This is a genomic window from Psychroserpens sp. Hel_I_66, from assembly GCF_000799465.1.
GTDB lineage: Bacteria > Bacteroidota > Bacteroidia > Flavobacteriales > Flavobacteriaceae > Psychroserpens.
In genome coordinates this window covers 2,483,187-2,598,529 of sequence record NZ_JUGU01000001.1, presented here as the reverse complement: position 1 = coordinate 2,598,529, position 115,343 = coordinate 2,483,187, and the positions used below count along the sequence as shown (strand labels likewise).

The 115,343-nt window shown below is 35.0% G+C and carries 94 protein-coding genes and 2 tRNA genes (2 of these 96 cut by a window edge); 52 read left to right on the top strand and 44 right to left on the bottom strand.

The window, feature by feature from the left end; translation table 11 throughout:
- The 10 genes from rsmA to GQ40_RS11555 form a co-directional block, all read left to right on the top strand.
- Positions 1-705, top strand: the 3' portion of a protein-coding gene (gene rsmA / locus GQ40_RS11600; RefSeq protein ID WP_047548429.1) for a 16S rRNA (adenine(1518)-N(6)/adenine(1519)-N(6))-dimethyltransferase RsmA. Its footprint begins 78 nt before the window's first position; only the last 705 of its 783 coding nucleotides appear in the window; its start codon lies off the left edge, out of view; its stop codon occupies positions 703-705.
- Between the two features lie 39 nt (positions 706-744).
- Positions 745-2,115 carry a magnesium transporter gene (gene mgtE, locus GQ40_RS11595; protein WP_047548426.1) on the top strand — a complete coding sequence of 457 codons (1,371 nt, stop codon included), beginning with the start codon at positions 745-747 and terminating at the stop codon, positions 2,113-2,115.
- A gap of 121 nt (positions 2,116-2,236) precedes the next feature.
- Positions 2,237-2,602 (top strand): cupin domain-containing protein, encoded by a 366-nt coding sequence (locus tag GQ40_RS11590; RefSeq protein ID WP_047548423.1) that lies wholly within the window; start codon positions 2,237-2,239, stop codon positions 2,600-2,602.
- 60 nt (positions 2,603-2,662) lie between these two features.
- Positions 2,663-3,598 (top strand): 2-hydroxyacid dehydrogenase, encoded by a 936-nt coding sequence (locus tag GQ40_RS11585; protein ID WP_047548420.1) that lies wholly within the window; start codon positions 2,663-2,665, stop codon positions 3,596-3,598.
- A gap of 26 nt (positions 3,599-3,624) precedes the next feature.
- A complete protein-coding gene (locus GQ40_RS11580; protein ID WP_047548417.1) occupies positions 3,625-4,080 on the top strand; it encodes a DUF1801 domain-containing protein in 456 nt (151 codons plus the stop codon).
- A gap of 51 nt (positions 4,081-4,131) precedes the next feature.
- Positions 4,132-4,521 carry a VOC family protein gene (locus GQ40_RS11575; protein WP_047548414.1) on the top strand — a complete coding sequence of 130 codons (390 nt, stop codon included), beginning with the start codon at positions 4,132-4,134 and terminating at the stop codon, positions 4,519-4,521.
- Between the two features lie 98 nt (positions 4,522-4,619).
- Complete coding sequence (locus GQ40_RS11570; RefSeq protein WP_047548411.1) at positions 4,620-5,096, top strand: YtxH domain-containing protein; 477 nt, start codon at positions 4,620-4,622, stop codon at positions 5,094-5,096.
- Positions 5,097-5,197: 101 nt separating this feature from the next.
- The gene (locus tag GQ40_RS11565) at positions 5,198-5,521 is read left to right on the top strand and encodes an ArsR/SmtB family transcription factor (protein ID WP_047551883.1); all 324 of its coding nucleotides are present in this window, start codon (positions 5,198-5,200) and stop codon (positions 5,519-5,521) included.
- A 52-nt stretch (positions 5,522-5,573) separates the two neighbouring features.
- The gene (locus GQ40_RS11560; protein ID WP_047551881.1) at positions 5,574-6,083 is read left to right on the top strand and encodes a DUF6428 family protein; all 510 of its coding nucleotides are present in this window, start codon (positions 5,574-5,576) and stop codon (positions 6,081-6,083) included.
- A gap of 9 nt (positions 6,084-6,092) precedes the next feature.
- A complete protein-coding gene (locus GQ40_RS11555) occupies positions 6,093-6,509 on the top strand; it encodes an arsenate reductase ArsC (protein WP_047548408.1) in 417 nt (138 codons plus the stop codon).
- On the opposite strand, the gene GQ40_RS11550 is transcribed toward GQ40_RS11555, so the two are convergent.
- The 4 genes from GQ40_RS11550 to GQ40_RS11535 are packed head-to-tail and all read right to left on the bottom strand — an operon-like array spanning position 6,506 to position 11,232.
- Positions 6,506-7,648, bottom strand: coding sequence for a carboxypeptidase-like regulatory domain-containing protein (locus GQ40_RS11550; RefSeq protein ID WP_047548405.1), 1,143 nt, complete (start codon positions 7,646-7,648; stop codon positions 6,506-6,508). The genes GQ40_RS11555 and GQ40_RS11550 overlap by 4 nt on opposite strands.
- Positions 7,629-9,464: a GNAT family N-acyltransferase gene (locus GQ40_RS11545; RefSeq protein ID WP_047548402.1), complete on the bottom strand. Its 1,836-nt coding sequence runs from the start codon at positions 9,462-9,464 to the stop codon at positions 7,629-7,631. The genes GQ40_RS11550 and GQ40_RS11545 overlap by 20 nt, the downstream gene beginning before the upstream one ends.
- A gap of 36 nt (positions 9,465-9,500) precedes the next feature.
- Positions 9,501-10,751, bottom strand: coding sequence for an aspartate kinase (locus GQ40_RS11540; RefSeq protein WP_047548399.1), 1,251 nt, complete (start codon positions 10,749-10,751; stop codon positions 9,501-9,503).
- Between the two features lies 1 nt (position 10,752).
- The gene (locus GQ40_RS11535) at positions 10,753-11,232 is read right to left on the bottom strand and encodes a GNAT family N-acetyltransferase (protein WP_047548395.1); all 480 of its coding nucleotides are present in this window, start codon (positions 11,230-11,232) and stop codon (positions 10,753-10,755) included.
- 280 nt (positions 11,233-11,512) lie between these two features.
- Here GQ40_RS11535 and fbp point away from each other — a divergent pair, with 280 nt between their 5' ends.
- Positions 11,513-12,523, top strand: a complete 1,011-nt coding sequence (gene fbp, locus GQ40_RS11530) for a class 1 fructose-bisphosphatase (protein ID WP_047548392.1) — start codon at positions 11,513-11,515, stop codon at positions 12,521-12,523.
- 87 nt (positions 12,524-12,610) lie between these two features.
- The gene (locus GQ40_RS11525; RefSeq protein WP_047548389.1) at positions 12,611-13,675 is read left to right on the top strand and encodes a T9SS type A sorting domain-containing protein; all 1,065 of its coding nucleotides are present in this window, start codon (positions 12,611-12,613) and stop codon (positions 13,673-13,675) included.
- 96 nt (positions 13,676-13,771) lie between these two features.
- On the opposite strand, the gene GQ40_RS11520 is transcribed toward GQ40_RS11525, so the two are convergent.
- Positions 13,772-14,203, bottom strand: a complete 432-nt coding sequence (locus GQ40_RS11520) for a fructose 1,6-bisphosphatase (RefSeq protein WP_047548386.1) — start codon at positions 14,201-14,203, stop codon at positions 13,772-13,774.
- 141 nt (positions 14,204-14,344) lie between these two features.
- Here GQ40_RS11520 and mfd point away from each other — a divergent pair, with 141 nt between their 5' ends.
- The 3 genes from mfd to GQ40_RS11505 all read left to right on the top strand — a co-directional run bounded on the left by mfd (position 14,345) and on the right by GQ40_RS11505 (position 19,879).
- Complete coding sequence (gene mfd, locus GQ40_RS11515; protein WP_410523954.1) at positions 14,345-17,629, top strand: transcription-repair coupling factor; 3,285 nt, start codon at positions 14,345-14,347, stop codon at positions 17,627-17,629.
- Positions 17,626-18,495, top strand: coding sequence for a DMT family transporter (locus tag GQ40_RS11510; protein ID WP_047548380.1), 870 nt, complete (start codon positions 17,626-17,628; stop codon positions 18,493-18,495). Before mfd ends, GQ40_RS11510 begins: the two co-directional genes overlap by 4 nt.
- A 73-nt stretch (positions 18,496-18,568) precedes the next feature.
- Positions 18,569-19,879 carry a TlpA family protein disulfide reductase gene (locus GQ40_RS11505; RefSeq protein ID WP_047548378.1) on the top strand — a complete coding sequence of 437 codons (1,311 nt, stop codon included), beginning with the start codon at positions 18,569-18,571 and terminating at the stop codon, positions 19,877-19,879.
- Positions 19,880-19,984: 105 nt separating this feature from the next.
- Here GQ40_RS11505 and GQ40_RS11500 read toward each other — a convergent pair whose 3' ends face one another.
- The 5 genes from GQ40_RS11500 to GQ40_RS11480 are packed head-to-tail and all read right to left on the bottom strand — an operon-like array spanning position 19,985 to position 27,113.
- Entirely contained in the window at positions 19,985-23,521 is a 3,537-nt protein-coding gene (locus GQ40_RS11500; RefSeq protein WP_047548375.1) for an efflux RND transporter permease subunit, read from the bottom strand.
- On the bottom strand, positions 23,514-23,909 hold the full coding sequence (locus tag GQ40_RS11495; RefSeq protein ID WP_047548372.1) for a four helix bundle protein: 396 nt from the start codon (positions 23,907-23,909) through the stop codon (positions 23,514-23,516). The genes GQ40_RS11500 and GQ40_RS11495 overlap by 8 nt, the downstream gene beginning before the upstream one ends.
- 50 nt (positions 23,910-23,959) lie before the next feature.
- Complete coding sequence (locus tag GQ40_RS11490) at positions 23,960-25,147, bottom strand: efflux RND transporter periplasmic adaptor subunit (protein ID WP_047548370.1); 1,188 nt, start codon at positions 25,145-25,147, stop codon at positions 23,960-23,962.
- Positions 25,148-25,159: 12 nt separating this feature from the next.
- A complete protein-coding gene (locus tag GQ40_RS11485) occupies positions 25,160-26,506 on the bottom strand; it encodes a TolC family protein (RefSeq protein WP_047548367.1) in 1,347 nt (448 codons plus the stop codon).
- Positions 26,507-26,510: 4 nt separating this feature from the next.
- Positions 26,511-27,113, bottom strand: a complete 603-nt coding sequence (locus GQ40_RS11480; RefSeq protein ID WP_047548364.1) for a TetR/AcrR family transcriptional regulator — start codon at positions 27,111-27,113, stop codon at positions 26,511-26,513.
- 128 nt (positions 27,114-27,241) lie between these two features.
- Between GQ40_RS11480 and GQ40_RS11475 the strand changes: the two genes are divergently transcribed.
- Positions 27,242-28,216: a polyprenyl synthetase family protein gene (locus GQ40_RS11475; RefSeq protein ID WP_047548361.1), complete on the top strand. Its 975-nt coding sequence runs from the start codon at positions 27,242-27,244 to the stop codon at positions 28,214-28,216.
- Complete coding sequence (locus tag GQ40_RS11470) at positions 28,216-28,566, top strand: hypothetical protein (protein ID WP_047548358.1); 351 nt, start codon at positions 28,216-28,218, stop codon at positions 28,564-28,566. Before GQ40_RS11475 ends, GQ40_RS11470 begins: the two co-directional genes overlap by 1 nt.
- A gap of 41 nt (positions 28,567-28,607) precedes the next feature.
- Here the strand turns inward: GQ40_RS11470 and GQ40_RS11465 are convergent, their stop codons facing one another.
- Complete coding sequence (locus GQ40_RS11465; protein WP_047548355.1) at positions 28,608-29,144, bottom strand: hypothetical protein; 537 nt, start codon at positions 29,142-29,144, stop codon at positions 28,608-28,610.
- Positions 29,145-29,259: 115 nt separating this feature from the next.
- Between GQ40_RS11465 and GQ40_RS11460 the strand changes: the two genes are divergently transcribed.
- Positions 29,260-32,016: a 2-oxoglutarate dehydrogenase E1 component gene (locus GQ40_RS11460; RefSeq protein WP_047548353.1), complete on the top strand. Its 2,757-nt coding sequence runs from the start codon at positions 29,260-29,262 to the stop codon at positions 32,014-32,016.
- Positions 32,017-32,066: 50 nt separating this feature from the next.
- Complete coding sequence (odhB, locus tag GQ40_RS11455) at positions 32,067-33,347, top strand: 2-oxoglutarate dehydrogenase complex dihydrolipoyllysine-residue succinyltransferase (protein WP_047548350.1); 1,281 nt, start codon at positions 32,067-32,069, stop codon at positions 33,345-33,347.
- Between the two features lie 640 nt (positions 33,348-33,987).
- Here the strand turns inward: odhB and GQ40_RS11450 are convergent.
- Both GQ40_RS11450 and GQ40_RS11445 read right to left on the bottom strand, forming a co-directional pair.
- Positions 33,988-34,623: a response regulator gene (locus GQ40_RS11450; protein ID WP_047548346.1), complete on the bottom strand. Its 636-nt coding sequence runs from the start codon at positions 34,621-34,623 to the stop codon at positions 33,988-33,990.
- 66 nt (positions 34,624-34,689) lie between these two features.
- Positions 34,690-35,130 carry a TIGR02281 family clan AA aspartic protease gene (locus GQ40_RS11445; RefSeq protein WP_047548343.1) on the bottom strand — a complete coding sequence of 147 codons (441 nt, stop codon included), beginning with the start codon at positions 35,128-35,130 and terminating at the stop codon, positions 34,690-34,692.
- A gap of 51 nt (positions 35,131-35,181) precedes the next feature.
- Here GQ40_RS11445 and GQ40_RS11440 point away from each other — a divergent pair, with 51 nt between their 5' ends.
- From GQ40_RS11440 to GQ40_RS11405, 8 genes are all read left to right on the top strand, one after another.
- The gene (locus GQ40_RS11440) at positions 35,182-35,949 is read left to right on the top strand and encodes a TatD family hydrolase (RefSeq protein ID WP_047548341.1); all 768 of its coding nucleotides are present in this window, start codon (positions 35,182-35,184) and stop codon (positions 35,947-35,949) included.
- A gap of 3 nt (positions 35,950-35,952) precedes the next feature.
- Entirely contained in the window at positions 35,953-36,984 is a 1,032-nt protein-coding gene (locus GQ40_RS11435) for an asparaginase (protein WP_047548338.1), read from the top strand.
- Positions 36,985-37,042: 58 nt separating this feature from the next.
- Positions 37,043-37,127: transfer RNA gene (locus tag GQ40_RS11430), tRNA-Ser, on the top strand.
- A 775-nt stretch (positions 37,128-37,902) separates the two neighbouring features.
- Positions 37,903-38,676, top strand: a complete 774-nt coding sequence (locus GQ40_RS11425) for a MotA/TolQ/ExbB proton channel family protein (RefSeq protein ID WP_047548334.1) — start codon at positions 37,903-37,905, stop codon at positions 38,674-38,676.
- A 27-nt stretch (positions 38,677-38,703) separates the two neighbouring features.
- Positions 38,704-39,147, top strand: coding sequence for a hypothetical protein (locus GQ40_RS11420; protein WP_047548332.1), 444 nt, complete (start codon positions 38,704-38,706; stop codon positions 39,145-39,147).
- A gap of 8 nt (positions 39,148-39,155) precedes the next feature.
- Positions 39,156-39,779, top strand: coding sequence for an ExbD/TolR family protein (locus GQ40_RS11415; protein ID WP_047548329.1), 624 nt, complete (start codon positions 39,156-39,158; stop codon positions 39,777-39,779).
- A 21-nt stretch (positions 39,780-39,800) separates the two neighbouring features.
- Complete coding sequence (locus GQ40_RS11410; RefSeq protein ID WP_047548326.1) at positions 39,801-40,280, top strand: ExbD/TolR family protein; 480 nt, start codon at positions 39,801-39,803, stop codon at positions 40,278-40,280.
- 100 nt (positions 40,281-40,380) lie between these two features.
- Positions 40,381-41,103, top strand: a complete 723-nt coding sequence (locus GQ40_RS11405) for a porin family protein (RefSeq protein WP_047548323.1) — start codon at positions 40,381-40,383, stop codon at positions 41,101-41,103.
- Positions 41,104-41,135: 32 nt separating this feature from the next.
- On the opposite strand, the gene GQ40_RS11400 is transcribed toward GQ40_RS11405, so the two are convergent.
- From GQ40_RS11400 to GQ40_RS17740, 13 genes are all read right to left on the bottom strand, one after another.
- Positions 41,136-41,564: a hypothetical protein gene (locus GQ40_RS11400; RefSeq protein WP_316931471.1), complete on the bottom strand. Its 429-nt coding sequence runs from the start codon at positions 41,562-41,564 to the stop codon at positions 41,136-41,138.
- A gap of 176 nt (positions 41,565-41,740) precedes the next feature.
- Positions 41,741-43,201, bottom strand: a complete 1,461-nt coding sequence (gene rpoN / locus GQ40_RS11395; RefSeq protein ID WP_047548317.1) for an RNA polymerase factor sigma-54 — start codon at positions 43,199-43,201, stop codon at positions 41,741-41,743.
- 242 nt (positions 43,202-43,443) lie between these two features.
- A complete protein-coding gene (gene asnS, locus GQ40_RS11390) occupies positions 43,444-44,874 on the bottom strand; it encodes an asparagine--tRNA ligase (RefSeq protein WP_197052674.1) in 1,431 nt (476 codons plus the stop codon).
- 29 nt (positions 44,875-44,903) lie between these two features.
- The gene (locus tag GQ40_RS11385; RefSeq protein WP_047548313.1) at positions 44,904-47,321 is read right to left on the bottom strand and encodes an efflux RND transporter permease subunit; all 2,418 of its coding nucleotides are present in this window, start codon (positions 47,319-47,321) and stop codon (positions 44,904-44,906) included.
- A 74-nt stretch (positions 47,322-47,395) separates the two neighbouring features.
- Positions 47,396-48,673, bottom strand: coding sequence for a hypothetical protein (locus GQ40_RS11380; RefSeq protein ID WP_047548310.1), 1,278 nt, complete (start codon positions 48,671-48,673; stop codon positions 47,396-47,398).
- Positions 48,674-48,735: 62 nt separating this feature from the next.
- Positions 48,736-49,293, bottom strand: a complete 558-nt coding sequence (frr, locus tag GQ40_RS11375) for a ribosome recycling factor (RefSeq protein WP_047548306.1) — start codon at positions 49,291-49,293, stop codon at positions 48,736-48,738.
- 46 nt (positions 49,294-49,339) lie between these two features.
- Positions 49,340-50,047 (bottom strand): UMP kinase, encoded by a 708-nt coding sequence (pyrH, locus tag GQ40_RS11370; protein WP_047548303.1) that lies wholly within the window; start codon positions 50,045-50,047, stop codon positions 49,340-49,342.
- 187 nt (positions 50,048-50,234) lie between these two features.
- A complete protein-coding gene (gene tsf / locus GQ40_RS11365) occupies positions 50,235-51,200 on the bottom strand; it encodes a translation elongation factor Ts (protein ID WP_047548300.1) in 966 nt (321 codons plus the stop codon).
- Positions 51,201-51,297: 97 nt separating this feature from the next.
- Positions 51,298-52,113, bottom strand: a complete 816-nt coding sequence (rpsB, locus tag GQ40_RS11360) for a 30S ribosomal protein S2 (protein ID WP_047548296.1) — start codon at positions 52,111-52,113, stop codon at positions 51,298-51,300.
- 333 nt (positions 52,114-52,446) lie between these two features.
- On the bottom strand, positions 52,447-52,833 hold the full coding sequence (gene rpsI / locus GQ40_RS11355) for a 30S ribosomal protein S9 (protein ID WP_047548293.1): 387 nt from the start codon (positions 52,831-52,833) through the stop codon (positions 52,447-52,449).
- Positions 52,833-53,288, bottom strand: a complete 456-nt coding sequence (gene rplM / locus GQ40_RS11350; protein WP_047551879.1) for a 50S ribosomal protein L13 — start codon at positions 53,286-53,288, stop codon at positions 52,833-52,835. Before rplM ends, rpsI begins: the two co-directional genes overlap by 1 nt.
- Positions 53,289-53,501: 213 nt before the next feature.
- Complete coding sequence (locus tag GQ40_RS17610; protein WP_156115573.1) at positions 53,502-53,654, bottom strand: hypothetical protein; 153 nt, start codon at positions 53,652-53,654, stop codon at positions 53,502-53,504.
- Between the two features lie 28 nt (positions 53,655-53,682).
- Positions 53,683-53,838: a hypothetical protein gene (locus tag GQ40_RS17740; protein ID WP_197052673.1), complete on the bottom strand. Its 156-nt coding sequence runs from the start codon at positions 53,836-53,838 to the stop codon at positions 53,683-53,685.
- 162 nt (positions 53,839-54,000) lie between these two features.
- Between GQ40_RS17740 and GQ40_RS11345 the strand changes: the two genes are divergently transcribed.
- Both GQ40_RS11345 and GQ40_RS11340 read left to right on the top strand, forming a co-directional pair.
- Positions 54,001-55,632: an ABC-F family ATP-binding cassette domain-containing protein gene (locus GQ40_RS11345; protein ID WP_047548290.1), complete on the top strand. Its 1,632-nt coding sequence runs from the start codon at positions 54,001-54,003 to the stop codon at positions 55,630-55,632.
- Between the two features lie 565 nt (positions 55,633-56,197).
- Complete coding sequence (locus GQ40_RS11340) at positions 56,198-58,159, top strand: YgiQ family radical SAM protein (RefSeq protein WP_047548288.1); 1,962 nt, start codon at positions 56,198-56,200, stop codon at positions 58,157-58,159.
- Between the two features lies 1 nt (position 58,160).
- Here GQ40_RS11340 and GQ40_RS17190 read toward each other — a convergent pair whose 3' ends face one another.
- The 7 genes from GQ40_RS17190 to GQ40_RS11305 all read right to left on the bottom strand — a co-directional run bounded on the left by GQ40_RS17190 (position 58,161) and on the right by GQ40_RS11305 (position 69,419).
- Complete coding sequence (locus GQ40_RS17190; protein WP_052184233.1) at positions 58,161-58,922, bottom strand: HNH endonuclease; 762 nt, start codon at positions 58,920-58,922, stop codon at positions 58,161-58,163.
- Between the two features lie 42 nt (positions 58,923-58,964).
- The gene (locus GQ40_RS11330; protein ID WP_047548286.1) at positions 58,965-60,122 is read right to left on the bottom strand and encodes a hypothetical protein; all 1,158 of its coding nucleotides are present in this window, start codon (positions 60,120-60,122) and stop codon (positions 58,965-58,967) included.
- A complete protein-coding gene (locus tag GQ40_RS11325; RefSeq protein ID WP_047548283.1) occupies positions 60,115-62,451 on the bottom strand; it encodes a sensor histidine kinase in 2,337 nt (778 codons plus the stop codon). The genes GQ40_RS11330 and GQ40_RS11325 overlap by 8 nt, the downstream gene beginning before the upstream one ends.
- An 18-nt stretch (positions 62,452-62,469) precedes the next feature.
- Positions 62,470-63,702 (bottom strand): DNA cytosine methyltransferase, encoded by a 1,233-nt coding sequence (locus GQ40_RS11320; protein ID WP_047548280.1) that lies wholly within the window; start codon positions 63,700-63,702, stop codon positions 62,470-62,472.
- On the bottom strand, positions 63,692-63,919 hold the full coding sequence (locus GQ40_RS11315) for a helix-turn-helix domain-containing protein (RefSeq protein ID WP_047548277.1): 228 nt from the start codon (positions 63,917-63,919) through the stop codon (positions 63,692-63,694). The genes GQ40_RS11320 and GQ40_RS11315 overlap by 11 nt, the downstream gene beginning before the upstream one ends.
- Before the next feature lie 298 nt (positions 63,920-64,217).
- Entirely contained in the window at positions 64,218-67,073 is a 2,856-nt protein-coding gene (gene polA / locus GQ40_RS11310) for a DNA polymerase I (protein WP_047548274.1), read from the bottom strand.
- Positions 67,074-67,241: 168 nt separating this feature from the next.
- Complete coding sequence (locus GQ40_RS11305; protein WP_047548271.1) at positions 67,242-69,419, bottom strand: T9SS type A sorting domain-containing protein; 2,178 nt, start codon at positions 69,417-69,419, stop codon at positions 67,242-67,244.
- 286 nt (positions 69,420-69,705) lie between these two features.
- On the opposite strand from GQ40_RS11305, the gene GQ40_RS11300 reads away from it, so the two are divergent.
- Positions 69,706-70,638 (top strand): isoaspartyl peptidase/L-asparaginase family protein, encoded by a 933-nt coding sequence (locus GQ40_RS11300; protein ID WP_047548269.1) that lies wholly within the window; start codon positions 69,706-69,708, stop codon positions 70,636-70,638.
- Between the two features lie 156 nt (positions 70,639-70,794).
- Here the strand turns inward: GQ40_RS11300 and GQ40_RS11295 are convergent, their stop codons facing one another.
- Positions 70,795-71,655, bottom strand: coding sequence for a cyanophycinase (locus GQ40_RS11295; RefSeq protein WP_047548266.1), 861 nt, complete (start codon positions 71,653-71,655; stop codon positions 70,795-70,797).
- Between the two features lie 108 nt (positions 71,656-71,763).
- Between GQ40_RS11295 and cphA the strand changes: the two genes are divergently transcribed.
- Complete coding sequence (gene cphA / locus GQ40_RS11290) at positions 71,764-74,403, top strand: cyanophycin synthetase (RefSeq protein ID WP_047548263.1); 2,640 nt, start codon at positions 71,764-71,766, stop codon at positions 74,401-74,403.
- Between the two features lie 73 nt (positions 74,404-74,476).
- On the opposite strand, the gene GQ40_RS11285 is transcribed toward cphA, so the two are convergent.
- A complete protein-coding gene (locus tag GQ40_RS11285) occupies positions 74,477-74,743 on the bottom strand; it encodes a hypothetical protein (RefSeq protein ID WP_047548259.1) in 267 nt (88 codons plus the stop codon).
- A 290-nt stretch (positions 74,744-75,033) separates the two neighbouring features.
- Positions 75,034-75,306, bottom strand: coding sequence for a hypothetical protein (locus GQ40_RS11280; protein ID WP_047548256.1), 273 nt, complete (start codon positions 75,304-75,306; stop codon positions 75,034-75,036).
- Positions 75,307-75,485: 179 nt separating this feature from the next.
- Between GQ40_RS11280 and GQ40_RS11275 the strand changes: the two genes are divergently transcribed.
- Positions 75,486-76,898 carry an aldehyde dehydrogenase family protein gene (locus tag GQ40_RS11275; RefSeq protein WP_047548253.1) on the top strand — a complete coding sequence of 471 codons (1,413 nt, stop codon included), beginning with the start codon at positions 75,486-75,488 and terminating at the stop codon, positions 76,896-76,898.
- Here GQ40_RS11275 and GQ40_RS11270 read toward each other — a convergent pair.
- Genes GQ40_RS11270 through GQ40_RS11260 form a run of 3 tightly spaced genes read right to left on the bottom strand, consistent with a single transcriptional unit; the run spans position 76,895 to position 82,593 of the window.
- Positions 76,895-77,899, bottom strand: coding sequence for an isoaspartyl peptidase/L-asparaginase family protein (locus GQ40_RS11270; protein ID WP_047548251.1), 1,005 nt, complete (start codon positions 77,897-77,899; stop codon positions 76,895-76,897). The genes GQ40_RS11275 and GQ40_RS11270 overlap by 4 nt on opposite strands.
- Positions 77,900-77,937: 38 nt before the next feature.
- On the bottom strand, positions 77,938-79,608 hold the full coding sequence (locus GQ40_RS11265; RefSeq protein WP_047548248.1) for an MFS transporter: 1,671 nt from the start codon (positions 79,606-79,608) through the stop codon (positions 77,938-77,940).
- A gap of 39 nt (positions 79,609-79,647) precedes the next feature.
- Positions 79,648-82,593, bottom strand: a complete 2,946-nt coding sequence (locus tag GQ40_RS11260; protein ID WP_047548246.1) for a GH92 family glycosyl hydrolase — start codon at positions 82,591-82,593, stop codon at positions 79,648-79,650.
- A gap of 112 nt (positions 82,594-82,705) precedes the next feature.
- Between GQ40_RS11260 and GQ40_RS11255 the strand changes: the two genes are divergently transcribed.
- A complete protein-coding gene (locus GQ40_RS11255) occupies positions 82,706-83,932 on the top strand; it encodes a metallophosphoesterase (protein ID WP_047548244.1) in 1,227 nt (408 codons plus the stop codon).
- Positions 83,933-83,986: 54 nt separating this feature from the next.
- Positions 83,987-84,283 (top strand): thioredoxin family protein, encoded by a 297-nt coding sequence (locus GQ40_RS11250; RefSeq protein WP_047548241.1) that lies wholly within the window; start codon positions 83,987-83,989, stop codon positions 84,281-84,283.
- Here the strand turns inward: GQ40_RS11250 and GQ40_RS11245 are convergent.
- Entirely contained in the window at positions 84,280-84,930 is a 651-nt protein-coding gene (locus GQ40_RS11245) for a polysaccharide deacetylase family protein (protein WP_047548239.1), read from the bottom strand. The genes GQ40_RS11250 and GQ40_RS11245 overlap by 4 nt on opposite strands.
- A gap of 6 nt (positions 84,931-84,936) precedes the next feature.
- Positions 84,937-88,296: a DUF2723 domain-containing protein gene (locus GQ40_RS11240; RefSeq protein WP_047548236.1), complete on the bottom strand. Its 3,360-nt coding sequence runs from the start codon at positions 88,294-88,296 to the stop codon at positions 84,937-84,939.
- Between the two features lie 150 nt (positions 88,297-88,446).
- Between GQ40_RS11240 and GQ40_RS11235 the strand changes: the two genes are divergently transcribed.
- Positions 88,447-88,519: transfer RNA gene (locus GQ40_RS11235), tRNA-Gln, on the top strand.
- A gap of 181 nt (positions 88,520-88,700) precedes the next feature.
- Here the strand turns inward: GQ40_RS11235 and GQ40_RS11230 are convergent.
- Positions 88,701-89,525 carry a universal stress protein gene (locus GQ40_RS11230; RefSeq protein ID WP_047548233.1) on the bottom strand — a complete coding sequence of 275 codons (825 nt, stop codon included), beginning with the start codon at positions 89,523-89,525 and terminating at the stop codon, positions 88,701-88,703.
- A gap of 153 nt (positions 89,526-89,678) precedes the next feature.
- On the opposite strand from GQ40_RS11230, the gene rimP reads away from it, so the two are divergent.
- From rimP to infB, 3 genes are all read left to right on the top strand, one after another.
- The gene (gene rimP, locus GQ40_RS11225) at positions 89,679-90,143 is read left to right on the top strand and encodes a ribosome assembly cofactor RimP (RefSeq protein WP_047548230.1); all 465 of its coding nucleotides are present in this window, start codon (positions 89,679-89,681) and stop codon (positions 90,141-90,143) included.
- 9 nt (positions 90,144-90,152) lie between these two features.
- Positions 90,153-91,385, top strand: a complete 1,233-nt coding sequence (nusA, locus tag GQ40_RS11220) for a transcription termination factor NusA (RefSeq protein WP_047548228.1) — start codon at positions 90,153-90,155, stop codon at positions 91,383-91,385.
- Between the two features lie 66 nt (positions 91,386-91,451).
- The gene (infB, locus tag GQ40_RS11215) at positions 91,452-94,199 is read left to right on the top strand and encodes a translation initiation factor IF-2 (RefSeq protein WP_047548226.1); all 2,748 of its coding nucleotides are present in this window, start codon (positions 91,452-91,454) and stop codon (positions 94,197-94,199) included.
- Between the two features lie 95 nt (positions 94,200-94,294).
- On the opposite strand, the gene GQ40_RS11210 is transcribed toward infB, so the two are convergent.
- On the bottom strand, positions 94,295-94,675 hold the full coding sequence (locus GQ40_RS11210) for an SPOR domain-containing protein (protein WP_047548224.1): 381 nt from the start codon (positions 94,673-94,675) through the stop codon (positions 94,295-94,297).
- A gap of 242 nt (positions 94,676-94,917) precedes the next feature.
- Between GQ40_RS11210 and GQ40_RS11205 the strand changes: the two genes are divergently transcribed.
- The 13 genes from GQ40_RS11205 (at position 94,918) to GQ40_RS11145 (ending at position 112,693) form a co-directional block, all read left to right on the top strand.
- The gene (locus GQ40_RS11205) at positions 94,918-96,216 is read left to right on the top strand and encodes a c-type cytochrome (RefSeq protein ID WP_047551875.1); all 1,299 of its coding nucleotides are present in this window, start codon (positions 94,918-94,920) and stop codon (positions 96,214-96,216) included.
- A gap of 87 nt (positions 96,217-96,303) precedes the next feature.
- Positions 96,304-99,570, top strand: coding sequence for a TAT-variant-translocated molybdopterin oxidoreductase (locus GQ40_RS11200; RefSeq protein WP_047548222.1), 3,267 nt, complete (start codon positions 96,304-96,306; stop codon positions 99,568-99,570).
- Positions 99,571-99,599: 29 nt separating this feature from the next.
- Positions 99,600-101,330 (top strand): NrfD/PsrC family molybdoenzyme membrane anchor subunit, encoded by a 1,731-nt coding sequence (gene nrfD / locus GQ40_RS11195; protein ID WP_081990204.1) that lies wholly within the window; start codon positions 99,600-99,602, stop codon positions 101,328-101,330.
- A 9-nt stretch (positions 101,331-101,339) separates the two neighbouring features.
- The gene (locus GQ40_RS11190; RefSeq protein ID WP_047548220.1) at positions 101,340-101,870 is read left to right on the top strand and encodes a DUF3341 domain-containing protein; all 531 of its coding nucleotides are present in this window, start codon (positions 101,340-101,342) and stop codon (positions 101,868-101,870) included.
- 9 nt (positions 101,871-101,879) lie between these two features.
- Positions 101,880-102,461 carry a c-type cytochrome gene (locus tag GQ40_RS11185; RefSeq protein WP_047548219.1) on the top strand — a complete coding sequence of 194 codons (582 nt, stop codon included), beginning with the start codon at positions 101,880-101,882 and terminating at the stop codon, positions 102,459-102,461.
- A gap of 49 nt (positions 102,462-102,510) precedes the next feature.
- Complete coding sequence (locus GQ40_RS11180; protein WP_231565567.1) at positions 102,511-103,896, top strand: quinol:cytochrome C oxidoreductase; 1,386 nt, start codon at positions 102,511-102,513, stop codon at positions 103,894-103,896.
- A 27-nt stretch (positions 103,897-103,923) separates the two neighbouring features.
- Positions 103,924-105,081 carry a cytochrome c oxidase subunit II gene (locus tag GQ40_RS11175; protein WP_047548215.1) on the top strand — a complete coding sequence of 386 codons (1,158 nt, stop codon included), beginning with the start codon at positions 103,924-103,926 and terminating at the stop codon, positions 105,079-105,081.
- A gap of 95 nt (positions 105,082-105,176) precedes the next feature.
- A complete protein-coding gene (locus GQ40_RS11170) occupies positions 105,177-106,973 on the top strand; it encodes a cbb3-type cytochrome c oxidase subunit I (protein WP_047548213.1) in 1,797 nt (598 codons plus the stop codon).
- Between the two features lie 137 nt (positions 106,974-107,110).
- The gene (gene ruvB / locus GQ40_RS11165) at positions 107,111-108,133 is read left to right on the top strand and encodes a Holliday junction branch migration DNA helicase RuvB (RefSeq protein ID WP_047548212.1); all 1,023 of its coding nucleotides are present in this window, start codon (positions 107,111-107,113) and stop codon (positions 108,131-108,133) included.
- A 1-nt stretch (position 108,134) separates the two neighbouring features.
- Positions 108,135-109,457, top strand: a complete 1,323-nt coding sequence (locus GQ40_RS11160; protein ID WP_047548210.1) for a cytochrome P450 — start codon at positions 108,135-108,137, stop codon at positions 109,455-109,457.
- Positions 109,458-109,593: 136 nt separating this feature from the next.
- Complete coding sequence (locus GQ40_RS11155; RefSeq protein ID WP_047548208.1) at positions 109,594-110,934, top strand: cytochrome-c peroxidase; 1,341 nt, start codon at positions 109,594-109,596, stop codon at positions 110,932-110,934.
- A gap of 61 nt (positions 110,935-110,995) precedes the next feature.
- On the top strand, positions 110,996-111,913 hold the full coding sequence (gene queG / locus GQ40_RS11150; RefSeq protein WP_047548206.1) for a tRNA epoxyqueuosine(34) reductase QueG: 918 nt from the start codon (positions 110,996-110,998) through the stop codon (positions 111,911-111,913).
- A gap of 195 nt (positions 111,914-112,108) precedes the next feature.
- Entirely contained in the window at positions 112,109-112,693 is a 585-nt protein-coding gene (locus tag GQ40_RS11145; protein ID WP_047548204.1) for a DUF4136 domain-containing protein, read from the top strand.
- Positions 112,694-112,852: 159 nt separating this feature from the next.
- Here GQ40_RS11145 and GQ40_RS11140 read toward each other — a convergent pair whose 3' ends face one another.
- Entirely contained in the window at positions 112,853-113,881 is a 1,029-nt protein-coding gene (locus tag GQ40_RS11140) for a LacI family DNA-binding transcriptional regulator (RefSeq protein ID WP_047548202.1), read from the bottom strand.
- A gap of 167 nt (positions 113,882-114,048) precedes the next feature.
- On the opposite strand from GQ40_RS11140, the gene GQ40_RS11135 reads away from it, so the two are divergent.
- Positions 114,049-115,343: the 5' portion of a TonB-dependent receptor gene (locus GQ40_RS11135; RefSeq protein ID WP_047548200.1), read on the top strand. It continues 1,339 nt past the right edge of the window; only the first 1,295 of its 2,634 coding nucleotides appear in the window; it begins with the start codon at positions 114,049-114,051; its stop codon lies beyond the right edge, outside the window.

Sequence of the window (115,343 nt, the reverse complement as noted above, 5' to 3'; positions counted from 1 at the left end):
CTATCGTTAGAGGGATACCGCCACGTTTTGGAGATTGGCCCAGGAATGGGTGTCTTAACAAAATACTTGCTTAAAAAAAAGGTTAAAACGCATGTTATTGAAATCGACCCAGAATCGGTAGAATATCTCAAAGCCAATTATCTCAATTTGGCAGATCGCGTTCATGAGAAGGATTTTCTCAAATATGATATAACTGAAATATTTGGTGAAGAACCGTTCGCTATTATAGGAAACTTTCCATATAATATTTCTACACAAATTGTTTTTAAGACTTTAGAAATGCGTGAGCAAATCCCGGAATTTTCCGGTATGTTCCAAAAAGAAGTTGCAGCACGCATTTGCTCAAAAGAAGGCTCAAAAGTCTACGGAATTTTATCTGTGCTCACCCAAGCTTTCTACGATGCAGAATATTTATTTACTGTGCCACCATCGGTTTTTAATCCGCCACCAAAAGTAGATTCAGGAGTTCTACGATTAAAGCGAAAAGAAAACTTCACTTTGCAGGTAGATGAAAAGTTGTTTTTTAGAGTTGTAAAAACTGCATTTCAACAACGCAGAAAAACATTGCGAAACAGTTTAAAAAGCTTCAATCTATCAGATAATTTAAAAGCAAATGTTATATTTGGCAAACGTCCAGAACAGCTTAGCGTAGAATCTTTTTTAGAACTTACGAAACTCATTGAGAACGACGAGAATCAAGATTAAGAATTTGTTATTTTCCGAAGAGAAAAACAGCGATTTATCATGGTAGAAGAAAGAGAAAATAGTCAGTTTGAACTCACGAGTGAGCTCATCGAGCAAGTAGAGCTTTGCGTTGCCCAAAACAATGATAAAGAACTTAAGCGCTTGCTCAATGAATTCCATTTTGCTGATGTCGCTGAAATTTTGGACGAACTGGATCTTGATGATTCTGTCTATGTCATAAAATTGCTAGATTCTGAAACCACCTCAGACATCCTCATGGAACTTGATGAGGATAATCGGGAAAAGATACTTAAAAATCTCTCTGCCAAAGAAATTGCAGAAGAAATCGAGGAACTGGATACAGATGATGCAGCAGATATGATTGCTGAACTGCCACAAGAACGTCAAGCAGAAGTCATCTCTCAAATTGAAGATCAAGAGCATAGAGACGAAATTACCGAACTTCTTACTTACGACGAAGATACAGCAGGAAGTCTTATGGCAAAAGAGCTTGTAAAAGTTTATGAAACCTGGACGGTTGCAGGATGTTTGCGTCGTATAAGAGGGCAAGCCAAAGACGTCACAAGAGTTCACTCCATCTACGTTGTTAATAAAGAAGAAAAACTTATTGGCAGGCTATCACTTAAAGATTTAATCGTTGCGAAAAGTGAACAGAAAATTTCAGACATCCTAAAAGAAACTGTAGATGCTGTACACGTTGACGATGATGTAGAAGATGTAGCAAGAGTGATGTCAAAATATGATTTGGAAGCCATACCAGTTGTTGACGATAATTATACATTATTAGGTCGAATTACCATTGATGATATCGTTGATGTGTTAAAGGAAGAAGCCGAAAAAGATTACCAAATGGCAGCAGGTATTACTGGAGATGTTGAGGCAGATGATAGTATTTTAGAACTTACAAAAGCACGATTGCCATGGCTCGTTTTAGGGCTTTTTGGAGGATTGGGAAGTGTATTTATCATGAAAGGTTTTGAGGATGTGATGGAAACCGTACCATCCCTATTTTTCTATACACCATTAATAGCTGCAATGGCTGGGAACGTTGGTGTACAATCCAGCGCAATTATCGTACAAGGTATTGCAAACGATAATGTGAGAGGAAGTATTGGCAGCAGATTGCTAAAAGAAATCGGTCTTAGTTTAATCAACGGTTTTGCACTCGCATTATTAGTAGTACTCTTTGGTTTTATAATAGGTCAAAATACTACCGAAAGTTTTGCTATAGCCATATCAATGATGTCTGTTATTGTGGTTGCAGCACTTGTTGGCACCTTTGTACCAATCATTCTAGATAAACGAGGTATTGATCCAGCAATCGCAACAGGTCCCTTTATTACAACCAGCAATGATATTTTGGGGATTTACCTGTTTTTTATGCTTTCAGGATTAATTATAGGTTTCTAAATGTATTTTGGGCGTTACCTTTCAGGTCGTGCTCTCGCAAGTCGCTCTCTTCGACGAGCTCCAACAATTGCTCCATCACTAACGCGAAATCCGTAACTTTAACTGCATAAAGTGATTTAATATGAAACCAATCCACATTAAAAATAAACACAAACTGTTTTCTAAACAATGGCATCCACACCGTATTGCGACGGTAGACAACATGCAGGTCTTACTTGCAAAACTAAAGGGCGAATTTGTTTGGCACAGTCACGAAAACGAAGACGAATTATTTCAAGTCATAAAAGGCACTCTCTACATGCAATTTAGAGACCGAACAGAGGTTGTAAAACAAGGAGAACTCATTGTCGTACCAAAAGGGGTAGAGCATAATCCCTGTACAAAAAACGATGAAGAAGTACATGTATTGTTGTTTGAAAAATTAAGCACAGCGCACACAGGTAATGTAAAAGACGACATGACACAAACAGAATATCCTGAGATTTAAAAATTTACAATACACGTCAAGTTCAACTCGTTTCAGCATCCCATTATTAAATTTGTAAACATGAAAATACTACACCTAGACAGCAACCACGAATTACTCATAAACCAACTCAATGATTTAGGCTATACAAATCATGAAGATTATACGTCTTCAAAATCTGAAATAAAAGCAAAAATCTCTACTTACGATGGTATTATTATTCGCAGTCGTTTTAGTATTGATGCGTCTTTTTTGGATTCCGCAGAAAATCTAAAATTTATTGGTCGCGTTGGAGCAGGATTAGAAAATATAGATTGTGAATATGCTAAACAGAAGGGAATTAAATTAATTGCAGCTCCAGAAGGTAACCGCAATGCAGTTGGCGAGCATAGCTTGGCGATGCTATTGTCTCTGTTCAATAAATTGAATAAAGCAGATCGAGAAGTTAGGGAAGGCAAATGGCTTCGTGAAGAAAATCGCGGACTAGAACTCGATGGAAAGACCGTTGGTCTCATTGGTTATGGCAATATGGGAAAAGCTTTTGCAAAAAAACTTAGAGGTTTTGATGTTGAGGTGTTGTGTTGCGATCTTAAAGAGAATGTTGGAGACGAGAATGCAACTCAAGTATCGCTCATAGAATTACAGGAAAAAGCAGATGTGTTGAGTTTGCATACTCCAGAAACACCACAAACGATAAATATGGTAGACGAGGGTTTTATCAAGAAATTTAAAAAATCGTTTTGGTTGGTCAATACTGCTCGTGGCAAAAGTGTGGTGACGAAAGATTTGGTTGCTGCATTGCAATCTGGGAAGATTTTGGGTGCAGGTTTAGATGTTTTAGAATATGAAAAAGCGTCATTTGAAAACTTGTTTACTTCAGATATGCCCAAAGCTTTTGAATATCTCATTTCCGCAGAAAATGTGATTTTAAGTCCGCATGTTGCTGGTTGGACCATTGAGAGTAAAGAAAAACTAGCGCAAACTATAGTTGATAAAATTAAAGCAGAATTTTGTTAATTTTAATGCATCTAATTTAAATTATTATGCAATCTACCGCAACTACTCCAGAGGAGTACATCAAACAGTTACCCGAAGATAGAAAAGAACCAATTACCAAACTACATCAGCTCATTAAAGAACATATGCCAAAAGGCTTAGAGTCTGGTATGGGTTACGGGATGTTGGCCTATTATGTACCAAAATCAATATATCCAGATGGATATCATTGCAAACCGTTTCCGCCATTACCGTTTATAAATTTGGCTTCCCAAAAAAATTTCATTGCGTTGTACCACTCTGGCATGTATGCTAAAAAGGAGCTATATGATTGGTTTGTAGCAGAGTACCCGAAGCATTGTAAATACAAACTAGATATGGGCAAAAGTTGTGTTCGGTTTAAAAAGATGGAGGATATTCCTTATGATTTAATTGAGCAACTTTTAAGTAAAATGACAGTAGAAGAGTGGATTGCCATTTATGAAACTGCGATTAAGAGATAAATTAACAAGTTTTGGGATGTTTACATTTCCCAAGAAAAAAATATAAATAGAATGGCGAAGAAACGCGTAACAGGAATTGGCGGATTGTTTTTTAAATCTGAAGACCCAAAAGCATCAAAAGATTGGTATAGAAAACATTTAGGTTTTAATACCGACGATTATGGCTGTACCTTTTGGTGGAAAGATAAAAAAGGTAACGATTGCTCAACACAATGGAGTCCCTTTGAGAAAAAAACCAGTTATTTTGAGCCTTCAAAAAAAGAGTTCATGTTTAATTACCGTGTTGAAAATCTTAAAGAGTTATTGGCAACGTTAAAAGAAGAAGGTGTAACGATTGTTGGTGAGATGCAAGAGTATGACTACGGAAAATTTGGTTGGATCCTTGATAATGAAGGCAATAAAATTGAACTTTGGGAACCTGTAGATCAAGCCTTTAAATAAAATTGTAACAAAATAAGAAAATAAACTACCAATAAATAAAAGTATTCTATTAGGGTAATTTTATTAAATTTATAGTCTAACCAATTAAATTAAAAGATATGTCTGACGATAATAAAAATTTGAGCGATGACCTAGATGATATGATAGGAGATGCTAAAGAAGGCGCAAGGAGAGCAGGAGATAAGATTAGTAGCTCAGCAAAAGAATTTAGCGAAGATGCCAAAGAGTTTGGTCGCGATGCGAAAGAAAGAGCAAATGAATTTTCTGAAGATGCCAAAAAAGTATTTAGTGATGGAAAAAATGTAGCGATCATTGCACATTTTACGCTTATTGGATGGATCATTGCGCTTGTAATGAACAGTAGCAACAAAACGGAGTTTGGTTCATTTTACATTAGACAATATCTCGGTTTTATGCTATTGAGTTTACTTTGTGTTATTCCTTTTGTAGGTCTTCTCGTAGCCATTGTACTTTTAGTAGCTTGGGTTATGAGTTTGGTGAGTGCACTTGGTGGTAAAATGGCACCTTCGTTTCTATTAGGAAAACAATTTCAAGAGTGGTTTAAAGGGATATAGTTAAAAAGCCAGATTCATATTCTGGCTTTTTATAGGAATTTATTATCGTAATATTGCAATATTACGATAATAAAGATTACATTTACAAACAATTAGTTGTTATGGGAGTTACAAAACGTTTTATGTATACAGATGGTATCAATGATATTGCAAACATTGCAAAGGTGTTTGCCCATCCTGCTCGTGTTGCTATTCTAAAATTTATTAGTGAACAAGAAGGATGTATCAATAATGATTTGGTTGATGAAATTGGTTTGTCACAAGCAACAATATCCCAACATTTAAGCGTTATTGCAGATGCTGGTTTATTAAAAGGCAGGTTTGAAGGTAAGAAAAAATGTTATTGTCTCAATGTTGAGCGTTTTGAAGAATTTCAACTTTTGCTCAACTCTTTTTTTACAACCACTAAAAAAAGTTGTTGTTAGTTCGTAATCCAATTTCAATTATTCACTCATGAGATTAAAAAAAACAGAAGCTATGAAAACACAAGAATTATTTTCAATATTAGAACAGTACAGTGAGAAAGCACTACATTTTGAATATGAAGCGAACAAATTTGTAAGTGCAAATTACCACATCACCGAAGTCAAGCACATTAAGGTAGAATCTGTAGATTGTGGCGCTCAAAAGGACTCTTGGAGTGAAACAATTATTCAACTATGGGAAAGTCCGTTAGAGGAAAACAAAACAGATTACATGTCCGTTTTAAAAGCTTTGGGAATTCTTAAAAAGGTTGGCAAGATGAGGTCTTATGATTTAGAATCGGAAGTTAAATTTGAATACAGCAACAACTCATTCCATACTGCTCAATTGTTTGTAAACGATTATCAAATCGAAAACCAAAAACTCATTTTCAGTTTGGGAGTTAAAAAAACAGATTGTAAAGCCAAAGAACTTTGCGGAGTTCCAGAACCTGTGGTGGGAACATTTGAAAAAGCTGAGGAAAGTGTAGAATCATGTTGCACCCCAAATAGTGGTTGTTTTTAAATTTTCAATATGAAAAATATACTTGTTTTGTGTACGGGAAACTCCTGTAGAAGTCAAATGGCTCATGGTTATCTTGAGAAGTTTTTAGAAAGAAAAGCTCAAATTTACAGCGCAGGCATTGAGACCCATGGTTTAAATCCTGGTGCAGTTTCAATTATGAAAGAAGATGGCATTGATATTTCTGGTCATACTTCTAATCACATTGATGAATATGCCCAAATAGATTTTAATTTTATCATAACCGTTTGCGATCATGCAAAAGAGAATTGTCCGTTCATTCCAAGTAAGAATGCGGTTAGATTGCACCACAACTTTTTTGATCCTTCAAAAGTTTTAGGTACTTCGGAAGAAAAGCATGCTGCTTTTTTGAAAGCCAGGAATGAGATTAAAGAGTATGTTAAGAATTTTGCAGATGAAATGCTTTAATTCTCTAAATTGTAATCTAAAGGAAGTGTATCACCAACGCGTTGTTTAGACATAAAACCCATAAAGTAAAATGCACCAACCGGACTGTAATTACCAAAACCATCAATAATAATCTCAGTATTAAAATACGGTAAGTTCGAAGTTTTTTTAGGTGAATTATTCAAAGAAGATATATGAATGGTATCTCCAATTTTAGGCTTTAAATTCTCTTTTTTCAAGACAGGTTTCTTTGCTTGGTTTTCTGAGCGGGATACCAATGTAGATTGATAATCAGTATTGTACAAAATACTTAATGGCAACCTTAGTTTTACTTTAACTGAGTCTGATGTTTTAATCGCTCTTACGTTAATATATTTAGTAGGATCAACAACAAAACCTTGGCTAAAAACTTGATAGCCTTCTGCTTCTAAGTTTTCTTTAGATAAAGCTCTCATAAAATGTAATATAGAACCTTTATAAGTTGAATCTCTTTTTTTTTCAGCATCATGATTTTTATCCTCAAGGGGTTTAAAAAATGATGTCCCAGTGTAAACTACAGACCTAACTCTAAATGTTTCTTTTTCTAAATCTACATAGCTATAATCAATTATAAAATCCTTAATATCAAACTCAATTTCATACTGTAAATTTTCGTTTTTAATACGAACAGGGCGTTTTGAAGACGCAATAAGCTGTTTTGTTTTTTTATTAAAACGTAATATGAGATCTTTTTCATTTGAAATAGTACACGATTTACCGTTTGCAGATATCCCTAAAAAATGGTCACGAAAATGGTTCATCTTTGTTTCTTTTGACATTCCATCAAAATAAGTTAGATAAACTTCGTCTAGAGAATTCTGCTCTTCTACTAATAATATTTTATAAAATTTATTTGCGCTGTAATTGTCAATGGCAATTTTTTCATAACCTAAAAAAGAAATAATTAAGGGAGAGTTTATTCCAGGCTCAACAGAAATTTCAAAAGAACCTTTATTATCTGTCGAAGTACCAATAGTTGTATTGTCAAAAAATACTGAAGCACTCTCAATAGGCTCATTACTTTTGGCATCAAGTACAATTCCAGAGATAGATTGTGCATTTACATTGATAGCACATAAAAAGAGAAGAAATTTTAATATGTTAGTCTTCAGAGTCTCCATTAGAAAATTTACGTTCCAACTCTGCTTGAAATTCTTCCATGACAGGTTTTACAGTACTTTCTGGCAAGTCAGCGATTTTGATATACATCAATCCGTCAACAGAGTTATTAAACATTGGGTCTACATTAAAAGCTACAAGCCTCGCATTTTGTTTGATGTATTTTTTAAGAAGTACTGGCAAGCGTAAAGCACCTGGCTCAATCTCATCAATGATCTTATCAAACTTATTTAAATCTGCTTCGGTTTCATCAAACACAAAATCTTTATCGGCATCTTTTAATTTTACCTTAAATTCCTTTTTAGGATGCACATATTGTGCAACGTAAGGATCGTAATAGTGGGATTTCATAAACTCAATCATCAACGATTTTGAGAAATTAGAAAACTGGTCACTAATACTCACACCACCAATCAAGAATTTATGTTCTGGATAACGTAATGTCGTGTGCACGATTCCTTTCCAAAGTAAAAAAAGAGGCATTGGTTTTTGTTGATATTCTTTAATGATGAAAGCACGTCCCATTTCTATAGACTCGCTCATCATTTTATAAAGTTCTGGTTCAAATCTAAAAAGATCTTGCAGATAAAAACCATCAATACCGTAACGTGCATAGATTCTAGAACCCAATCCCATTCTATAAGCACCAGCAATTTTTTGAGTATCTGTGTCCCATAAAAACATATGGTGGTAGTAAGTGTCAAAGCTGTCTAAATCTATAGCTTCATTGGTACCTTCGCCAATTTCTCTAAAGGTGATTTCACGTAAACGACCAATCTCGTGCAAAATATTTGGGATGAGTTTGGCTTCGGTTAAAAACACCTCGTAGTTTTTACTTTCTAGTAATCTAAAATTACCGTCCCTAAGCGCTTCAACCTCAGCAGCCATTTTTTCAGCACTAACAGAACCTACGATTCGTTTTGGTGGTTTCGCAGGAGGCTTCAACGTATTGGAGATGTTATCTAAAATTTTAGGTTTATCTGCAAAAGAATTAGATAATATATAGGTCTTACGTCTTATAAATTCTGAAAAATCAGATAGACTTTCATGTTCTTTTTGATCATTTACCGAAATTGGCCTTCCAATCCTTACCTTAATGACCCGGTTTTTTTGCGTTAGCAATTCCGAAGGTAACTTGGCAGTTCTAAACGTATCGCTAATTTTTGAAAGCTTATAGAACAACTTACTGTTTTTTGCGTGAAAGTAGATGGGTACAACAGGCACTTCTGCCTTTTGTATTAATTTCATTGCAGCCTCTTCCCACGGTCTATCAACCACTAATTTTCCATCTCTGTAAGTAGATACTTCACCAGCAGGAAAAATACCCAGTGGGTGACCGTTACGAATGTGCATTATCGCATTTTTAAAACCTGCAATGCTTGATTTTGCATCCTTTCTATCTTCAAAAGGATTTACTGGCATAATGTAAGGTTTCATAGGCTCAATACGATGTAGCAGGAAATTGGCGATAATCTTAAAATCGTCACGTTGCTCCAGCATCAATTTAAGCAACAAAATCCCATCAATACCACCAAGCGGATGATTGGAAACAGTAATATAAGCACCATCTTTTGGGAGACGTTTTAGATCTTCTTCAGGAATTTCAAACTTGATTTGAAAATCGTCCAAAATAGCATCCAAAAACTCACCATCACTTAGGTGTTTGTTGCGGTTATAAATTTTATTAAGCGTAGATATTTTTAAGAGTTTCATTAATCCCCAACCAAAAAAAGTGCCCAAAAACCCATATTTGTCTGCATGAATGGCTTTTGCAACCTCCTTTGCGGTAACTAATCCTGTATCTTGTTCTTTGGTCATATGTGATTGGTAGTAAGGGTAAAAATAGTAAATTCTTTATTGAGTTACTATTTGAATTGTTTCGTGAGTTAATTGCTTCAATAACAGTTCTTTGTCTTTTTCTATGGAAGCAATTGCCTGTTCATTATAATGTCTTACTGTATAAAGACTAACATTTTCATTAACTGTTACTTTAAATTTTGCTTTTAAATGCTGAAGCAAACGTTCTAAATTATGGTAAGTGTTCTCAAAACAGACCGAAAAACTAATGGCAGAATTCTGAATCACATCCACCTTCATTTTGTATAAATGAAGTAATTTGAAAATCTCACTAATATTTTCTTCAACGATATAACTAAAATCCAAAGATGAGAGTGAAATCAATACCTGATTCTTTTTCACGATAAAACACGGTACTTTTGGCTCAATACCAACACCTTTTCCAACTCGAGTTCCGGGATTGTTAGGGTTTAAAAACGACTTTACAAACAACGGGATTTCCTTTTGTTGTAAAGGTTGCAATGTTTTTGGGTGAATAACAGAGGCACCATAAAAAGCCAACTCAATCGCTTCTCTGTATGAAATATTATTGAGCAATTGTGCATTTTCAAAATACCGTGGATCTGCATTTAAAACACCTGGCACATCTTTCCAGATGGTAACGCTTTCCGCATTTAAGCAATACGCAAAAATGGCAGCAGTGTAATCACTTCCTTCTCTTCCCAAGGTGGTTGTGAAGTTATTGGCGTTACTTCCTAAAAAACCTTGGGTAACATTCAAGATTTTAGGATCAAAATTGGATTTGATATTGGTTTGGGTCTGTTCCCAATCTACGTTGGCTCTGCGGTAATAATCGTCTGTTTTTATAAATTCTCGTACATCCAACCAATTGTTTTTTAAGCCAATTTCGTTGAGATATGCACTTACAATAGTTGTAGAAGTTAATTCACCATACCCAATAACCTGGTCGTATACAAAATTGTAATCTGGTGATTTATTCCGAAGAAAAAAACCTTCCAAATCTTCAAAAATGGATGATACTTTTTTAAATATGGGATGTTGTGTGTTCTCAAAAAGATCCAGTAAAATCTCGTTGTGAAATTTTTTAACGTCTTGAATAGAGCTATTTAGTTCGGCTTTGTTTTCGAAATAATTTTTAATGACCAGTTCTAAAGCGTTGGTCATTTTTCCCATTGCAGAAACAACGATCAAAGTGTTTTCATAACCTACTTGCTGTAGTACAGAAGCTAGATTTTTAACGCCTTCAGCATTTTTGACCGATGCTCCACCAAATTTAAATACACGCATTTTAAATATTTGCTAAATAATTTTTAATTCCTTTTTCATCTAATTGTACAACGTCCCAATCTCTCATTACATGAGCGCCTTTTTTCTCATAGAATGCAATGGCTGGTTCGTTCCAGTCAATCACTTCCCAGCTTATACGTTTGACCTTTAAACTATCACCATAAGTGACCACAGCATCTAAAAGTGCTGTGCCTAGGCCTGAACCTCTTTTATTTTGGCTTACGATTAAATCCTCCAGATGAAGTATGTTGCCTTTCCAAGTTGAAAATCTATGGTAAACTAGGGCTATGCCTTCTACGTTAGATTCACACTCTGCAACAAAACAATCAAACTGTTTAGGATCTTGAAAAGCACCTGTGATAAGGTCATCAACAGTAATTTCTACAGCATCGGGTTCTTTTTCAAAAATAGCGAGTTCATTGATTAATTCTAGAACTCTGGGCATATCTTTTTGGGTTGCTTTTCTAATTTGAAATGACATTGTTTTTCTTTAGTTCAAATATAACTTAAACTAAATAATTTTAAGTCTTGGATAACTCGACTTTTTTCAGAAAAACAGAATATCAATATATTTAGAGCGACTTAAAATTTATTAAAATACCAACCTTTTAAAGGCATATTATGGTAATACGTAATTTAAAAGAAGGATTTTAGTTCTTTTTTAAAGAAATGGTAAAACTCGATTGTAGTTTTTTATAATTCACCCGAAAACGTTGTAGTTGACCAAAAAAATAAGATATTTGTAAAAACAATCTAACTACATGTCTAGAACAAAACAAACGCTAGGTGAATTTATTATTGAAAATCAATCTTCATTTAAATACACATCTGGCGAATTATCCCGTCTTATAAATTCCATTCGTTTAGCAGCAAAGGTTGTTAATCACGAAGTTAACAAAGCAGGTCTTGTTGATATCATTGGCGCAGCTGGTGACACAAATATTCAAGGGGAAGATCAACAAAAATTGGACGTCTATGCCAACGATAAGTTTATACAAACCTTGACCAAGCGTAACATAGTTTGCGGTATTGCGAGTGAAGAGGAAGATGATTTTATTGCCATTAACAGTCAAGATGAGAACAACCAAAATAAGTATGTGGTTTTAATAGATCCTTTGGATGGTTCGTCAAATATAGATGTCAATGTATCTGTAGGTACGATTTTTTCAATTTATAGGAGAGTAACACCTGTTGGGACTCCGGTCACGCTAGAGGATTTTCTCCAAAAGGGAGACCACCAAGTTGCTGCTGGTTATATTGTTTATGGTACATCTACAATGCTTGTCTATACTACAGGTCATGGCGTAAACGGGTTTACGTTGAACCCAGCAATAGGAACATTTTATCTGTCACATCCAGATATGCGTTTTCCTAAAGACGGAAAAATTTACTCGGTAAATGAAGGTAACTACATCCATTTCCCGCAAGGCATAAAAAATTACATTAAATATTGCCAACAAGAAGAGGGTAATCGTCCATATACAAGTCGTTATATTGGATCACTGGTATCAGATTTTCATAGAAATATGATCAAAGGAGGTATCTATTTATATCCAAAATGTTCTCAAGACTCTGCAGGAAAACTACGTCTGTTATATGAATGCAATCCTATGGCATTTTTGGCAGAGCAGGCTCATGGCAAAGCCAGTGACGGATTTACAAGAATTATGGACATTGAACCAACCGAACTCCACCAACGTGTGCCTTTTATCTGCGGAAGCAAAAACATGGTAGAAAAAGCTGAAGAGTTTATGCGTGATGCTCATTCTTAATTTTTTCATAGAACCCGAACGTTTAAGGTCTGGATAAAAATTCCTAATTTAGTATCCAGAACAAGCAAATCGAAACCTTTTAGCCCTATGAAAAAGCTTTACCCATTAATTATAGCATTCTTATTATGCGCTAGCACGTTATCTGCCCAGTTAGTTGAGGTAGTGCCTAATGTAGGTTTTTCCGCACAAGGTCTATTTTTAAATGGTGACATCTTGTATATAGGTAAACTTAATGATATTAGGAGGATTGATATAACAGAGGAGAGTCCAACCTTAGAAATTTTCTCTACGAGTATTAACCAGTCCTTTTATATGGTCCTCTATGTCAACGATTTTTATGTCTCCGCTGGCGGACCATCAGACTACAGGATAGTGAAACTGGATTTTGCCAACCCCAATGACCCACCCGTAAACGTCACCTTTCAAGATGGGTACCTTGGAGCAGTACGGGTCATGCTATTGGTGGGAGATGACCTCTATTATACAGGTCCCAATATTGACACCCTTTTTAGAATGGACCTATCGCAGGCAACTCCCTCAGCAGAGGTGGTCTACTCAGGTATAGACCTCAACAATGCGATCGCACTATACGGTAACGACATGTACATCGCAGAGTACAAGAACCCTGGCAAGCTCTATAAACTCGACATCACCGATCCTTCTGCCACTCCCATAGAACTGGCGTCTGGTCTTGAGACCCCTTATGACATGGAGTTCCTTGGTGACGAGCTGTACATTTCATTGAACACTGGTGACAAAATAGTCAAGACAGATGTGACACAGCTACCTCTGGTAATGGAGGATGTTGTCGTTGCCCTAGAGCCAAGGGACATGGTATTTGACGGTAATGAACTGTACGTGATCAATGGCATCAACAGCAATATAATCTCAAAAGTGGATGTATCAACACTTAGTGTTGCTGATGTATCACAAGATGAACGCATAGTTTTGTACCCAAATCCTACAGAGGATCTCCTTTACCTTAAAAACCTTAGCTCACAAGAAAATTATACAATCTACGATGCCATTGGTAGGACATTAATGCTTGGCAAGATTGAGCCTAACAACAGTATAGATGTCTCATCATTGGCTACTGGAAGGTACTTTATAAGGATAGGGGATTCATTCCCCCTCAATTTTGTAAAGAGATAACAGCTAACAAAAACCTAAAACATAAAAAAGCCACTATCAAAGTGGCTCTTTTTATATTATAATCATTCCGAAAACGTTCAGAATGTAAAGTGATTCTTATCGATTCATGGTCTTAATCTCTTCAATAAATGTATCAAGATCTACACCATTACTCACTAATGTCAACGCCTTATCGACCACATATTTTACGTTTTCCGAAGAAAAACCTAAACCAATTGCAATTTTACGCAATACAATTTCTTCATGATCGCCTTTAATATGATCTACATAAACCATACGTGACAAATCATATAAACGCTCTAAGCGGTTATCGTAAGATGTAGGAGGGTTTATAGGGTGTGATTTGTAATCTTTTAAAATGCTTGCATAATCATTTTCACCAATATCCAAACGTCTCGCCAAACGGTCTAAAAATGCTTTTTCTTCTTCTGTTATAATTCCGTCGTCCATTGCAACTCTTACGATGGCTGCAAAGTGATCTTCGTTTCTTCTTTTAAATCCGCTATCAAATAAATCTGAAAATGACATAAATTCTTTTTTTAGAGCGACAAAGATAGTTGTATTAAAAGAGTATTACAACAGTAGATGCTACAAAAATTTTATATTTGCACAAAATAAAATGCCTTGAGTACATCTATTCTCTCGCAAACATATGCACAGACTTTGCAAATGCAAAATCTGCAAACTGCTATTGCCAAAACTGAAACAAAAACACACCTCAAAGGTCTTATCGGGTCATCATTTTCTCTCGTTGTAAGTGAAGCATTTAAAACTGCCGACAAGCCTTTTCTTCTCATTTTCAACGACAAAGAAGAAGCAGCTTTTTATCTCAACGATTTAGAGGTGTTGCTCAATGATAAAGACGTGCTCTTCTATCCAGGAAGTTACAGGCGTCCCTATCAAATCGAGCAAACCGATAATGCCAATGTGCTTTTAAGGGCAGAGGTTTTGAACCGAATCAATTCACGTAAAAAACCCGCAGTTGTTGTCACTTATCCTGATGCGCTTTTTGAAAAAGTGGTCACGAGAAGAGAACTGGAAAAGAACACCTTAAAAATCGCGGTTGGTGATGAGCTGTCGCTAGATTTTGTGAACGAAGTCCTCTTTGAGTACAAGTTTAAACGTGTTGATTTTGTGACCGAGCCAGGGGAGTTTTCGGTACGTGGTGGTATTGTAGATGTGTTTTCGTTTTCTCACGATGAGCCTTATCGTATTGAGTTTTTTGGTGATGATGTGGATAGCATTAGAACCTTTGATGTAGAAACGCAACTCTCAACAGAGCAGATTAAAAAAATAGGCATCATCCCAAATGTTGCCAATAAATTTTTAGAAGAAAGTAGGCAGAGTTTCCTAAAATATATCGCTCAAAAAACAGTGGTATTTGCAAAAAACACAGACCTCTTGTTTTCTAGAATCGACGATTTCTTCGGAAAAGCAGAAGACGCGTTTAAAAATCTTTCTTCGGAAATGAAACATGCCTCACCAGAGGAACTGTTTTGCAATTCCGAAGCATTAAAACGAGATTTACTGGAGTTTAGTTTGGTTGAGTTTGGGACGTCCAGCGTTTTTTCCGCAGAAAAAATAGAATATAATACAACTCCGCAACCCTCATTCAATAAGCAGTTTAATCTTTTAATTGAAGATTTAAACCTTCACCACGATAAAGGCTACACGAATTATATTGTTTGCGTGAGCGAGCAACAAGCCAAGCGGTTTCATGATATTTTTGACGATGTTGATGAGAATGTGCACTATCAAACTATTGTGCTGTCTTTATATCAAGGGTTTATAGATCACGATCAAAAAATAACCTGTTATACAGACCATCAAATATTTGAGCGTTACCATAAGTTCCATCTCAAAAATGGTTATGCTAAAAAGCAAGCCATTACGCTAAAGGAATTAACCAATTTGGATATTGGCGATTACGTCACGCATATTGACCATGGAATAGGAAAATTTGGCGGACTCCAAAAAATTGATGTCGAGGGTAAAAAGCAAGAAGCCATTAAATTGGTGTATGGCGAACGTGATGTCCTGTATTTGAGTATCCACTCGCTTCATAAGATCACGAAGTTTAACGGTAAGGATGGCAAACCTCCCAAAGTCTACAAATTGGGTAGCAAAGCCTGGAAAACGCTCAAGCAAAAAACAAAATCGAGAGTTAAGGAAATTGCATTCAATTTAATAAAAGTGTATGCGAAACGAAAACTTGAAAAAGGCTACCAATACAAGCCAGACAGCTACCTACAACACGAATTGGAAGCCTCTTTTATCTATGAAGATACACCAGATCAAATCACATCAACTGCAGATATAAAAGCAGATATGGAAAGCGAACGACCAATGGATCGTCTCGTTTGTGGTGATGTTGGTTTTGGTAAAACAGAAGTGGCAATTCGTGCAGCTTTTAAAGCGGTCGATAATGGAAAGCAGGTTGCGGTTTTAGTGCCAACAACCATTTTAGCGTACCAGCACCATAAAACATTTACAGAGCGATTAAAAGATTTTCCTGTAACTGTTGATTATCTCAATAGATTCAGAACTGCAAAAGAAAAACGGGAAACCTTAGAAAAACTTGAAAAAGGTCATGTAGATATCATTATTGGAACCCATCAACTTGTCAATAAAAACGTCAAGTTTAAAGATCTTGGTTTGCTCATCGTTGATGAGGAACAAAAGTTTGGAGTTGCTGTAAAAGAAAAACTAAAAACGCTCAAGGATAATGTGGATGTGCTCACGCTAACTGCAACTCCAATACCAAGAACATTGCAATTTAGTTTAATGGCTGCACGGGATTTATCGGTTATTACAACTGCACCTCCCAACCGTTATCCTATTGAGAGTCATGTGATACGATTTAATGAGGAATCTATTAGAGATGCCATAAGTTATGAGATAGAACGTGGCGGACAAATATTCTTCATTCACAATCGTATTGAGAATATAAAGGAAGTTGCAGGTATGATCCAACGTTTAGTGCCAGATGCGAAAATAGGGATTGGACATGGGCAACTGGATGGAAAAAAACTGGAAAACCTTATGCTGGCGTTTATGAATGGTGAGTTTGATGTGCTCGTAAGTACAACCATCGTAGAAAGTGGATTGGACGTCCCGAATGCCAACACTATTTTTATAAATAATGCGAATAATTTTGGATTGAGTGATTTACACCAAATGCGTGGTCGCGTAGGTCGTAGTAATAAAAAAGCATTTTGTTATTTTATAACTCCGGAATATTCTGCAATGACCAACGATGCTCGTAAAAGAATCACTGCATTAGAGCAATTTACTGAGTTGGGAAGTGGTTTTAATATTGCGATGAAAGATTTAGAAATACGTGGCGCTGGAGATTTATTGGGAGGTGAACAAAGCGGATTTATAAATGATATTGGATTTGATACCTATCAAAAAATTCTCAATGAAGCTATTGAAGAACTTAAGGACAATGAGTTTAAAGATCTTTATGAAGACGACGGAAAAGAAAGGAACTACGTTAAGGATATCACCATTGATACCGACTTTGAACTGCTCTTCCCAGATGATTACGTAAATAATATCACAGAGCGTCTCAATTTATACACCAAGCTTAACACCTTAAAAACAGAAGAGGAATTAGAAAAATTTGAGTCTGAAATTATTGATCGCTTTGGAGAACTCCCAGTGCAGGTTGTGGATTTGTTAAATAGTGTTCGTGTAAAATGGATTGCAACACAAATAGGTTTGGAGAAAATCATCATGAAAAAAGGGCGGTTTGTTGGTTATTTCATTAACGATCAAAAGAGTGCTTTTTATCAAAGTAACAACTTCACAAAAGTCTTACAATATGTGCAAACACATCCTAACGAATGTAAGATGAAAGAAAAACAAACAAGAAATGGGTTACGTTTGCTATTGACTTTTGAAAACATAAAATCTGTGAAACAAGCGTTGAGTAAGCTTCAAAATATATGAAAGAAGCACACTTTAAACATGTTTTTTGGCTAACAATTGCAACCATATTTATTAGCACCTCTGGTGCGTTAGGTAAGTTTATAGAAATGCCAACTCCAGTCATTATATGGTGGAGATGTGCATTGGCTGCAATATGCCTATTCGCATTTTGCAGGTTTAAAAAGATTAAATTACGTATAAAATCCAATCAAGATCTAGTTACATTTATTTTAGCTGCCCTATTTATGGGTGGGCATTGGATAACTTATTTTTACGCTCTCAAATTATCAAATGTAGCCATTGGTATGCTATCTATTTTTACCTTTCCGGTGATAACAGCATTTTTAGAACCTTTCTTTTTTAAAATAAAATTTGATCCTGTGCATTTGGTTTTAGGAGCTTTAGTCCTCTTCGGAATTTACTTCCTAGCACCAGAATTTGATCTAGAAAATGACCATTTAAAAGGTGCTCTTTTTGGAGTGCTTTCTGCAGTTTTATATGCTATCCGTAATCTCATGCTCAAAAAAAAATCTGCTAATTACAATGGGAGCATGCTCATGTTTTATCAAGTTGCCATACTTACTGTTGTTTTAGCGCCAGTATTGTTTTTTATGGATACATCTGCTATCGTATCCCAGTTTCCGTATGTTATAATCTTAGCACTGCTCACCACTGCTATTGGCCATACAATGTTTATAAACAGTTTCAAATACTTTAAGGTAAGTACAGCAAGTATTATTGGGAGCACGCAACCTATATTTGGGATTATTATCGCATTTTTATTCTTGAACGAAATCCCAGAATGGAACACATTTATAGGTGGTACCTTGATCATTTCTACTGTCGTTATAGAAAGTGTGCGTTCAAAACGTAAATTGAAAGCATAAAATCATGATATTTGGCTTGATATTTGAAACTTAAAATAATGCATCACTCTGGTGACATTTAAACTATAATTTGATGAAAAGATTACTATTTCTCATTGCTTTAATTCCGTCGTTTTTGATAGCGCAACATAGTATAAGCGGAGTTTTTTCTCCTTCGGAAGATTACTCATACGCATTTTTATACAACGCTACACCTAAAGGTTTGAATTTTTTGAACAATGCAAAATTGGCTGAGGACGGAAGTTTTAGCATGCCCTTAGACTCAACAGCAACACCTGGAATCTACAAGATTGTGTATGCCATTCCGCCAGAGGAAAATAATTTTGATTTTATTTATAACGGGAAAGAATCTGTCGCGTTTACCCTAAGCATGAACGATGGTTTGGAATTTACGAGCAGTAACGAGAACAAACTTTGGGCATCTTACATTAAAAGTATGGAAATGGTTAATAGGACCATTAGTAATTTTTACGCTCAAGAAAGTACCGATAAAAAAGCGTTTAAAGAGATATTTAAAACATTGAGCGATACTCAAAAAGCCTATGAAGAATCATCAAAAGGTATGATGGCTTCAGTATTTATAAAAGCAAATACACCATACATCCCTGAAGGTTTTGAGAATTTAACCAAGTATTCAAAGAATTTAAAACGCACGTATTTAGACCATGTAGATTTTAATAATCCGCTGCTGCAAAGCTCAGACTTTTTGGTAGATCGTGTGCTTGCATATCTCTTCGGAATGACTGCCAACACAAGCAATGATCTCTATAAAAAGGATGTTGATGATTTGATGGTAAAAATTGGTGATGGTAATTCAGAACTTAAAACCACATTGTTTGAAATGATTTGGAGACGTTTTAAAAGTATGGATAATGCAGAACTAGCGAATTATGTCACAGATACCTATTTGTTAAAACTTACCGAGCTTACCAATAATGATGAGTTGCAAAAGCAATTGATGAATTATAGAAATAATGCCATTGGTAACAAAGCTGCAAATTTTGACCTATCCTACATAAAAGACGAAACCAAAATAGCGTCTTCCTTACATGATTTAGAGCTCACAAATCAATATTTAGTAATTTTTTGGAGCAGCACCTGCTCACACTGTTTAGAAGAATTGCCTAAAGTAAAGCAATTACTTGCAGCGAAAAAAGATCTCACAGTTATCGCTATTGGCTTAGAAGACGACGCAGAAAACTGGCAAAAGGCAATTGAAGCGTATCCAGATTTTATTCACGTTTTAGGATTAGAAAAATGGGATAATCCATTAGCTAGTACTTACGCCATAGAAGCAACACCATCATTTTTCTTATTGGACAAAGACAAAACGATTATTGCAAAACCTTATGATGTAGAGAATTTAAAGGAGTTTTTAAAATAACGCTAAAAAGTTTTAGCGAGTCGGTAAATTTCCGAAGAAAAATAAAAAACCCTTGATTTGATTATCAAGGGTTTTTAGTTATGATCTAGTATTTAAAATCACTCTCTATTTATCAACTACTGCATAACCTTGCCCAATTTCTTCAATTTCTTTTTCTTCAGCAGTTTTGGTTTCAGATCCAAACTTGGTCTTAAACCACATTTTTAATTTAATGCTCAAAAAGAATAAGATTGGGACAACAATTAAGGTTAAGAAGGTTGCAATTAACAATCCGTAAATAACCGTCCAGGCTAAAGGTCCCCAAAACACAACATTGTCTCCTCCCATATAAATATTAGGGTTAAAATCTGCGAATAGTGTAAAGAAGTTAATATTTAAACCGATAGCTAAAGGGATCAATCCTAAAATGGTCGTGATTGCAGTTAACAATACAGGTCTTAAACGTGCTTTTCCTGCGGTTACGATACTTTCAAAAAGATCTTCCGAAGTTAAAAATTCATCGTCGTCGAGGTCTAGGTCATTTTTCTTTCTGTCAATTAAAAGTTGTGCATAATCGAGTAAAACCACACCGTTGTTAACAACAATTCCTGCTAATGAAATGATACCAACCATGGTCATCATAATCACGAAGGCACTCCCAGAAATAACGATACCACCAAACACACCAATAAAACTTAAGAATATTGCAATCATTATAATTGTTGGTTTTGAAACCGAATTAAACTGAAATATCAATATGAAGAAAATCAAGCCAAGTCCAGTAAAAAACGCTCCCATTAAAAAGGCCATTTGCTTGTTCTGTTCTTCAATTTGCCCTGTGTAATCGACTTTTATATCGTCCGGAAGGCCATCATAACTCTTCATCTCATTTTGAATTTGAGTTACAATTGCACCAGCATCTGTATAACCTGGAGCCAACGCAGAATATACCGTCACCACACGCTTGGTCTCTCTATGTTTTATGGCACTAAACCCAGAGTTGTTTTTCTGTTTTGCAACTGTAGATAAAGGGATTTCCTTAATTTGGCCTGTGTTGTCTCTAAACGTAATATTTTGGTTAAACAGCGCACTCGTATTATATCTGTTCTCTTCATTGAAACGAACGTAAATATCAAAATCGTCACCATCTTCTTTGTAAATACCAGCTTTAGAGCCAAAAATTGAGTTACGTAACTGTTGTCCAACTTGTGATGCGCTTACACCCAGTTCACCAGCTTTTTCTCGATCTACTTCAACCTGCATTGTTGGTTTGTCTTTATTGACATCAATTTTAAGTTCATCAATACCAGCAATGTTTTTTGAGTTTATAAACTCACGCATTTGCTCTGCGGTGGCAATAAGCTCGTTGTAATCCTTACCTTCAATTTCAATATTAATTGGTGCACCAGCAGGTGGCCCATTAGCATCTTTTTCTACGGAAATCAATACGCCAGGATAGATCCCAACCAAGGCTTCCTGTACTTTTTGGCGTAATAGTTCACTATCCTCTCCACGTCGGTACTTGTATTCACGCATTGAGGCTGTTATTTTTGCTTTGTGTGGCATTTCCGCAGCAGAACCTCCATCGGTCTGAGGATTTCCAGCGCCCTCACCAACTTGGGACACAGCACTTTCTACTAAGAAATTTCTACCATCATCCATATATTCATCTTGGTTGATAACATCGTAAACACGTTGTTCTATTTGAGATGTAATGGCGTTGGTTTTTTCGATAGCGGTTCCCTGAGGATATTCGATATAAACAATAATCTGGTTAGGTTTATTATCTGGAAAAAACTCAACTTTGGTACGTTGCGTACTTAGAGAAATTCCGAAGGCAATAAAAGCAGCAATCAGCAATAAAAACGTACCAATACTTAAAATGTAAGGTCGTTTCTTAGACAGTGCTCCACGTAATTGGCGCTCGTACCAGTTCTCTAATTTTACCAACGTACTATTTTGGAATTTGTTCGCCCAGTTTCTAATAAAAAAGCGATATGCCCAAAGCATGATAGCTGTAAAAATCATAACGGTTCCCAAACCTCTGTAGGCGCCACCAAAAATTAAAATAAGAACACCAATCACTGCAACAATACTGGTTATTTTGATGATTTGCTGTAATGGCATATCCTTATCTTCAATTGTCATATAGCGTGACACTAAAACCGAGTTAAAAAAGATAGCTACAAACAATGATGATCCTAAAACTATAGAAAGTGTAATAGGCAAAATTTTCATGAACTCACCCATAATTCCGGGCCATAAACCTAACGGAACAAAGGCAGCAACCGTAGTAGCAGTCGAGATTATAATTGGGAAGGCAATTTCTCCAATCCCTTTTTTTGCTGCTTCAATCCTGCTCAGGCCTTCATCTTCCATGAGTCGGTAAACGTTCTCCACAACAACAATCCCGTTATCGACGAGCATTCCCAGACCCATGATGAGTCCGAAAAGGACCATCGTGTTTAAACTATATCCAATCATATTTAAAATCATGAGCGACATAAACATTGACATTGGAATAGCAAAACCAACAAAAAGTGCGTTTTTAAATCCTAAAAAGAACATCAATACGGTAACTACTAAGATGACACCAAAAATGATGTTATTAACTAAATCGTCAACTTGACCAATTGTTTTTTCCGATTGGTCATTTGTGATAGAAACCTCTAAGTCTGCAGGAAATTCATCAGCAATTGCATCCTGTACAATCACTTGTATTTGTTCTGCTGCAGCCACCATATTTTTACCAGCACGTTTTTTAACATCGAGCATGACTACTGGCTTACCAGATTTTCTAGCAAACGTGGTTTTGTCTTTTTCAGTAAAAAATACTTCAGCTAAATCTTTAAGATAGATAGGGTTTCCGTTTTCTGCTTTAACAACAAAATTTTCAAGCTCTTCCGGTGTTTCAATTTCGCCTAAAATTCTAATGGTACGACGTTGACCGCTGGCTTTTAAATTTCCTGCAGACATGGTCATATTCCCACCGTTTATGGCATTTATGATATCTGAAAACGTCACTTTTGCAGCCATCATTTTATAAATGTCTACCGCAACTTCAACCTCTTTTTCTTGTGCGCCACGTATATCTGCTTTCTTTATCTCTTGTAGATCTTCTATCTCATCTTGAAGATATTCTGCATATTCCTTTAATCTTTCAATAGGGTAATCTCCTGAAATATTAATGTTTAAGATTGGCATTTCTTCGGAAAGGCTCAACTCAAAAACATCTGGTTCTACTTTTGCACCATTAAATGTTGGCCAGTCTTCGCTAGAAGTTTCACTATCAATTTCATCCTTGACCTTTTGTTTGGCTTGCTCAACAGTAATGTTTTCGTCAAACTCAACAATAATCATAGAGTAATCTTCTTGTGACGTTGAGGTAATCTCAACCTTATTACTTACAATGTTAAGTTTATCCTCAAGAGGATCTGTAACCAGTTTTTCAATGTCTTCCGCAGTATTTCCAGGATATATGGTGCTTACATAAATCTTTGTTTCGTTAACCTCAGGGAAGTTCTCTCTAGGCATACTGAAAAAAGCAGAAATACCTAAGTAGAAAAATAAAGCAATAAGAACAAACATCGTGGTTTTGTTGTTAATCGCCATCGATGATAAGCCAAATTCCTTATCTACGTTTTTTTTGTTTTTCTTAGTCATTAGTCTTTGGTTTTGAGACGTTAGAGTGATTTGTTAAATAGCTTTGAAGGCCAGAAGTCATTTTAGATAATTCTTCTAAATTTTGTCTAATACTTTTGTTTTCTTCATCACTTATATACTTGAGTCTTCTTGCGATAGTAGAGCAAACGACACATTCTTTTATGGAACCTTTTGAAATGTTTAAAAATCTATTGAATTGAGCATTAGTATCTCCAGAGCCTTCAGCAATATTTAGAGCAATTGAAACTGAAGCTCTTTGAAACTGAGAACTCAAGCCAAACAATTCTTTTTTTGGAAAGTTCTCAGTGGTCTTATATGTGTTATCAATAAAATCTAATGCTTTTTGATACACGTTTAAATCTTCAAAACTAAATTTTATGTCTTTCATAATTATTGTAAATTCTAATATACATATGAGTGATTTCTATAGGCTATTGACTAGATACTATCGTCTTCTTCATAATTAATAACTTCTACAGACTGTCCGTCTCGTACACTTCTTGCGCCTTCTTTTATGATTTCAGCACCATCTTCTATGCCTTTTAAGACCTCAATATTATCGCCCTGGGTTTTTCCGGTTTCTATAATCACACGTTTTGCAACGCCTATATTTTTACTGTCTTTATTGTTGACTACGTATACGTATTGCTCGCCTTCAGCATTTTCAGAAATAACACTCTGCGGAATCAATAAGGCGTTTTCACTGGTATAATCATTGATTTTTAGTCGTGCTGTAAGATTTGGTTTGATGCTTTTATCGTTATTTGGGATTTCAATTTCAGCCTTAAACGTTCGGTTTGCTGGATTGATAACATCTCCAGCCTGACGAATTTTAGTTTCTATCGTTTTCCCCAAAACAGGAAGGTCTACCGTGACATTTTTACCTTTTGTGATATTGCCTACGTAGCGTTCGGGAACTTCTGTTTCTATATACATGTTGTCTAAATTGACAATACGCAATATTGGTGTTTGTCCAGCTCCGACAACGCTACCTTGTTCAGTAATAACATCGTCAATGGTTCCAGCAAAAGGCGCTTTTATCATAGTTTTGCTAATTTGCTGATTTAATTGATTTACCGCTTCTTGTTGGGACTCGTAAGTGGATTTGGCCTGCAAGTATTGAATTTCGCTACCAATATTTTGTTCCCAAAGTCTTTTTTGACGCTCGTAAGTAGTTTTGGCTAAATCAGCTTGAATTTTTATTTGAGCAATTTGCTGGCTCAACCCACCATCATCTACTTTTGCAAGTAGTTGTCCTTTGTTTACTTTTTGTCCTTCTTTAACGTAAACGTTTGTCAAAATCCCACTATACTCTGGAGTTATCGTTAATAAATCTTTTGTAGTGACATTACCTTGTAATTCGATCACGTGATTAAACACTTCATTTTTTGCATTAAACGTTGTGATTAAAGGGACATGTTTTGTAGTGTCAAGAGATTTGATTTTTTCATCAAGCAATTTGATTTTATGGTTTAAAGCTTGTTGTTCATTAACAAGTTCTCCACGCTTTGCTCTTATGCTTTCAAGATTTCCTTTTTCTATTACATTTTCTACGGAATTCTTTTTGTCTCCAGAACAAGAGACTATAATTAAGGTCGCGATTAGTATTGAATATATATGTTTCATTGATAATTGTGTTTAGTTGTTGATTGGTGAGTTTAATGCGGTTTCTAATGCAGCTTTAGAATTAATCACATCCAGCATGGCTTGTAATAATTCTTGCTGTGCAGTATATAATTGGGTTTGTGCTTGTCTAAGTTCAAAACTAGACCCGATACCTTCAAAAAATTTAGTTTGGTTCTTGTTTTCAATGCGCTCGGCTAATTCGAGATTTTTCTTTTTGTTCTCATAATCTTCTATGGCAAATTGATAATTACTTTTTGCAGACGCAATTTCTAATTTTATTTTTTGTTCGGTTTCGGTAAGGTCTATTTTAGATTTTTCTAAATTAATTTCAGCACGTTGTGTAGCAGCGCTTCGCATACCAGAACTAAAGATTGGAATGCTTAAATTGACACCAACCAATGACGATCCAAACCATGGTTGGCTACTATTCGTAAAATTAAATTTGTCGCTAAATGATGAATATCCTCCATTTACAAAAGCATTTAAAGTTGGCAATGCTTTACTTTTTTCAAGTTTAACCATTAAGCTTTTGGCTTCGGTATCATTTTCTGCAATTTGATAATCAATGGTGTTTTGAGGATTTCCTTCTGTTTCCAAAAGACTCAAAGACATATTATTTTCTGCTAGGGTTTCTAAATTATCGGTTAATATTAGTGTGTTATATACATCCAAGCCTAAAGTGATATTGAGCATTTGGTAGGCTAAGGTTTTTAACCTTTCAGTATTATTAAGCATACTTTTAACACTTGATAAGGTGATTTGTAGTTGCTCAACACTTTCTTCTTCACCTAAACCGTTTTCATAGATTTTAGTGGTTTCAAAGAGGTTTTTTTCCAGCACAGCGATGTTTCTTTCTAAAATAAAGACGCTTTCTTCTGTGAGTAGCACATTTCCGTAGGCATCAATAACTGCTTTTCTTACCTCAAGGTCGGTTTTGGTCTTTGCGTTTTTAGAGATTTCCAAAAACACTTTTGCAGATTGTAAACCCACTATATAAGAGCCATCAAAGATTTTTTGATTTAAGGTGGCAAACGCGTTTACACTTTGTTTGGTGCCAAATACAACTTCTTGGAACTCGCCAGGACTGCCTCCAAAAAACTCTGCTGGAATTACCTGTACCTGTTGTTTTAAAAAGTTTTGATAATCTACGCTAGCACTAATTTGAGGTAAACCAGAGGCTGTCGTTTCCCATTTTTGCTGTTTTGCAGCTTCAATGTCTAATGCAGCATTTTTGGATTGTCTGTTATTTTCTAGAGCATAATCTATAGCTTCCTGTAAGCTGAGGTTTGTTGGTATTTCTTGCGAAAAACCAATGGAAACCATTAATAGACATGTGATTAATATGAGCAGTTTTCTCATAAGTTTAATGATTGGTTGTTAGTAATTGTGTTAATTTTTCTAGTCCTTTTATAGTACAAATCCCTCTTAAGTGGTATTCTAAATAATTATCCATAAGCACGTGCATTGAAAAGTTTTCAAGCGGAAATATATCCTGATCTTTCAACGACATCATGCCATTTATATAGAGTCTTGCAGTGAATTCTACGTTTATGTTTTTTCTATAAAGTCCTTGTGATACACCTCGATCGAGATTTTGAGAAACGCAGCCATGCATTTTTTCAAATTGTTTTTTCTTTATGGTCGCACAAATCTTAGGATAGTATTTCTGTAATTGGTATTGAGGCGATGATTTCTCGTTTTTGAGATGTAGCATTACAAACTGTTTGATCTCATAGATTTCTTCAATAGGATTTTTTTCAAGTTCACAAATGCAGTCAATACCGTGAGAAATAAATTCGAATACCTGAAGCGTTGTAGCCTCTACCAATTTCGTTTTATTCGTAAAATGTTGATAAATCGTTTTTTTTGATATACCCATTTCACTGGCAATATCATCCATAGTAACGCTCTTAAACCCTAAGTTTAAGAACATATCTGCCGATTTGTGTATAATTTTGTCTTTCATATTATTGGGCAAAAGTACAACAGGAAACTTTAAAAACAAAAAAAGTTTCCAAAGTTTTACGGTTATTTAACATTAGCTTAAACTTGAAGAGTGGTTGAGAATAAATTGATTTACATTATTTTTGCACAATGCAAAAAATCTCAACCTATCACGATGCGTTTGTAAATTATTTAAACGCATATATAACGCCCAAAGAGCCAAGCAATCTTTACGAGCCAATTAATTATATTTTAAAACTTGGAGGTAAACGTTTACGACCAATTTTAACGCTCATAACTGCCGAAATTTTTAATGGTGATCTTAATAAAGCTATGGATGCTGCACTAAGCGTTGAGGTATTTCATAATTTTTCTCTTGTGCATGATGATATCATGGACGACGCACCGTTAAGACGCGGTAAAACCACTGTTCACGAAAAATGGGATGTCAATACGGGAATTCTTTCTGGAGATGCGATGCTCATTATGGCCTACCAGTTGTTCGAGAATTATGAATCTAAGCAGTTTCAGGATTTGGCAAAATTGTTTAGTAAAACTGCGTTGGAGGTTTGTGAAGGACAACAATATGATGTTGATTTTGAAACTCGAGACGATGTCACCATACCCGAATATTTAAAGATGATCGAGTATAAAACTGCGGTTTTGGTTGGTGCTGCCATGAGAATGGGAGCTATTGTAGCCAATGCATCGCAAGATTGTCAAGATGCTATTTATAACTTCGGAAAAAATTTGGGTATTGCCTTTCAATTACAGGATGATTATTTAGATGCTTTTGGAGATCCCAACACATTTGGCAAGCAGGTTGGAGGCGATATCATTGAAAATAAAAAAACCTATTTATATTTAAAAGCACTTGATTTTTCTGATGCTGCCGATAAGTTACAATTGGAGCGTTTGTATAGTGTAAACCCAACTGATCCAACAGATAAAATAGACACTGTAAAACAATTGTTTGTGTCAAGTGGTTCTGCAGAAGCAACAAAAAAGGAAATTGAAAATTATACAATTAAAGCATTCTCGGTTTTAGATGCGCTCAAAATTTCCGAAGAAAATAAAAACGCTCTCAAAGCTTTTGGTAACAATCTAATGAACCGAAACGTATAATGCAATTACCCACAACTTTTGAGGATTTGATAGCAACTTCGGAAGAACAAAATCTCTATCATAAGTTGATCAAACAGATCAATAAAGACTTTTTACTGGCCAATATCGATCTTGATTTTGAGGAAAATATTCTTCCAACGAGCCTAAAATATTTATTGCATGAAGTAGTCTTTAAGTTGATCAATGAAAAATTTGCTGAGTATCTTAACTTACTGTACATTATAGATGTTTCCGAAGAAAAAATAAAGCAACTTGATGGAAGTGATTCTTTAAAACTCTCTGATCAGGTCACTTTTTTAATTTTACAACGTGAGTGGCAAAAGGTGTGGTATCGTAATGCGTATTCTTAAAATTTGCGATGAAATTAATCTGTCAGCTGATGTTGTGTAAATTAAAAAAATACCCTAAAAAAAGGAGTTAAAGGGTCTACATAAACACTTTTATCCCTGTCGTAAAGCACATCGTATCTAATCCCTAAAGTTACATTATTTACACGATACCCCAAACCAACAAATAGGGCTGGTACCCAATAATTACGATCTTCAAAAAGGTTGTTGTCAAATTTTTGATTGACATTGAGGTATTCAAATTCTCCAGAAACCTGAAGTTGGTCAATAGGATTAAATAAACTAATAACGCTTGCTCCTAAAATGGTAGAATTGTAAGAGTTTTTCAAACTATTATAAGTGCCATTTAGACCTAATCCCATTGAAAATTGGTTATTAAAATCATAAATAGCACTTGGTGCTAGCGTCCCACTAAAAAAACCATCTCCACCAAAACTTAAACCAATACCACCTCCAAATCTCACATTTTGCCAAAATTTGCTTTCTTGCACGTTATCTTGGGCAAGAGATTGATATGGAATCGCTAGAAAAAGGACAAATAAATAGAAGTATTTTAGCTTTGGACGATTAAAAATTTTCATAAATCTAAATTTGAGTTAAATAAGGCCTATAAATATACCAAAAACGTATCTAATTTTAGTAAAAGTTGTATTTTTGAATAAACTTTGTTGAAGCCAAAACGACATCAACCATTTTATGGATAAATATTCTTTTTTAAACGCAGCACATACAGCATATTTTGCTGATTTATACGAACAATACCAAAAACATCCTGATTCTGTTGAGCCAAGCTGGAGAGCCTTTTTTCAAGGTTACGACTTTGGCAGCGAAAGCTACGGTATGGAAGAAGCCCTTACCGAAGGTGTTTCTACCCAAATACCAGAGCATGTACAAAAGGAATTTCAAGTTGTAAAATTAATTGACGGTTATAGAAACCGTGGCCATTTGTTTACAAAAACAAATCCAGTTAGAGATCGCAGAAAATATGAGCCAACGCTAGCAATTGAAAACTTTGGGTTATCACAATCAGATTTAGACACCGTTTTTAACGCAGGTGAGATTTTAGGTATTGGCAAGCAACCGTTAAGAGAGATCATTAGACATCTAGAGAGTATTTATTGCGACTCTATTGGTGTTGAATATATGTATATTAGAAAGCCAGAAGAAATTGAGTGGATTCAAAATAAACTCAATATCAATGACAATCAACCAAATTTTTCTTCGGAAGAAAAAAAGCATATCCTCAAAAAGTTAAATGAAGCAGTCTCATTTGAGAGCTTTTTACACACCAAATATGTTGGACAAAAACGATTTTCTCTAGAAGGGAACGAATCTTTGATACCAGCATTAGACTCATTAATCGAAAACGCAGCGCAACATGGTGTGAAGGAGTTTGTAATGGGTATGGCACATCGTGGACGATTGAGTACACTTACCAATATCTTCGGAAAAAGTGCCAAAGACATATTTAGTGAATTTGATGGAAAGGATTACGAGCAAGAAATTTTTGATGGCGATGTAAAATATCACTTAGGATGGACCAGTAATCGCAAAACTGAAGGTGGTCACGAAATCAACCTTAACATTGCACCAAACCCATCACATTTAGAAACGGTTGGCGCAGTAGTTGAAGGTATTGTAAGAGCAAAACAAGACGATAAATATTCAGATAATCCATCTCAGGTTTTACCAATCGTAGTTCATGGCGATGCAGCGATTGCAGGTCAAGGTTTGGTTTACGAAGTCATTCAAATGGCAAATTTAGATGGCTATAAAACCAATGGTACCATCCATATTGTAGTCAATAATCAAATTGGTTTTACGACTAATTATTTAGATGCAAGAACAAGTACCTATTGTACAGATGTTGGTAAAGTCACATTATCACCAGTACTTCATATTAACGCAGATGATGCAGAAGCAGTAGTACATGCGATGTTGTTTGCTTTGCATTTTAGAATGAAATTTAAGCGTGACGTTTTTATAGATTTATTGGGTTACAGAAAGTATGGTCATAACGAAGGTGATGAACCTCGTTTTACACAACCTAAACTTTATAAGGCAATTGCCAAGCATAAAAATCCGAGAGATATTTATGCTGAAAAGTTGATGGCAGAAGGTATAATCGATGACAGTTATGTTTCAGAATTAGAAAAACTATACAAGGATAAATTAGAAGAGAATCTTGAAGATTCTAGAAAAATAGACAAAACAGTAATCACTCCTTTTATGGCAGATGAGTGGGAAAACTACAATACCGTTACAGAAGATAAAATGCTAAAACCAATTGATACTACTTTTTCAAAAGAGGGTTTAGCAAAAATTACAAAGGTCATTTCAAACTTGCCAAAAGATAAGAAGTTCATTCGCAAAATTGAACGTTTAGTAGAATCACGTCAAACAATGTTTGATGACGATAAACTAGATTGGGCAATGGCAGAGCATTTAGCTTACGGTACATTGCTAGAAGAAGGTTACGATGTTCGTATTTCTGGTCAGGATGTAGAGCGTGGGACGTTTTCACACAGGCATGCAGTTGTTAAAGTAGAAGATAGCGAAGAAGAAATCTTATTATTAAACCAAATTAGTGATAAACAAGGAAAATTCTTTATATACAACTCATTACTTTCAGAATATGGTGTTGTAGGTTTTGATTACGGTTATGCCATGGCAAGCCCACAAACTTTGGTAATTTGGGAAGCCCAATTTGGCGATTTTAGTAATGGCGCTCAAATAATGTTAGATCAGTACATTTCCGCAGCAGAAGATAAATGGAAACTTCAAAACGGACTGGTTATGTTATTGCCTCACGGTTATGAGGGTCAAGGCGCAGAGCATTCATCAGGTCGCATGGAACGTTATTTACAGCTATGTGCAAAAGATAATATGTTCGTAATGGATTGTACAACGCCTGCAAATATGTATCATTTACTTAGAAAACAAATGAAGGCAGAGTTTAGAAAGCCATTAATCATATTTACACCTAAAAGTTTATTACGTCATCCATTAGTCGTCTCTACGGTAGATGAATTTGCAAACGGAAGTTTCAAAATGGTCATTGATGACGATAGTGTAAAAACAGACAATGTTAAATCACTGGTATTTGTTACAGGTAAATTTTACTACGATTTATTAGAAGAACGCAAACAATTAGAACGAGACGATGTTGCCCTAGTAAGAGTGGAACAATTATTCCCTTTACCAGAAAAGCAGATCAAAGAGGCAATTGAAAAATATAAAAATGCAGATGATATTGTTTGGGCACAAGAAGAACCAAGAAATATGGGAGCTTACAGCCACATATTAATGCATTTAGATGAGGCCAGAAATTTTAGAGCAGCATCGAGAAGACCATATGGAGCACCAGCTGCAGGTAGTAGTGTGCGCTCAAAGAAACGTCACCAAGAAGTTATTGATTATGTTTTTGATAAATCAAAAAACAATCAACGTTAGAACAACAAAAAAACAAGAAACACAAACGCTTAAAATAAAATTACAGAACGATGATTTTAGAAATGAAAGTTCCTTCACCAGGAGAATCAATCACAGAAGTTGAAATTGCACAATGGTTAGTAGAAGATGGAGATTATGTTGAAAAAGACCAAGCCATTGCAGAAGTTGACAGTGATAAAGCTACATTAGAATTACCTGCTGAAGCAAGCGGAGCCATAACACTCAAAGCCGAAGAAGGCGATGCTGTTGAGGTTGGAGCTGTAGTATGCTTAATTGATACATCTGCAGAAAAACCAAGCACAGAATCTGGTAAAGATGTGCCTACGACATACCAAGGAGGAGGAAGCGAAGGTGGAGCAAATAAGCAAGAAACCAAAGAGCTTATGGAAGATCTTGATTCTGAAAAGAATAAAAAAGATAGCGAAAAAGCGCCAAATCCTGCACAAAAAACTTACGCTTCTGGTACAGCAAGTCCAGCTGCAAAGAAAGTTTTAGCAGAAAAAGGTATGGATGCATCATCTGTATCTGGAACAGGAAAAGATGGTCGTATCACTAAAGATGATGCAGTAAATGCAACACCTTCAATGGGTACGCCAACTGGCGGAAATCGTAGTACGTCTAGAAGTAAAATGTCAATGTTACGTCGTAAAGTAGCAGAGCGTTTGGTAGAGGCTAAAAATACAACTGCTATGTTAACCACTTTCAATGAGGTTGACATGTCACCAATTTTTGAACTACGTAAGCAATATAAAGAAGACTTTAAAGCAAAACATGGCGTGAGTCTTGGGTTTATGAGTTTCTTTACACTTGCGGTAGTAAGAGCATTAAAAATGTATCCTGCTGTAAACTCAATGATTGACGGAAAAGAAATGATCACCTATGATTTTGTTGATATTTCAATCGCAGTATCTGGTCCAAAAGGATTAATGGTGCCAGTGATGAGAAATGTAGAACATTTAAGTTTTAGAGGCGTAGAATCTGAAGTTAAGCGTTTGGCTATTCGCGCTCGTGACGGACAAATAACCGTTGATGAAATGACGGGTGGTACGTTTACCATCTCGAATGGTGGTGTGTTTGGTAGTATGCTATCAACTCCAATTATCAATCCTCCGCAAAGCGGAATTTTAGGAATGCACAACATTGTTGAGCGCCCAGTGGCAATTGATGGTCACGTAGAAATTAGACCAATCATGTACGTCGCCTTATCTTATGACCATAGAATTATTGATGGTAAAGAATCTGTTGGTTTCCTTGTTGCGATTAAAGAAGCACTGGAAAATCCGGTAGAGTTGTTAATGGATAACGATGTGAAGAGAGCATTGGAAATGTAATAATTGCTTTTCTTCGGAAATTAAAAAACTAGCGCAATTCATCTTTTGGATTGCGTTTTTTTATATAAAAAAGTCAAATAAAAAAGCGCAACCTATAAATAGAGTTGCGCTTTTTCTCCCTAATAAAAATAACTAACTAACTAAAAAAGTTTACAATAATATTAATTGATATTATTAAAATGGCACTAATAATTAAGCCAGCAATAAAGATTTTATTGGTTAGGCTTTCTTTGTTTTTCATTGTTTCCATTTTTTATATGTTTTGAATTTTGTTTTTTTTTAATAAAGCTCTGAGCTTTTGACCACTCAGAGCCCTATCCCCTTTAAATTAATAGAGTTAATAGATAAATCCCTCTAATCTTAATAACTCGTTATCAAAATTCGCCATTATTTCCGTGTCAAACAATACGTAGTTCTACGTATATTTTGGTTTTTTTCAGTAAAAATTCGGGTTATTAATCTTTTCGAGCTAAAAAAAAAGACATTTTTAAAACAAAAAAGCTCTAGACCAAAAAAGGACTAGAGCTTTAATCCTTTTAAAAAAAGGAAATTGATTAATAGCAATACAAATTTCGCTATTAAATACATACCAAACAATACGTAGTTCTACGTATATTTTGAAAATATTAAATTATGAAATTTATGTATACTCTAATAAGAACTCTTGATGCTCTTTTGCAAATAAAGCAATACTACTTGGGTTGGATTCTAATTTGAGTTTGTGACGAATGTTGCTTTTATGTTTTTCAACCGTTCGGTCAGATATGCAAAGTACGTTGGCAATTTCTTTTGCAGTTTTGCTTTTTACGATGAACTTGAGCACTTTCATTTCAGTATCTGTCAAAGTTTTTAAATCTTCTGGCGTTTCCTTTATTTCAAGATATTCAATAAGTTCTGGGCTAAAATAAGATCGTTCCTCAAGCACATTGGCAATACAGTGCTCTATTTCAGCAATGGCAAACTCCTTGAGTATATACCCATAAATCCCTAAAGATTTAGCCTTAATGTAGATTTCCTCACTCTTTTCAAAAGTGATGATTATTATTTTAGTATTGAGATTGGCTTCTTTGCATTTTTCTGCAACTTGTAAACCTGTAAGAATAGGCATTTGAATATCTAATATTGCTAGATCTGGTTGGTGAGCGCTGATAAGGGTAAAAGCCTCTTTACCATTTTTTGCACTTGCAATAACATTGAACTTTTTTTCTATTAGAAAATCATTTAACCCTTTTAATATTAAAGGATGATCGTCTGCTATGATGATTGAGGTTGACATTTTGCTATTAATGTGAGGGGTTTGAACTTAAAGATAAGAGATTTTAGAAGGTATTTAAAATTTTTCTTACAATTTTAGATACAGGTATTTTTTTTGATAGTCAATCACAGCTTTTGACTTTTTAAGGATATCTGCACCAATAATACCATCTACAGGATTAGCTTCATGAGCTATGAGCGCAGTATTTACATGAGCTAAATTAAAGAGTATGAGTACCACTTTGTCTTTTTTCCATTTACCAATTTTTATGGTGTTCTTTTTAGAAACTTGGGTAAGCATATCTGTCGCTCCAGCACCAGCAGCTTTAATTTCAGAATCTTTGGCAATGAGTTTAAAGTTATCAATCCCTTCAAAACCAATACAAGAACTTGAGGCACCAGTATCTAATATAAAATTTCCCTTAACACCATTTATGGTTGCTTTTAGCTCAAAATGATTGGTCTTGGTAAATCTAAGTTTAATTTTAGCATAGCCTTTACCTAGCATAAATTCTTGTAAAGTTTCCATAACTTTTATTTTAAAACAAAGATAGTTTTATAAATCGATTATTTTTGCAATATGATAATTACAGATACACATACACATCTTTACAGTGAAGCTTTTGATGAAGACCGAAAGAAAATGATAGAAAGGGCAATCTCGCAAAATGTTTCGCGCTTTTTTATTCCTGCAATAGACTCCACTTATACAGATGCAATGTTAAAACTCGAAGCAGATTTTCCAGAGTCGGTTTTTTTAATGACGGGTTTGCACCCAACACACGTTAAAGATAATTATAGAGAAGAATTGCAGCATGTAGAAGATATGCTTGCCAAACGATCTTTTTACGCCATAGGTGAAATAGGTATTGATCTATATTGGGACAAATCCACTCTCAATATTCAAAAAGGTGCTTTTAGACATCAAATTAATTTAGCAAAGCAGCACGAATTGCCAATCGTTATTCATTGTAGAGAAGCTTTTGATGAGATTTTTGAAATCCTTGAAGAAAAGAGCGATGATGATCTCTTCGGAATTTTCCATTGCTTCACCGGAAATTTAGAACAAGCAAAACAAGCCATTTCTTACAACATGAAATTAGGCATAGGAGGCGTAGCAACGTTTAAAAACGGAAAAATTGATCAGTTTCTCAATCAAATAGATCTAAAGCACGTTGTTCTAGAAACAGATGCGCCTTACCTAGCACCAAAACCATATCGAGGCAAACGCAACGAAAGTAGTTACATTGTTAAGGTAGTTGAGAAATTAGCTGAAATTTATAATATTTCCGAAGAAAAAATTGCGGAAATTACTACTCAAAATTCTAAAGATATCTTCGGAATATAGCGTATGGCAACACATCAACCTAACATATTATTGATCTATACAGGCGGAACTATTGGGATGATCAAACATCCTGAAACGGGTGCGCTCAAGTCGTTTGATTTTAATAATCTTATCAAAAAAATACCAGAGCTCAAATTATTAGATTGTAATATCGAGACCATATCTTTTGAAGATCCTATTGATAGTAGTAATATGAACCCTAAGTATTGGGTTCAAATTGCAGAAATCATTGAGAACAATTATGACGATTTTGATGGTTTTGTAGTGTTGCATGGTAGTGACACGATGAGTTATTCGGCTTCTGCATTGAGTTTTATGTTTGAGAACCTGGCAAAGCCAATCATTTTCACAGGATCACAATTGCCTATTGGAGATTTGAGAACAGATGCCAAAGAAAATTTAATCACTTCCATTCAAATGGCCTCTTTACAAAAGGCTGGAAGACCTGTTATAAGGGAAGTGGGTTTGTATTTTGAGTATAAGTTGTACCGCGGAAATAGAACGACTAAAATAAATGCAGAACATTTTGAGGCCTTTGAGTCTTTAAACTATCCGCATTTAGCAGAGTCTGGAGTTCATTTAAGAGTAGAGCAAGACGATTTGTATAAACCGAATCTTCGAAAAAAACTAGTGGTGCACAAAAATTTTGAAACAAATATCTTATTGATAAAGCTATTTCCGGGAATAAGTGAATCTGTTTTAAAACCATTATTTGATATAGAACATATTAAGGGTATTGTTTTAGAAACCTATGGCGCAGGAAATACCACAACAGAAACTTGGTTTATAGAGATGCTAAAAGCGACTATAAAACGAGGATTACCTATTATAAATGTCACACAATGCTCAGGTGGTAGCGTGGCGATGGGGCAATATGAGACAAGTACCCAATTAAAACAAATAGGCGTCATATCTGGAAAAGATATTACTACTGAGGCAGCATTAGCAAAATTGATGTTTATGCTGGGAGAAAAGGTGTCTATTAAAACATTCAAAACTATTTTTGAAACCTCATTAAGAGGCGAGATGTCATAGAAATTCTCAATTCTCTTTTTTTAGATTAATAGGAGTTGTATGTTTGCAAACTCAAAATAGAGAGGTGGCCGAGTGGCTTAAGGCGCACGCTTGGAAAGCGTGTATACTTCACGGTATCGAGGGTTCGAATCCCTTCCTCTCTGCAAAAGGTTCATCCTGCAACTTGAAAAGTTGCAGGATTCATTTTTTGAAACCATATTAAACTTCGTTTAAGGTTAGTTTAAAAAAAAAAGGAATTTGAACACGACCTTCCGTCGTGTATCAGTATGGACTATGCTTGCAAAAGAATTCATAATTGGGATGCACGTCGTCAATGTTATAAATAGGAATAGATAAACTCAAAGCAAAGCATAAGTAAGAGTTGATAATAGATAGTCAATATGTAATATAGTGGATGGGATTTACATGTTTGCTTAAAATTACCAATAAACATGCAAAAGTCAGTCTTAAAAATTTGAATTGAATTATTAAATTTCGATAAAGCCGAGGTAAAGCTTAACAAATATCAATTTAAATACTTTTAAGATTTGGCCTGAATCAATTATCTCGTAGTTCTAAATAGCCAATTTATGTTAAAGTTTGAGGCTCTAGTTTCAATCCAAATTTTGAAGTAAGTATATTTAAATAATTGAGATTAAAGACCAAATTATATGACGCTTAAACGTTTGGGAGTTTTAAATTTTCCGAAGTAATGGAAAAAATGACATGAATTGTATTAACAAAAGAAAAATAAAAAATTAAGTTTTTTGATTTCCGTTTTAATTATCCAAAACATTTTAATTAAATTCGTCGTATATAAATAATATTAATTGTTTAAAAACAACCATAAACTGTACGACTCAATTAGTATTTTTATTTTTTAATTACATTTTTTTTATATCTTTAACACTTTAACTAATAAAATTAAGAACAATCACGATGAAAAGACTATTTTCTATCTTAGCCATAGCAGGAATCATGGCTTTCGGTACTGTTAATGCAAACGCAATTACAGTAGAAGCTGCAACTACCGCAGTTACCACAACATTTCAAGAAACAGATAATGACACTGCAACAGATGACAGATCATTTACACAAGTTGTAAAAGATCGTTTTATTGAAGGTGGTCCATTCTTTATGGGTATTGTATTGCTTTGTTTAATTCTGGGATTAGCGATCGCTATTGAAAGAATCATTTATTTAAATCTTGCAACTACAAATACTAAAAAATTAACTCGTGACGTAGAAGATGCTTTAAATTCAGGTGGTATTGAAGCTGCTAAGGAAGTTTGTAGAAATACTAAAGGACCTGTTGCTTCTATATTTTACCAAGGTTTAGATCGAGCAGACGAGGATATTGATGCTGCTGAGAAAGCTGTAGTAGCTTACGGTGGTGTTCAAATGGGACAATTAGAAAAGAATGTTTCTTGGATCTCTTTATTTATCGCCTTAGCACCAATGCTTGGTTTCATGGGTACAGTATTAGGTATGATTGATGCATTTGATAAAATTGAAGCTGCAGGGGACATGAATCCTTCTCTTGTTGCGGGTGGTATTAAAATTGCACTTTTAACAACTGTATTTGGTCTAATTGTTGCTATTATACTACAAATCTTTTACAATTACATCATTGCAAAAATTGACAGCATCGTTAACGATATGGAAGATGCTTCTATCACTTTAATGGATTTATTAGTAAGACATAAGAGATAATCAACTAATTATTAAATCAAACAGAACATGAATATTCAAAAAATAATCAAAATTGTTGCTTTAGTAATAGGTCTGATTGGTGTATTCTTCTTAGTGAACATAATCATGACTGGAGATGAAGCTATTGCAGCAGATGTCTCTAACCAAGGTATGTTGTCTGCGTTTATAACCTTAGCATTTGTTGTTTTGGCTATTGCGACAGTTGCAGCTGTATTGTTTAGCCTTATCAATTTGGCTAGCAATCCAGACAAGCTTAAAAAGACATTACTATCGGTTGGTGTGTTTGCAGCAATTCTATTATTGGCATTCTTTTTGTCTTCGGGAGAAGAGCGAATGCTAAATGACGGAACTACACTAACAGCATTTCAGTCACAATTGATTGAAGGAGCAATTAAGGCATTCTATATTTTAATTTTGGCAGCAGCAGGTTTAATGTTGTTCTTCGGAATTAAAAAGATGCTCAGTAAATAATATTAACTATGGCAAAACGATCAGCACCAGAAGTTAATGCAGGTTCTATGGCAGACATTGCATTCTTACTTCTTATATTTTTCTTAGTAACTACAACTATTCCAAAAGATTCTGGGATTAACCGTAAGCTTCCTCCAATGGAACCGCCTAACGACGAAGATGTAGTTATCAAGCAAAAGAATATTTTTACTGTTTTGATTAACGGTAAGGATCAATTACTAGTGGAAGATGAACTGATGGAGCTTAAAGATTTAAGAAAAGCTGCCATAGAGTTTTTAGATAACGGTGGAGGAACTGATGCAGCTGGTAACAGGTGTGATTACTGTAAGGGTGATAGGGATGCTTCATCTTCAGATCATCCAGATAAAGCTATTATTTCTTTAAAAAACGAAAGAGAGACATCTTACGCGCAATACATTTCAGTACAAAATGAATTGGTTGCAGCCTATAATGACTTACGTAATAGAAGAGCATTAGAAATAGGGCCTAAAAGAGGTTTTAATGATATGAACTTTGTTGAAATGGAAAAAAATTATAAGGATCCAAAGTTTAATGGAAATAAGGATAGGCTTAAAGAGGTTATTGATCAAATTAGAACTGAATATCCAGAAAAGCTTTCTGAGGTACAATAACATATAAATACTAATAATACTATGTCTAAATTTAAAAGTAAAAAAGACAATGATTTACCAGCAGTAAATACAGCATCTTTACCTGATATTGTATTTATGCTCTTATTTTTCTTTATGGTGGTAACTGTAATGAGAGAAGATACGCTCTTAATTGAAAACAGATTACCTTTAGCAGATCAGGTTGAAAAATTGGAAAAAAAATATCCAATTAGTTATATATACGCTGGAAAACCTGCAAAGAATTTAGAAAGTAAATATGGTAAAGAAGCGAGATTACAGCTTAATGATAAATTTGCAGATATTAGCGAAATTAGGGCTTTCATAAACCAAGAGAGAGCAGCTATTGCCAGAGAAGAATTAGTAGATTTCTTAACGGTATCACTTAAAGTGGATAAAGAGGCTAATATGGGTATCGTTGGAGATATTAAAAAAGAACTTAGGGAGGCAAACGCTCTAAAAATTAATTATACTGTAGGTACAGGTAGTGCCTTAGATAATTAATTAAAAACTTTAGTTAAAATAAAAAAGCATTCGCATCTAGCGAATGCTTTTTTTGTATCTACTAAAAATGTAGTATTGTGTATTGAGTTATATTTGTATTATGAAACAGGTGTTTTTTTTGTTTTTTATGTTCCCCTTTATTGGTATTATTGCTCAAGAGCGTGATAATCCTCTTCAAGATGGAATAGTAAATGATAGTATAAAAGTTGTAGATAAAAATTATAGAGAAGATCAATTTTATGTTTCTGTAACTTATAATTTATTGGGAAATAAACCAGATAATGTATCACAAAGTGGTTTTTCAAGTGGGTTTCATTTGGGTTTTATAAGAGATATGCCAATTAACGAGAAACGTAATGTTGCTATAGGATTAGGCCTAGGTCTTTCTTCAAATTCGTATAACCAATCGTTGTTGATTTCAGAAAATAATAGAAGTTTCAACTATACAATTTTAGAAGACGTGTCTTTCAGTAAAAATAAGTTTACAACTTACCTAATTGAAGTTCCGTTGGAGTTTAGGTGGCGAACATCTACAGCCACAGAATATGATTTCTGGAGAATCTATTCTGGTATTAAACTTGGATATGTTGTCTATAATACTTCAAAATTTATTGGTAGTCCTAATAATATCCAATTAACCAATATTGATGACATAAATAAGCTTCAATACGGTCTTACTTTAAGTGCAGGCTACTCTAATATCAATTTCCATTTTTATTATGCTTTAAATAGTATTTTTAATAAGAACGCGAAAGTGAATAGTAGTGGAGAACTTGTCAAAATGAATGCTATTAAAATTGGATTGATCTTTTATATTTTGTAGTTATAGAGACTTAAATAGATCATTTTTTTAAATTACATCCAGTAGTTTAATAATATGAGTTGTGGCATTAAACCCACGAAAAAACCTGCAATCAATTCTGTATTAGTATGCGCTTTCATATGTAGTCTTGAAGTAGCAATAGCTCCCAAAATGATGCACATAAGCGCAATTGTCCCATTGATATTTATTTTAAAGTGAATAGCTAATGCTATAGCAAACATAAAAAAACCTGCAGATCCAATCATATGAATACTGGCTTTAAACTTTGCAAGCGTGAGAGCAAAACAGGTGATGTTTGAAATTAGAATACCCATAAAGAAAAAGTATAACTCTGGTATCTCGTCTTGAGGTAAGACACGAATCAAAATAAGTATAAGAATAACACTATTAATGAGTAATGGGATTCTTCGCTCTTTAACGGTCTCTAAGTGAGCATTATCAACTTTGTTAATAGTCTTCAACAAAAGATATAGGAGAATTGGGAGGACAATTGTAAGAATCGAAATAGAAAACACCTTGGCTTTCATTAATGATTCTGGGACAAATCGTGGTGTTTTCGAAAAATAAAAAACAACGCCAAGTAAAGGCATTAACAATGGATGAAAAATGTATGATATGCTTTTTAGGAGCTGGTTCATTATATTTTCTTCCTCAACCTAGCCACAGGAACATCCAGCTGCTCACGGTATTTAGCAACCGTTCTCCTTGCTATAGGGTAGCCTTTTTCTTTTAAGATCTTGGCAAGCTTTTCATCGGTGAGCGGTTTTTTCTTATTCTCTTCCTCAATAACGGTTTCGAGTATTTTTTTGATTTCTCTTGTTGAAACTTCCTCACCTTGATCATTGGTCATGGATTCACTAAAAAATTCCTTAATGAGTTTTGTTCCATAGGGTGTATCAACATATTTGCTATTGGCCACACGAGATACTGTAGACACATCCATTTCAATCTCATCTGCAATATCCTTTAAAATCATTGGTTTGAGATTGCGCTCATCGCCTGTAAGAAAGTATTCCTTTTGATAATGCATTATGGAACTCATGGTCACAAAAAGCGTTTGTTGACGCTGTTTGATAGCTTCAATGAACCATTTAGCAGCATCCAGCTTTTGTTTTATAAACATCACTGCATCCTTTTGGGATTTGCTCTTATCTTTAGATTCTTTATAGCCTTTCATCATATTGCTATATTCTCTAGATACGTGCAGTTCTGGAGCATTTCGTCCGTTGAGCGTTAATTCTAATTCGCCATCAACAATTTTAATCGCAAAATCAGGGACAACGTGCTCAACCCTTCTGTTATTGCCAGCATAAGAGCCTCCAGGCTTAGGATTTAAACGTTCTATTTCTTCAATAGCGTCTCTTAGCTGAACTTCAGTAATATCAAATTTTTGTAATAATTTTTTATAATGCTTTTTTGTAAATTGGTCAAAAGCCTTGTCTATAATATCACAAGCGAGCTCTACATCTGGATTTTTATCTTTTCGGTGTAGTTGGATACTTAAGCATTCCTGTAAATTTCTAGCACCAACTCCTGCAGGATCCAATTGATGCACTTTATGGAGTACTTTTTCGATTTTTTCTTCCGAAGTAAAAATGTTTTGGGTGAATGCTAAATCATCCATAATATCGCTAAGTGACCTTCTTATGTAACCACTTTCGTCTACACTGCCCACCAAAAATTCTGCGATATCACGTTCTTCATCAGATAATCGAAACGTATTTAATTGTGTCGTTAAATGTTGTGTAAATGAAGTTCCCGCAGCATAGGGCATCACTTTTTCCTCATCATCACTACTGTAATTACTTACTTGGGTTCTATAATCTGGTACGTCATCATCACTTAAATACTCGTCAATATTGATATCTTCGGTATTGATTTCATCATTATCGTTGTAATCATCTTCTGAATTATCGAACTCATCAAACTTATCCTCTTCAATATCTTCCTTACCGGTGTCTAGCGCAGGATTTTCTTCTAATTCCTGTTTTATACGTTGCTCAAATGCTTGTGTAGGCAACTGGATCAACTTCATAAGCTGAATTTGTTGCGGTGACAACTTTTGCGATAATTTAAACTGTAAATACTGTTTGAGCATATTATAAATTTGGTATAAAGTAAAGTTAAAAAAACTATTGATATATGCTTATAAAAGTGGGTGCTTTTAAGAATAATTTAGTGGATGCTTTTTTCTTCGGAAATGGGATGACTCAAAATACTGTCAATTAAAAAGACCTATCAGGTTTCTAAAACTGATAGGTCTAAATATATAAATTTTCCTTTTTCTTGTATCGTGCTTGTTATAGCATACATTAAAGAGATACCTGCTTTTGCAGATATTTAAAACTCCGCATTTTGAGGTGTACGAGGATAAGGAATCACATCTCTAATATTCCCCATTCCGGTTGCGAACATTACCAAACGCTCAAAACCTAATCCAAATCCAGAGTGTACAGCAGTACCGTATTTACGTAAATCCAAGTACCACCATAATTCTTCTTCATCAATATCTAGAGCTTTCATTTTCTCTTTTAAAACGTCCAAACGCTCCTCACGTTGAGAACCTCCAACCATTTCTCCAATACCGGGAAATAAAATATCCATGGCACGAACCGTTTTTCCATCCTCATTTAAACGCATATAAAACGCTTTGATATTTGCTGGATAATCAAATAAAATGACAGGGCATTTAAAATGCTTTTCTACCAAGAAGCGCTCATGCTCACTTTGTAAATCTGCTCCCCATTCTTCAATAATATAATTGAATTTCTTTTTCTTATTGGGTTTAGAATTCTTTAAAATATCAATGGCTTCGGTATAGCTAACACGCTTAAAATTGTTGTCTACTACAAACTTTATTTTTTCAATTAAGCTCATTTCAGAGCGCTCTGCTTGAGGTTTTGTTTTCTCTTCATCCAATAAACGCTTTTCCAAAAACTCTAAATCTTCCCGATTGTGTTCTAAGACATAGGTTAGCACAGATTTCATAAAATCTTCTGCTAAATCCATATTCCCTGCCAAATCCATAAAAGCAACTTCTGGCTCTATCATCCAAAATTCTGCAAGGTGACGAGAGGTATTTGAGTTTTCTGCTCTAAAAGTTGGTCCAAATGTGTACACCTTTCCAAGTGACATGGCAAACGTTTCTGCTTCTAATTGACCAGATACGGTTAGATTTGTTTCTTTTCCGAAGAAATCTTCTTTATAGTTGATATTTCCGTGGTCATCCAAAGGCGGATTTTTAGCATCCAAAGCGCTCACTCTAAACATTTCGCCAGCACCTTCGGCATCACTACCCGTGATGATTGGCGTATGCATATAGTAAAAACCGTTATCATTAAAATATTTATGAATAGCAAATGATAATGAACTACGCAAACGCATTACAGCGCTAAATGTATTTGTTCTTGTGCGCAAATGGGCATTCTCACGTAAAAATTCAAACGTATGTTTTTTGGGTTGGATAGGATAGTCCTCAGGGTCTGAATCTCCAAGAATCTCAATAGATGAGACTTGAATTTCCACCTTTTGACCTTTACCTTGACTCTCTACCAATTCACCTTTAATATGAATTGCAGCACCAGTGGTGATACGCTTTAAAATAGCTTCATCTGTATTTTCAAAATCAACGACACATTGTATATTATTTATAGTAGAACCGTCATTTAAAGCAATAAAACGATTAGATCTAAATCCTCTTACCCAACCTTTAATCTCTATAGGTTGAAAGGTTATGTCCTGTGTTAATAATTGTGAAACTGTATAGCTCATTATTTAAAATTTTATGCAAATATAAATGTTTATGAAATGATATTTTCTTCGGAAGCATCTTCGTCATCATCCTCTGCAGGAATGATATTTATAGACGGTTCTTTCAAGACTTCCTTATTGGCAATGCTTCGCTCTAATGATAATAATAAAGACGGAAGCAACAGTAAATTAGACAACATGGCAAATAGCAATGTTGCAGATACTAATGCGCCCAATGCGACTGTACCGCCAAAACTTGAGGTTGTAAATACAATAAAGCCAAAAAACAGCACGATAGAGGTGTAGAACATACTCACGCCAGTTTCGCGTAACGCTGCGTAAACAGATTTACGAATTTTCCAGTGGTTGGCCTGTAATTCTTGACGGTATTTTGCCAAAAAGTGAATGGTATCATCTACCGAAATCCCAAAGGCAATACTAAATACCAATATGGTTGACGGTTTTATTGGTACACCCAAATAGCCCATTAAGCCTGCTGTAATTACTAACGGTAAGAGGTTTGGGATGAGTGACACAATAATCATTCTAAATGATCTAAACATATAGGCCATAAAAAGTGATATTAAAAATATGGCTAATGATAGCGAGATGGCAAGATTTTTAACCAGGTATTTTGTTCCCTTTTGAAATACCAACGCTTTACCTGTCATCGTCACATTATAACGATCTGTAGGCTGGAAAACTCTGTTTATTTTATTCTGAAGATCTTCTTCAATGCGCTCCATCTTGTCGGTCCCAATATCCTTCATAAACGTTGTTATGCGAGCATATTGTCCTGTACTATCCACAAAGTTCTTTAACAGATCTACATCTGAAGATGAATTTTTAGCATAAGATAAAATGAAGCTATTTTCTTGACTTGTTGGCAATTGGTAATATTTAGGGTTGCCATTGTAATACGCTTGCTTACTGTATTTTACAAGACTTACTACAGATATTGGTCGTGATAATTCTGGAATGTCATCAATAAGATTTTCGAGTTCCTCCATTTTTTTGAGAGTGCTCAGCTTCATTACGCCTTTTTTGCGTTTTGTATCGACCATGATTTCCATGGGCATGATGCCATCAAACTCTTCTTCAAAAAAGCGGATATCAGTAAAGAATTCTTCTTCTTTAGGCATGTCTTCAATGAGACTTCCAGAGATTTTTATTTGATGAATGCCAATAATGCTCAATATAATTAAAATGCACGATGATGCGTAGATGGCAATTTTTTGCTCTCTAACCATTCGCTCAATCCAATTAACAAAGCCACCAATCCATCGTTTATTGAGATGCTCTAAGTGTCTATCTTTTGGGTAAGGTAAAAACGTATAAATAATAGGTATTACCAATAAACACAAGATGAAAATAGCAAGGATGCTGAGTGAGGCTACAATACCAAATTCTTTTAAAAGTGTGCTCTCTGTTAAAATAAAAGTTGCAAAACCAGAGGCAGTTGTCACATTGGTCATTAATGTAGCGTTACCAACTTTTGTGATAACACGTTGTAATGATTTTACTTTATTACCATGAAGTTTTACCTCATGCTGATATTTGTTGATTAAGAAAATACAGTTTGGTATCCCAATCACAATAATTAATGGAGGGATTAGTGCAGTAAGAACCGTAATCTCGTAATTGAGTAAACCAATGATACCAAAAGTCCACATTACTCCAAAACATACTACAATTAGTGAAATAAATGTGGCTCTAAATGATCTAAAGAATAAAAAGAATATCAATGATGTTACACCAAGTGCCAACCCAATAAACAGTCCAATTTCATCGACTATATTTTGAGAATTTAATGTTCTAATATAAGGCATCCCAGAAATCCTGACATCTAGATTATTCGCTTTCTCAAAGCTATCAATCTTGTCTTTGAGGGTAAGCATTATAAAATCTTTTCGTGCTGGTGTATTTACAATGTCTTTTTTAAGATAGATGGCAGTTCTAATCGTTCCAGTTTCCGTATTAAACAAGAAATTATCGTAAAATGGATATTGATTGAATAGTTCATCCTTTAAAGTATCTATTTGCGCGATTGAACTTAAAGAATCTTTTATAAATGGGACGAGATCAAATTTCTCCTCATCATTGTTTTTAACAAGTTTTTGAAGGTCACTAAGCGAGACGACTGTTTCAACTTCGTCAAAAGCTTTGAAATCTTCAGAAAGTTTATTCCAGGCGTTTAACTTTTCCACAGAAAAAAGTGTAGAATCCTTAACTCCCAAAACAATGAGATTGCCTTCCTCTCCAAAAATATCTAGAAATTCATTATAAACAATATTAACTTCGTGATCGTCTGGTAGAAGATTGGCTTCAGTATAGGTAAAACGCATGTTTTTCCATTGAGAACTGAAAAAAATCGTTGCTAAAATGATTACAACGAGAATACCAATTTTGTTGCGCAATATCAATCGTGCAATGACCTCCCAAAAGTTTTTACTAAACAGTTTAAACATGTGCGCTTTAAAAGAAGCGCAAAGTTAGAAAAAACCTAGGGATTACTTATAACAAATACTCATATATTATTGACTTATAAGCTTACATTAAAAGTAAATTTTACAGCAATATTGTCTTCTAAATTAGGGAGGTGATAACCTCCATATCTATAGGCAAAGCTAAGTCCAAAACCAAATAGTAGTCTATTGATTTCAAAGCCAGCTTCAGAATAGCCTTTTGATAGCGTGCCAAATTCAATATTTTCATGACGCTCAATATCATGCATATTGCCTATTGCCAATCTCGATATTAAGACTAATTGCGGTCTATACCGTTCGGTAATTCTAAAAGGCTTTACAAAATGTTTGAGCTGTAACGTAGCAAATCGATCTGAAAAGAACTCATTAAAATACATTGTTTCAAAACTATTGATGCCTGCTACCGAAAAACGCTGAAGAATAGTCTCCTTTGTAATATTGTTTGGATATGCGTGGTAGAGATGTGTCAAAGGCGTTTTTCCTGTTGATAAACCGGTTGTTAGAGTAGCTTCGGTAAATGTATCCTCATTAAATATAAATCTATGCACGGTTCTAAAATCTGTTTTAAAGAAATTAAAATCTCCAGTAATATTGTTTTTAAAACTTTGGGAAAGCTGAAGTGTAAATTTTGGATATCCTTCTTTCTCTATGGAAAGACCTTTGTCGTTAACTTCTTCAGTATTAAAAGGGTTCCATTGCAAAGATATTTTTGCACTGGTGATATCAAATGTTTCGTAAAGTGTACCATCTACATTAAAGATATAACTGTAGGTTGGCTCTATTTTGCTGGTAGCAAATTCTAATTCAGAAAGTAATTTATTAGAAAATTTATGTTCTACGGAAACTGCTTTTGTGATATGCTTATGAAATAAATCAATATTTAATAATCGTGGTTCAAAAAACGAAAAAAATCGTTTGTCAGTCAAAAAGTTAGAACTTCCAGTTTCTTGTAAATCGTCTGTATAAGATAAATTCACCCAAGTTTGTGTAGCTTCATTGACTCGAAATCCACCACCAATTTTATATTTAAATCTATGGTCTTTAAATCCATAGACAACATAACTGTTAATGCGGTATGTTTCAGAAAAAGCATCATTAGTCACCCCTCCAAGTCCTGTTCTTAATCCTTCATATTGATTAAATTTAACGAGGTATCTCATATCAAGATCTAAGAACTTAGTAGGAAAAAACCCGTTGCCCAACTGTTTGATAAATTCTCTTTTGCTCAACGAATCATTTTTCACAGCTGTAGAGTCATTCTCCGTTTTAGGCGATTGAGCGTACAATGCGCAAGTACACAGCATAATGATAATTAAGCAAATAGCTTTGTGCATTAGTTTAGGGATAAATATTTGGATTAATAAAAAAAAGCGACTTTTAATCGTCGCTTTAGAAGTTATACAGTCATGATTTCTTTTTCTTTGACATCATATGTATCGTCTATTTTTTTAACGTATTTATCTGTCATTTGTTGTACGTCAATCTCTGCATTGCTCTTTTGATCTTCAGATGCATCTTCAAGACTTTTAATCTCATGGTTAGCATCCTTACGAGCATTTCTCACACCAATCTTGGCGTCTTCAGCCTCAGCTTTTGCTTGTTTTGCAAGTGTTGTTCTGCGTTCCTCTGTTAACGGTGGCACATTAATTATAATGACATCACCATTGTTCATTGGATTAAAACCTAAATTGGCAATCATAATTCCGCGCTCAATTTCTTGAAGCATATTTTTTTCCCATGGTTGAACTGTAATTGTTCTACCATCTGGAGTATTGACATTTGCGACTTGAGACAGTGGTGTTTGAGAACCATAATAGTCTACCATAACACTCCCTAACATTGCAGGACTTGCTTTACCAGCTCTAATGTTTACAAATTGTTTTTCAAGATGCTTTAAGGCATCATCCATCGCTTCTTTAGTTGAGTCTAATATAAATTTTATGTCTTCGTTCATTTTTTAAACTTTTTTTACTTATCGAATACCAAAAAATAAGCCAAACTTATAAATTGACTTTAGTTCCAATATTTTCTCCGGAAACCACTTTCATCAGGTTCCCTTTTTTATTCATATCAAAAACGATAATTGGTAATTTATTTTCCTGGCTTAACGTAAAGGCTGTTGTATCCATCACCTTGAGTCCTTTTCTTAATACATCATCAAATGTAATATGATCAAACTTTACTGCGGAAACATCTTTTTCAGGATCTGCAGTATAAATACCATCAACACGCGTTCCTTTTAAGATCACATCTGCTTCAATTTCAATAGCTCTCAGCACAGCAGCAGAATCTGTAGTAAAATAAGGATTACCTGTTCCGCCTCCAAAAATCACGACACGACCTTTATTTAAATGGCTCATGGCTTTACGTCTTATAAATGGCTCTGCAACCTCATTGATTTTGATTGCTGTTTGTAATCGTGTTTTTACACCTTCATCTTCCAGTGCGTTTTGCAATGCCAAACCATTAATCACAGTAGCCAGCATGCCCATATGGTCGCCTTGAACACGATCCATACCTGCCATTGCACCCGCAACACCTCTAAAAATGTTTCCACCACCAATAACAATCGCTACTTCAACACCAAGATCTGTAACTTCTTTAATGTCTCTAGCATATTCTGATAACCGCTCAGGATCAATGCCATATTGACGGGAACCCATAAGAGCTTCTCCAGATAATTTAAGTAGGATTCTTTTGTATTTCATGCGAAAGTGTCTATGACATTTTGAAGTGTTTTCAGTTTTTAGAAAACAACGGTTTAGCAAATATAATCATTTCCTCTTTTTAGAAAAGTAGAATTTTATAAATAAAAAACCACTGCGTCTAAATTTAAGAGCAGTGGCTTGTTGGTATCATAATCCCAAATGGTTTGGGTTGTTTTAAAAACGTTTATTATCCTACTGTAGCACGTTTAAATCCAGTAACTTTAACATCACCATAAGATTCTACATACTGGGCAACAGTTTGTTTTTCATCTTTAATAAATCTTTGATCCAGTAATGCTTTTTCTTGATCTAAAGTTGTATTATCAGAAATGAAACGCTCCATTTTACCTGGTAAGATTCTATCCCAGATTTGTTCTGGTTTACCTTCAGCTTTTAATTCTGCTTTTGCATCCTCTTCAGCTTGAGCAATAACTTCTGGAGTTAATTGTGCCATTGAAATATAGCTAGGTACATTTTTTTGAGTTTTACCTAAACGTCCTAACTCGATATTATCTTTTTCAATAACTGCAATTCTAGCTTCTGTTTCTGATGCTACGAAGGCTGCATCAAAATCTTTGTAAGACAATGTTGTTGCTCCCATAGATGCTACTTGCATAGCTACGTCTTTAACCAAAGTTTCAACGTTATCTACTTTTGAAGATAAACCTACTAAAGCTGCAATTTTGTTGATGTGAACATATTGACCAACGTAAGGTGCGTCTAACTTTTCAAAAGCGGTGATGTCTAATTTTTCACCAATAACACCAGTTTGCTCGACTAATTTTTCTGAAACCGTCATGCCTCCAAAATCTGCTGCTAAAAATGCTTCTTTAGTATCGTGGTGTAAAGCAACTTCTGCTAAATCATTTGCTAATGCTACGAAGTTTTCATTTTTTCCAACGAAATCTGTTTCACAACCTAATACGATAGCAACACCAGATGTGTTATCATCATTTATTTTTGCTATTGCAGCACCTTCAGATGAATCTCTGTCAGCTCTCTTTTCTGCAACTTTTTGTCCTTTTTTACGAAGTACTTCGATTGCTTTGTCGAAATCCCCTTCAGCTTCTACTAAGGCTTTTTTGCAGTCCATCATACCTGCACCTGTAGCTTGTCTTAATTTATTTACTTCTGCTGCTGTTACTTTTACCATAACTTCAATATTGTTTTTAAAATTTAAAAAAGTCGTTTAATTTAAACTTTCCGAAGAAAACAACTAAACGACTTATCTATATTATATAATTATTAATTTATTCTTCTTCTTCGTTTGCTGCTACTTTAGCTTTCGCTTTTTTAGGCTCTGCTTTTTTATCTGCTTTTGCCTCTTTTTTAGCTGCTGGTGATTTTTCACTTTTAGCGTCTTTGTCAGCCTTATCAGATTTACGTTCTGTCAAACCGTCTGCTACTGCAGATGCTACTACAGACATAATACATTCTATAGATTTTGATGCATCGTCATTTGCTGGGATTAAATAATCTACTTCACGAGGGTCTGAGTTTGTATCTACCATTGCAAAGATTGGAATATTTAATTTTTGTGCTTCTTTAATGGCGATGTGCTCACGCTTGATATCAACAACAAATAATGCGCCAGGTAAACGTGTCATATCAGAGATAGAACCTAAATTCTTTTCTAGTTTAGCACGTTGACGATCAACTTGTAAACGTTCTTTTTTAGATAATGAGTTGAATGTACCGTCTTTTTTCATACGATCAATCATTGTCATTTTCTTAACCGCTTTTCTAATCGTTACGAAGTTGGTTAACATTCCACCAGGCCAACGCTCTGTAATGTAAGGCATGTTTACACTTCCTGCTTTTTCAGCAACGATGTCTTTAGCTTGTTTTTTTGTTGCAACAAACAAGATTTTTTTACCAGAAGCTGCAATTTTGTGAAGTGCTTCTCCAGTTTCTTGAATTTTTGCTTGTGTTTTGTAAAGGTTGATGATATGGATACCATTACGTTCCATATAAATGTAAGGAGCCATGTTTGGATCCCATTTTCTTGTTAGGTGACCAAAGTGTACACCTGCGTCAAGTAAGTCTTTTACTACTACTTTTTCCATGTTGTAATTGTTTACGTTCTATTAAATTAGCAATGGTTAAGTGGTCGCTCTCGATAATCGAGATTTAATTACTCTTAAGTTTATTTTAAAAATCTTAGACATTTGCCTAAAGCATTTTAAAGACTCACCTATTAAGTAACCTTTTTTGCTCGCCTTCACCATTTAGATGCTAAACTGTACCTGAACTCGTTTCAGGATTTTTTAATCTCTGCTGACATTTGAAAACTTCAAAACCCAGCGTTTTAATTTAAAGCTGTTCCAGTGTTTGACCAGAACAGCTTTGAAAGTTTTTTATATTCCGAAGAAAACCTCGAATAATAAAAAGGAATAGGATTAACGTTTCGAGAACTGGAATTTCTTCCTTGCTTTCTTTTGACCGAACTTTTTACGCTCAACCATACGTGGATCTCTAGTTAATAATCCTTCTGGCTTTAATATTAGTCTGTTTTCTGGATCAAGCTCACACATTGCGCGAGATAATCCTAAACGAATCGCTTCTGCTTGGCCTGTTATGCCTCCACCAAAAACGTTTACTGTAATATCAAAGTTGCCATCGTTGTTAGTCATAGCTAAAGGTTGGTTTACTTTGTACTGCAATGTCGCAGTAGGAAAATAAGCCTCTATGTCTTTTTTGTTAATCGTGATCTTGCCTTTTCCTTCAGCAAGGTACACACGTGCAACAGCCGTCTTTCTACGACCGATTTTGTGAATTACTTCCATTAGTTAACTTTTGTTAAGTCTATTGTTTTTGGTTTTTGAGCCTCGTGAGAGTGCGTTGAACCAACAACGACATTTAAATTACGGAATAAATCTGCACCTAATTTGTTTTTAGGGAGCATTCCTTTTACTGATTTTTCTACGATTCTTGCTGGATCTTTTCCAAACATTTCAGTCGCAGTTAAACTTCTTTGACCACCTGGATAACCTGTGTGACGAATGTATGTTTTGTCATTCCACTTGTTACCTGTTAAGTTGATTTTTTCTGCATTGATAACAATTACGTTATCTCCACAGTCAACATGCGGTGTGAAGTTAGGCTTGTGTTTGCCTCTTAAAAGTATTGCTACTTTAGAAGCTAAACGACCTAGCGTTTGATCTGCAGCGTCAACTAAAACCCACTCTTTATTAACAGTAGCCTTGTTTGCTGAAATCGTTTTGTAGCTTAATGTGTCCACACTTATTAATATTAATTGCCTGTACACGACAGGCGGTTAAACTTTCTCTCTTGAAAAAGAGTTTGCAAATTTACGATTATATATTTGATTACCAAATAGTGTAGATGGATATTTATTGATAAAATTAAAAACAATTATAAAGGGTTAAAAAGCTTTAACTTTTTAACCCTTACTATGATAAATCAATAATTCTATTTTTTTAGAATTTTAGATCTATGATTTTAATCTTTTCATTTTTCTTTTCTCAGACTTTTGTTGCGCTACAGCGTATACTAAAACTGCAATTTCCAAGCCTAATATAGCAATCTTAGCTTTTTTGCTTTTTGTAAGAAAGGTGGTTAAACCTAAAACTTTTGTAAGTATCATTTTTTTTATTTTAAATTATTAATTTAGATTAAGCGTTATCCCTTGGTTGGTGGATCTCTCTTCTATCTTTCTGTTGGTGGTTAATATCTCTCCCGTCCACTTCCTTTTTGTTAATCGCATTTTCTGAAATGCCCGTTTTTTTGACGTCTTCTTTTTCTTTGTTTTTATCTTTATCTGTACTCATAATATGTTATTTTAAGTTATAGAGTAATATAGTATGAAACATAAAAACAGCTTAACTCAAAAGACTTTAAAGTTAACTTGAAACATCAAGTATATAAATTTTGCTAACATTTTAAATTTCTATCCATCCATTGTTTAGTTTTGCAGCTTTAAATTTGGGAAAATGATTTCAGTAGATAATTTAGCAGTAGAATTTAGTGGTCAAACGTTATTTAGTGACGTGTCTTTTACCATTAATGCAGACGATAAAATAGCCTTAATGGGTAAAAACGGAGCAGGGAAATCCACAATGATGAAAATTATTGCAGGTGTCCAAAATCCTACCCGCGGAAATGTGAGAACTCCAAAAGATGCTGTCATAGCCTATTTACCGCAACATTTGCTTACAGAAGATAATACTACAGTCTTTGATGAAGCTTCCAAAGCCTTTAGTCATGTATTTGAAATGCGCGACGAGATGGAAGGCTTAAATAAACAGCTCGAAACCAGAACCGATTATGAATCTGATGAGTACATGAAAATTATTGAGCGTGTTTCAGATTTAGGTGAGAAATATTATGCTTTAGAAGATGTGAACTACGATGCTGAAGTTGAAAAAGCACTCAAAGGTTTGGGATTTAAACAGGATGATTTTAATAGACAAACCAATGAGTTTTCGGGAGGCTGGCGCATGCGTATTGAGCTTGCTAAAATCCTGCTTCAAAAACCAGATTTAATTTTACTGGACGAGCCAACCAATCATATTGATATAGAGTCTGTGATTTGGTTAGAGGATTTTTTAGTCAATAAAGCCAATGCTGTGGTTGTGATTTCTCATGACAGGGCGTTCATTGATAATATTACCAATCGTACTATTGAAGTGACTATGGGTCGCATTTATGATTATAAAGCAAAGTACACGCATTATTTGCAATTGCGTGAGGATAGGAGAGCTCATCAAATTAAAGCCTATCAAGAGCAGCAAAAGTTTATTGCAGATAACCAAGCGTTTATTGATCGTTTTAAAGGCACGTACTCTAAAACCAATCAAGTGACATCCCGTGAGCGCATGTTGGAAAAATTACAGATTATAGAAATTGATGATGTGGATACTTCTGCTTTAAAGTTGAGGTTCCCACCAACGCAGCGATCGGGAGATTATCCAGTCACTATTAAAGAGGTGTCTAAATCCTACGGAAACCATACGGTTTTCAAAAATGCAAATATGTCGATCTCCAGAGGCGAAAAAGTCTGTTTTGTGGGAAGAAATGGTGAAGGTAAATCAACCATGATCAAAGCTATTTTAGGAGAAATCGAAGTAGAAGGCACTTGCAGTTTGGGTCACAATGTTAAGGTTGGTTATTTTGCTCAAAACCAAGCAGCGTTATTAGACGAAAACTTGACGATTTTCCAAACGGTTGATGAAGTTGCCAAAGGCGACGTGCGAACCCAAATTAAAAACATTCTCGGTCGCTTTATGTTTAAAGGTGATGACATAGATAAAAAGGTGAGTATGTTGTCTGGAGGAGAGAAAACAAGACTAGCGATGGTAAAATTATTACTGGAACCTGTAAACTTGTTGATTCTGGATGAGCCTACCAACCATTTGGATTTAAAATCCAAGGATGTCTTAAAAGAAGCTTTGCAAGATTTTGATGGTACTTTGATCCTCGTTTCCCACGATAGGGATTTCTTGCAAGGACTTGCTAAAAAGGTGTTTGAATTTAAAGATCAACGTGTGATTGAGCATTTTGAAACGGTTGATGCGTTTTTGGAACGTAATAGGGTTGAAAGTATTAGGGCTCTTGATTTGTAGATTTAGTCATCTTGACGATAAATGATATCACATTATAAGTGAAATTTGTTTTTTGTCTTTGTTTGTGTTCATTTTGTCTTGAAACAAAACGAATCAAAAATTCAAGTCAATCTGATGAAATTCCTTCGGAACATTCGCTTTCAGAATTACGTGCTTAAAGCTTCGCTTTGCATCTCCATCCTTTCGCTCTTTATTTCTGCAGATTGACATTTTCAATTCTACGAATTGATTTGGGACATGAATATTTCGTTATTATGTGTTATCTTAATGTTATTTCATTTTTGCTAACAGCTAACAGCTAACAGCTAACAGCTAACAGCTAACAGCTAACAGCTAACAGCTAACAGCTAACAGCTAACAGCTAACAGCTAACAGCTAACAGCTAAATGCGTTAGCGATTGCAATGGAAAGCCCACAGCGATCCCGATTTTTATCGGGAGCGCGAGGACTTGTAGTGTAAAGCGCGACCCTTGTGGTAACGCCCAAATTATTAGCCATCTAACTTTTTTCAATTACAATCATTTTAACACCTAAGCGTTTTATTTTTAATTACTTTTGCAAAACTATGCAAGAAGAATTAAGACTTTCGAGTTGGTTACCTACCACAAACAAAGAGGTTAAAATACGCGGTTGGCAAGAATTGGACGTCATACTATTTAGCGGAGACGCTTATGTGGATCATCCAACCTTTGGGCCTGCGGTTATTGGTCGTTTGTTAGAAAGTTTTGGTTTAAAAGTCGCTATCGTACCACAACCTAGTGTGACCGATAATCTTCAGGATTTTGAAAAACTAGGAAAGCCAAGATTGTTTTTTGGCGTGACTGGTGGTTGCATGGACCCGATGGTGAGCAATTACAATGCGAATAAAAAGCGTCGTGATAAAGATGCGTACACACCAAATGGAGATATTGGATTTCGACCAGATTATGCATCTTCGGTGTATAGTAATATTTTAAAAGAAAAATGGCCAGATACACCTGTGTTGATTGGTGGGATTGAAGGTTCTTTGAGACGTGTCACACATTATGATTATTGGAGTGACCAGCTCATGCCAACCATTTTGGAAACGTCCAAAGCAGACATGTTGGTCTACGGAATGGGTGAACAACCCTTACGTGAAATCATTCGATTGTTAGAAAAAGGGGTTCCGTTTAGTAGTTTAAATACCATTAATCAAACTGCGGTATTGTTGAAGGAAGGTGAGGATATCCCAAAGAACAGTAATTGGGAAGATGTAGAAATCGCATCCCACGAAACCTGTTTAAAAGACAAAAAGCAATACGCCTCTAATTTTAAGGTGATTGAGCAAGAGTCCAATAAACTGGCTGCGCGACGTATTTTTCAGAAAGTAGGAGATAAGACCTTGATGATCAATCCGCCTTATCCAACCATGACAGAAGCTGAGATTGATGCGTCTTTCGATTTGCCTTACACACGATTACCGCATCCAAAATATAATAAGCGAGGACCAATTCCTGCTTATGAAATGATCAAGACCTCTATAAACATCCATAGAGGCTGTTTTGGTGGTTGTAGCTTTTGTACGATTTCTGCACATCAAGGAAAATTTATTGCGTCACGTAGTAAAGAATCGATTTTGAGAGAAGTCGATATCGTTGCGAATATGCCAGATTTTAAAGGTTATTTGAGTGATATTGGTGGGCCAAGTGCCAACATGTACCAAATGAAAGGCAAAGTGCAATCTATTTGCGACAAGTGTGTCGCACCTAGTTGTATTTCGCCAGTGATTTGTAGTAATCTGGATACCTCTCACAAACCGCTTACCGAATTATACCAAGCGGTGGACAGTCACCCAAAAATAAAAAAATCGTTTATAGGTTCTGGAATTAGACATGATATGTTGGTGCCAGAATTCAATAAAAATGCAGACCCAAAAGAATTAGATGATTATACGGAAGAGGTGATGACCAAGCATGTTTCCGGACGATTAAAAGTCGCGCCAGAGCACACGAGTGATCCTGTATTAAAATTAATGCGGAAACCGTCGTTCTCCTATTTTCATAAGTTTAAGGAGCGCTTTGATAAGATCAACATTAAGAACAAACTGAACTTACAGTTAATCCCTTATTTTATTTCGAATCATCCCGCTTGCGAAGTTGAGGATATGGCAAATCTTGCTGCCGAAACCAAGGATATGGGTTTTCAGTTGGAACAAGTACAAGGGTTTACACCAACACCAATGACGGTTGCTACGGTGATTTACTACAGTGGTTACCACCCGTACACGCTTAAAAAAGTAGATACACCAAAAACCAGAAAGGAAAAAGATGAACAACACCGTTTCTTCTTTTGGTATAAGGATGAAAACAAAGCGTGGATTAAAAAGACCTTAAATAAACTTGGTCGCCATGATTTACTAAAAGTGCTCCTTCCCGAAAAAGAGGAAAAATGGCGCAAGAACAAACCTAGTGGAGACGCTAAAAACACGTTTGATGATGCGGTGCCTTTTAACCAGCGGAAGAATAAGGTTAAGTATAAGGAGAGGAAGAAAAAGAGGAGGAGATAGGTTATTTATTTTTAATAATCTTTTCTTTCAATTCTTGTAAAGATAAAGTAATGCCTTTTTTGCGATGTACCATTCTATGACAATTAGCGCACAAAACTTCCAAATCTGTTTCTGGGTTTGTTATTTTTTCTTCTCCTTTGTTTTCAGATAATGGTTTTATGTGATGAACTTCAATGAATCCTTTTCCCCAATCTCCATAAAATTCTTGAAAGTTAAAGCCACAAGCTGCACACTCTAGTCCATGAATGTTTATTGCTTCATTTCTAATGGAAGGTTGTCTTTCGTATTTACTTGATGTAACTACTTTTTTTCCTCCTTCAGTATTACCTGTTTTATACTCAGATTCACTTTCTTGAATACCTATAAGATCATCAAAAGTATGTTTGTAATCTTTTGCATTTAAATCTGAATATTTTTCGATAATTTCCCAAACTTGCTCTTCCGCTTTATCTATTAAATTATCAAAAACACTATGAGCTTCCTTGCCTAAAGGACTTGGTTTTTTATTGTCTCCTAACCAGCCAATGCGTTGCGAATTTGGTAAGTGACTATCAAAACCATCTCGAGTATTTTTTAAGCTTCGTTCGAAAGCTAAAATAGTTCTTCCACCATTTAATTTCTCATAAAAAATTCTGTAGGCATTATTCCATTTGTCAACTTTAAAACGTAGAGGTGGAGAGGGATAGTTTGCGTTTTTATCTACCTCACCAAACTTTGATAAATAAAAACCCACTTCTAAAAACTCTTTGCTTCTTTTTTCCAATTTAGTTAAGATTAAGACTAAAGATGATTTTTTGTTTAAAAATTATTGGTTAGTTTTTCTGTCTTCAGTTATACTTTTAACAACTTCGATTGTCTCATTTGTATCCCAAGGAGTTATTCCACTCCTGAAAAAATAAGCTCCAAACTTTCCTAAAATCTCATTTGTTAATTCATCACTTAAGGATATTATTCTATCATAATCATCAAGCAATGTTTGTTTTTTAATCATTTGATATTTAGAAATTAATACGTGTCCTCCTACGAAAAGTGGACATGGAGGTAAAAATCTGTCGTATCCAGCAAATTTCGGATTATCATTTAATGCTTTCTGAATGTTTTCTGCTCCTCTTTTACTTCCTGTATTACTGGGAAATTCATTGAGTTTAATTAAGCAAACGAGTAAACTTTCAAAACTTTTACTCGCGACATTACATCTAGGAGTTACAATTAAAAAACAAGTTTCTTGATCCTTTTTTTGAAGAAAAATATCTCCAGTCCAAAATTTAAAAGCACTAATTCTTTGTAAATAATGTTCAACTGGATTAAAAAAATCAGGAGTAATGCCACCAGTATCTTTATCTAAATCAGGAGCCAGAAGATTTGACATTAAAGATCTAAGAGCAATCCGTTGAAAAATTTTCTGTGTACGCTCTTTTGAACCTTTCTCTTTGGCTTTTACGATAGAGTCAATTATAGATTCAATTTGAGTGTTTTTGTTGAATTGTTTTGTAAAAGATAGGTTTAAGTCCTTTAATAATTGGTTTTGTAATAATCCGTCCGGACAGAACACATCAATAAAACCTGATTCGTAAAGGTTTTTGATCTTATCAAAAATTACTGTAATTTCTTTATCCTTGTCAATTTTAAATACTGTGCCTTGATTTTCATACTTGCCATCTAATGCTTGAAGATATCCACTATATACAAATATAGGAATGTTATAATTAGAGAAGCTTTCGTTAATATTTTCTAAAAATTCCGCATCTTTTTGATGTAGTTCATTTGTATCTGGATCACTACTTAAAAGATCAAAAATAAGTGCTTTTATATTTACTCTATTCTCAGATAACGCTTGTTCAAATTTTTCTTTTGTCTCACAAATGATATAATCTAGATCGATGTCATTTTGATCAAAGAGATTCTTATAACCTTCTAAAAGTTTTATTTCATTATCCAAATGGATGACTTTTCCTCTACTCATCTTCTTCTTTTTTAATAATAAATGCGGGTCCTGTTTCTCTGTTTTCGGCATAAATTTCCCAATTATTTCTAGAAAGAATGCTTTGAGTGAAAGCCAAGCCGAGACCAGTCGCATTTTTTTCCTGTCTTGTGGTGACTCCATAATTAAAAATATGCTCTATAATACTTTCGTTAATAAAAGGACCTGAATTTATAATTACAAAATTTTCATTCTCCATAAAAAATGAAATCTTTTTTTCGTTTGGGGATTTTTTAAGCCAGTAAACAGCATTATTTATTATATTCAAAAAGGTAATCCAAAACGCATATTCTAAATCTGAAATTTCATAGTCAGTTATTCTATCATCAACATTTATATTTATATTAAATTCCTCTATGTCTGACTTGTATAAATTACAGACTCTAAGAAAAGTGTCATAAGGCTTAAATTTCTTTTTTCTCGTTCGACCTATAGCAGGTTGAAGAGATTTTCTTAAATCAACAAGAATATTTGTTGCATGATCTAAAGTGTTTATATCGAAAACAAAACTTTTTAATGCTTCAGGATCTATTTTAGTTTTTTTGAAATCTAAAGAAGATTTCGTCGTTCTTAATCCTGAAATTGGCTGAGCCATTTCATGATAAACAAGCTCTAAACCACTTCCTAATGAAGCGAGTCTCTCAGAAAAGGATAATGAGTCTTCTAAATTATCTAAAGAAGTATCTATTTCTTTCATGAATTTTTCAGAGTATTTTCTGATAAAACTAACGTTGTCATTGGATTTAATTTTATCCAGAAAATCTTTAGTTCGAGGTCTATCATGCTTGCTTTTAGGAACTCTTCCGATACCATGAATCGTTCTAAAATTACCTCTTTTTCTACCTAAGTTTTTAAAAATCACTGACAACGTATTTTTAACTTGAATAAAAGCAGTATTTTCTAAAAAGCCTTCTCTATTGGTTTTTTCTTCTAGTGTATCATTTTCTGGAGAGTTAAAATATACATAACCTAATATTTGATTTGTGTTTACATTTCCAGTAGGATTTTGAACTCTTTCTTTAGAAAGGCCAATCCAATCTTCTACTTCTTCTCCATAAGGCTTAACTCCAAAACCATTTTTGGATATTCTTAAACCTTGCACGCTTTTAAAAGCGTTTTTAAAAGCAGTACCAGTCTTAAACTTTGTTTGGTTAGATAACTTTTCTAAATTTTCTTTTTCACCTATATCATAGACCCTTATATCAAAGTAATATTCGCCAGTTTCTTGTCTGTATTCTTTTTCAAATAAGTCTAGAGTTTTATTTTTTGTTTTTCTCTTCTTAAAATCAATAATCTCTGTAATGTTGATTTCTAATTTTTCTTCATACTCTTGATCCAAGAGTCTCTTGTTTGAGAAATATCCTAAAACATTTCCATCTTTATTTACTTTGCCATATACTCTGTAATCATAAATAGATTGAATAGGTATTGCATCTATTTTTTGCCAATCAGTATTGTTTTCTATTTGTTCCGGTAAAAGGTTTGTCCCAAATTCTAAATTAAAGTTGAGTACGTTTTTTATTTTTTTGCCTTTATCAATTATACCTTTATTTATTAATTCTTTCTCTATTTCTGAGCTTAGTTTTAAAGGTGTAATTAGAGTTGATAAGGATTTATAAAAACTAGTTTCTTTTAAAGGTTCATCAATAATACTATCTAGTTCATTTTTATTAAAATCTTCTCTAAGTATTTTTAATACTGAATCATCTAAATCTTCAACAATTATTAGTGTGCCTTTATTAAACTCATATAAATCATTGTTATCTAAAAATCCAATTAATTCTTCGTTCGGACTAGTATGTCTTTCTTTAAGGAGTTCTGATTCTAGGAATAATTTGCGATAATCATTAATTTCATCACCAGGAAATTCGATTTTTGAGAGCAGAATATCTTCTTTAAAAAGTTCTCTGTTAATTGTTAACCAATAATATGGAGTGTTTGGAGACATTCTAGTAATAACACTAATATTATGGCCAAGGGCCATAGATGCAAGACGTCCAATTCCTTTACTACCTAAAACTTGTCTTTTATAAATTGGACTGATTTTATTAGTGTTTCTTTTGCTACTTACCGAAGGTTTGAGCCAATCACCAAATAGGATGCTTGAGTCCATTCCAGATCCATCGTCATATATTAAAGCAAATGATTTCTTTGATTCGTTTGAATAATTTATATAAACTTTACAGTTAGTTGCATCTGCATCATATCCGTTTTTAACTAATTCATTAATCGCTGTACTTGGATGTCCAATGAGTTCTTCTCCCATTTGTATTATAGACATTGCTCCTGGTTGAAAAGAATGTTTTTTCATTTTAGAATATTCTCCATCTTAAAGTTGTTCTTTTATTTTTTTAGCAATTTCATTTGCCATTAAAGGAGGAACTGCGTTCCCAATTTGTCTAAATGCAGCAGTTCTTCCACCTTCAAAAAAGAAATTATCTGGAAAAGACTGTATTCTTGCAGCTTCTCTAACTGATAAAGACCTTACTTGTTTTGTATCTGGATAGATATAATGATGTCCATCTTTTGCTATGTGTGCAACCATTGTATGAGATAACCCATTAATGTCTACAACTTTATATCTATCAACAAAAGACTTTTCGTTTTTATGAGTTTTAAGCTCAGTTGGTAAATCTGGATACCTTAGTCTTTCAGATTTTTTCAACCATTTTTTTATCGCAATTTTATAAATTTTTAAGTCTCTTTCTATGTTTGGTCTAGCGACATGTTGGGTTACAAAATCAACACCATTACGTATTTCAAATTTTTCTAAATATTCTGTAGTTGGGTTAGCGTATTTTGTAACGTTATTTAGCTCGCCAGGTTTTAGTTTTTTTAAATCTGATAAAATCTGACTTACTGCATACTCTTCATTAACTTTATCAAATTCAGGATAGTTAAAATCTGTACCTTTTTGCCAACCTATTAAAATTATACGTCTTCTTTTTTGTAAAACTCCAAAATGCTCAGATTTTTGAATTGTGAAATCCAATTCATAACCTAAGCGTTTAAAATAGGTTCGCATATTTTTAAAATAGGTTCCTTCTTCCGCAGTTATTAAACCCATAACATTTTCAAAAACAAACACTTTAGGTGTGTATTTTTTTAAGAATTTGGCATATTCTTTATAGAGAAAATTACGAGAATCGTTTTTCATTCTGTCTTTATCTCTGTTTCTTCCAACAAGGGAATAAGCTTGACAAGGTGGACCACCAATAATTAAATCTATTTTTTCTTTCTTTAAAAGTTTATCGATTTTACTAAAAATAACATCGTTGTTTTTTCCACCAATAGGAATATTTATTACAGAATTTGAGATTTCAGAGTTTCCAAATTTTTTTAAAAAATCCTCACGAGTCATTTTTTCAGAAATGTAATCGTAATAATTTTGAGTTTTGTTTTCAGATTTTAATTTATGATAAACTAATCTGGTTTCTAAAGTATCACAAGCTTTTTTGTCAATTTCGACATGTGCGATTGGGTTAAAACCAGCTGTTATAAAACCCTCAGAAAGTCCGCCAGCTCCAGAAAATAAATCAATGAAATTTAATTTATTTTTCATCTTCAAACTCTTTATCATTAAAAAAAGTTGTAAAGTTTTCTCCTAGTCCACAAATTATTCTGTCTAATACTCTCACGGTAACATTTCGTTTTCCCGTTTCTACACCAGTCATATAGGTTCTATCAACATCAGACTTATGAGCTAAAGCTTCTTGAGATAGGTTTTGTGCTTTTCTAAGCGTAAGTATTCGCTGTCCGATTTTTTTGTTAATACTCATATAATTTGAAAAAAAATATAGCCAAATTTAGTCTCATGTTGTATTTATTACAACGGACTATGAGTCACTTTTTGATAAAATGTAGTTTGGTTAAATTCAATGATGCAATTGAATTGGCAGTACATGTCTTTGTGATTTTCTAAGATTTAATCAGCAAGTACATATTAAGATATATGAAGAAGAAGTGCAGGTAAAATAATTTCTACCAAATAGAAACAGTATTTTTTTTATTCAAATTATAAATGAGTGATTTTAGTTTAAGATTTTTATACGCTTAAACCAATTTAAAGGTTATTCCCTAATGCGCCTCCAGCCAATCCACTCCAACACCAACCTCAACATCCAAAGGCACATCCATCACAAACGCATTTTCCATTTCAGTCTTAATCAATGTTTTCATGTCTTCGAGTTCTGGTTTATAAACATCAAAGACCAATTCATCATGCACCTGTAAGAGCATTTTAGTTTTAAAATTTCCGTGGGATAACTTATTATGAATATTAATCATGGCGAGTTTAATAATATCGGCAGCGCTCCCTTGAATTGGCGCATTCACCGCATTTCGCTCTGCACCACTGCGTACCATCGCATTACGGGAATCGATATCTTTTAAATAACGACGACGTCCCAAAACGGTTTGCACGTACCCATTGTCTCGCGCAAAATCCACCTGATCGCTCATATAGGCTTTCAGTTTTGGGTAGGTTTCGTAATAGGTGTCAATGAGTTCTTTAGCTTCCGCACGCGACAAATCGGTTTGGTTGCTCAACCCAAAAGCAGATACACCATAAATAATCCCAAAATTGACCGTTTTGGCATTGCTACGTTGCTCTCTCGTCACTTCATCAATTGGCACTCCAAACACTCGTGAAGCAGTGGAAGCGTGAATATCCTCACCATTTTTAAAAGCATCCATCATGGTTTCCTCTTTACTCAACGCAGCAATGATACGCAGTTCTATTTGCGAATAATCGGCAGCAAGCAATACGTAATTCTCATCTCGCGGAATAAACGCTTTTCGCACCTGGCGACCACGTTCCGTACGGATTGGGATATTCTGTAAATTAGGATTGTTACTACTCAAACGACCAGTCGCAGCAACGGTTTGCATATAATCGGTATGTACGCGATGTGTTGACGGTTCTACCTGCAAAGGCAATGCATCTACATAAGTACTTTTTAGTTTGGCGAGCCCACGGTATTCGAGAATATTCCGGATGATCTCATGATCTTTTGCCAGATAGGATAAAATATCCTCACCCGTTTTATATTGTCCGGTTTTGGTTTTTTTAGGCTTATCCACCAATTTCATTTTATCAAACAAAATCTCGCCCAACTGCTTTGGCGACGCAATATTAAATTCTTCGCCAGCAATCTCATAAATATTTTTTTCAAGCGTTTGGATGTCTTTATCCAAATCTGCCGAAAGTGAATTGAGAAATTCCTCATCCAGATTAATGCCTTCCAATTCCATCGCAGCCAATACACGAAGCAGTGGCACTTCAATATCATCAAACAGTTTTTGGGTATTGGCTTCGCCTAATTCCTTTTCAAAATGTTCTTTTAATTGCAGCGTGATATCTGCATCTTCAACTGCGTATTCGGTTTGTTTTTCTACGGAAACATCTCGCATCGTTAACTGATTCTTCCCTTTTTTGCCAATCAACTCTGTGATAGGCACTGGTGTATAATTCAAATATGTTTCTGCCAACACGTCCATATTGTGTCGCATATCTGGATTTATGAGGTAATGCGCCAACATGGTGTCAAAGAGTTTCCCTTTGACCTCAACGTTGTATTTTGCGAGGACTTTGATGTCGTATTTTAAATTCTGACCGATTTTTTCGATGTTCTCGTTTTCAAAAAACGGACGTAAGATTTCGATCAACTCCTGTGCGTTTTCTTTTTCCTTCGGAAATGTGATGTAAAAACCCTTTCCTGCTTCCCATGAAAATGCGATGCCAACCAACTCTGCTGTCAACGGATTCAAGCCAGTCGTTTCCGTATCAAAGCAAACCGATTTCTGGTTCATCAAGTTTTTCATGAATAGTGTTGTCCCCATTCCTGGAGCGATGCTTTGATAAAAGTGTGATGTGTTATCGATGGTTTTTCTATCAAACGTTGAAGACTCTTCAGTACTGCTCGTTTCCGAAGTGCCAAAAAGAGAAAACTGTCCTTCTCCTGCTGAAGCTTTTGCACTTGAACTGGAAGGGGAACTTGTATCGCTTTTTGATGAAGCATTGGATTTACTTTGACCTGTTGCTTCCTCTCCCGAAGTGAATGTTTTAACAAAATTATCTGTCAATCGTCTAAACTCAAGTTCGAGAAAAATCTCTTTTACTTTTTCAACATCTGGATGGTCGAGCTCAAAATCCTTGGCATTAAAATCTACCGGAACATCGAGCATGATCGTTGCCAATTTTTTTGAGAGCAACCCGAGTTCTTTATTCTCTTCAATTTTCTCTTTCATTTTTCCTTTTAACTCGTGAGTGTTTGCCAAAAGGTTTTCCATGCTGCCAAACTGTTTTAAAAACTTTTTGGCGGTTTTTTCTCCAACACCAGGTAAGCCAGGAATATTATCTGACGAGTCTCCCATCATCCCCAAAAAGTCAATGACTTGCATAGGCTCTGTAACCTCGAATTTCTTCTGAACTTCTGGGATGCCCCAAGTTTCGTAACCACCACCAAAAACGGGTCTGTACATGAAAATATTTTCGGTAACGAGCTGCGCGAAATCTTTATCTGGTGTGACCATAAATACTTTGTAACCTTCTTTTTCCGCTTGACGGGAAAGGGTCCCGATCACATCATCTGCCTCGTAACCTTCCTTGACCATAATTGGAATATGCATGGCCTCGAGAATATTACAAATGTGCGGAATCGCGGTTAAAATGCCTTCTGGCGTTGCATCACGATTGGCTTTATAGTCCTCATACATTTCAACACGGTCTGCACTGCCACCTTTATCAAAACAAACCGCCAAATGATCTGGTCGCTCACGTTTGATGACGTCTAAAAGAGAGTTCATAAAACCCATAATGGCTGAGGTATCCTCACCTTTAGAATTGATTCGTGGGTTTTTTATAAAAGCGTAATACCCACGGAAAATTAAGGCGTAGGCATCGACTAGGAATAAGCGTTTTTGGTCTGACATGTGTTTTAAATTTGTAGTTTATAAAACTACAAAACTTAGACCTTGAAATGAAAGAATGATTTATGAAATATTGAACAAAAAGAAAGTCGCTCCCTACAGCGACTTTCTTTTCAAAAAATATAATTGAAGACCATTTTCAACTATGGGTTTAAACCTATTTATTTAAGTTTATTCTAAAATGATTCTTCTAAAAACGGTTTTGTTTTTTGAGGTGACTTTTACAATGTAAATTCCGGTTTGTAATTCTGAAAGATCTACCTGATTATTGTTGGTTGTTTTGGCAACAATTTTCCCTAAAATGTTGAATACTAAAATGGAGTCAACAGAGGTTTCCGAAGAAATATTTAACATCCCTTTTGTTGGGTTTGGATATAAGACAATGGAGTTGCCTAATTCGCTTTCGGGTGTGGTTAATGTTTTGTCTGCCACAATTGAGAAACTTTTAAAGCTATTATTATCTGCTAAGGCAAGAGTGCGAAATACACGTAATTTATAAGTGATGCCAGTGGTTAAATTACTCACGTTACCAGAGTTTGAAAAGCACCCTAATTCTGTCCCGGAACAGGCGTCATAAATTGCAAAATTATTCCAATCGATAGCTCCGTCAATTATGATAGCACCATTTTCTGGCATTGAAAACTCATACCAAACATCTGCATAATTTTCTGGAGTTGTTCCTGAGCAGCCAACCTCGTTATTTATGTTGGCGCCAGCGATACCAAAATTGACTGTTGTTGAGGTGTTCGAAAGCACATTGATCACTTCTGCCGAAGCACAATCGTCGTTATTTATAACTTCAAAAGCTTGGATTGTGAAACTTTTAAATCCAGGATTATCGGTAAGCGCAAGCGTTCTAAAAAGGCGCAGTTTATAATTAGTTCCCGCTGTTAACCCTTGGATGAATTCATCTGCATTACCACATTGTATTTCGTTACCACCACAAGCATCGTAAAGTGCAAAATTATTCCAGCTAATTGCGCCATCTATAAAAAGGTTTCCGTTGACAGGCATGGTGAAATCGTACCACAGATCTGTATATTCTACTGCAGCCGAACCGGAACAACCAACGTCGTTATTTACAACAGCACCAGCAATTTCAAAGTTGATAGTGGTCGCATTTGTTGTAACTGTTATGTTTTCTGCGGAAGCGCAATCGTCATTCAATACCTGTTCGAAAGCTTGTATGCTAAAACTTTTAAATCCTGAATTAGTCGTGAGTTGAACCGTTCTAAATACGCGCAGTTTATAATTTGTTCCAGCAGTTAGACCTTGAATGAATTCATCTGCATTACCACATTGTATTTCGTTGCCACCGCAAGTATCGTAAAGAGCAAAATTATTCCAAGAGATACCGCCATCTATAAAAAGATTTCCGTTGACAGGCATGGTAAAATCGTACCAAACGTCTGTATAATCAGCACTAGCAGAACCAGAACAGCCGATTTCGTTATTTATGATAGCACCTGCAGTTTCAAAATTAACGGTTGTCGCGTTTGTTGTTACCGTTATATTTTGTGCAGATGCACAATCGTTGTTGGTAGCAGTTTGATAAGCTACAATAGAAAAAGACCTAAAACCAAGATTATCTGCGTTGGCTAGTGTTCTAAAAAGGCGTAATTTGTAATTCGTACTTTGAGTGAGTTCTTCAATAAAAAGATTTGCACTATTACATTGTATTTGTGTGCCATTGCAAGCATCATACACTGCAAAGTTGTTCCATCCTATAGAACCATCTATGTATAAATTGCCATTAAAAGGCATTGTGAAATCATACCAGATATCAAAATAATCATCGGTTGTTCCTATACAGCCTTCTTCGTTGTTTGCGTTTGCTCCACCAATTTCGAAATTTATGGTAGATGATGTTTCAGAAAGTATTATGTTTTCAGAATTTGCACAATCGTCATTTTGTACCTCTTCAAAACCAATTATAGAAAAGTTTTGAAACCCAGTATTCGAGGCATTGTTAGCTGTTCTAAAAATCCTTAGTAAATAGTTAGCGCCTGATGTGAGATTCTCTATAAGTTCATTTGTGCTACCACATTGTATTTGGGTACTTCCACAAGTATTGTACAATGCAAAGTTATTCCAACCAATAGACCCATCAACATATAGATTTCCATTAAATGGCATTGTGAATTCAAACCAGACATCTGCATATTCTGCTGTTGTGCCAGAGCAGCCTTCCTCAGTATTTAAATTCGCAGTATTGATATCAAAAACATAAGAGTTGTTTGAAGCACTTACGGTTATGTTTTGAGGGTTGGCACAATCGTCATTTGCAGGCTGGGCAAAGATAAACTGCGTCATTAAAAGGGTTGTAATTAAAATGTAGTGTTTTCTCATAATTAAAATTTTAAGGGATCAAATTACCAACCTATGCTCATACGTTTACAATAAATTGTATAGTGTGACACTTATTATGTATAATCGGTAGTGGTAATTTTAAAACCTACGGGTTTATTTATCAATAAATTACGGTTTAATAAAAATATTTGATTGCAAAATATGTTTTCACTTGTTATTGTTTTGAACTAATAAAATATCAATACTCGAAAATTGAAGATCACGAAAATTATTTTTCTGTAATTAGGTTGATATATAATGTATTTTTGAAATAAATTTTAGTGATATGAACAATACATTTTCAATAGCCATTCACGGTGGTGCAGGAACCTTGGTAAAAGGGATGATGACTCCAGAGTTGGAAGCCAGATATAGAGCAGATCTAAAAGACGCTTTGGATCAAGGTTATAAAATTCTTGAAACAGGCAGATCAGCGGTTGATGCTGTTGAAAAGGCAGTTCAGGTTTTAGAGGATTCTCCATTGTTTAATGCAGGAAAAGGCTCTGTTTTTACAGCGACAGAATCACACGAAATGGATGCCAGTATCATGGATGGTAAAACCTTAAATGCTGGAGCAGTGAGTCTCATTACAGGAATCAAAAATCCGGTAGCGCTGGCTAGAGACGTGATGGAAAAAAGTGAACACGTTTTTCTCGCTGGAGAAGGTGCCATGCAGTTTGCTAAAGAATTAGATTACAAGTTGGAAAACTCTAATTATTTTTATGATAAATTTAGGCACAACCAGTGGTTGGAAATAAAGGACACAGACCATTTTCAATTAGATCACTCCACAAAAAAAGATTCAAAATTCGGGACAGTTGGCGCAGTAGCCTGTGACCAAAACGGAAATATAGCAGCAGCAACCTCAACCGGTGGGATGACCAATAAAAAATGGGGACGCGTCGGCGATTCGCCAATGATTGGAGCAGGAAATTACGCCAACAACAAAACCTGCGCTATTTCATGTACGGGAAGTGGTGAGTTCTTTATTCGTGGTGTTGTAGCTTACGATGTGGCTTGCTTGATGGAACATAAAAATATGAGTGTTGGCGAAGCTTCCGAAGAAGTGATCAATAAACGTATTTTAGAACTTGGTGGTGATGGCGGATTAATTGCGGTAGATACCAAAGGCAATATCGCGATGCCTTTTAATACAGAAGGGATGTATCGTGCGAGTAAAACTTCTATAGGAAAAGAAACAGTTTCTATTTATAAATGATTTTTATGGCGTTACCAAACCATGCTAAAAAATAGCATGCTTTCGTCAGGCTATCCACTATATCTTTTTGAGAAAAACAAAAAGGATGTCGTTACTATCCTTAACGCAAACCCAGCCTTTTAAGGTGATTAGGCGGTTATTTTTTAAGAAGCACTATTAAATAAAAGGAGCTTCTATAGCTAGCACTTTTACTTTTTTCTTATCTATGTGAAAACGGTCACCGTTTGAAAGAATATGGGTGCGCATATTGGTTAGTGACATTGGTGTACCTTCTTTGAGTATATGGTGATTATTGTGTTTAATACGTCTGCCATCAAATATGATCACCATCCCAGAACCAATTACTCTGCAGGTACTGTTTTTTATGATCATACCTGTATCCTCAGCTAAACCAATACCTATTAGATTTGGGAATTTTGCAACAGCTTCAGAAATTCTACCAAAACGACCACGTTTTATAAAATGAGTGTCTATAATTAAGCCAGGAACCAAACCAAGGCCTTTGTACATTTTTACAGCGCCTTTAATAAAGGATTCTGCAGCGCTACCTCCAGCAATCATTTCATTAGACATCATCATGGCGCCAGCACTCGTGCCTGCAACGACAAAACCAGACTCGTTTTTATAGCGATCCTTTATAATCTCGTGTATTTGTGTACCGCCAATTTTATTAGTTATTTTTGATTGATTTCCACCAGAAAACATAACACAATTAGCAGTTTTTATTAAATCAATAGAGGATTGTTTTTCAGAATCTTTTTTACTTCTTATATCAAGAACTGTGACGTTTGAACATCCTAAAGTAGAAAACGCCTCTAGATAATTTTTACCAACTTCTACGGGAATACTTGATGCTGTGGGTATTACAACTATATTCGCGTTTGTGCCACCAGCCTCTCTTACAACATGATATAAAATACCTTCATCGATAAACTCTAAAGTATATTGTTCACTTTCTTCTATTCCTTTATCTTCATTTCCGCCAATGGGAATTAGCGTTCCTTTATTCTTCAACATAAATCCGAGATTGTAATAAATTGGTTTGAGACAAAAATAAACTAAAATTTTTATTGAAAAATGCTATATTTATAATCTTTCACAAAACTTATAATAAAACTGACCAATATGAAAATACGCGAGATAAATGCCATGAGAGGACCAAATTATTGGTCTGTAAGACGACATAAATTAATTGTTATGGTGCTTGATCTCGAAAAGATGGAAGAATATCCATCAAACAAAATTCCAGGATTTACAGATCGCCTTAAGACCATGTTTCCAACAATGTTTTCCCATCGGTGCTCGGTTGGAGAGCCTGGAGGTTTCTTTCAACGTGTTGAAGAAGGCACATGGATGGGACATATTATAGAGCATATTGCTTTAGAGATTCAAACTCTTGCAGGAATGGATACTGGTTTTGGTAGAACCAGAGGTTATGGAGAGGAAGGCGTTTATAATGTAGTGTTCTCATATATTGAAGAAAGTGTGGGGCGATATGCTGCTAAAATTGCAGTAGATATTTGTGAGGCGTTAATTGCAGCAAAAGATTATGACATGGATGACGATATCCAGCATATGAGAGAGTTGCGCGAAAAAGAAAGATTAGGACCGAGTACAGGCTCTATTGTAGAAGAAGCAGAGTCAAGAGGCATCCCATGGATTAGGTTAAATAAATACTCCTTATGCCAATTGGGTTATGGTGCTAATCAAAAGAGAATACAAGCAACAGTAACCAGTGAAACCAGTAGTATTGGAGTAGAGTTGGCATGTGATAAGGAAGATACCAAATATTTATTGGAGCAAGCAGAAATTGAAGTGCCCAGAGGAGATATTATTCGTAGGGAGAGTAGCTTAGAAGATGCTTGTCGTTATGTAGGCTTTCCATTAGTCATTAAACCTATTGATGGAAATCACGGTCGTGGCATTACTGTAGATATTCAAAATCATGAAGATGCTTTGGAAGCATTTAAGCACGCAAAAGAGAGTTCAAAAAGTGGAGCAATCATTGTAGAGAAATTTATTATAGGTCAAGATTACAGATTATTAGTCATTAACAATAAACTTATAGCTGCTGCTCTTAGATCCCCAGCACATGTTATTGGAGATGGGGAATCTACAGTAGATCAATTAATCGCTGAAGTTAATTCAGATTCTAGAAGAGGTTATGGGCATGAGAACGTATTAACTCAAATATCTGTCAACGACCTTACCAAAACAATCATAAAAGATGCTGGTTATACTTTAGAGTCTGTTATCCCAAAAGGTGAGAGACTTATTTTAAAAGATACCGCTAATTTGAGTACTGGAGGAACAGCTGAAGATGTTACAGATATCGTACACCCAGCAAATGTAAGTATGGCAGAGCGTATTTCAAAAATAATTGATTTGGATATCTGCGGAATTGATATCATGACCACCGATATTTCCAAACCATTATCTGAAACTGGAGGTGCGGTTTTAGAAGTAAATGCTGGACCAGGATTTAGAATGCACTTAGCTCCAACTACTGGATTACCTCGTAATGTTGCAGCACCAGTGATAGATAAATTATTTCCGAAGCAAGGTGATACAGGAAGAATTCCAATCATAGCAATTACTGGTACCAATGGGAAAACGACAACCTCACGTTTGATATCTCACATTGCTAAAATGAAAGGTTATCGCGTAGGATACACCACTAGTGACGGTGTTTATATTCAAAACAGATTATTAATGACTGGTGATTGTACAGGACCTGCAAGTGCAGAGTTTGTACTTAAAGATCCTACAGTGAATTTTGCGGTTTTAGAATGTGCAAGAGGAGGACTGCTCAGGGCAGGTTTAGGATTTAAAAAATGTGACGTTGCAGTGGTTACAAACGTAGCAGCAGATCATTTAGGATTAAAAGGAATTCATACCGTTGAGCAACTAGCTAAAGTAAAAGGCGTTGTGCCCGAGACGGTATTGCCAAATGGTTATGCTATTTTAAATGCAGATGATGATCTTGTTTATGATATGCGAAGAAGTGTAAATTGTAACGTTGCTTTATTTTCAATGGATGAAAACAATCCCAGAATAAAAGCACTGCAACGCTTAAATGGGATTACCGCAGTTTTTGAAAACGGTTTCGTAACCATTTGCAGAGGCGAGTGGAAAATGAGAATTATGAGGGTTGAAAATATACCTTTAACCTACGGAGGCAAAGCAAAATTTATGATTCAAAACGTGCTGGCAGCCATTTTAGCAGTTCATGTACAAGGAATTAGTATAGAAGATATGAAAGCAGGATTGGAAACATTTATTCCATCTGCAGCTCAAACTCCTGGACGGTTAAATTTATTTGAATTCAACAACTTTAGTATTTTATTAGATTACGCACACAATCCAGCAGGAATGAGGGCGCTTCAAAAGTTTACAGATGAATTGGAAGCAACAGTTAAAGTCGGTATCATTGCAGGAATTGGGGACAGACGCGTAGAAGATAATAACGAAATGGGAGCTATAGCTGCCGATATGTTTGATGAAATCATCATAAGACAAGACAAGCGCTTACGTGGTAAGACTGAAGAAGAGCTTATCAAAATGCTTAACGATGGGATTAAACAACGGGACCCAAATAAGAAAACAACGATTATTCCTTCGGAAAAAGAGGCCATAACCTATGCTGTTAAAAATGCAGTTAAAGGATCCCTAATAATTTTATGTAGTGATGTGATACCAGATGCTCTTGATTTAGTAATGAAGTTTAAAGAACAAGAAGCAAATGGCACATTAGATTTTGCTTAACACGAAATGATAGAGTATAAAAAAAAAATCCGGAACGTGAGTTCCGGATTTTTTTTTATTTCTTATGTACTAATTAGCAAAGTTTGATAGTCTTTACTTTAATCTGTAAGCTTTTTCTATAGGCTTTAATACTGATAATTTCAGTGCTTTTCTTTCTGCTCAATTTTAAAACTTGTGCTTTAATAGCAGAAGTAGAAGCAGTTTCTTGTTTTGTGTCTTCTATTGTATTTTCGAGTACAGTCTCAATTGTAGTATTAGACTTAGTAATTTCACTAGACTCCTGTCCCATAGAAAGGATAGGTAATAATGTGATGGCTAAGATGGTTAATACTTTTTTCATAATCGTTGTACGTTTGTTTTAAACTCATCACAAAGAAACACAACATTAGAACTCGCATTAAAAATTTTGGCTGAAAACGAAGGATTATTAGTTGTGTGGAATGCGTCTGTTAAAAAACACGACGAAATACACAAATATTGTTAGAAGCCAAATGATTGGGCATAAGACTAAATGACATATTATACTGATAACATGTATTTAAACTTTTTATATAAGCAGATTTGATTAATATGATTTTGAAAAATTAGATTCTTTTTAAAAATTAATTTTCAATCCTTTATAAGTTTGGCTTAGCAAAGTTTGATGGTCTTCACTTTAATCTGTAAACTTTTTCTATAGGCTTTGATACTGATGATTTCAGTACTCTTCTTTTTGTTTAATTTTAAAACTTGCTGTTTCATAGATGAGCTAGAAACAGTTTCCTCTTTTATGTCTTTAGTTTCTAATGCTTTTTCAATTACAGTCTCAGTGGTATCATTATTTTTGATAACTTTATTTGTTTCCTGACCAATAGACAAGAAAGGTAATAATGTAAAGGCTAAAATGATTAAAACTTTTTTCATAATAATAGATAATAGAGGGATTTGTTTTTAAACTCAAGTCAAAGAAACACAACATTGCGCCTGATATTGAATATTTTAGCCAAAATGGACGATTATTAGTCAAGATGAATTCGATTGAATAAAACATCGACGAAATACATAAAAAACGTTTACAGCTCAATAAATACGTTACAGATAAAATGACAGATTATACAGATAACAAGTATTCAGAACTTTTTAAAAACCAAAAATCCCAGCACCTACAAGTTGGAAATACCACTTATAAAGAGCGCATCAAAAAGCTTAAAAACTTAAAAGTTGCTCTAGAGAAAACCTATAAACAAGAATTACGAGACGCGCTTTACAAAGATTTTAAAAAGCCAACCCTAGAAACTGATCTTACTGAAATCTATCCAGTTATAGACGAGATCAATTTTGTAAAAAAGCATTTAAAATCTTGGTTAAAAAGACAAAAGGTAGATACACCAATATCGCTTTTGGGCAGTTCGTCATGGATTAAAAATGAATCTAAAGGCGTTTGCTTAATAATCTCTCCTTGGAATTTTCCCGTAAACCTAACCTTTGGCCCTCTAGTTTCTGCCATTGCTGCAGGCAATACCGTGATTTTAAAACCAAGTGAGATGACACCGCATACCTCAAAAGTGATGTCAAAAATTGTCAGCGCCCTTTTCAACGAAAATGAAATTGCTCTGGTTGAAGGAGAAGTTGAGGTCTCTCAAGAGTTATTGAAACTACCCTTTAACCACATCTTTTTTACCGGTTCGCCACAAGTTGGTAAAATCGTAATGAAAAGCGCTGCAGAACATTTAACGTCAGTAACTTTAGAGTTGGGAGGAAAATCCCCAGCCATTATAGATGATAGCTCTAATTTGGATAAAGCGGTTAAGAAAATTATCTTCGGAAAGTTTCTCAACGCAGGTCAAACCTGTATCGCACCAGATTATTTGTTTATAAACGAAAACATTAAACCACAGTTTGTAAACAGTTTTAAAAAGCAACTTAATGAGTTTTATACTGAAAATGTTTCAAATTCAAATTCCTTCGGAAGGATTGTGAATAAAAAACATTTTGATAGATTGAGAGGTTATCTGGAAGATGCAAAGTCTAGAAATGCAGAAATTGCCATTGGCGGAACTTCCGAAGAAAAAGATAATTTTATAGAGCCTACTTTGGTTTTTAACGCTGAAGAGGATAGTGAATTGATGCAAAATGAAATTTTCGGACCTATACTTCCCGTGAAAACTTATACCTCAATTTCTCGGGTTTTAGAAGATATCAATTCGAGAGAAAAACCTTTGGCGCTTTACATTTTCAGTAAAAACAAAAAAGTGATTGGTGAAATTATTAATAATACGAGAGCGGGAAGCACGTGCATCAACCATAATTTATTGCAATTTTTAAATCATAATTTACCCTTTGGTGGTGCTAATAATAGTGGGATTGGGAAATCGCATGGCTATTTCGGGTTTTTAGAATTCACAAACCAACGTTCTGTTTTAAAGCAACATACGCTAAGCGCTGTTGATTTGTTGACACCACCTTACAGCAGTTTTAAACAGAAGTTGGTAGATTTGACAATTAAGTGGTTTTAGGCTTTGTCAAAATAATCGGAGTGTACATTCTCATTTTTTCCGTCTTGATATTTCATATACGTAAATCCTTTATGGATGCAATAAGAACCGGTTTCCCCAGCTTTATTCATGGCGATGTAAGCAATTTGAAAATCCTTATATCTGTCGTTTTTACTGGTAATTCTGTTCACAGCCTCTTCACATGCTTTTTGCGGAGACATCCCATTGCGCATCAATTCTACGATTAAAAAACTACCAACAGTTTTTAGAACTTCTTCACCCATACCAGTAGCCACAGCGCCTCCAATTTCATTATCAATAAATAATCCAGAACCGATTATTGGAGAATCTCCAACACGACCTTTCATTTTGTAAGATAATCCAGACGTTGTGCAGGCACCAGCAATATCACCATCCTTATCCATACAAAGCATACCAATAGTATCGTGGTTTTCAATATTTATTAAAGGTTTATATTCAGGAGATTTTAACCATTCTTGCCACGCTTTTTTTGAGTCTTCGGTTAAGAGATTATCTTTTTTGAAGCCTTGTGCGTAGGCAAATTCTTCAGCACCTTCAGCAGCTAAAATAACATGTGGTGTCTCAGTCATTACTAGTTTTGCGAGTGCAGCAACATTGGTAATATTTTCTACACATAAAACCGAACCGCAATCACCATCACTATCCATTACACAAGCATCAAGTGTCACATTTCCTTCGCGATCTGGTGCACCACCTTTGCCAACTGTAGTATTCTTTAAGTTTTCTTCTTCAACCTCTACGCCAGAAATTGCAGCATCCAGAGCTTTTACACCTTTGCTTAGTTCTTCTCCAGCTTTCGCATTGGCACCAGTAAAAGCCCATGTACAAATGGCAATTGGCGAATTATTTATAGTAGTCATCATAGTAGATTCTGTTTTTTTTTCTTCGGAAGGTTTATCGTTACAACCTATTAATGAATTTCCAATCGCTAATCCAGCACCAGATAAAGCAGCGTTTTTTATAAAATGTCTTCTTTTCATCGAGAATTGGTTTTCATGTTTTTCTTCGGAACAATAAATTAATACGTTACACCTTGTTTGTCTAAGACTGTTTTAGTTCTAAAAGCATAAAACAATAGATATACAAAACAAGCGACAGCCATCCAGTAAGAGGATTGAATATTAAAAACATCTGCCAATTTACCTTGAACTGGTGGAATGATCGCTCCGCCTAAAATCATCATAATTAAAAAGGCAGAACCTTGAGAGGTGTATTTTCCTAAACCAGCAATACTTAATGTGAATATACATGGCCACATAATTGAACAGAACAAACCACCAGATAAAAACGCAAATAAAGCTACGTTTCCTGAGGCAAATAAGCCAATCAGCATTGCTATAACACCTAATAAACTAAAAACCTTAAGTGTTTTTACTGGTCTGTCTTTAGCAATAAAGAATCCTACAATTTGAACAGCGATACAAATTCCGAAGAATAGTATTTCATCTGCAGTAAAATTATATTTGATTGAATTTGCTGCAATAATGATAGCAAAGGCAATATAGGGCACGATGATAAGTAGCACTTTTTTCAACCCTTTACTTGGGTTAAAAACCGCAATCGCACCAACCCAACGCCCAATCATTAATCCGCCCCAGTATAAGGATACATAAGGTGCAATTTGTGCATCATTGAGTATTGGTAAACCTAATTCGTTTAGCCCAGTTCCATCGACTGCTTTTTTTAATAATTCGCCCAGATTACTACCAACAGTGACTTCTACTCCTACATAAGTAAAAATAGCTAGCATGCCTAAAACCAATTGCGGGTATTTCATTGCTCCCCAACCTTCTGGTTTTTTTGAAGCACTAGAATACGCAATAAATACAGCAGAAACTACTGCAAGTAAGGCTATAAATAAAAGTATTAAACGGGTTTGCTCTAACTCTTCGCTGGCAATTACTTCTCCTGAATATGTGCTAAAAATATACCCAAAGCAACCCATAATAACTAAAGTTAGGACGATGAGAAGATTTCTTGCTTTATTAGCAGGTTCAAAAGGAGTATCTGATTTTAACGCAGGCAACTTTTTAGAAAAACGAAAGAGGGCTGCTGCAATTAAAAATAACACACCAACTCCAGCATATAACCCTTGTACGGTAACTAAAGTGATTTCATTATTGGCAATCATTGTAGCCAATTCATCTGTACCTCTAGTTGCAGAACCAAAGATGACTAAACCAACCACGATTGGTCCAATGGTCGTCCCGAAAGAGTTCACACCTCCAGCTAAATTTAAACGATGGGAACCTGTTTTTGGGTCGCCCAAGGCAATAGCAAAAGGATTAGCTCCTGTTTGTTGTAATGAGAAACCTAAACCAACAATAAATAAGGCGATTAGTACCAAATAAAAAACACCTGTTTGACCTTGTTCTGCACCTGCAGTTGCTGGATACATTGCAAAGGCACCGATGGCAGATAATAGCAATCCATATACAATACCATTTTTATAGCCCCAATTATTGTAGATGTCCTTTTTTAAGAAACCAGACAGTATAAATAAAAATAAAGCACCTAAATAGTAAGCACCATAAAACGCAAAATCAACCAATTGCGATTGAAATTGATCTATATTAAAATACGTTTTACAAAAAGGAATAAAAACACCGTTTGATGCTGCTATAAATCCCCAGAAAAAAAAGACTGTCACCAAAGTTGTTAATGCAGACTTGTTGTTTTGATTTGTCATAAATTGATTAATTAGAGGTCTAAATATAGTACAATAGGTTTATTTAATTGAAATCTCATCAGCAAAAATCCAACTTCTTCCATCATGCGGATATCCCAAATGCCAAGTTGGTAATTCTCCCATTTTTTTAGCTATTATTTTTACATAACGGTAATTTTCCGAAGAAAAATTGAAAGCTATATTTCTAATGAGCACATCCTCGTTTCGTTTGGCTGTATCAATGTTTATTGTTTCAATAGAGGTAAATGATTTTCCGTCTTTTGAGAGTAATAGTTCTACTTGAGTTGGATAAAAAATCCACGCACCCTGGTTTTGTAGAAAATTAATAGTGATGTTGCTAATTGGTTTTAAACTCCCTAAATCAACTGTCGCAATTAAATCTTCATTATGATAACCTTGCCAAGTGCCAGTTCTAAAATCTTGAGTGCCAATAACGCCATCAATCAACGCTTCATTGCCTCCAGCGTTGTATTGATTTGCAAATTCGGTTTCGAGACTTATAGAGAGATTAGGGTCTATTTTGTAAAAATTGGTTTCAATAAATGGACTTTTAATCCCATTTTTTTCTGCAAATAGACGTAATCTCGTTTCTTCGGAAATTTTAAACGGTTCGCTATAGCTTTTAAAATCACCATTGTCTAAACTGTACTTAATCGTCGATTCTTTGTCTATACTTTGCAAGACAATTTCGGTTTCACCCTTAAATGCGACATCGCCTTTTGCTATAAATGGAGTGGGCACAATGAGGTGCTGGTTGATTTCAGTTTTTGGTTCTTGACCTTCACGACTTCCCCAAACAGCTGGATTATCGGTCATTTTAAATTCTAATGTTCCGCCAGCCATAATATCTTCGTGAGAAATAAATGTTTGACTGAGTTCTTTTCCGTTGAGATACACATGTTCAACATATTTATTTATATCACTTAAATTATTGGTAGCTATGGTAAATTGTTTTCCATTTTCAAGATTGATGGTTGCTCTATCAAATAACGGTGTACCAATAATGTATTGATTGCTTCCTGGTGTTACAGGATAAAAGCCCATAGATGAGAAAACGTACCATGCACTCATTTGACCGCAATCTTCATTTCCTGAAATTCCATCAGGTTCATTAGTATATAAATCTGTTAAAATTTGATGTACTTTTTCTTGGGTCTTGTGTGGTTTGTTGACGAAATTATAGAGGTAAGCCATATGGTGACTTGGCTCGTTTCCGTGAGCGTACTGTCCAATTAGACCAGTAATATCTGCTTGGTTACGACCAGATGTTTCCGCTTCCGCAGTAAATAATTCATCTAATTGAGCTTCTAGATTATCTTTTCCGCCGAGAAGGTTCATAAAACCTGTGACATCTTGAGGTACGTAAAAACTGTATTGCCAAGAGTTGGCTTCGGTATAGTTGAAATTCACCTCGTAAGGATCAAATGGAGCAAACCAGGTATTGCGGAATCTCCCGCGCATAAATTGACTTTCGGGATCGTAAATATTCTTGTAGTATTGAGCTCTTTGTGTGTATAATTTGTAGTCTTCATTCTTGCCCATAGCATCTGCCATTTGTGCAATGGTCCAGTCGTCGTAGGCATATTCGAGCGTTTTAGAGACCGATTCGCTTTCTTCCTCTACTGGGATAAAGCCAAATTCTTTATAGCTTTTGAGTCCTAATTTATCTCGGGTTGCAGAATGTTTCATGGCTTGCAGTGCTTTTTCTGCATCATAATTTCTAATCCCTTTCATGTAAGCGTCAGAAATTACAGGAACCGCGTGATATCCAATCATACAACCTGTGTAGTTGGCGCTTAAATCCCAAATGGGCATAATACCACCTTCGTCATATTTTGCTAAAAAAGTATTGATGAAATCATTGGTGCGTTCTTGCTCAATAATAGTGTAGAGTGGGTGTGCAGCGCGATAGGTATCCCAAAGAGAAAAGACGGTGTAGTATTCAAAATCTTTGGTTTGATGGATTTCTAGATCCATTCCACGATAGCGACCGTCAATATCTTGATATAAATTTGGCGCTAACATGGTGTGGTATAATGCAGAGTAGAAGTTTGTCTTGTAATCATCGTTTTGAGACTCTACAACTATTTTATGCAATTGTGTTTCCCATGCATTTTGGGCTTCTTTTTTGACTTGCTCAAAGGTTTTGTTATTTATTTCTTCTTTTAAGTTATTTAAGGCTCCTGCTTCGTCAACTGCGGAAATACCAACTTTTACAAAAACAGCGTCATTATTTGAATTGTCAAATTCTATTGCTGCTTTCTTACTTAAGAACTTGTAATTTTTTGAAATAGGAACACCATCTTCTTCGTAAGTAATATTTTTTATAGGTTTAGAAAATTGAATGGTATAAAACAAGCGTTGATCTGTTGCCCAGGCTTTTGAATGTCTAAATCCTGAAATCGTAGAGTCATTTATTTTCTGAATTTTATAGTCTAAGAGTTGATCGCGATGCTCGAGGTCTAAAATTACGAACTGCTCACTTTCCGAAGGAAAACTATATTTATGGATTCCGCTCCGTTTTGAGACGGTGAGTTCAACGTCAATTTCAGTAGAGTCTAAATGCACTTTGTAAAAACCGGGTTGGGCCATTTCGTTATCATGGGAAAAATGTGCTCGGTAGCCAGGTTTGTTATCACTTCCGTTATTAAAATTGATGTTGTTTGTTGGCATTAAGAGGATGTCGCCATAGTCACTAACGCCTGTTCCGCTGAGGTGGGTGTGGGAAAATCCGTAAATATACTCGTCGCTATAATGATAGCCAGAACAACCGTCCCAACCGTCTAATCTAGTGTCTGGACTTAATTGCATCATGCCAAAAGGCATTGTTGCTCCAGGATAGGTGTGACCATGTCCACCTGTACCAATGAAGGGATTTACATAATTTATAAGGGGCTTGTCTTTTTTTGCGATTTCAGCAAAATTGTTTTTGTCACAACTCATTAAAAATGAAAGTATTAAAGTAATGCAAAGAAGATGTTTCATAGAAGGTTCGTTAAATCGAAGGAAAAGATAGTAAATCTTAAGGTATCGTTAAATACTTTTTAACGTCAAAGTTCCTTTTTAAAATCGCTTATATTTGGTAAAATTTTAAGGTATGCTTCGTTGGATTATTTTTGTTTTAATCTATATTTTAGTTACTGTTTATGGTTTTCAAGCCATTAAAACGGTTACTAAAGCAAGTTGGGTGCATTACATTTTTATTGGAGTTGCAATTATTGTTGCTGGGAATTTTATATATCAATTTTCAATTAATGCTGAAGGACGAGTTCTCAACCCGACCAAGAGTTATGCTTTTGGTTTTTTATTGGCATTCATGTCATTAAATATTGTGCTCGTGCCCATATTATTGGGTGAAGATATTATAAGATCTGCTTTGGGATTATATGATAAAGTAGTCACTAAAGAAGCATTTTACTTACCCTCCCGACGTAAATTTATAAGTCAAATAGCATTAGGTCTTGCAGCGATTCCTTTTACATCTTTATTATATGGGATGTACAAAGGCAAGTATAGATTTAGGGTTTTAGAATACGTACTTCATTTTGAAGATTTACCGCAGGCATTTGATGGCTACCGCATCACTCAAATTAGTGATATCCATTCTGGTAGTTTTGACAATAGGGAAAAAATAGAATATGGAGTCAATTTAATAAATGAACAAAAAGCTGATGCTATCATGTTTACTGGAGATTTGGTAAACAATAAAACATCTGAAATGTTACCATGGGCAGACCTTTTTAGCCAATTAAAAGCCAAAGATGGGGTGTATTCAGTTTTGGGAAATCATGATTATGGCGATTATATTGATTGGCCATCACCAGATGCTAAAGCTCAAAACCTAGCAGATTTAATTGAGCTACAAAAAACAATGGGCTACGACATCTTATTGAATGAAAGTCGGTATATAGAACGCGACGGACAACGAATAGCAATAGTTGGAGTAGAAAACTGGGGAAAAGGAGGTTTCAAAAAAGCGGGAGATTTAAGGAAAGCTACAGAAAACATTCAACCCAACGATTTTAAAATTTTGATGAGCCATGACCCAAGCCATTGGGAAGAGTGTGTCATACATGACGATTACCATTACCACTTAACGTTAAGCGGTCACACACACGGGATGCAATTTGGAATTGAAATACCAGGTTGGATCAAATGGAGTCCTGTAAAATGGCGTTATAAATATTGGGCAGGTGTGTACCAAGAACTAGGTCAATATATCAATGTAAATAGAGGTTTTGGCTACTTGGGTTATCCGGGACGAGTGGGTATTTGGCCCGAAGTAACTGTAATTACACTTAAAAAGGGTTCAAATAATGCATAATATCGTGGAAATGTTATATTTGTATTATGATGTTTGATTTAAAACTTTAAACGTATGTCAAAATTTGGGGAACTTATAGATGTAGATATTCCGGTACTGTTAGATTTCTTTACAGAATGGAACGAACAATCTACCGCAATGCATCCGGTAATGCGAGATGTTGCTGCTGCTCTTGGAGACAAAGCCAAAGTCATTAAAATAGACGTTGATAAAAACAAGGAACTTGCCGAAGCACTTCGTGTCAAAGGTTTGCCAACGCTTATCATTTATAAAAATGGCGAAATGAAATGGCGTCACAGTGGTGAGCAAGATGCCAACACCTTAATTGGGATTGTGCAAGAATACCTCTAAGCTAGAGACTTAAAAACATAACCTTTTTTACTAAAAAACTCTAATACCTTCGGAAGTGTATACATCATGTTTTTTGATGCTTTTACGCTATCATGAAAAACGATGATACTACCTTGCTTACTTTTAGAAATCACATTCTCTAAACATTTTACTTCGGAAAGCTCTTGCTCCCAATCAAAAGAAATCACATCCCACATAATAATTTTATAACCTAACGTAATAAGTTTTCTTCCTTGTTTTGGAGTAATTTGACCATATGGCGGACGAAAAAGCTTTGTAGTTGAAGTTAGAGTATTTTCAGAATAAGTTTTTATTATATTTTGGGTGTTTTCAACTTCAGCTAAATAATCTTTAGTTTTTGTCTTCCAACCTTTAACGTGGTTTTGAGTGTGGTTACCAATGGTATGTCCATCTTGGATTATACCATTAAAAATATCAGGATGTTTTTCAACATTAGATCCAATACAAAAAAATGTAGCTTTTGCATCGTACTCCTTTAAAGTTTCTAAAGTAAAGTTGGTGATGTTTGGCGTAGGGCCATCATCAAAGGTTAAATACAACTCCTTTTTTGTGGTTGCAATATCCCACACATAATTTGGAAACATTTTTTTAGCAACTACAGGCGTTTTAACGGGAGCTATGTTCATCGTCTCTTATTCTTGAACGCCTAAAATTTTATCTATTGTATCTTTTGGGAAATCTCTTTCCTCTCTTACTGGTGGCTTTGCTTCTCCTTCTTCCTCATCAGTAAAATGCTTAAAGAGTTTTAGGTAATTGTTAAACTTTTCTGTTTCTTGAATAGCGAAATCTTTGTCATTATAAATCACTAAAATATCTACCAAACTTCTGTAACGTTCGATATCTGTAACTATTTCATCTAAATAACTTGTTTGGTTTTCAATAGAAAGTTCGCTCCAATAGGTTAGGTTTTCTTGATATTTTCTAGAAACTTCAGTATATAGTTTTCTTGCTTTCTCTTTGTTTCCAATTTCGTAATAGCCACTAATATAAGGCTCAAGAAGTGTGTAAAAACCAAATTTATCTACTGGCATTTTTTCCATAGCTAAATCTGCAATATTTTCAGCTTTATCAAGTTTATCTTCATTAATTAATTGCTCTAAAAGCCTCGCTAAGTTTCCTCTATAGGTGATTCCGTTTTTACGTGTTTCAACATCATGGTAAATTTTATCACTACCACTATTTCCCCAATCCCAAGACATGACTTTTTCATACATGAGATCTGTGTCTACGCGTCCCATATCAAAAGGATTAGCTCTATCAACTGAGGTTTTGATAGGTACTAGTTTATAGCATAAACCATCTAATTGCAGATAGTCTTTCATCCAAATATAGTCGTCGTCGCTAAACGCACCACCTGTGAAATAAATAGGTCTTTTCCAGTCATTATTGGCAATGATATCAAGCATTAACAATCTGTTTTTGTATAGTGCGCCTCCAGATATATTAATATCAATATAAGGTACTATTTTATCTGCATCTTTTTGTTTTACTATTCCGCTTTCTAAAACATTGTTTTTATCAACTGGAATGCGAACAAAAGAGGTAGGTAAATAATTAGAGTTTTGTAATTGTGGTGGATACCCATTAGGATCTTCACCTCGACGTTGCATTGCATATTTAAGACTGTACTTTGGATCGTCGTTAGAGATATAATTCATAAACTCTTTGATGTCCATAGTGTCTTTTGTGATTTCATATTTCATAATATAATCACGTGTACCATATTTATATTGATCATGTGTGAGTTGAGAAGGTATCGGGTCACTTTCGTAAGCTTTACGCTTCATTTGATCAATATACCAGTCAGTTTGAAATAAACTTGTGTTTACAACTCTAATGTCTGTTCGTACTCCTTCTATTTCTTGGAGGTACCACAGTGGGAAACTGTCGTTATCTCCAATTGTAAATAATATGGAATTTGGAGCGCAGGACTCTAGATATTTTCGAGCCATGGCTTGTGCGGTATATTTCTCTGATCTGTCATGATCGTCCCAGTTTTCCGCAGCTAAAATTCCTGGCACTAATAATAAACAGACAATTGTTATTGCTGGAGCTAGGAACTTGGAGCTGGTATATTTCCGAAGTAAATCAAAAATAGCATATACACCAAAGCCTATCCATATGGCAAATACGTAGAATGAACCTACGACAGAGTAGTCTCTCTCACGAGGCTCAAATGGTCTTACATTGGTGTAAAATTGAATGGCAAGTCCTGTAAATAGGAAAAACACCAGCAATACCCAAAACCGTTTAGGATCGCGACCCAATAGAAACAAAAAGCCAATTATTCCCAAAATTAGAGGGAGCATGTAATAGGTGTTTCTCGCTTTGTTATTTTTCACGTCACTTGGTAAATTGTCTTGTGACATGTTTAAATGTGCTTCGTCTATAAGGTCGATGCCACTTATCCAGTTACCGTGTAAGTCGTCATATCTTCCTTGTATATCATCTTGTCTTCCAGAGAAATTCCACATAAAATACCTCCAATACATGTAGCCTAATTGATAATCTAGCATGTAATAAAGGTTGTCTGCAATTGATGGTTTTTCAATGATTAGAAAATCTCTTCCAAACTGTTTTAAGAAACTATTGTAATCTTCATAATCAACTTTACCTTGGGCTACTTCATTTTTAAATTGGTTGACAAGCTGGCGCACTTGATTCTCCATTTGATATTCTGGTTTGATTCTAAAATCTAACAAACCGGTGAACATCATGTAATTTTCTGCGTGCTCTGTACTCCACATTCTTGGCAAGACAGATGCGTGTTTTGAGTTGTAGCGTTGCTCGGCGTTTTTCCAATCATTGACGATTACATATTCGCCTTTTTCTTCATCTTTTTCATATTTAGGTTTGGCATCTTTGTAAGGGTTGTTTTCATCTAAACCAGAATATTGGTCTGTAAACAATGGACCGTAAAATAAATGTGTTTCTGGATATTGTTCTAAGTTGTAATATGCCAGTAACTCTCTTGCGCTTGAAGGATTGTTTTCATTAATGATCACATTAGCATTTGCTCTAATAGGTAACATGATCCATGAAGAAAACCCGATAAAAATGAATATTAAGCAAAGTGTGAGTGTATTTGCAATTTTATAACCTTTGTCTCTTGTGTATTTTAATCCGAAATAGAACGCGGTAACGACTATGACTCCAGCGATGATTGATCCAGAATTAAATGGAAGCCCAATGGTGTTGACGAAGAAAATTTCCGAAGCACTAAAAAGTCTAAGTGCATTTGGAAGTAATAATTTGAAGATAAATAATAATATAGCTGCAGCAACAACATTGGCGATTATAAAGTTAAGTGCGGTTACGGTTTTATAATTTTTGAAATAATAGATTAAACCTAAGGCTGGTATAGTCAATAACCCCATGAAGTGAACTCCAAAAGAGAGACCTATAACAAAGGCAATTAAAATTAACCATCTATGCCCTCTAGGTTTCAACATGTCATTTTCCCATCTTAAACCGAGATAAAATAATATGGCCATTATTAGTGTTGCCATTGCATAAACTTCTGTCTCTACTGCATTAAACCAAAACGAATCTGTAAATGTGAAGGCTAAACTGCCTACTAAGGCGCTACCCAATATTGCGATATTTTGGTGTTTTGATAATGGGATGTATGTTATTTTGTTTGTGTTTTCTTGTTTTGGGCTAGCTACTCTTGCTAATTTAGTTAGCAAAATAGATATCGTCCAAAACATAAAAAGTATAGTAAATGCACTGGAAACTGCACTCATCATGTTAAGCATAGCTCCAATTTGTGAAGGTTCTAATGCAAACATTGAAAAAAATGCGCCCAACATTTGAAATAGAGGCGCTCCTGGTGGGTGACCAACTTGTAATTTTGAAGATGTAAGGATGTATTCTCCAGCATCCCAAAAACTTACGGTTGGTTCTATAGTAAGAGAATACGTGATTAATGCTACGGTAAAAGCAAACCATCCTAAAATGGTATTCCATTTCTTGAAGTTGAAATGTGTCATGAAACTAGTTTATTTAATGCGAGCGAATTTAACAATAAATATCAAAAACACTAGTGATTTTAAGTAAACGTTACCATTTTTTAATTATTTTCTAAAAAATTGTTTGTACAAATAAAACTTTGTTTTAAATTTGCACCCTCTTTAAGAGATTGGCCTATGGTGTAACTGGTAACACGTTGGTTTTTGGTACCAAAGAGTCTAGGTTCGAAACCTAGTGGGCCAACTAAAGCTGAAAATCCTGACTATTTTATAGTCGGGATTTTTCTTTTAAAAGCATTGTGCACCAATGTAGGTGCCACTAAGTGTGTGTTTTATCTTGCTAAGATTCCAATAATAAAATAAAAAAGTCCTTAAAAGTCATATCAACTCTCAAAGACTTTTTATTATAATCTCAATATTTTAATCTATATTTTAAAAGTAATAACTGGTCTTCTGGCATGATTGACCAAGTCTTCACTTATGCTTCCGTTAAAGAAGTGGGCAATACCCTGTCTGCCATGAGTGCTAATCCCAATTAAATCGGCATCAATAAATTTTGAAAAATTAAGAATACCTTTTTCTACAGATTCATCATTATAGATATTTACAGTATAATTTTTAAAATTATAATCCTTTATGAATTCACTAATTCTTTCATTAGCTTTTTGTGTAGTTGAAAAACTACTAGGAGTATTCACCATTAAAAGATGCAGTTTTGCATCAAACTCTTTAGCAAATTCTGTTGCTTGGCGATAAGTTTCTTTATTATCGTTTTTAAAGTCTGAAGCAAAAACAATATCATCAACACTAAAATCTGTATGGTCATTCTTAATGACCAAAACTGGTACATCTGAGTTTCGCACCGCTTTTTCTGCGTTAGATCCAATAAACATTTCTTTAATGCCACTCGCGCCATGAGATCCCATTGTGATCATTGTGATACCATGTTCTTTGCAAATTTCAGAAATACCATTAAATGAACCATCAGGTTTTACAATTTCGTGAACTGTAATACCTTCAAGGTAATCACTATTCATGATATCCTCAAACTTTTGATGTGCCATTCTCATAAAAAACATGACCTCAGGAACTTCGGCTTTTGAGCTAACAGCATCAATATCTTGCATGGGAATTTCTAACATATGCAATAAATAAATCTCACTGCCATGTTTTTTTGCTATTTGAGAAGCTACCTTTAATGCGTTTTCTGCCTCTTCGGAAAAATCTGTTGGAACTAATATTTTTTTCATGTGTATTGAATTGGTTTTATAGATATAAATTTAAGAATAAAAAACGAGACTTAATCACTTGTTGAAATCAATAAAAATGTTGTATATTTGCATCGTTGTTTGAAGAAAAAAGAATAATGAGCGGACGAAAAGTCCGCTCTTTTTATACTAAAAATGTTCAAAGAGACTGTAAAAAACTTATTAGAAGAAGGGTTAAACCATAGAAAAGATCTATTTTTAATAGACTTTGACGTGTTGCCAGATAATACAATCAAAGTCATAATTGATGGCGACAATGGTGTCTTGGTTGACGACTGTATTTTTATAAGTCGCGCAATTGAGAATAACTTAGATAGAGAAGAACAGGATTTCTCTTTAGAAGTTTTATCTGCTGGAGCAACAGCCCCTTTAGTTGAAAAGAGGCAGTATAAAAAGAATATTGGTAGAACACTTAAAGTGAACACAACAGATAATAAAGTTCATGAAGGCACTTTGGTAAATGCAAACGATGATCATGTTCTTTTAGAGTGGAAAACCAGAGAGGCTAAACCCGTGGGTAAAGGTAAAATAACAGTGAAAAAACAAGCAGAGATAGCTTATGATGCTATTTCAAAAGCTCAAGTTGTAATAAAATTTTAATTCATAATTATGGAAAATATTGCGTTAATTGATTCGTTTTCAGAATTTAAGGACGATAAATTAATAGATCGTGTAACGTTGATGGCAATTTTAGAGGATGTATTAAGAAATGCGTTGAAGAAGAAATATGGCGACGATGATAATTTTGACATTATTATAAACCCAGATAAAGGGGATTTAGAGATTTGGAGAAACAGAGTTGTGGTTGCAGATGATGAGGTTGAAGAGCCTAATCAAGAAATTGCATTATCTGAGGCGCAAAAAATCGAACCAGATTTTGAAGTAGGAGAAGATGTAGCAGAAGAAGTGAAATTAGTAGATTTAGGTCGTCGCTCTATTTTAGCATTACGCCAAAATTTAATTTCTAAAATTCATGAGCACGACAATACAAATATATATAAGCACTTTAAGGAACTAGAAGGAGAAATTTATTCTGCGGAAGTCCACCACATTCGCCATAGAGCAATCATCCTTTTAGATGACGATGGTAACGAGATCATTCTTCCGAAGGAAAAACAAATACCATCAGACTTTTTTAGAAAAGGAGAAAATGTAAGAGGTATCATAGAAAGTGTAGAATTAAAAGGAAACAAGCCAGCGATTATAATGTCTAGAACTGCACCAGCATTTTTAGAGAAATTATTTGAGCAGGAAATCCCTGAAGTTTTTGACGGTTTGATAACCGTTAAGCACGTGGTAAGAATACCAGGTGAGAAAGCTAAGGTAGCTGTAGATTCATACGATGATAGAATTGATCCTGTAGGAGCATGTGTAGGTATGAAGGGTTCCAGAATTCACGGTATTGTTCGTGAGTTAGGAAACGAGAATATTGATGTCATCAATTATACAAATAACATACAGTTATTCATTACCAGGGCATTAAGTCCTGCTAGAGTGACATCTATTAAGTTAGATGAAGAAAATAAACGTGCAGAAGTTTTATTAAAGCCAGAAGAAGTGTCTAAGGCTATTGGTAGAGGTGGTCACAATATTAGATTAGCTGGTAAATTGACCGGTTATGAAATTGATGTATTTAGAGAAGGTGCAGAAGAAGATGTAGAATTATCAGAATTCTCAGATGAAATCGAAGGATGGATCATTTCAGAATTTAGTAAAGCAGGATTAGATACTGCAAAAAGTATATTGGAGCAGGACGTTACAGATCTTGTCAAGCGTACAGATTTAGAAGAAGAAACAATTTTAGATGTTATAAGAATTCTAAAAGAAGAATTCGAAGAATAATCCGTTATGGCCTTGTCAAAGGCTATTTTGGTAGAATAGATTTTTAAGTTATATTACAAGCAATTTATGGCTCAAACTAGATTAAATAAAGTATTAAGGGAATTAAATATCTCTATAGATCGCGCTGTTGATTTTTTAGAATCAAAGGGCGTTGAAATAGAGAAGAGCCCTAATACAAAAATATCAGAAGAGGTTTATGGGATTCTTTCAAGTGAATTTCAAACTGATGCTAATAAAAAAGTTGCTTCTTTAGAAGTTAGCGAAGCAAAGCTAAAAGAAAAGGAAGAACTACGTGAGCAACGTGAGCGTGAATTAGAGGAAAAAGCTGCAAGAGAAGCCAAAAGTCGTGAAGTCGTAAAAGCCAAGGCTGAACTTACGGGTCCCAAACAAGTTGGTAAAATTGACTTAAATAAGAAGGCTGAAGAGGCAAAAGCGGAACCAGAAAAAGTAGAAAAAATTGAAAAAGTTGAGGAAGCTCCAGAAGTCAAAGAAGAGAAGAAAGTAGAGCCAGAGACAAAGAAGGTAGAGCCAGAACCATCTAAAGAGGTTAAGGATTCTAAAAAAGAGGATACTACAAAATCTAAACCTATTGAAAAGGCAGCTGATAGAGCAGCTACAGCAGATGAGAATAATCAAGAACCTGCTGAGGAGACTTTAAAAACACAATATAAAAAACTTTCAGGTCCAAAGATTGCTGGAGATAAAATTGATCTCTCACAATTTAAGAAGCCTAAGAAGAAAGAAGATAAAAAAGCGTCAGACGATAATAAAAAGAAAAGACGTAGAATTAGCAAAGGTCCATCCTCTGGAACAGACAATAGAACAACTAACAGAGGCGGAAACCAAAGAGGTGGTTACAAAGGCAAAAACCAAGCTGGCAAAAGAACATCTACGGTAAAAGCTGAGCCTAGTGCAGAAGAAGTACAAAAGCAAGTTCGTGAAACCTTAGAAAAGCTACAAGGCAAATCTAGTAAAGGTAAAGGAGCTAAATATAGAAGAGAGAAAAGAGATCAACATAGAGAGCAGACAGAAATTGATGCTCAAATAGAAGATGCAGAAAGCAAAATACTTAAAGTTACAGAGTTTGTAACTGCTAATGAGGTTGCTACGATGATGAATGTTTCTGTAACCGAAATTATTTCAGCATGTATGTCTCTTGGTATGATGGTAACTATGAACCAACGTTTAGATGCAGAAACCTTATCGGTTGTTGCAGATGAGTTTGGTTATAAAGTAGATTTCATCACTGCAGATATTGAAGAGTCTATAGAACAAGTTATAGATAAGGAAGAAGACTTAGAGCCACGTGCTCCAATCGTTACCGTTATGGGACACGTAGATCACGGTAAAACGTCACTTCTAGATTACATTAGAAAGGAAAACGTTATTGCAGGAGAGTCTGGTGGAATTACACAGCACATTGGTGCATATGGAGTTCAGTTAGATGGCGGACAGAAAATCGCATTCCTTGATACACCAGGTCACGAGGCCTTTACAGCCATGCGTGCTCGTGGTGCACAAGTAACAGATATTGCTATTATAGTTGTGGCAGCAGATGATTCTATCATGCCACAAACAAAAGAAGCAATCGCACACGCACAAGCTGCTGAAGTGCCAATTATATTTGCTATCAACAAAATTGATAAGCCTGGAGCAAACCCTGAAAAAGTTAAAGAAGGTTTAGCACAAATGAATCTTTTAGTTGAAGATTGGGGAGGAAAAATCCAATCGCATGATATTTCAGCAAAAAACGGTACTGGTGTTAAAGAATTATTAGAAAAAGTACTGCTTGAAGCCGAATTATTAGAGCTTAAGGCAAATCCAAATAAAAAAGCAACAGGTACTGTTGTAGAAGCATTCTTAGACAAAGGTCGAGGATATGTATCGACAATCTTAGTTCAAGCAGGAACCCTTAAAATTGGTGATTACGTATTAGCTGGTAAAAACAGTGGTAAGGTAAAAGCCATGCAGGATGAACGTGGTAAGGAAGTTAAGGTTGCAGGACCATCAACTCCAGTATCTATTTTAGGACTTGATGGAGCGCCACAAGCAGGTGATAAATTTAACGTTTTTGAAGATGAACGTGAAGCAAAACAAATTGCAGCAAAGCGTACGCAATTGCAACGTGAGCAGTCTGTTAGAACGCAACGTCATATTACTTTAGATGAAATAGGTCGTCGTATTGCACTTGGTGATTTCCAAGAATTAAATATCATCCTTAAAGGTGATGTGGACGGTTCTGTTGAAGCATTAACAGATTCATTCCAGAAATTATCAACGGAAGAGATACAGGTAAACATCATCCATAAAGGTGTTGGTGCCATTACAGAGAGTGACGTCTTGTTAGCAACAGCATCAGATGCTATTATAATAGGATTTAACGTGAGACCAATGGGTAATGCGCGTCAAATTGCAGATAACGAAGAAATTGATATCCGCACATACTCGATTATCTACGATGCTATTAACGATCTTAAAGACGCAATGGAAGGCATGTTGTCACCAGAGCTTAAAGAAGAAGTTACAGGTACCGCTGAGATTAGAGAAACATTTAAAATATCTAAAATTGGTACCATTGCGGGATGTATGGTCACAAACGGTAAAATTTACAGAAACTCTGGTATTCGATTAATCAGGGATGGTGTGGTAATTCACACAGGAGAATTATCATCATTAAAACGATTTAAAGATGATGCCAAGGAGGTGTCAAAAGGTTATGATTGTGGTCTGCAACTTAAAAATTACAACGACATCCAAGTTGATGATGTTTTAGAAGCGTTCCAAGAAGTAGAAGTAAAGAAGAAGCTTAAATAATTATTTTTCTTCGGAAATTTGAAAACTCAAAACTTATTTAAAATAAAAAAAGCAACTCGAAGGAGTTGCTTTTCTTTTACAATGTGATCGGTATTTTAATCCTCTTTTTTAGGCTCAAAAACCATTGCTTTAGAGAATTTCTTCTTAATTTTCAACAAAGCAATATCAGCTTCTAGGCGTGTACTGAAATTACCAACCCAAACTTTATAATTTGGCGTTTCATAAACCATTTCTGCAGGCCATTCTGCAAATGTGTTTTGAAAAGATTGTTTAAGTGATTCTGCCTTAGACCTAGATCCAAAATCTAATTGTATCTTGTATAAATCAACAGTTTTAACATCTTTTTTGTATTCTAGAAGCTTTGTGATGTCGCTATCTTGATCAATAGTAACCTCTCCGTCTTGAGCAAATAATTGATTTCCAGATACAAGGATCAGTATTAAAATTAGGGCTGTTTTTAAGTTCTTAAGTTTCATAAAAATTGAAATTTTGTACAAAGAAAACGTTTTTTTTTCACTGTTGTTTTAATACTTAAAAATAATAACTATTTTCGTTATAAATTATTATTTAGAATCCATATAAATTATCAATTAACACTTCGGTAACATTTCTAAAATGGACTATAAGTATTATTTTTGCATGAGATTTTAAAAACGTTTTTTCAATAACAATAATGAAAAAATCGTACCAAAGTTTAGAAGATAATTCAACTAACAATATGATACAGGTGATTTACCGTCAACTAGCCTCAAAGATTCCTTACTTAGGATTGGTTATTTTACTTACGTTTTCCACTTCACTTAATGCCCAAGAAGGTGATCCTGCAAAAGGAAAAACTTTATTCAATACTAATTGTGCGTCTTGTCATCAATTAGATAGAAAGATGACGGGTCCAGCACTTCGTAATGTTGAGTCGCGTTTAGAAGAAGAACAAGGGCTTGATAGAAACTGGTTAAACAAGTGGATTAGAAATAGTGCAGGCATGGTAAAATCTGGAGATGCTTATGCTAACCAGATTTACAATGAGTATAATGGAACTGCCATGACAGCGTTCCCTCAATTATCAGATCAAGATATTTCAGATATTTTAGCTTATACAGCACAACCTAAAGCTGATCCACCTCCACCTCCACCAGGAGAAGTGACAGATGGTGCTGGTCAAGGTGACGGTTCTTCAAACAAATTAATCCTAGGTGCTTTAGCGGTTTTATTTGCATTGTTAGCAATTGCTTTAATCTTAGTTAGAAAAACATTAAATCGTTTCGCGGGCGAAAAAGGAATAGAAACGGTTAAAAAAGATAAAAGTCTTCCAATTTGGAAAGCTTTCGTTCAAAATCAATTCTTGGTTTTGGTTACTGTAATTTTCTTCCTTTTAGCAAGTGCTTATTTTGTATATGGTTACTTGTCACAAATAGGAGTTGATCAAGGTTATGAGCCAGTGCAGCCAATTCATTACTCACATAGAATACATGCTGGAGAAAATGGTATTGATTGTAAATACTGTCACTCATCTGCAAGAGTAAGTAAGCATTCTGGTATTCCATCATTGAATATCTGTATGAACTGTCATAAATCTATTTATCAGGTTGCAGAGGAAACTCAGCAAGAAGGTATAAATGAGTATGGCGTTGATTATAATGCTGAAATCAAAAAACTTTATAAAGCGGTCGGTTGGGATGAAGCTGAACAAAAATATACAGGTAACACTGAACCAGTAAAATGGATTAGAATACATAATCTTCCAGATTTTGCTTATTTTAATCACTCACAACACGTTGAAGTTGCAGGAGTGCAGTGTCAAACATGTCACGGTCCAGTAGAAACGATGGAAGTAATGTACCAACATGCTCCATTAACAATGGGATGGTGTATAAATTGCCATAGAGAAACAAATGTAAATGTTACAGATAATGCGTATTACACAAAAATACATGAGGAATTATCTAAAAAATACGGTGTAGAAAATCTTACAGCTGCTCAAATGGGTGGTTTGGAATGTGGTAAGTGTCATTATTAAAAATAAGATTTTAGTAATTTTCACGACATCGGAAATGTCGTAAACAGAAATTAAAAAATTAAATAAGAAGTAATTCAATTATATAATATGTCATCAAACAAGAAATACTGGAAAAGTGTTGAAGAGCTAAAAGATAATAGCTCTATTGTTGAGACGCTAAAACAGAACGAATTTGTTCAAGAAATTCCTACAGATGAATTCTTAGGTAACAAAAAATCTCTTGAGTCATCGTCTACGACGCGTCGTGACTTTTTAAAGTATGTTGGTTTTAGTACTGCTGCTGCATCATTGGCAGCTTGTGAAGGACCAGTGATTAAATCAATTCCTTATGTTGTACAGCCAGAATCTATAATTCCTGGTGTTGCTAATTATTATGCAACTACAATTGCTAACGGATTTGATTTTGCCAGTGTTTTAGTTAAAACACGTGAAGGTCGTCCTATCAAAATTGAAAACAACAACTTAGCAAAAACACATAATGGTGCTAACGCAAGAGTTAACGCTTCTGTTTTAGGATTATATGATAACTTAAGAGTTAAGAGCCCAATGAAGGGTGATGCGGTCATCTCATGGGAAACTTTTGATTCTGAAACAAATCAAAAACTTACAGACATAAAGAATGGAGGTAAGGAGATTGTATTATTGACACAAACCTTTGCAAGTCCATCTACAACCAGATTGATTTCTGAATTTAAATCTAAATACGGAAATGTACGTCACGTTGTTTATGATGCGGTATCCGAATCTGCAACATTAGATGCTTTTGAAGGGAAATATGGAACTCGCGGAATGGCTAGTTACGATTTCTCTAAAGCAATGACTATTGTTTCAGTAGGAGCAGATTTCTTAGGTGATTGGCAAGGTGGAGGATTTGATTCAGGGTATGCGCAAGGACGTATTCCGAAGAACGGAAAAATGTCGCGCCACATCCAGTTTGAATCAAATATGTCTTTATCTGGTGCAAATGCAGATAAACGTGTACCATTAACGCCAAGTCAACAAAAACAAGTATTAGCAAAATTATATAGTTTAATAGTAGGTGGATCTGCGTCAACAGATTTACCAGAATCTATTAATGCAGCTGTTCAACAAGCAGCTTCAGAATTGGATAAAGCTGGAAGTAACGGAGTTTTAGTTACAGGTATTCAAGATGTAAATGCACAAACTGTCGCATTAGCAATCAATGAGAAACTCGGAAGTAAGGCTTTTGATTCTTCAACTCCTATTTTAACGAGACAAGGTAGTAATGAAGGGGTAACCAAATTAGTAGCAGATATGAAAGCTGGTCGCATTGGCGGTATCATCATGAGTGGTGTTAACCCAATGTACACACTTCCAAATGCTTCAGATTTTGCTGAAGGTCTCGAAAAAACAGAATTATCTATCGCTTTTTCATTAAAAGCAGACGAGACTGCAAAAGTGTCTCAATATATCGCTGCAGCACCTCATTACTTAGAGTCTTGGGGAGATGTAGAACTTAAGAAAGGGCATTTCAGTTTAATGCAACCAACTATTCGTCCTTTATTTGATACACGTCAATTTCAACAAGCATTATTAATGTGGACTGGAAGTGATCAAACATACCGCGAATATATCAAATCAGGATGGTCTGGTGGTTCGTTCAATAAAGCATTGCAAGATGGTGTTTACGTATCTGGAGCATTTTCAAGTGCACCAAATGGAGCGTCAACTACAACTACTTCGGAAACATCAACTGAATTAAAAGATAAAAAAGACAGAACATTCCTAGGAGGCGTTATTCATGACGTAGCTGTAGGAGTTGGAATTAAAGATGAAGATAAAGATGAGTTGGTAACAACAACATCGTCATCTACCACTTATGGGTCTAATGAGTCTACTGCTGTAACTGCGATTAGTGCAGGAACCGCAGCAAGAAACTTAGTATCTAGTGCTAAGTCTGAAGGTATGGAATTGTCGCTTTATACTAAAGTTGGTATGGGTGACGGTCAAGATGCTAACAACCCTTGGTTACAAGAATTTCCAGATCCTATTACAAGAACATCTTGGGATAATTATTTAACAATATCTGCAGCAGATGCAAAAGCAGCGGGATTAGAGAATATCCATGTAGCAACAGGAGCTTTAGATGGTAGCTATGCAGATGTTACAGTGAATGGTGTGACTGTTAAAAATGTGCCTGTAATTATTCAGCCAGGACAAGCTAGAGGTTCTATAGGCCTGTCATTAGGTTATGGTAGAACAGCAGGCTTAAAAGAAGAAATGATGACTGGTGTTAACGCTTACCCGTTATACCAAGATTTCAATACAACTCAAAACGTATCCATTAAAAAAGCAGCAGGAATGCATGAGTTTGCATGTGTACAGTTGCAAAACACATTAATGGGTCGTGGTGATATTATTAAAGAAACTACTTTAGAGATATTTAATACTTACGATAGTCAGGATCACAAAAATGGATGGAACAGAATCCCAATGGTATCATTAAACCATGAGGAAACACCTGTGACTTCTCCAGAAGTTGATTTATGGGATGAATTTGATCGCTCAATCGGTCACCATTTCAACCTATCTATAGATTTAAATGCTTGTACAGGATGTGGAGCATGTGTTATTGCTTGCCATGCAGAAAATAATGTACCAGTTGTAGGTAAAGAAGAAATTAGACGTAGTCGTGATATGCACTGGTTACGTATCGATAGATATTATTCTTCGGAAGATACTTTTTCTGAAGATGATACAAAAAAAGAAGAATTTTCTGGTCTTTGGGGAGATAAGGGATCATTATCAGGTTTTGGTGAATTAGAACATCCAGCAGATAATCCTCAAGTAGCGTTCCAACCGGTAATGTGTCAACACTGTAACCACGCACCTTGTGAGACTGTTTGCCCTGTGGCAGCATCATCACATGGTCGTCAAGGTCAAAACCACATGGCTTATAACCGTTGTGTAGGTACACGTTATTGTGCAAACAACTGTCCATATAAAGTACGTCGTTTCAACTGGTTCCTATATGCTCAAAATGATGAGTTCGATTACCATATGAATGATGATTTAGGTCGTATGGTGTTAAATCCAGATGTAACAGTTCGTTCTCGTGGAGTTATGGAGAAATGTTCTATGTGTATTCAAATGACACAAAAAACAATTCTTGATGCAAAACGTGATGGACGTGAAATAAAAGATGGTGAATTCCAAACAGCATGTTCTGCAGCTTGCAGTAGTGGAGCAATTAAGTTTGGTGACATTAATGATAAAGAAAGTGAAGTTGCAAAACTTAAAGAAGATGATCGTATGTATCACTTATTAGAAAGTGTGGGTACTAAGCCAAATGTGCAGTACCAGACTAAAGTGAGAAATACAACGGAAGCATAAAATTAATTAAGAAACAATTATAATAGATTATGGCGTCTCATTACGAAGCACCTATTAGAAGACCCCTAGTTACAGGAGAAAAATCATATCACGATGTATCGGTAGATGTGGCAGCACCTGTTGAAGGAAAAGCAAATAAAGCTTGGTGGATTGTATTTTCAATTGCATTGGTCGCATTCCTTTGGGGAATTGGGTGTATTATCTATACAGTCTCTACAGGTATTGGAACTTGGGGATTAAACAAGACCGTAGGTTGGGCTTGGGATATTACTAACTTCGTTTGGTGGGTTGGTATTGGTCACGCAGGAACATTGATTTCTGCAGTACTATTACTTTTCCGTCAAAAATGGAGAATGGCAATTAACCGTTCTGCAGAAGCAATGACAATATTCTCAGTTGTTCAGGCTGGTTTGTTTCCAATTATTCACATGGGTCGACCATGGTTAGGATATTGGGTGTTACCTATTCCGAATCAATTTGGTTCATTATGGGTAAACTTTAATTCGCCACTACTCTGGGATGTATTTGCAATTTCTACTTATTTATCGGTGTCTCTAGTATTCTGGTGGACTGGTTTATTGCCTGATTTTGCAATGTTGCGTGATCGTGCAATCAAGCCATTTCAGAAGAAAATATATGCGTTATTAAGTTTTGGATGGTCTGGACGAGCTAAAGATTGGCAACGTTTTGAAGAGGTGTCTTTGGTACTTGCAGGTTTGGCAACACCCTTAGTATTATCTGTACACACCATCGTATCTTTTGACTTCGCAACATCTGTAATTCCTGGTTGGCATACCACCATTTTCCCGCCTTATTTTGTTGCAGGAGCGATCTTCTCTGGTTTTGCAATGGTAAATACACTTTTAATCATTATGAGAAAAGTATGTAATCTTGAAGATTATATCACTGTTCAGCATATTGAGTTAATGAACATTGTTATTATGTTAACAGGTTCTATAGTTGGTGTAGCATATATTACAGAGTTATTCATAGCTTGGTATTCTGGAGTTGAATATGAGCAATATGCATTCTTAAACAGAGCAACTGGTCCTTATGCTTGGGCATATTGGATGATGATGTCATGTAACGTATTTTCACCACAATTTATGTGGTTCAAAAAATTAAGAACAAGTATTATGTTTTCATTCTTTATCTCTATCGTGGTAAACGTTGGGATGTGGTTTGAGCGATTTGTAATTATTGTAACATCATTACATAGAGATTATTTACCATCATCTTGGACGATGTTCTCTCCAACATTTGTAGATATCGGTATCTTTATTGGTACAATTGGATTCTTCTTTGTATTATTTTTATTATATGCTAGAACATTCCCTGTAATTGCTCAGGCTGAAGTTAAGACCATTCTAAAATCTTCGGGAGAACGCTACAAACGTATAAGAGAAAAAGGAGAAAGCTTAGTAGGAACCGGAGCAGACGAAAGAACTTCAGTATTAAAAATTGAGGAAGAAACAACAGCTAAAAAACCGTTACAAGACAATACTGAAAAATTAAACAACTTATTGAAAGGTGTCGGTACTTTTGATCCAACAGTTCAAACTCCAGATGACTTAAAAGTTATTAATGGTATTGGTCCAAAAATGGAAGAAGTACTTAATAGTATTGGTATTTTTACTTACGCTCAAGTTAGTAAAATGACAAAAAGAGAATATGACTTGTTAGATGATATTACCGGTTCTTTCCCAGGAAGAGCAGAACGTGATGATTGGTCTGGTCAAGCTAAAAAATTAATAAACTAAAAATAGTACATGGAAGCTTCAAAAGTAATTCACGCTATTTATAATGATGATGACGTCTTAATGAATGCTGTCAAAAAAGTTAAGGCAGAAAGACATCACATCGAAGAAATATATACGCCTTTTCCAGTTCACGGACTAGACAAGGCAATGGGACTTGCTCCAACAAGAATAGCAATAGCATCGTTTATGTATGGATGTGTTGGTTTAACGGTTGCTGTGGTAATGATGAATTTCATCATGATAGAGGATTGGCCACAAAATATTGGTGGTAAGCCAAGTTTTAGCTACATAGAAAACATGCCCGCTTTTGTACCAATCATGTTTGAGCTAACTGTATTTTTTGCAGCCCATTTAATGGTAATCACATTCTACTTAAGAAGTACAATGTGGCCATTTAAAAAAGCAGAAAATCCAGATCCAAGAACAACAGATGACCACTTTTTAATGGAAATCGCAGTTCATGGAAATGAAAATGAGCTTACAGATTTGTTAAAAGAAACTGGAGCTGTAGAAATTAATTTAATTGATAAAGCGCATTAATCTTTAGAGATGAAAAGTATATTTAAAATAGCAATTGTATTAATGGTATGTGCAAGTGTTGTAGCCTGTAAAAAGGATACAAGACGAAACTATCAGTTCATGCCAAATATGTATGTGCCAGTTCCATATGAAGCATACCAAGAAGCAGATATTGTCGTTGATGGAAAAGAAATATTAAGTAATAATATGGAAGCCCAACTTCCTGCAGAAGGATCTATACCAAGAGGAGGTCATATGCCTTTTGAATATGAAAATTCTAATGACGGTTATTTATCGGCAAAAGCAAATTTGACAAGTCCATTAGATTCAACTCAAACTGAAAGTATGAGAGGTGGGCAGTTATACGATATTTATTGCGGAATATGTCACGGAAAAAAAGGCAACGGACAAGGTACATTAGTCAAGAACGAGAAAATTTTAGGTGTACCAAGCTATGATGATGCTGGTCGTGCAATTACAGCAGGTAGTATTTATCATACAATTTACTACGGAAAAAATACAATGGGATCATATGCGAACCAACTTAATGAAGAAGAGCGTTGGCAAGTGGTGAATTATGTATTAGAGTTAAAAGCAGACTTAGAAAAATAAGACAGATAAAGATTATATAATGGAATATAAAATTTCAAATCGATTAAAAATGACTTCTATTATCCTAATGATTGTTGGGCTAATAGGTGTAGGTTATGGATTTGCGACATCTCATCATTCTTTAGAAGACGTAAAAGAAATGATTGCTGCTCAAGAAGCAGGGCATGGAGGTGGTCATGAAGCAGAAACCAAAGCACATGTTGTTGCAGGAGTAGAAGATCATTCTGATAACTCACATAAAGCAAATGCGCATGATGCACTAGCAGATACTCATGAAGGGAGTTCTCACGCAGACGCTGTTGACCATGATGAAGAACATGCAGAGCACGTGCAGCATAGATTAGCAAATAGACCATGGGCTGCATTATATGTAGCAGCATTTTTCTTCTTTATGATTGCATTGGGAGTATTAGCGTTTTATGCAGTACAATACGCAGCACAGGCAGGTTGGTCTCCATTACTATTAAGAGTGATGGAAGGGATCACAGCATACATGCTACCTGGGGCTTTAATTGTATTGTTAATTGCGTCTTTATCTCATTTTATTGGACATGATGCAATCTTTAACTGGATGAACCCTGAAATGGTAGATCCAGATAGTGAAAAATTTGATAAATTGGTTAGTGGTAAAAAAGGCTGGTTAAATTATTGGGGATTTTTAATTAGAGGATTGATTTTTGTTGGAGGATGGTATCTGTATAGACATTTCTCTCGTAAATTCTCTATCGCTCAAGATAGTGCAGACGATAATAGAAACTTTAAAAAGACATTTCGTATATCAGCAGGATTTTTGGTATTCTTTTTATATACTGAATCTATGATGTCTTGGGACTGGATAATGAGTGTTGATCCACACTGGTTCTCTACATTATTTGGATGGTATGTCCTTGCAGGAATGATGGTATGTGGTATTACAGTAATATCTATGATAACTATTTACTTGAAATCATTAGGTTTATTGCCAAAAGTAAATGATAGCCATATACACGATTTAGCTAAATTCATGTTTGGTTTTAGTATTTTCTGGACATATTTATGGTTCTCTCAGTTCATGTTAATTTGGTATTCAAATATTCCTGAGGAAGTAACCTATTTTGTGACTAGATTCCAAGATTACCAATTACCATTTTTAGGAATGGTAGCAATGAATTTCATATTCCCACTTTTGATATTAATGAATAGTGATTACAAGCGTATTCCATGGTTCGTTATTATGGCAGGTATTGTAATCTTATGTGGTCATTATATAGACATATTTAATATGATTATGCCAGCTACAGTTGGAGACCAATGGGCTATTGGAATACCAGAAATAGGTTCAATACTTCTTTTTGCAGGATTATTCATATTTGTTGTATTTACAGCACTGACAAAAGCGCCCTTAGAACCAAAGCGTAATCCTTTTATCAAAGAAAGTGAACATTTCCATTATTAATAAATTACATAAAGAACAGAAACGACAATGACTGCTTTTTTAACAATAATAATAATACTTTTCATAGCTATTGCCATCTGGCAAATGGTTAAGATTTTTGATTTAGCTCATGTAAGCATTTCAAATGACCAAGTTGCTACAGATAAAGACAATAGAATTAATGGGTACCTAATGATGGGATTCTTAGTTTTCATTTATGCCATAACTATAGTTAGCTTTTGGTATTTAGGTGATTTACCGTTAACATCTAATTCTGCTTCAGAGCATGGTCCTGGTTTAGATAATTTGATGATAGTCTCCATGACTATTATTTTTATCGTACAAACCATTACACAGTTTTTACTACATTATTTCGCTTTTAAGTATAAAGGAGAGAAAGGTCGTAAGGCATTATTTTATGCAGATAATAATACACTCGAGGCTATTTGGACTTTCATTCCAGTTATAGTTCTTGCAGGTTTGATTATTTGGGGTCTATTTACTTGGACAAGCATTATGAACGTCGACGAAAGCGATGATCCGTTGGTAATTGAGTTATATGCTCAGCAATTTAACTGGAAAGCTCGCTATGGAGGTGAAGACAATACATTAGGTTTGGCTAATGTGAGATTGATTGACATTGATCGTGCTAACATTTTAGGCTTAGATGATTCAGATCCTAACGCTCAAGATGATGTTATAACAACAGAATTACATTTACCAGTAGGTAAACCTATCTTATTTAAAATGCGCTCCCAAGATGTATTGCACTCAGCATATATGCCACACTTTAGAGCACAAATGAACTGTGTTCCTGGAATGATTACTCAATTTGGATTTACCCCAACAGTGACTACAGCAGAAATGCGCCAAAATCCAGACATTCAAGAAAAAGTGGCTAATATCAATGAAATAAGATTAGAAAACAGAAAAGAAATAGAAGCTAAGGGTCAAGAAGTTCTTTATGAATTTGACTACTTGTTGCTATGTAATAAGATTTGCGGTAAATCACATTACAATATGCAAATGAAGATTATTGTAGAAACTCAAGAAGAGTATGATGCTTGGATGAAAGAGCAAAAGACCTTCAAGAATTCCTTAATTGTTGATGAAGAAAAGGCTGCAGAAATACCTACAGTTGACGATGAATCAATTAGGAGCGAAAATGAATCAGCTAAAGAAGAAGTAATTCCTAACGAGAAATAATAATATTTTTCTAAACTAGCAGTGCACATGTTAGTTGGATTTAAGTTGATTCAAAAAAAAATTATATAAAAAGATTTAAAAATAGAAAATAGATTATGTCAGCACACGCAGATACTCACGCACACGACGACGATCACGGACATCATCATAAAGAGACTTTTGTAACCAAATACATATTTAGTCAAGATCATAAAATGATTGCCAAGCAGTATTTGATTACTGGAGTAATTATTATGGGGATTATTGGTATTTTAATGTCTTTAATGATGCGTATGCAAATTGCATGGCCAGAAGAGCCAAATGTAATTTTTGAAGCATTATTGGGTAAATGGGCTCCAGAAGGTGTCATGGATGCAGATGTATATTTGGCATTGGTAACCATTCACGGTACATTAATGGTGTTCTTTGTATTGACTGCAGGTTTAAGTGGTACATTTAGTAATTTACTAATTCCATTGCAAATTGGAGCGAGAGATATGGCCTCAGGTTTTTTAAACATGGTGTCTTATTGGTTATTCTTTGTGTCATGTGTTGTCATGATATCATCATTTTTCGTGGAATTTGGACCAGCAGCAGCAGGTTGGACTATTTACCCTCCATTAAGTGCTCTACCAATGGCTCAGGGAGGTTCTGGTTTGGGTATGACCTTGTGGCTAGTCTCAATGGCTATATTTATTGCTTCTTCTTTATTAGGGTCTTTAAATTACGTTGTAACCGTTATCAATTTACGTACAAAAGGAATGTCTATGACAAGACTTCCTCTAACAATCTGGGCATTTTTTGTAACTGCTATTATAGGCGTTGTATCATTTCCGGTTTTACTTTCAGCAGCATTATTATTAATAATGGATAGAAGTTTTGGTACATCATTCTTCTTATCCGATATTTTTATACAAGGTGAAGTCTTACATTACCAAGGTGGTTCTCCAGTTTTATTTGAGCATTTATTTTGGTTCTTAGGTCACCCAGAGGTTTATATCGTATTGTTACCAGCATTAGGTATTACTTCCGAAATTATTGCAACAAACTCACGTAAACCAATTTTCGGTTATAGAGCAATGGTAATGTCAATTTTGGCAATTGCATTCCTTTCAACAATAGTTTGGGGTCACCATATGTTTATTTCTGGTATGAATCCGTTTTTAGGATCTGTATTTACATTTACAACATTATTGATTGCAATTCCTTCAGCAGTAAAAGCTTTTAACTATATAACCACGCTCTGGAAAGGTAACCTACAAATGAACCCAGCAATGCTCTTTTCTATTGGATTAGTATCTACTTTCATAACTGGAGGTTTAACAGGTATTATTTTAGGAGATAGTGCATTAGATATTAACGTTCATGATACATACTTTGTAGTAGCGCATTTCCATTTGGTTATGGGAATCTCTGCATTATATGGTGTATTTGCAGGTATCTATCATTGGTTTCCAAAGATGTTTGGTCGCATGATGAATAAAAATCTAGGATATATACATTTTTGGGTAACTGCAATTTGTGCTTATGGTGTTTTCTTTCCAATGCACTTCATAGGTATGGCAGGCCTACCGAGACGTTATTATACGAATTCTAATTTTCCATTATTTGATGATACAGCAAATGCTAACGTCGTAATTACGGTATTCGCCCTAATTGCAGGTGTTGTGCAGCTTATATTTTTATTTAATTTTATTTATAGTATTTTCTATGGAAAAAAATCTGTTCAAAATCCTTGGAAATCAAATACTTTAGAGTGGACTACACCAGTAGAACATATGCATGGTAACTGGCCAGGAGATATACCTCACGTGCACCGTTGGCCTTATGATTACAGTAAGCCAGGACATGAAGAAGACTTTGTGCCTCAAAATGTACCACTATATGATGGTGAGGAAGAATTACAACATTAATTAATACCTGCGAAGCCAGGAATCTTAAAACAAATACTAAAAGACCTTCTGAATGATAACTCAATCAGAAGGTCTTTTTTCATTATATTTACAAAGTATCATTTTTTAAAGAAATACCTGTGTGCGCAGGTAATACCATGAACGAAAACCTAGACCCAACAGACCATAATTTCACTCCAGAAGAACTGGATGTCGAAAAAAAGTTAAGACCATTATCATTTGATGATTTTACAGGTCAAGACCAAGTGTTGGAGAATCTTCAAATTTTTGTACAAGCAGCAAATGGTAGAGATGAAGCTTTAGATCACACCCTATTTCATGGTCCTCCAGGATTAGGAAAAACAACATTAGCTCATATTTTAGCCAGTGAACTTAATGTAGGTATAAAAGTGACTTCTGGACCAGTTTTGGACAAACCAGGAGATTTGGCTGGTTTACTTACCAATTTAGAAGAACGAGATGTACTGTTTATTGATGAAATCCATCGTTTAAGTCCTATTGTAGAGGAATATCTATACTCTGCAATGGAAGACTACAAAATAGATATCATGATTGAGTCTGGACCAAATGCAAGAACGGTTCAAATAAACTTGAATCCGTTTACGTTGGTTGGAGCAACAACACGTTCAGGTTTATTGACCTCTCCAATGCGAGCACGTTTTGGGATTCAAAGTAGATTACAATATTATAATACCGAATTATTAACCACAATCGTACAACGTAGTGCATCCATTTTAAACGTGCCAATTTCCATGGAAGCTGCTGTAGAAATCGCGGGACGAAGCAGAGGAACACCGAGAATTGCCAATGCACTATTGCGCAGAGTTCGTGATTTTGCCCAAATAAAGGGTAATGGTAAAATAGATATTAAAATAGCAAAATTTGCATTGGAAGCGCTCCATGTTGACGCTCACGGTTTGGACGAAATGGACAACAAAATCCTTTCTACAATAATCGAAAAATTTAAAGGAGGTCCAGTTGGGATTACCACTATTGCGACAGCGGTAAGTGAAAGTGCTGAAACTATAGAAGAAGTTTATGAGCCATTTTTAATCCAACAAGGGTTTTTAATGCGTACACCTCGTGGTCGAGAAGTAACCGAGCAAGCATATAAACACTTAGGTAAAATTAAAGGACCAACACAAGGCGGTTTATTTTAAAATGAAGAAAATTCCAGAAGTCCCATTATCGAAATTCATCAAACATTCTCTTGAGATACTCAAAAATCCGCTTCCTTTTCATCATAAAAATTTTACCGAGCAAGGTGATATCTTCAAATTAAAAATAGGATTCACAAACAGCGTATTTTTTTGTCGGGATGCTTCTTTTGCAGAGTATGTGCTTCAGAAGAATCAAAAAAACTATGTGAAATCAAAAATCCAAACAGAGGATTTAGTCAAATATGTGGGTAAAGGTTTATTAACTTCGGAAGGTGAGCATTGGAAAAAACAGCGCAAGCTCATCCAACCTGCATTCCATAAAAAGTATTTGGAGAATTTATTAGGCACGATTAGAACTGCAATTCTTTCCGAATATAAAAAAATTGAACCCGATACAAGCATTGATATATTTCCAATATTGAATGATTTGGCTTTTCAAACTGTTGTGAAATCTTTATTTAGTAGTGCAGCAAGCCAAGAGGATATCAATAGACTTCAATTTATTACAGAAGCTGCTCAAAAAATGTTGGTTAAGGAGTTGAGACAACCGTATTTGGGCTGGTGGTTTAATGTGAGTGGAAAAATCGAAAAACATATTGATTTAACTAAAGAAGCCAGAGAGATCTTAAAAAGAATTGTTGGTGAGAGGCGAATTTCCGAAGAAAAAAATAATGATTTACTGGATATGCTCTTGGATGCCCGTTATGATGATGGGAACGAGATGGATGAAGAACAGCTCATTGATGAGATTTTAATATTGTTTACTGCAGGTCATGAAACGACATCTAATGCGTTGACCTTTACGTGCCAGTTATTAGCGCAGCATCCAGAATGGCAGGAAAAGATTTATAATGAAATTATTGAAGTAACAAATGATACAGATGATGTGATGACTGCAATAATGTCGTCTAAAATTTGCCAGCAAGTACTTGAAGAGTCTATGCGACTGTATCCTCCCGCATATTTTATTGATCGTGTAAATATTGAAGATGACCAATTCAATGACATTAATATCAAAGCAGGTTCAAACTTATTGTTTTCGGTATATGAAATTCATCGTCATCCAGAACTTTGGGAACAACCAAATAAGTTCAAACCCGAGCGCTTTAATGAAGGCTCTCGTAAATTTTCATCACAATACTTCCCTTTTGGAGCGGGACCAAGAAAATGTATTGGCAATAACTTCGCTATGTTTGAAATGATCATCGCTGTAAGAGAATTGGTTTCTAAATTTAAAATATATCCTAATTTTGATCGCATAGATATTACTCCATTAATTACTTTAAAGCCTAAAAATGCGTTACTTACGTTTGAAAAAAGGTAACAAAACGCTAATCTTCTCATTTGTGCATTTTATCTGATAAAAGAGAATCTAAACTAAAAAATACGTGTTTAATCTAATATATGTAAATTATAAAATCTTTTTTTTTTACTTTGCCAGCCCTAGCAAATCAATCATAATGAAAAGATTACAAACTTTAAGCCTAATTTTAGGAGCAATGATTACATTAGTGTCGTGTGCTCGAGATGATGATAATTACGTGCCTGTACCTGGTCAAACTCAATTAGAATCTAGAATAGTTGAACTTTATGGATCAAAAGATGCATTGATTCAGCCATTAGCAACAGATTTTAACCTAATCCCAAACGATCCCAATAACCAAATTACCTCTGCTAAGGTAGAGCTTGGTAAAATGTTGTTTCATGAAACAGGAATTGCGATGAACCCATCAATGGAAGATGGCATGAATACCTATTCTTGTGCAAGCTGTCACCATGCACAAGCAGGATTCCAAAGTGGAATTTTACAGGGTATTGGTGAAGGTGGTATGGGTTTTGGGCTTCATGGAGAAGGTCGAATAAAGAACGGATTGTATGTAGAGACAGATCTAGACGTACAACCTATTAGAACACCAAGTGCTTTGAATGTTGCCTATCAGGATGTGATGCTTTGGAACGGACAATTTGGTGGAACAGGTACCAACTTAGGTACAGAGGCAAATTGGACAGTAGGCACACCAAAAGAGGCCAATACTTTTGGGTTTGAAGGTGTTGAAACGCAAGCTATTGCAGGATTGGATGTTCATAGATTAGTAATTGATCATGACTTTATAGTTAATTCTGCTTATAAAGATATGTTTGACGAAGCTTTTGCAGACGTAGATGTTAGTGAGCGTTATTCAAAATTAAATGGAGCTTTAGCTATTGCAGCTTACGAAAGAACTTTATTACCTAATCAAGCACCTTTTCAGCAGTGGTTAAACGGAAATGAAAGCGCAATGAACGAACAAGAAACCGAAGGTGCACTTTTATTTTTTGACGATGCAAAATGTTTCTCTTGTCATTCTGGTCCTGCTTTAAATGGTATGGATTTTCATGCTTTAGGGATGAAGGATTTAGAAGGAGAGCAAGTACTAACTGTAATTGATGACGCAACAAAACGTGGTAGAGGTGGTTTTACAAATAATCCAGAAGATGATTACAAATTCAAAACACCACAACTTTATAACCTTAAAGACGTCGCCTTTTTTGGACATGGTGGTAGTTTTCACTCTATCGAAGAGGTCGTTAGGTATAAAAACAATGCGGTAGCAGAAAATCAAGACGTACCTTCAACACAAATGTCACCGTTATTTACATCTCTTAACTTGACAGATGATCAAATTGATTCCATCACCGCGTTTTTAGAAAATGCACTGTATGACAGTAATTTGCAACGTTATGTGCCAGAAGCACTACCAACGGGCTTCTGTTTTCCAAATGCAGATCCAATGTCTTCCCAAGATATGGGTTGCAATTAAATCTTTAATATTAGAGCGTATTAAAATTCTAAAATAAACTCAAGATGTTTTAAATTTGAGGGTGAACAAAACGCAACATTCTCAATTTATCAAAGCTGAAGCCAAACGACTTGGTTTTTTATCCTGCGGAATAAGTAAAGCTGGATTTTTAGAAGAAGAAGCACCTCGATTAGAAAAATGGTTAAAAAATAATGCACATGGCGAAATGCATTACATGGAAAATCATTTTGATAAACGCCTGGACCCAACAAAACTCGTCGAAGGTTCAAAAAGTGTCGTCTCATTACTCTTAAATTATTTTCCTTCGGAAATCCAAAATCCTGAAAGTTATCAACTTTCAAAATATGCCTACGGAACAGATTATCATTTTGTAATAAAAGACAAACTGAAAGAACTGTTACAATCCATTCAAGATGAAATTGGAGATGTTCACGGTCGTGCATTTGTAGATTCCGCCCCGGTTTTGGATAAGGCATGGGCAGCAAAATCTGGTTTGGGCTGGATAGGAAAGCATAGTAATCTCTTAACCCAAAAAGTAGGATCATTCTATTTTATTGCAGAACTCATCATCGATTTAGAATTAGAATACGATCACGCAGTAACCGATCACTGTGGTACATGTACAGCGTGTATAGATGCGTGTCCAACCCAAGCCATTACCGAACCTTACGTTGTAGATGGTAGTAAATGCATTTCTTATTTCACTATAGAACTTAAAGAAAATATTCCTTCGGAATTTAAAGGTCAATTCAACGACTGGATGTTTGGTTGTGACATATGCCAAGATGTTTGTCCTTGGAATCGGTTTTCAAAACCGCACAGTGAACCATTGTTTAATCCGCATCCAGAAGTATTATCAATGACCAAAAAAGATTGGGAAGAAATCACAAAGGATACGTTTAATAAAGTATTTAAAAAGAGCGCTGTTAAACGTACTAAGTTTGAGGGATTGCAACGCAACATTAAGTTTTTGAAATAGAAAACTCTACTACAAATACTATCACATTTAATTAAATTTCGAAGTTCAATAGATTTTAAAACCTAATGATTCTGAATTCTGCCCCATTATGATTTATTTAAGAAAATTTATTTAAAATGAGCAAAGATTTAGATTGATAAAGAACAGCGGAAAGCTTGATATTTAGTAGTTTAAAGTAAATTAAAAAACTTTTTTATGAAAAATATTATGTATACACTTTTGACGCTAATCTTACTCAGTTGCGGACCAAAAGTAACAACGACAAAAATGAGTGATAAATCATTAGAGAATTATAAGACATTTGCCTATTTGCCAAATAGTAATTTTGATGATTTAAATAAATTTGAACAAGATAATACTGTAGGTATGAATGTTATAGACTTGGTAAATAAGAAAATGATGGATAAAGGATATACATTAGATAGAACAAATCCTGATCTTTTAATTTTGTTAAGTACTACTGTAGATAAGGAAAAGTCTGTATCTCAAGAGCCAGTATATGCTACATATCCTACTTATTACGATAGAACGTACCGAGTAAGTCCTTACTATGCCAACAACTATTATTATGATTATTACAATTATAGAGATTTAGTAGGCTACGAAACAGAAGTAGATACTTATAAAGAAGGAATGTTAATGTTTAGATTGGTTGACAGTAAAACTAAAAATATAATCTGGCAAGCAACAGCATCTGATTACATATTTAAGCAAAATAACTCTAACGCAATGGCGACATTTGTGGATGACATGTTCGCAGAATTTCCAATTCAAAAATAATTAAGAATTCACTTTACAGTAAAAGCTGTAGGTATTAAAAGTCTACTCATCAAATCTTTTTTAAGATTTTTGGTGAGTAGACTTTTCTTTTCTGAATGACTGTTCTATAACGCATACAGAATCGACATGTTTTTGATATTTAAAATTTCCGAAGAAAAATTAGCTATCAATTTTTGAAGATTCTCGAATTATCAAATTCGTTTCCAATTCAACAGTTTCAAAAGTAATAGGTTCTTTCTTTTTACGTTTTTTGATTTCTTTAAACAATAGTTTAAAAGCTGTTTTTCCCATTAAATATCCAGGTTGGTCTATTGTAGAGAGTTTTGGTGAAATGACAGATGACATAAACCAATTACTAAATCCAATTACCGAAATGTCGTGCGGTACCTTAACACCTCTTTTGTTAAATTCTGTTATGGCTCCAATGGCAACTAGATCGGTATTTATAAATATACCATCCACATCATTATGATCTTTTAATAGTTGACCAGCATAGAAGGTACCTTCATCATAGCTCATATCGTTCAATATATAAACCAAAGATGGGTCGTAAGGCATATTGTTGTCGGTTAAAGCTTTTTTATAGCCCAGAAATCTGTCAATTGAATTTTGAGGTAAAAGTGGTCCTCTAAAATGGGCAATACGTTTGCACCCAGTATCGATTAAATGTTGCGTGGCAATATATGCTGCTTTTCTATCATTGATAATCACTTTTGAGCAATTGACAATTTTTGCAATTTTATCAAACATAACAAGCGGCACTTCTTGTGAGATCAGGTTTTCGAGGTGTTTAAAATCTGCAGTGCCATTAGCAAGAGAAATTAAAATACCATCTACTCTTTGACTAATTAAAAGATCTAATTGTTTTTTTTCTAATTCGTAAGATTCGTTTGATTGAAGTATAATAACAAGATAACCTTTCTTTTCTGCTTGGTTTATAATGCCTTTAATAACGCTGGAAAAAAAATGATGTACAACTTCTGGTATGATGAGTCCAATCGTTTTAGATTCACTTCTTCTTAGGTTTACAGCAAATGCATTGGGTTTGTAGTTTAGAGTTTTTGCAAGTTCCTTAACTAGTTTTTTTGTTTTTTCGCTTACGTCAGGATAATCTTTTAAAGCTTTAGAAACTGTAGTAACAGAAATATTCAAAGTTTCGGCAATCTGTTTTAATGTGACTGGTTTCATTTGAGAGTTAATTGAACAATAAAAATACATAAAAATAATAAATCGAAAACGTTTTCGGTAAAATCGAAAACGTTTTCGATTGTTTTTTCAATATTTAAATTGGTGTTTAAGTATAGATTTACAATTAATTAACCTAAATAATTATCATATTATTAAAATAGACTAAAATGATCACACAAAAAAAATGTTACAGTTTATTAATTTTATTCCTAATGACGGTATCGACATTAGTGGCTCAATCTTCAATATCGGGTAGAATATCTGATGGTGCTGGAGTGCCTTTGGGTGGAGTTAATGTTATTCTTAATGGAACAACTCAAGGAGCAGTTTCAGATTTTGATGGAAATTACACAATCTCCAACGTTGAAAATGGAACCTATACTTTAAACGCTACTTATTTAGGTTTCTCAAAATTTAGTCAAAGCGTTTCGGTAGATGGAACAAATATCACAGTTGATATTGTAATGAGTGAAGATGCAGAATCATTAGACCAAGTTATTGTGACAGGTGTTACAAATCCTAAATCTAGAATCGAATCTAGTGTGTCTGTTACAACAATGAGACCAGAAGTAATCCAGCAATCTGCACCAAGAACTACAGCAGAGATTTTTAGAACAATACCAGGAATACGTTCAGAGTCTTCGGGTGGCGAAGGTAACTCTAACATAGCAGTGCGTGGTGTGCCTGTTTCTTCTGGTGGATCTAAATATGTACAATTACAAGAGGATGGATTACCGGTATTATTATTTGGCGATATGTCATTTGCTACTGCAGATATATTTACAAGATATGATTCTAATATTGGAAGAATAGAAGCAATAAGAGGTGGGTCTGCCTCAACGTTATCCTCAAATTCTCCTGGAGCAATCATCAATTTAATTAGCAAAACAGGAAAAACAGAAGGTGGATCTCTTGGGACATCTTTTGGATTGGATTACGGTAACTTTAGAACCGATTTTGACTATGGAGCTCCAATTGGAGATGGGCTTTATTTTCATATGGGAGGATTTTACAGAGTAGGTGAAGGCATAAGAGATGCAGGATATACTGCAAATAATGGTGGTCAATTCAAGCTAAACTTGACCAAAGAATTCGATAAAGGCTATGTTAGAGTATATGCTAAATATTTAAATGATAAAGCAATTGCTTATTTGCCAAATCCAATTCAAGTGACGGGTACAAATGCAGATCCTAATTTTGAGAACATACCTAATTTTGATGCCAACAGCCAAACATTACATACACCATATTTAGATCAAAATGTTGGTTTAGGAGCCAATGGAGAATTAAGGCGTTCTAATGTAAGCGATGGGATGAATCCAATCTCAACATCTTTTGGTGTTCAAGCATCTTTTGATTTAGGCGATGATTTTAAGATCACAAATAATGGGAGGTTCTCATCTAATAAAGGTGGTTTTAACTCTCCGTTTCCTGCAAGTGTATCTACAGCAAATGATTTTTT

Excerpts from the sequence above, each read along its gene's own strand:
- mgtE (WP_047548426.1), top strand. The coding sequence starts at position 745 with ATGGTAGAAGAAAGAGAAAATAGTCAGTTTGAACTCACGAGTGAGCTC.
- GQ40_RS11590 (WP_047548423.1), top strand. The coding sequence starts at position 2,237 with ATGAAACCAATCCACATTAAAAATAAACACAAACTGTTTTCTAAACAA.
- GQ40_RS11585 (WP_047548420.1), top strand. The coding sequence starts at position 2,663 with ATGAAAATACTACACCTAGACAGCAACCACGAATTACTCATAAACCAA.
- GQ40_RS11580 (WP_047548417.1), top strand. The coding sequence starts at position 3,625 with ATGCAATCTACCGCAACTACTCCAGAGGAGTACATCAAACAGTTACCC.
- GQ40_RS11575 (WP_047548414.1), top strand. The coding sequence starts at position 4,132 with ATGGCGAAGAAACGCGTAACAGGAATTGGCGGATTGTTTTTTAAATCT.
- GQ40_RS11570 (WP_047548411.1), top strand. The coding sequence starts at position 4,620 with ATGTCTGACGATAATAAAAATTTGAGCGATGACCTAGATGATATGATA.
- GQ40_RS11565 (WP_047551883.1), top strand. The coding sequence starts at position 5,198 with ATGGGAGTTACAAAACGTTTTATGTATACAGATGGTATCAATGATATT.
- GQ40_RS11560 (WP_047551881.1), top strand. The coding sequence starts at position 5,574 with ATGAAAACACAAGAATTATTTTCAATATTAGAACAGTACAGTGAGAAA.
- GQ40_RS11555 (WP_047548408.1), top strand. The coding sequence starts at position 6,093 with ATGAAAAATATACTTGTTTTGTGTACGGGAAACTCCTGTAGAAGTCAA.
- GQ40_RS11550 (WP_047548405.1), bottom strand. The coding sequence starts at position 7,648 with ATGGAGACTCTGAAGACTAACATATTAAAATTTCTTCTCTTTTTATGT.
- GQ40_RS11545 (WP_047548402.1), bottom strand. The coding sequence starts at position 9,464 with ATGACCAAAGAACAAGATACAGGATTAGTTACCGCAAAGGAGGTTGCA.
- GQ40_RS11540 (WP_047548399.1), bottom strand. The coding sequence starts at position 10,751 with ATGCGTGTATTTAAATTTGGTGGAGCATCGGTCAAAAATGCTGAAGGC.
- GQ40_RS11535 (WP_047548395.1), bottom strand. The coding sequence starts at position 11,232 with ATGTCATTTCAAATTAGAAAAGCAACCCAAAAAGATATGCCCAGAGTT.
- fbp (WP_047548392.1), top strand. The coding sequence starts at position 11,513 with ATGTCTAGAACAAAACAAACGCTAGGTGAATTTATTATTGAAAATCAA.
- GQ40_RS11525 (WP_047548389.1), top strand. The coding sequence starts at position 12,611 with ATGAAAAAGCTTTACCCATTAATTATAGCATTCTTATTATGCGCTAGC.
- GQ40_RS11520 (WP_047548386.1), bottom strand. The coding sequence starts at position 14,203 with ATGTCATTTTCAGATTTATTTGATAGCGGATTTAAAAGAAGAAACGAA.
- mfd (WP_410523954.1), top strand. The coding sequence starts at position 14,345 with ATGCAAAATCTGCAAACTGCTATTGCCAAAACTGAAACAAAAACACAC.
- GQ40_RS11510 (WP_047548380.1), top strand. The coding sequence starts at position 17,626 with ATGAAAGAAGCACACTTTAAACATGTTTTTTGGCTAACAATTGCAACC.
- GQ40_RS11505 (WP_047548378.1), top strand. The coding sequence starts at position 18,569 with ATGAAAAGATTACTATTTCTCATTGCTTTAATTCCGTCGTTTTTGATA.
- GQ40_RS11500 (WP_047548375.1), bottom strand. The coding sequence starts at position 23,521 with ATGACTAAGAAAAACAAAAAAAACGTAGATAAGGAATTTGGCTTATCA.
- GQ40_RS11495 (WP_047548372.1), bottom strand. The coding sequence starts at position 23,909 with ATGAAAGACATAAAATTTAGTTTTGAAGATTTAAACGTGTATCAAAAA.
- GQ40_RS11490 (WP_047548370.1), bottom strand. The coding sequence starts at position 25,147 with ATGAAACATATATATTCAATACTAATCGCGACCTTAATTATAGTCTCT.
- GQ40_RS11485 (WP_047548367.1), bottom strand. The coding sequence starts at position 26,506 with ATGAGAAAACTGCTCATATTAATCACATGTCTATTAATGGTTTCCATT.
- GQ40_RS11480 (WP_047548364.1), bottom strand. The coding sequence starts at position 27,113 with ATGAAAGACAAAATTATACACAAATCGGCAGATATGTTCTTAAACTTA.
- GQ40_RS11475 (WP_047548361.1), top strand. The coding sequence starts at position 27,242 with ATGCAAAAAATCTCAACCTATCACGATGCGTTTGTAAATTATTTAAAC.
- GQ40_RS11470 (WP_047548358.1), top strand. The coding sequence starts at position 28,216 with ATGCAATTACCCACAACTTTTGAGGATTTGATAGCAACTTCGGAAGAA.
- GQ40_RS11465 (WP_047548355.1), bottom strand. The coding sequence starts at position 29,144 with ATGAAAATTTTTAATCGTCCAAAGCTAAAATACTTCTATTTATTTGTC.
- GQ40_RS11460 (WP_047548353.1), top strand. The coding sequence starts at position 29,260 with ATGGATAAATATTCTTTTTTAAACGCAGCACATACAGCATATTTTGCT.
- odhB (WP_047548350.1), top strand. The coding sequence starts at position 32,067 with ATGATTTTAGAAATGAAAGTTCCTTCACCAGGAGAATCAATCACAGAA.
- GQ40_RS11450 (WP_047548346.1), bottom strand. The coding sequence starts at position 34,623 with ATGTCAACCTCAATCATCATAGCAGACGATCATCCTTTAATATTAAAA.
- GQ40_RS11445 (WP_047548343.1), bottom strand. The coding sequence starts at position 35,130 with ATGGAAACTTTACAAGAATTTATGCTAGGTAAAGGCTATGCTAAAATT.
- GQ40_RS11440 (WP_047548341.1), top strand. The coding sequence starts at position 35,182 with ATGATAATTACAGATACACATACACATCTTTACAGTGAAGCTTTTGAT.
- GQ40_RS11435 (WP_047548338.1), top strand. The coding sequence starts at position 35,953 with ATGGCAACACATCAACCTAACATATTATTGATCTATACAGGCGGAACT.
- GQ40_RS11425 (WP_047548334.1), top strand. The coding sequence starts at position 37,903 with ATGAAAAGACTATTTTCTATCTTAGCCATAGCAGGAATCATGGCTTTC.
- GQ40_RS11420 (WP_047548332.1), top strand. The coding sequence starts at position 38,704 with ATGAATATTCAAAAAATAATCAAAATTGTTGCTTTAGTAATAGGTCTG.
- GQ40_RS11415 (WP_047548329.1), top strand. The coding sequence starts at position 39,156 with ATGGCAAAACGATCAGCACCAGAAGTTAATGCAGGTTCTATGGCAGAC.
- GQ40_RS11410 (WP_047548326.1), top strand. The coding sequence starts at position 39,801 with ATGTCTAAATTTAAAAGTAAAAAAGACAATGATTTACCAGCAGTAAAT.
- GQ40_RS11405 (WP_047548323.1), top strand. The coding sequence starts at position 40,381 with ATGAAACAGGTGTTTTTTTTGTTTTTTATGTTCCCCTTTATTGGTATT.
- rpoN (WP_047548317.1), bottom strand. The coding sequence starts at position 43,201 with ATGCTCAAACAGTATTTACAGTTTAAATTATCGCAAAAGTTGTCACCG.
- asnS (WP_197052674.1), bottom strand. The coding sequence starts at position 44,874 with ATGAGCTATACAGTTTCACAATTATTAACACAGGACATAACCTTTCAA.
- GQ40_RS11385 (WP_047548313.1), bottom strand. The coding sequence starts at position 47,321 with ATGTTTAAACTGTTTAGTAAAAACTTTTGGGAGGTCATTGCACGATTG.
- GQ40_RS11380 (WP_047548310.1), bottom strand. The coding sequence starts at position 48,673 with ATGCACAAAGCTATTTGCTTAATTATCATTATGCTGTGTACTTGCGCA.
- frr (WP_047548306.1), bottom strand. The coding sequence starts at position 49,293 with ATGAACGAAGACATAAAATTTATATTAGACTCAACTAAAGAAGCGATG.
- pyrH (WP_047548303.1), bottom strand. The coding sequence starts at position 50,047 with ATGAAATACAAAAGAATCCTACTTAAATTATCTGGAGAAGCTCTTATG.
- tsf (WP_047548300.1), bottom strand. The coding sequence starts at position 51,200 with ATGGTAAAAGTAACAGCAGCAGAAGTAAATAAATTAAGACAAGCTACA.
- rpsB (WP_047548296.1), bottom strand. The coding sequence starts at position 52,113 with ATGGAAAAAGTAGTAGTAAAAGACTTACTTGACGCAGGTGTACACTTT.
- rpsI (WP_047548293.1), bottom strand. The coding sequence starts at position 52,833 with ATGGAAGTAATTCACAAAATCGGTCGTAGAAAGACGGCTGTTGCACGT.
- GQ40_RS17610 (WP_156115573.1), bottom strand. The coding sequence starts at position 53,654 with ATGATACTTACAAAAGTTTTAGGTTTAACCACCTTTCTTACAAAAAGC.
- GQ40_RS17740 (WP_197052673.1), bottom strand. The coding sequence starts at position 53,838 with ATGAGTACAGATAAAGATAAAAACAAAGAAAAAGAAGACGTCAAAAAA.
- GQ40_RS11345 (WP_047548290.1), top strand. The coding sequence starts at position 54,001 with ATGATTTCAGTAGATAATTTAGCAGTAGAATTTAGTGGTCAAACGTTA.
- GQ40_RS11340 (WP_047548288.1), top strand. The coding sequence starts at position 56,198 with ATGCAAGAAGAATTAAGACTTTCGAGTTGGTTACCTACCACAAACAAA.
- GQ40_RS11330 (WP_047548286.1), bottom strand. The coding sequence starts at position 60,122 with ATGAGTAGAGGAAAAGTCATCCATTTGGATAATGAAATAAAACTTTTA.
- GQ40_RS11325 (WP_047548283.1), bottom strand. The coding sequence starts at position 62,451 with ATGAAAAAACATTCTTTTCAACCAGGAGCAATGTCTATAATACAAATG.
- GQ40_RS11320 (WP_047548280.1), bottom strand. The coding sequence starts at position 63,702 with ATGAAAAATAAATTAAATTTCATTGATTTATTTTCTGGAGCTGGCGGA.
- GQ40_RS11315 (WP_047548277.1), bottom strand. The coding sequence starts at position 63,919 with ATGAGTATTAACAAAAAAATCGGACAGCGAATACTTACGCTTAGAAAA.
- polA (WP_047548274.1), bottom strand. The coding sequence starts at position 67,073 with ATGTCAGACCAAAAACGCTTATTCCTAGTCGATGCCTACGCCTTAATT.
- GQ40_RS11305 (WP_047548271.1), bottom strand. The coding sequence starts at position 69,419 with ATGAGAAAACACTACATTTTAATTACAACCCTTTTAATGACGCAGTTT.
- GQ40_RS11300 (WP_047548269.1), top strand. The coding sequence starts at position 69,706 with ATGAACAATACATTTTCAATAGCCATTCACGGTGGTGCAGGAACCTTG.
- GQ40_RS11295 (WP_047548266.1), bottom strand. The coding sequence starts at position 71,655 with ATGTTGAAGAATAAAGGAACGCTAATTCCCATTGGCGGAAATGAAGAT.
- cphA (WP_047548263.1), top strand. The coding sequence starts at position 71,764 with ATGAAAATACGCGAGATAAATGCCATGAGAGGACCAAATTATTGGTCT.
- GQ40_RS11285 (WP_047548259.1), bottom strand. The coding sequence starts at position 74,743 with ATGAAAAAAGTATTAACCATCTTAGCCATCACATTATTACCTATCCTT.
- GQ40_RS11280 (WP_047548256.1), bottom strand. The coding sequence starts at position 75,306 with ATGAAAAAAGTTTTAATCATTTTAGCCTTTACATTATTACCTTTCTTG.
- GQ40_RS11275 (WP_047548253.1), top strand. The coding sequence starts at position 75,486 with ATGACAGATTATACAGATAACAAGTATTCAGAACTTTTTAAAAACCAA.
- GQ40_RS11270 (WP_047548251.1), bottom strand. The coding sequence starts at position 77,899 with ATGAAAAGAAGACATTTTATAAAAAACGCTGCTTTATCTGGTGCTGGA.
- GQ40_RS11265 (WP_047548248.1), bottom strand. The coding sequence starts at position 79,608 with ATGACAAATCAAAACAACAAGTCTGCATTAACAACTTTGGTGACAGTC.
- GQ40_RS11260 (WP_047548246.1), bottom strand. The coding sequence starts at position 82,593 with ATGAAACATCTTCTTTGCATTACTTTAATACTTTCATTTTTAATGAGT.
- GQ40_RS11255 (WP_047548244.1), top strand. The coding sequence starts at position 82,706 with ATGCTTCGTTGGATTATTTTTGTTTTAATCTATATTTTAGTTACTGTT.
- GQ40_RS11250 (WP_047548241.1), top strand. The coding sequence starts at position 83,987 with ATGTCAAAATTTGGGGAACTTATAGATGTAGATATTCCGGTACTGTTA.
- GQ40_RS11245 (WP_047548239.1), bottom strand. The coding sequence starts at position 84,930 with ATGAACATAGCTCCCGTTAAAACGCCTGTAGTTGCTAAAAAAATGTTT.
- GQ40_RS11240 (WP_047548236.1), bottom strand. The coding sequence starts at position 88,296 with ATGACACATTTCAACTTCAAGAAATGGAATACCATTTTAGGATGGTTT.
- GQ40_RS11230 (WP_047548233.1), bottom strand. The coding sequence starts at position 89,525 with ATGAAAAAAATATTAGTTCCAACAGATTTTTCCGAAGAGGCAGAAAAC.
- rimP (WP_047548230.1), top strand. The coding sequence starts at position 89,679 with ATGTTCAAAGAGACTGTAAAAAACTTATTAGAAGAAGGGTTAAACCAT.
- nusA (WP_047548228.1), top strand. The coding sequence starts at position 90,153 with ATGGAAAATATTGCGTTAATTGATTCGTTTTCAGAATTTAAGGACGAT.
- infB (WP_047548226.1), top strand. The coding sequence starts at position 91,452 with ATGGCTCAAACTAGATTAAATAAAGTATTAAGGGAATTAAATATCTCT.
- GQ40_RS11210 (WP_047548224.1), bottom strand. The coding sequence starts at position 94,675 with ATGAAACTTAAGAACTTAAAAACAGCCCTAATTTTAATACTGATCCTT.
- GQ40_RS11205 (WP_047551875.1), top strand. The coding sequence starts at position 94,918 with ATGATACAGGTGATTTACCGTCAACTAGCCTCAAAGATTCCTTACTTA.
- GQ40_RS11200 (WP_047548222.1), top strand. The coding sequence starts at position 96,304 with ATGTCATCAAACAAGAAATACTGGAAAAGTGTTGAAGAGCTAAAAGAT.
- nrfD (WP_081990204.1), top strand. The coding sequence starts at position 99,600 with ATGGCGTCTCATTACGAAGCACCTATTAGAAGACCCCTAGTTACAGGA.
- GQ40_RS11190 (WP_047548220.1), top strand. The coding sequence starts at position 101,340 with ATGGAAGCTTCAAAAGTAATTCACGCTATTTATAATGATGATGACGTC.
- GQ40_RS11185 (WP_047548219.1), top strand. The coding sequence starts at position 101,880 with ATGAAAAGTATATTTAAAATAGCAATTGTATTAATGGTATGTGCAAGT.
- GQ40_RS11180 (WP_231565567.1), top strand. The coding sequence starts at position 102,511 with ATGACTTCTATTATCCTAATGATTGTTGGGCTAATAGGTGTAGGTTAT.
- GQ40_RS11175 (WP_047548215.1), top strand. The coding sequence starts at position 103,924 with ATGACTGCTTTTTTAACAATAATAATAATACTTTTCATAGCTATTGCC.
- GQ40_RS11170 (WP_047548213.1), top strand. The coding sequence starts at position 105,177 with ATGTCAGCACACGCAGATACTCACGCACACGACGACGATCACGGACAT.
- ruvB (WP_047548212.1), top strand. The coding sequence starts at position 107,111 with ATGAACGAAAACCTAGACCCAACAGACCATAATTTCACTCCAGAAGAA.
- GQ40_RS11160 (WP_047548210.1), top strand. The coding sequence starts at position 108,135 with ATGAAGAAAATTCCAGAAGTCCCATTATCGAAATTCATCAAACATTCT.
- GQ40_RS11155 (WP_047548208.1), top strand. The coding sequence starts at position 109,594 with ATGAAAAGATTACAAACTTTAAGCCTAATTTTAGGAGCAATGATTACA.
- GQ40_RS11145 (WP_047548204.1), top strand. The coding sequence starts at position 112,109 with ATGAAAAATATTATGTATACACTTTTGACGCTAATCTTACTCAGTTGC.
- GQ40_RS11140 (WP_047548202.1), bottom strand. The coding sequence starts at position 113,881 with ATGAAACCAGTCACATTAAAACAGATTGCCGAAACTTTGAATATTTCT.